The sequence below is a fragment of the Actinokineospora sp. NPDC004072 genome, assembly GCF_053604195.1.
In genome coordinates, this window is sequence record NZ_JBSGHB010000003.1 from 313,463 (window position 1) to 425,169 (window position 111,707).

Annotated in this window: 111 protein-coding genes, 1 tRNA gene and 1 pseudogene (2 of these 113 running past the window's edge); 54 read left to right on the top strand and 59 right to left on the bottom strand. The window is 73.6% G+C overall.

Annotated elements, in window-relative coordinates; genetic code table 11:
- From wzt to ACWEPX_RS06325, 3 genes are all read left to right on the top strand, one after another.
- A protein-coding gene (gene wzt / locus ACWEPX_RS06315) for a galactan export ABC transporter ATP-binding subunit Wzt/RfbE (RefSeq protein ID WP_451896024.1) crosses the window boundary here: on the top strand, positions 1-611 show its 3' portion. Its footprint begins 181 nt before the window's first position; only the last 611 of its 792 coding nucleotides appear in the window; its start codon lies beyond the left edge, outside the window; its stop codon occupies positions 609-611.
- Positions 608-1,513 (top strand): galactofuranosyltransferase GlfT1, encoded by a 906-nt coding sequence (gene glfT1, locus ACWEPX_RS06320; protein ID WP_451896025.1) that lies wholly within the window; start codon positions 608-610, stop codon positions 1,511-1,513. The genes wzt and glfT1 overlap by 4 nt, the downstream gene beginning before the upstream one ends.
- Positions 1,514-1,586: 73 nt before the next feature.
- Positions 1,587-1,847, top strand: coding sequence for a hypothetical protein (locus tag ACWEPX_RS06325; RefSeq protein ID WP_451896026.1), 261 nt, complete (start codon positions 1,587-1,589; stop codon positions 1,845-1,847).
- 7 nt (positions 1,848-1,854) lie between these two features.
- Here the strand turns inward: ACWEPX_RS06325 and ACWEPX_RS06330 are convergent, their stop codons facing one another.
- On the bottom strand, positions 1,855-2,262 hold the full coding sequence (locus ACWEPX_RS06330) for a GtrA family protein (RefSeq protein WP_451896027.1): 408 nt from the start codon (positions 2,260-2,262) through the stop codon (positions 1,855-1,857).
- A gap of 58 nt (positions 2,263-2,320) precedes the next feature.
- On the opposite strand from ACWEPX_RS06330, the gene ACWEPX_RS06335 reads away from it, so the two are divergent.
- The 4 genes from ACWEPX_RS06335 to ACWEPX_RS06350 all read left to right on the top strand — a co-directional run bounded on the left by ACWEPX_RS06335 (position 2,321) and on the right by ACWEPX_RS06350 (position 8,133).
- Complete coding sequence (locus ACWEPX_RS06335) at positions 2,321-3,679, top strand: FAD-binding protein (RefSeq protein ID WP_451896028.1); 1,359 nt, start codon at positions 2,321-2,323, stop codon at positions 3,677-3,679.
- Positions 3,676-4,431, top strand: coding sequence for a decaprenylphospho-beta-D-erythro-pentofuranosid-2-ulose 2-reductase (locus ACWEPX_RS06340; protein ID WP_451896029.1), 756 nt, complete (start codon positions 3,676-3,678; stop codon positions 4,429-4,431). The genes ACWEPX_RS06335 and ACWEPX_RS06340 overlap by 4 nt, the downstream gene beginning before the upstream one ends.
- Before the next feature lie 80 nt (positions 4,432-4,511).
- Positions 4,512-7,523: an AfsR/SARP family transcriptional regulator gene (locus tag ACWEPX_RS06345; RefSeq protein ID WP_451896030.1), complete on the top strand. Its 3,012-nt coding sequence runs from the start codon at positions 4,512-4,514 to the stop codon at positions 7,521-7,523.
- Positions 7,524-7,614: 91 nt separating this feature from the next.
- Positions 7,615-8,133 (top strand): hypothetical protein, encoded by a 519-nt coding sequence (locus ACWEPX_RS06350; RefSeq protein WP_451896031.1) that lies wholly within the window; start codon positions 7,615-7,617, stop codon positions 8,131-8,133.
- Here the strand turns inward: ACWEPX_RS06350 and ACWEPX_RS06355 are convergent.
- The 4 genes from ACWEPX_RS06355 to ACWEPX_RS06370 form a co-directional block, all read right to left on the bottom strand.
- A complete protein-coding gene (locus tag ACWEPX_RS06355) occupies positions 8,116-9,018 on the bottom strand; it encodes a decaprenyl-phosphate phosphoribosyltransferase (RefSeq protein ID WP_451896032.1) in 903 nt (300 codons plus the stop codon). The genes ACWEPX_RS06350 and ACWEPX_RS06355 overlap by 18 nt on opposite strands.
- Positions 9,015-9,551, bottom strand: coding sequence for a phosphatase PAP2 family protein (locus ACWEPX_RS06360; RefSeq protein ID WP_451896033.1), 537 nt, complete (start codon positions 9,549-9,551; stop codon positions 9,015-9,017). The genes ACWEPX_RS06355 and ACWEPX_RS06360 overlap by 4 nt, the downstream gene beginning before the upstream one ends.
- A 7-nt stretch (positions 9,552-9,558) precedes the next feature.
- The gene (gene glf, locus ACWEPX_RS06365) at positions 9,559-10,764 is read right to left on the bottom strand and encodes a UDP-galactopyranose mutase (RefSeq protein WP_451896034.1); all 1,206 of its coding nucleotides are present in this window, start codon (positions 10,762-10,764) and stop codon (positions 9,559-9,561) included.
- 178 nt (positions 10,765-10,942) lie between these two features.
- The gene (locus ACWEPX_RS06370; protein WP_451896035.1) at positions 10,943-11,842 is read right to left on the bottom strand and encodes an LLM class flavin-dependent oxidoreductase; all 900 of its coding nucleotides are present in this window, start codon (positions 11,840-11,842) and stop codon (positions 10,943-10,945) included.
- A 43-nt stretch (positions 11,843-11,885) separates the two neighbouring features.
- On the opposite strand from ACWEPX_RS06370, the gene ACWEPX_RS06375 reads away from it, so the two are divergent.
- Positions 11,886-12,695: an HAD family hydrolase gene (locus tag ACWEPX_RS06375; RefSeq protein ID WP_451896036.1), complete on the top strand. Its 810-nt coding sequence runs from the start codon at positions 11,886-11,888 to the stop codon at positions 12,693-12,695.
- Between the two features lie 208 nt (positions 12,696-12,903).
- Positions 12,904-13,107: a cold-shock protein gene (locus tag ACWEPX_RS06380; RefSeq protein WP_189208889.1), complete on the top strand. Its 204-nt coding sequence runs from the start codon at positions 12,904-12,906 to the stop codon at positions 13,105-13,107.
- A gap of 73 nt (positions 13,108-13,180) precedes the next feature.
- On the opposite strand, the gene ACWEPX_RS06385 is transcribed toward ACWEPX_RS06380, so the two are convergent.
- A complete protein-coding gene (locus tag ACWEPX_RS06385) occupies positions 13,181-15,049 on the bottom strand; it encodes a glycosyltransferase (RefSeq protein ID WP_451896037.1) in 1,869 nt (622 codons plus the stop codon).
- Between the two features lie 23 nt (positions 15,050-15,072).
- Positions 15,073-16,938 (bottom strand): glycosyltransferase, encoded by a 1,866-nt coding sequence (locus tag ACWEPX_RS06390; RefSeq protein WP_451896038.1) that lies wholly within the window; start codon positions 16,936-16,938, stop codon positions 15,073-15,075.
- A 292-nt stretch (positions 16,939-17,230) separates the two neighbouring features.
- Between ACWEPX_RS06390 and ACWEPX_RS06395 the strand changes: the two genes are divergently transcribed.
- Together ACWEPX_RS06395 and ACWEPX_RS06400 are read left to right on the top strand one after the other, a co-directional pair.
- Positions 17,231-17,926, top strand: coding sequence for a glycosyltransferase family 2 protein (locus ACWEPX_RS06395; RefSeq protein ID WP_451896039.1), 696 nt, complete (start codon positions 17,231-17,233; stop codon positions 17,924-17,926).
- Position 17,927: 1 nt separating this feature from the next.
- On the top strand, positions 17,928-18,278 hold the full coding sequence (locus ACWEPX_RS06400; RefSeq protein ID WP_451896040.1) for a DUF2304 family protein: 351 nt from the start codon (positions 17,928-17,930) through the stop codon (positions 18,276-18,278).
- Here the strand turns inward: ACWEPX_RS06400 and ACWEPX_RS06405 are convergent.
- Positions 18,265-19,200: an NAD-dependent epimerase/dehydratase family protein gene (locus tag ACWEPX_RS06405; protein ID WP_451896041.1), complete on the bottom strand. Its 936-nt coding sequence runs from the start codon at positions 19,198-19,200 to the stop codon at positions 18,265-18,267. The genes ACWEPX_RS06400 and ACWEPX_RS06405 overlap by 14 nt on opposite strands.
- A 32-nt stretch (positions 19,201-19,232) precedes the next feature.
- Positions 19,233-20,396 carry a hypothetical protein gene (locus ACWEPX_RS06410; protein WP_451896042.1) on the bottom strand — a complete coding sequence of 388 codons (1,164 nt, stop codon included), beginning with the start codon at positions 20,394-20,396 and terminating at the stop codon, positions 19,233-19,235.
- Positions 20,397-20,540: 144 nt separating this feature from the next.
- Between ACWEPX_RS06410 and lhgO the strand changes: the two genes are divergently transcribed.
- Positions 20,541-21,713 (top strand): L-2-hydroxyglutarate oxidase, encoded by a 1,173-nt coding sequence (lhgO, locus tag ACWEPX_RS06415; protein ID WP_451896043.1) that lies wholly within the window; start codon positions 20,541-20,543, stop codon positions 21,711-21,713.
- 3 nt (positions 21,714-21,716) lie between these two features.
- Here the strand turns inward: lhgO and serS are convergent, their stop codons facing one another.
- Genes serS through ACWEPX_RS06435 form a run of 4 tightly spaced genes read right to left on the bottom strand, consistent with a single transcriptional unit; the run spans position 21,717 to position 25,258 of the window.
- Positions 21,717-22,973, bottom strand: a complete 1,257-nt coding sequence (serS, locus tag ACWEPX_RS06420; RefSeq protein WP_451896044.1) for a serine--tRNA ligase — start codon at positions 22,971-22,973, stop codon at positions 21,717-21,719.
- Positions 22,974-23,023: 50 nt separating this feature from the next.
- Positions 23,024-23,464: a DUF350 domain-containing protein gene (locus tag ACWEPX_RS06425; RefSeq protein WP_451896178.1), complete on the bottom strand. Its 441-nt coding sequence runs from the start codon at positions 23,462-23,464 to the stop codon at positions 23,024-23,026.
- A 44-nt stretch (positions 23,465-23,508) separates the two neighbouring features.
- On the bottom strand, positions 23,509-24,672 hold the full coding sequence (locus tag ACWEPX_RS06430) for a glutathionylspermidine synthase family protein (RefSeq protein ID WP_451896045.1): 1,164 nt from the start codon (positions 24,670-24,672) through the stop codon (positions 23,509-23,511).
- 1 nt (position 24,673) lies between these two features.
- Positions 24,674-25,258 (bottom strand): hypothetical protein, encoded by a 585-nt coding sequence (locus ACWEPX_RS06435; RefSeq protein WP_451896046.1) that lies wholly within the window; start codon positions 25,256-25,258, stop codon positions 24,674-24,676.
- 135 nt (positions 25,259-25,393) lie between these two features.
- On the opposite strand from ACWEPX_RS06435, the gene ACWEPX_RS06440 reads away from it, so the two are divergent.
- Positions 25,394-26,341, top strand: coding sequence for a septum formation family protein (locus tag ACWEPX_RS06440; RefSeq protein ID WP_451896047.1), 948 nt, complete (start codon positions 25,394-25,396; stop codon positions 26,339-26,341).
- Position 26,342: 1 nt separating this feature from the next.
- The gene (locus ACWEPX_RS06445) at positions 26,343-26,693 is read left to right on the top strand and encodes a metallopeptidase family protein (protein ID WP_451896048.1); all 351 of its coding nucleotides are present in this window, start codon (positions 26,343-26,345) and stop codon (positions 26,691-26,693) included.
- A 6-nt stretch (positions 26,694-26,699) separates the two neighbouring features.
- On the opposite strand, the gene ACWEPX_RS06450 is transcribed toward ACWEPX_RS06445, so the two are convergent.
- Positions 26,700-27,878, bottom strand: a complete 1,179-nt coding sequence (locus ACWEPX_RS06450) for an RtcB family protein (protein WP_451896049.1) — start codon at positions 27,876-27,878, stop codon at positions 26,700-26,702.
- Positions 27,879-27,920: 42 nt separating this feature from the next.
- A complete protein-coding gene (locus ACWEPX_RS06455; protein ID WP_451896050.1) occupies positions 27,921-28,817 on the bottom strand; it encodes an AurF N-oxygenase family protein in 897 nt (298 codons plus the stop codon).
- Between the two features lie 108 nt (positions 28,818-28,925).
- Here ACWEPX_RS06455 and ACWEPX_RS06460 point away from each other — a divergent pair, with 108 nt between their 5' ends.
- The 4 genes from ACWEPX_RS06460 (at position 28,926) to shbA (ending at position 32,533) form a co-directional block, all read left to right on the top strand.
- Positions 28,926-29,888, top strand: a complete 963-nt coding sequence (locus tag ACWEPX_RS06460) for an SDR family NAD(P)-dependent oxidoreductase (protein ID WP_451896051.1) — start codon at positions 28,926-28,928, stop codon at positions 29,886-29,888.
- A 71-nt stretch (positions 29,889-29,959) separates the two neighbouring features.
- Positions 29,960-31,129 (top strand): endonuclease/exonuclease/phosphatase family protein, encoded by a 1,170-nt coding sequence (locus tag ACWEPX_RS06465; RefSeq protein WP_451896052.1) that lies wholly within the window; start codon positions 29,960-29,962, stop codon positions 31,127-31,129.
- Between the two features lie 73 nt (positions 31,130-31,202).
- On the top strand, positions 31,203-31,793 hold the full coding sequence (locus tag ACWEPX_RS06470) for a glucosaminidase domain-containing protein (protein WP_451896053.1): 591 nt from the start codon (positions 31,203-31,205) through the stop codon (positions 31,791-31,793).
- Positions 31,794-31,927: 134 nt separating this feature from the next.
- Positions 31,928-32,533: an RNA polymerase sigma factor ShbA gene (gene shbA, locus ACWEPX_RS06475; protein ID WP_451896054.1), complete on the top strand. Its 606-nt coding sequence runs from the start codon at positions 31,928-31,930 to the stop codon at positions 32,531-32,533.
- A gap of 3 nt (positions 32,534-32,536) precedes the next feature.
- Here shbA and ACWEPX_RS06480 read toward each other — a convergent pair whose 3' ends face one another.
- The 3 genes from ACWEPX_RS06480 to ACWEPX_RS06490 are packed head-to-tail and all read right to left on the bottom strand — an operon-like array spanning position 32,537 to position 33,417.
- Positions 32,537-32,866, bottom strand: coding sequence for a nucleotide pyrophosphohydrolase (locus ACWEPX_RS06480; RefSeq protein ID WP_451896055.1), 330 nt, complete (start codon positions 32,864-32,866; stop codon positions 32,537-32,539).
- Positions 32,863-33,213 carry a PASTA domain-containing protein gene (locus ACWEPX_RS06485; RefSeq protein WP_451896056.1) on the bottom strand — a complete coding sequence of 117 codons (351 nt, stop codon included), beginning with the start codon at positions 33,211-33,213 and terminating at the stop codon, positions 32,863-32,865. Before ACWEPX_RS06485 ends, ACWEPX_RS06480 begins: the two co-directional genes overlap by 4 nt.
- Positions 33,214-33,231: 18 nt before the next feature.
- The gene (locus ACWEPX_RS06490) at positions 33,232-33,417 is read right to left on the bottom strand and encodes a hypothetical protein (RefSeq protein ID WP_451896057.1); all 186 of its coding nucleotides are present in this window, start codon (positions 33,415-33,417) and stop codon (positions 33,232-33,234) included.
- 158 nt (positions 33,418-33,575) lie between these two features.
- Between ACWEPX_RS06490 and ACWEPX_RS06495 the strand changes: the two genes are divergently transcribed.
- Both ACWEPX_RS06495 and ACWEPX_RS06500 read left to right on the top strand, forming a co-directional pair.
- Positions 33,576-35,228, top strand: a complete 1,653-nt coding sequence (locus tag ACWEPX_RS06495; protein WP_451896058.1) for a sensor histidine kinase — start codon at positions 33,576-33,578, stop codon at positions 35,226-35,228.
- Positions 35,225-35,878, top strand: a complete 654-nt coding sequence (locus ACWEPX_RS06500) for a response regulator (RefSeq protein WP_451896059.1) — start codon at positions 35,225-35,227, stop codon at positions 35,876-35,878. The genes ACWEPX_RS06495 and ACWEPX_RS06500 overlap by 4 nt, the downstream gene beginning before the upstream one ends.
- Here ACWEPX_RS06500 and ACWEPX_RS06505 read toward each other — a convergent pair.
- Positions 35,856-36,458: a DUF4232 domain-containing protein gene (locus tag ACWEPX_RS06505; protein ID WP_451896060.1), complete on the bottom strand. Its 603-nt coding sequence runs from the start codon at positions 36,456-36,458 to the stop codon at positions 35,856-35,858. The genes ACWEPX_RS06500 and ACWEPX_RS06505 overlap by 23 nt on opposite strands.
- A 229-nt stretch (positions 36,459-36,687) precedes the next feature.
- Between ACWEPX_RS06505 and ACWEPX_RS06510 the strand changes: the two genes are divergently transcribed.
- Positions 36,688-37,911 (top strand): MFS transporter, encoded by a 1,224-nt coding sequence (locus tag ACWEPX_RS06510; RefSeq protein WP_451896061.1) that lies wholly within the window; start codon positions 36,688-36,690, stop codon positions 37,909-37,911.
- A 7-nt stretch (positions 37,912-37,918) separates the two neighbouring features.
- On the opposite strand, the gene ACWEPX_RS06515 is transcribed toward ACWEPX_RS06510, so the two are convergent.
- The 4 genes from ACWEPX_RS06515 to pheA all read right to left on the bottom strand — a co-directional run bounded on the left by ACWEPX_RS06515 (position 37,919) and on the right by pheA (position 41,458).
- Positions 37,919-38,725 (bottom strand): ABC transporter permease, encoded by an 807-nt coding sequence (locus tag ACWEPX_RS06515; RefSeq protein ID WP_451896062.1) that lies wholly within the window; start codon positions 38,723-38,725, stop codon positions 37,919-37,921.
- Entirely contained in the window at positions 38,725-39,720 is a 996-nt protein-coding gene (locus ACWEPX_RS06520) for an ATP-binding cassette domain-containing protein (RefSeq protein WP_451896063.1), read from the bottom strand. Before ACWEPX_RS06520 ends, ACWEPX_RS06515 begins: the two co-directional genes overlap by 1 nt.
- A 227-nt stretch (positions 39,721-39,947) precedes the next feature.
- Positions 39,948-40,553 (bottom strand): histidine phosphatase family protein, encoded by a 606-nt coding sequence (locus ACWEPX_RS06525; RefSeq protein ID WP_451896064.1) that lies wholly within the window; start codon positions 40,551-40,553, stop codon positions 39,948-39,950.
- Positions 40,550-41,458 (bottom strand): prephenate dehydratase, encoded by a 909-nt coding sequence (gene pheA / locus ACWEPX_RS06530; protein WP_451896065.1) that lies wholly within the window; start codon positions 41,456-41,458, stop codon positions 40,550-40,552. Before pheA ends, ACWEPX_RS06525 begins: the two co-directional genes overlap by 4 nt.
- 101 nt (positions 41,459-41,559) lie before the next feature.
- Here pheA and ACWEPX_RS06535 point away from each other — a divergent pair, with 101 nt between their 5' ends.
- The 3 genes from ACWEPX_RS06535 (at position 41,560) to ACWEPX_RS06545 (ending at position 43,827) form a co-directional block, all read left to right on the top strand.
- Positions 41,560-42,144, top strand: coding sequence for a macro domain-containing protein (locus ACWEPX_RS06535; protein WP_451896066.1), 585 nt, complete (start codon positions 41,560-41,562; stop codon positions 42,142-42,144).
- A 130-nt stretch (positions 42,145-42,274) separates the two neighbouring features.
- The gene (coaA, locus tag ACWEPX_RS06540) at positions 42,275-43,201 is read left to right on the top strand and encodes a type I pantothenate kinase (protein ID WP_451896067.1); all 927 of its coding nucleotides are present in this window, start codon (positions 42,275-42,277) and stop codon (positions 43,199-43,201) included.
- A gap of 5 nt (positions 43,202-43,206) precedes the next feature.
- Complete coding sequence (locus ACWEPX_RS06545; protein ID WP_451896179.1) at positions 43,207-43,827, top strand: response regulator; 621 nt, start codon at positions 43,207-43,209, stop codon at positions 43,825-43,827.
- 12 nt (positions 43,828-43,839) lie between these two features.
- Here the strand turns inward: ACWEPX_RS06545 and ACWEPX_RS06550 are convergent, their stop codons facing one another.
- From ACWEPX_RS06550 to ACWEPX_RS06565, 4 genes are all read right to left on the bottom strand, one after another.
- The gene (locus tag ACWEPX_RS06550) at positions 43,840-44,961 is read right to left on the bottom strand and encodes a GAF domain-containing sensor histidine kinase (RefSeq protein ID WP_451896068.1); all 1,122 of its coding nucleotides are present in this window, start codon (positions 44,959-44,961) and stop codon (positions 43,840-43,842) included.
- 79 nt (positions 44,962-45,040) lie between these two features.
- Entirely contained in the window at positions 45,041-48,232 is a 3,192-nt protein-coding gene (gene cydD / locus ACWEPX_RS06555; protein ID WP_451896069.1) for a thiol reductant ABC exporter subunit CydD, read from the bottom strand.
- The gene (cydB, locus tag ACWEPX_RS06560) at positions 48,229-49,236 is read right to left on the bottom strand and encodes a cytochrome d ubiquinol oxidase subunit II (protein ID WP_451896070.1); all 1,008 of its coding nucleotides are present in this window, start codon (positions 49,234-49,236) and stop codon (positions 48,229-48,231) included. The genes cydD and cydB overlap by 4 nt, the downstream gene beginning before the upstream one ends.
- Positions 49,237-49,246: 10 nt before the next feature.
- On the bottom strand, positions 49,247-50,722 hold the full coding sequence (locus ACWEPX_RS06565; RefSeq protein WP_451896071.1) for a cytochrome ubiquinol oxidase subunit I: 1,476 nt from the start codon (positions 50,720-50,722) through the stop codon (positions 49,247-49,249).
- A 327-nt stretch (positions 50,723-51,049) separates the two neighbouring features.
- Here ACWEPX_RS06565 and ACWEPX_RS06570 point away from each other — a divergent pair, with 327 nt between their 5' ends.
- Positions 51,050-51,640, top strand: coding sequence for a TMEM165/GDT1 family protein (locus tag ACWEPX_RS06570; protein ID WP_451896180.1), 591 nt, complete (start codon positions 51,050-51,052; stop codon positions 51,638-51,640).
- On the opposite strand, the gene ACWEPX_RS06575 is transcribed toward ACWEPX_RS06570, so the two are convergent.
- The 3 genes from ACWEPX_RS06575 to ACWEPX_RS06585 are packed head-to-tail and all read right to left on the bottom strand — an operon-like array spanning position 51,624 to position 54,329.
- Positions 51,624-52,295 (bottom strand): helix-turn-helix domain-containing protein, encoded by a 672-nt coding sequence (locus tag ACWEPX_RS06575; RefSeq protein WP_451896072.1) that lies wholly within the window; start codon positions 52,293-52,295, stop codon positions 51,624-51,626. The two genes, ACWEPX_RS06570 and ACWEPX_RS06575, sit on opposite strands and share 17 nt — an antisense overlap.
- A gap of 1 nt (position 52,296) precedes the next feature.
- Positions 52,297-53,466 carry a fumarylacetoacetate hydrolase family protein gene (locus ACWEPX_RS06580; protein ID WP_451896073.1) on the bottom strand — a complete coding sequence of 390 codons (1,170 nt, stop codon included), beginning with the start codon at positions 53,464-53,466 and terminating at the stop codon, positions 52,297-52,299.
- Positions 53,463-54,329: a hypothetical protein gene (locus tag ACWEPX_RS06585; protein ID WP_451896074.1), complete on the bottom strand. Its 867-nt coding sequence runs from the start codon at positions 54,327-54,329 to the stop codon at positions 53,463-53,465. The genes ACWEPX_RS06580 and ACWEPX_RS06585 overlap by 4 nt, the downstream gene beginning before the upstream one ends.
- Before the next feature lie 68 nt (positions 54,330-54,397).
- Here ACWEPX_RS06585 and ACWEPX_RS06590 point away from each other — a divergent pair, with 68 nt between their 5' ends.
- Both ACWEPX_RS06590 and ACWEPX_RS06595 read left to right on the top strand, forming a co-directional pair.
- On the top strand, positions 54,398-55,573 hold the full coding sequence (locus ACWEPX_RS06590; protein ID WP_451896075.1) for a homogentisate 1,2-dioxygenase: 1,176 nt from the start codon (positions 54,398-54,400) through the stop codon (positions 55,571-55,573).
- A gap of 57 nt (positions 55,574-55,630) precedes the next feature.
- Positions 55,631-56,173, top strand: a complete 543-nt coding sequence (locus tag ACWEPX_RS06595; RefSeq protein WP_451896076.1) for a hypothetical protein — start codon at positions 55,631-55,633, stop codon at positions 56,171-56,173.
- Here the strand turns inward: ACWEPX_RS06595 and ACWEPX_RS06600 are convergent.
- On the bottom strand, positions 56,170-56,937 hold the full coding sequence (locus ACWEPX_RS06600) for a DUF2470 domain-containing protein (RefSeq protein WP_451896077.1): 768 nt from the start codon (positions 56,935-56,937) through the stop codon (positions 56,170-56,172). The two genes, ACWEPX_RS06595 and ACWEPX_RS06600, sit on opposite strands and share 4 nt — an antisense overlap.
- A gap of 107 nt (positions 56,938-57,044) precedes the next feature.
- Between ACWEPX_RS06600 and ACWEPX_RS06605 the strand changes: the two genes are divergently transcribed.
- Both ACWEPX_RS06605 and ACWEPX_RS06610 read left to right on the top strand, forming a co-directional pair.
- The gene (locus ACWEPX_RS06605; RefSeq protein WP_451896078.1) at positions 57,045-58,097 is read left to right on the top strand and encodes a hypothetical protein; all 1,053 of its coding nucleotides are present in this window, start codon (positions 57,045-57,047) and stop codon (positions 58,095-58,097) included.
- Positions 58,094-58,882, top strand: coding sequence for a CPBP family intramembrane glutamic endopeptidase (locus tag ACWEPX_RS06610; protein WP_451896079.1), 789 nt, complete (start codon positions 58,094-58,096; stop codon positions 58,880-58,882). The genes ACWEPX_RS06605 and ACWEPX_RS06610 overlap by 4 nt, the downstream gene beginning before the upstream one ends.
- Here ACWEPX_RS06610 and ACWEPX_RS06615 read toward each other — a convergent pair.
- Positions 58,866-59,453, bottom strand: coding sequence for a suppressor of fused domain protein (locus ACWEPX_RS06615; protein WP_451896080.1), 588 nt, complete (start codon positions 59,451-59,453; stop codon positions 58,866-58,868). The genes ACWEPX_RS06610 and ACWEPX_RS06615 overlap by 17 nt on opposite strands.
- A 61-nt stretch (positions 59,454-59,514) precedes the next feature.
- Here ACWEPX_RS06615 and ligD (ACWEPX_RS06620) point away from each other — a divergent pair, with 61 nt between their 5' ends.
- The 4 genes from ligD (ACWEPX_RS06620) to ACWEPX_RS06635 all read left to right on the top strand — a co-directional run bounded on the left by ligD (ACWEPX_RS06620) (position 59,515) and on the right by ACWEPX_RS06635 (position 64,112).
- Positions 59,515-60,966 (top strand): non-homologous end-joining DNA ligase, encoded by a 1,452-nt coding sequence (ligD, locus tag ACWEPX_RS06620; RefSeq protein ID WP_451896081.1) that lies wholly within the window; start codon positions 59,515-59,517, stop codon positions 60,964-60,966.
- Positions 60,956-61,858: a non-homologous end-joining DNA ligase gene (gene ligD / locus ACWEPX_RS06625; RefSeq protein WP_451896082.1), complete on the top strand. Its 903-nt coding sequence runs from the start codon at positions 60,956-60,958 to the stop codon at positions 61,856-61,858. Before ligD (ACWEPX_RS06620) ends, ligD (ACWEPX_RS06625) begins: the two co-directional genes overlap by 11 nt.
- 194 nt (positions 61,859-62,052) lie before the next feature.
- Positions 62,053-63,234 carry an arginine deiminase gene (locus ACWEPX_RS06630; protein WP_451896181.1) on the top strand — a complete coding sequence of 394 codons (1,182 nt, stop codon included), beginning with the start codon at positions 62,053-62,055 and terminating at the stop codon, positions 63,232-63,234.
- A 347-nt stretch (positions 63,235-63,581) separates the two neighbouring features.
- Complete coding sequence (locus ACWEPX_RS06635) at positions 63,582-64,112, top strand: ferritin (protein WP_451896083.1); 531 nt, start codon at positions 63,582-63,584, stop codon at positions 64,110-64,112.
- A gap of 47 nt (positions 64,113-64,159) precedes the next feature.
- On the opposite strand, the gene ACWEPX_RS06640 is transcribed toward ACWEPX_RS06635, so the two are convergent.
- From ACWEPX_RS06640 to ACWEPX_RS06650, 3 genes are read right to left on the bottom strand one after another with little or no spacing between them, the layout of a single operon-like run.
- Positions 64,160-64,501 (bottom strand): DUF952 domain-containing protein, encoded by a 342-nt coding sequence (locus ACWEPX_RS06640; RefSeq protein ID WP_451896084.1) that lies wholly within the window; start codon positions 64,499-64,501, stop codon positions 64,160-64,162.
- A complete protein-coding gene (locus tag ACWEPX_RS06645) occupies positions 64,498-65,466 on the bottom strand; it encodes a DUF5926 family protein (protein WP_451896085.1) in 969 nt (322 codons plus the stop codon). Before ACWEPX_RS06645 ends, ACWEPX_RS06640 begins: the two co-directional genes overlap by 4 nt.
- A 52-nt stretch (positions 65,467-65,518) precedes the next feature.
- Positions 65,519-66,253 carry a glycerophosphodiester phosphodiesterase gene (locus ACWEPX_RS06650; protein ID WP_451896086.1) on the bottom strand — a complete coding sequence of 245 codons (735 nt, stop codon included), beginning with the start codon at positions 66,251-66,253 and terminating at the stop codon, positions 65,519-65,521.
- Between the two features lie 25 nt (positions 66,254-66,278).
- On the opposite strand from ACWEPX_RS06650, the gene ACWEPX_RS06655 reads away from it, so the two are divergent.
- On the top strand, positions 66,279-67,457 hold the full coding sequence (locus ACWEPX_RS06655) for a cytochrome P450 (RefSeq protein ID WP_451896182.1): 1,179 nt from the start codon (positions 66,279-66,281) through the stop codon (positions 67,455-67,457).
- Positions 67,458-67,487: 30 nt separating this feature from the next.
- On the opposite strand, the gene ACWEPX_RS06660 is transcribed toward ACWEPX_RS06655, so the two are convergent.
- From ACWEPX_RS06660 to ACWEPX_RS06715, 12 genes are all read right to left on the bottom strand, one after another.
- Positions 67,488-68,387, bottom strand: a complete 900-nt coding sequence (locus ACWEPX_RS06660) for a DUF4328 domain-containing protein (RefSeq protein ID WP_451896087.1) — start codon at positions 68,385-68,387, stop codon at positions 67,488-67,490.
- Complete coding sequence (locus tag ACWEPX_RS06665; RefSeq protein WP_451896183.1) at positions 68,388-68,708, bottom strand: rhodanese-like domain-containing protein; 321 nt, start codon at positions 68,706-68,708, stop codon at positions 68,388-68,390.
- Between the two features lie 77 nt (positions 68,709-68,785).
- Complete coding sequence (locus ACWEPX_RS06670) at positions 68,786-70,402, bottom strand: solute symporter family protein (protein ID WP_451896088.1); 1,617 nt, start codon at positions 70,400-70,402, stop codon at positions 68,786-68,788.
- Positions 70,399-70,722 carry a DUF485 domain-containing protein gene (locus ACWEPX_RS06675; RefSeq protein ID WP_451896089.1) on the bottom strand — a complete coding sequence of 108 codons (324 nt, stop codon included), beginning with the start codon at positions 70,720-70,722 and terminating at the stop codon, positions 70,399-70,401. Before ACWEPX_RS06675 ends, ACWEPX_RS06670 begins: the two co-directional genes overlap by 4 nt.
- 248 nt (positions 70,723-70,970) lie before the next feature.
- Positions 70,971-72,752: a sodium/solute symporter gene (locus ACWEPX_RS06680; protein WP_451896184.1), complete on the bottom strand. Its 1,782-nt coding sequence runs from the start codon at positions 72,750-72,752 to the stop codon at positions 70,971-70,973.
- 20 nt (positions 72,753-72,772) lie between these two features.
- Positions 72,773-73,183, bottom strand: coding sequence for a hypothetical protein (locus tag ACWEPX_RS06685; RefSeq protein ID WP_451896090.1), 411 nt, complete (start codon positions 73,181-73,183; stop codon positions 72,773-72,775).
- Between the two features lie 22 nt (positions 73,184-73,205).
- Positions 73,206-74,027 carry a LytR/AlgR family response regulator transcription factor gene (locus ACWEPX_RS06690; RefSeq protein WP_451896091.1) on the bottom strand — a complete coding sequence of 274 codons (822 nt, stop codon included), beginning with the start codon at positions 74,025-74,027 and terminating at the stop codon, positions 73,206-73,208.
- Positions 74,028-74,132: 105 nt separating this feature from the next.
- A complete protein-coding gene (locus tag ACWEPX_RS06695) occupies positions 74,133-74,999 on the bottom strand; it encodes a S49 family peptidase (protein WP_451896092.1) in 867 nt (288 codons plus the stop codon).
- Between the two features lie 41 nt (positions 75,000-75,040).
- Entirely contained in the window at positions 75,041-76,288 is a 1,248-nt protein-coding gene (locus ACWEPX_RS06700; protein ID WP_451896093.1) for a sensor histidine kinase, read from the bottom strand.
- A gap of 43 nt (positions 76,289-76,331) precedes the next feature.
- On the bottom strand, positions 76,332-77,195 hold the full coding sequence (locus tag ACWEPX_RS06705) for an Fpg/Nei family DNA glycosylase (RefSeq protein ID WP_451896094.1): 864 nt from the start codon (positions 77,193-77,195) through the stop codon (positions 76,332-76,334).
- Positions 77,196-77,244: 49 nt separating this feature from the next.
- Complete coding sequence (locus tag ACWEPX_RS06710; RefSeq protein ID WP_451896095.1) at positions 77,245-77,682, bottom strand: DUF983 domain-containing protein; 438 nt, start codon at positions 77,680-77,682, stop codon at positions 77,245-77,247.
- 111 nt (positions 77,683-77,793) lie between these two features.
- The gene (locus ACWEPX_RS06715) at positions 77,794-79,197 is read right to left on the bottom strand and encodes a sigma-70 family RNA polymerase sigma factor (RefSeq protein WP_451896096.1); all 1,404 of its coding nucleotides are present in this window, start codon (positions 79,195-79,197) and stop codon (positions 77,794-77,796) included.
- Positions 79,198-79,428: 231 nt separating this feature from the next.
- Here ACWEPX_RS06715 and ACWEPX_RS06720 point away from each other — a divergent pair.
- A tRNA-Gly gene (locus tag ACWEPX_RS06720) sits at positions 79,429-79,504 on the top strand.
- 88 nt (positions 79,505-79,592) lie between these two features.
- Here ACWEPX_RS06720 and ACWEPX_RS06725 read toward each other — a convergent pair.
- Genes ACWEPX_RS06725 through msrA form a run of 3 tightly spaced genes read right to left on the bottom strand, consistent with a single transcriptional unit; the run spans position 79,593 to position 83,191 of the window.
- Positions 79,593-81,113 carry an Eco57I restriction-modification methylase domain-containing protein gene (locus ACWEPX_RS06725; protein WP_451896097.1) on the bottom strand — a complete coding sequence of 507 codons (1,521 nt, stop codon included), beginning with the start codon at positions 81,111-81,113 and terminating at the stop codon, positions 79,593-79,595.
- 12 nt (positions 81,114-81,125) lie between these two features.
- A complete protein-coding gene (locus ACWEPX_RS06730; protein ID WP_451896098.1) occupies positions 81,126-82,484 on the bottom strand; it encodes a DUF2252 domain-containing protein in 1,359 nt (452 codons plus the stop codon).
- A 47-nt stretch (positions 82,485-82,531) separates the two neighbouring features.
- A complete protein-coding gene (gene msrA / locus ACWEPX_RS06735) occupies positions 82,532-83,191 on the bottom strand; it encodes a peptide-methionine (S)-S-oxide reductase MsrA (protein WP_451896099.1) in 660 nt (219 codons plus the stop codon).
- A gap of 72 nt (positions 83,192-83,263) precedes the next feature.
- On the opposite strand from msrA, the gene ACWEPX_RS06740 reads away from it, so the two are divergent.
- From ACWEPX_RS06740 to ACWEPX_RS06775, 8 genes are all read left to right on the top strand, one after another.
- The gene (locus ACWEPX_RS06740) at positions 83,264-84,568 is read left to right on the top strand and encodes an alginate O-acetyltransferase AlgX-related protein (RefSeq protein ID WP_451896185.1); all 1,305 of its coding nucleotides are present in this window, start codon (positions 83,264-83,266) and stop codon (positions 84,566-84,568) included.
- Positions 84,569-84,597: 29 nt separating this feature from the next.
- On the top strand, positions 84,598-85,455 hold the full coding sequence (locus ACWEPX_RS06745; protein ID WP_451896100.1) for an SHOCT domain-containing protein: 858 nt from the start codon (positions 84,598-84,600) through the stop codon (positions 85,453-85,455).
- A 122-nt stretch (positions 85,456-85,577) separates the two neighbouring features.
- The gene (locus tag ACWEPX_RS06750; protein WP_451896101.1) at positions 85,578-86,696 is read left to right on the top strand and encodes a hypothetical protein; all 1,119 of its coding nucleotides are present in this window, start codon (positions 85,578-85,580) and stop codon (positions 86,694-86,696) included.
- A complete protein-coding gene (locus ACWEPX_RS06755; protein ID WP_451896102.1) occupies positions 86,689-90,324 on the top strand; it encodes an FkbM family methyltransferase in 3,636 nt (1,211 codons plus the stop codon). The genes ACWEPX_RS06750 and ACWEPX_RS06755 overlap by 8 nt, the downstream gene beginning before the upstream one ends.
- Positions 90,325-90,348: 24 nt before the next feature.
- Positions 90,349-90,996 carry a hypothetical protein gene (locus ACWEPX_RS06760; protein ID WP_451896103.1) on the top strand — a complete coding sequence of 216 codons (648 nt, stop codon included), beginning with the start codon at positions 90,349-90,351 and terminating at the stop codon, positions 90,994-90,996.
- Positions 90,989-91,912 (top strand): hypothetical protein, encoded by a 924-nt coding sequence (locus ACWEPX_RS06765; RefSeq protein ID WP_451896104.1) that lies wholly within the window; start codon positions 90,989-90,991, stop codon positions 91,910-91,912. The genes ACWEPX_RS06760 and ACWEPX_RS06765 overlap by 8 nt, the downstream gene beginning before the upstream one ends.
- On the top strand, positions 91,909-93,081 hold the full coding sequence (locus ACWEPX_RS06770) for an acyltransferase family protein (RefSeq protein ID WP_451896105.1): 1,173 nt from the start codon (positions 91,909-91,911) through the stop codon (positions 93,079-93,081). The genes ACWEPX_RS06765 and ACWEPX_RS06770 overlap by 4 nt, the downstream gene beginning before the upstream one ends.
- Entirely contained in the window at positions 93,078-93,617 is a 540-nt protein-coding gene (locus ACWEPX_RS06775) for a DUF1697 domain-containing protein (RefSeq protein ID WP_451896106.1), read from the top strand. The genes ACWEPX_RS06770 and ACWEPX_RS06775 overlap by 4 nt, the downstream gene beginning before the upstream one ends.
- On the opposite strand, the gene ACWEPX_RS06780 is transcribed toward ACWEPX_RS06775, so the two are convergent.
- Positions 93,599-95,353 (bottom strand): gamma-glutamyltransferase family protein, encoded by a 1,755-nt coding sequence (locus tag ACWEPX_RS06780; RefSeq protein WP_451896107.1) that lies wholly within the window; start codon positions 95,351-95,353, stop codon positions 93,599-93,601. The genes ACWEPX_RS06775 and ACWEPX_RS06780 overlap by 19 nt on opposite strands.
- Before the next feature lie 90 nt (positions 95,354-95,443).
- Positions 95,444-96,406, bottom strand: coding sequence for an aldo/keto reductase (locus ACWEPX_RS06785; RefSeq protein ID WP_451896108.1), 963 nt, complete (start codon positions 96,404-96,406; stop codon positions 95,444-95,446).
- A 77-nt stretch (positions 96,407-96,483) separates the two neighbouring features.
- On the opposite strand from ACWEPX_RS06785, the gene ACWEPX_RS06790 reads away from it, so the two are divergent.
- Both ACWEPX_RS06790 and ACWEPX_RS06795 read left to right on the top strand, forming a co-directional pair.
- Complete coding sequence (locus ACWEPX_RS06790; protein WP_451896109.1) at positions 96,484-97,413, top strand: oxidoreductase; 930 nt, start codon at positions 96,484-96,486, stop codon at positions 97,411-97,413.
- 77 nt (positions 97,414-97,490) lie between these two features.
- The gene (locus ACWEPX_RS06795; protein ID WP_451896110.1) at positions 97,491-98,249 is read left to right on the top strand and encodes an SDR family NAD(P)-dependent oxidoreductase; all 759 of its coding nucleotides are present in this window, start codon (positions 97,491-97,493) and stop codon (positions 98,247-98,249) included.
- On the opposite strand, the gene ACWEPX_RS06800 is transcribed toward ACWEPX_RS06795, so the two are convergent.
- The 3 genes from ACWEPX_RS06800 to ACWEPX_RS06810 all read right to left on the bottom strand — a co-directional run bounded on the left by ACWEPX_RS06800 (position 98,246) and on the right by ACWEPX_RS06810 (position 101,665).
- A complete protein-coding gene (locus ACWEPX_RS06800; protein WP_451896111.1) occupies positions 98,246-98,857 on the bottom strand; it encodes an MBL fold metallo-hydrolase in 612 nt (203 codons plus the stop codon). The two genes, ACWEPX_RS06795 and ACWEPX_RS06800, sit on opposite strands and share 4 nt — an antisense overlap.
- Complete coding sequence (locus ACWEPX_RS06805; protein ID WP_451896112.1) at positions 98,857-99,942, bottom strand: S-(hydroxymethyl)mycothiol dehydrogenase; 1,086 nt, start codon at positions 99,940-99,942, stop codon at positions 98,857-98,859. The genes ACWEPX_RS06800 and ACWEPX_RS06805 overlap by 1 nt, the downstream gene beginning before the upstream one ends.
- Positions 99,943-100,030: 88 nt before the next feature.
- The gene (locus ACWEPX_RS06810) at positions 100,031-101,665 is read right to left on the bottom strand and encodes a TM0106 family RecB-like putative nuclease (protein ID WP_451896113.1); all 1,635 of its coding nucleotides are present in this window, start codon (positions 101,663-101,665) and stop codon (positions 100,031-100,033) included.
- A gap of 78 nt (positions 101,666-101,743) precedes the next feature.
- Between ACWEPX_RS06810 and ACWEPX_RS06815 the strand changes: the two genes are divergently transcribed.
- The 5 genes from ACWEPX_RS06815 to ACWEPX_RS06835 all read left to right on the top strand — a co-directional run bounded on the left by ACWEPX_RS06815 (position 101,744) and on the right by ACWEPX_RS06835 (position 105,611).
- Complete coding sequence (locus ACWEPX_RS06815) at positions 101,744-102,187, top strand: DUF6474 family protein (RefSeq protein ID WP_451896114.1); 444 nt, start codon at positions 101,744-101,746, stop codon at positions 102,185-102,187.
- A gap of 10 nt (positions 102,188-102,197) precedes the next feature.
- Positions 102,198-102,692 carry a hypothetical protein gene (locus ACWEPX_RS06820; RefSeq protein WP_451896115.1) on the top strand — a complete coding sequence of 165 codons (495 nt, stop codon included), beginning with the start codon at positions 102,198-102,200 and terminating at the stop codon, positions 102,690-102,692.
- Between the two features lie 38 nt (positions 102,693-102,730).
- Positions 102,731-103,447, top strand: a complete 717-nt coding sequence (locus ACWEPX_RS06825) for a YcnI family copper-binding membrane protein (protein WP_451896116.1) — start codon at positions 102,731-102,733, stop codon at positions 103,445-103,447.
- A 2-nt stretch (positions 103,448-103,449) separates the two neighbouring features.
- On the top strand, positions 103,450-103,974 hold the full coding sequence (locus tag ACWEPX_RS06830; protein ID WP_451896117.1) for a copper resistance CopC family protein: 525 nt from the start codon (positions 103,450-103,452) through the stop codon (positions 103,972-103,974).
- 716 nt (positions 103,975-104,690) lie between these two features.
- Entirely contained in the window at positions 104,691-105,611 is a 921-nt protein-coding gene (locus tag ACWEPX_RS06835; protein WP_451896186.1) for a copper resistance D family protein, read from the top strand.
- A 120-nt stretch (positions 105,612-105,731) separates the two neighbouring features.
- Here the strand turns inward: ACWEPX_RS06835 and ACWEPX_RS06840 are convergent, their stop codons facing one another.
- From ACWEPX_RS06840 to ACWEPX_RS06850, 3 genes are all read right to left on the bottom strand, one after another.
- Complete coding sequence (locus ACWEPX_RS06840; RefSeq protein ID WP_451896118.1) at positions 105,732-106,019, bottom strand: hypothetical protein; 288 nt, start codon at positions 106,017-106,019, stop codon at positions 105,732-105,734.
- Positions 106,020-106,120: 101 nt separating this feature from the next.
- On the bottom strand, positions 106,121-107,014 hold the full coding sequence (locus ACWEPX_RS06845) for a phosphotransferase family protein (protein ID WP_451896119.1): 894 nt from the start codon (positions 107,012-107,014) through the stop codon (positions 106,121-106,123).
- 19 nt (positions 107,015-107,033) lie between these two features.
- Positions 107,034-108,407, bottom strand: a complete 1,374-nt coding sequence (locus tag ACWEPX_RS06850) for a helix-turn-helix domain-containing protein (RefSeq protein WP_451896120.1) — start codon at positions 108,405-108,407, stop codon at positions 107,034-107,036.
- A gap of 266 nt (positions 108,408-108,673) precedes the next feature.
- Here ACWEPX_RS06850 and ACWEPX_RS06855 point away from each other — a divergent pair.
- From ACWEPX_RS06855 to ACWEPX_RS06865, 3 genes and pseudogenes are all read left to right on the top strand, one after another.
- A pseudogene (locus ACWEPX_RS06855) lies at positions 108,674-108,862 on the top strand (hypothetical protein); the annotation flags it as partial.
- A 12-nt stretch (positions 108,863-108,874) separates the two neighbouring features.
- Entirely contained in the window at positions 108,875-109,201 is a 327-nt protein-coding gene (locus ACWEPX_RS06860; RefSeq protein ID WP_451896121.1) for a hypothetical protein, read from the top strand.
- 216 nt (positions 109,202-109,417) lie between these two features.
- Positions 109,418-110,041: a TetR family transcriptional regulator gene (locus ACWEPX_RS06865; RefSeq protein ID WP_451896122.1), complete on the top strand. Its 624-nt coding sequence runs from the start codon at positions 109,418-109,420 to the stop codon at positions 110,039-110,041.
- On the opposite strand, the gene ACWEPX_RS06870 is transcribed toward ACWEPX_RS06865, so the two are convergent.
- Positions 110,038-111,240 (bottom strand): alanine racemase, encoded by a 1,203-nt coding sequence (locus ACWEPX_RS06870; protein ID WP_451896123.1) that lies wholly within the window; start codon positions 111,238-111,240, stop codon positions 110,038-110,040. The genes ACWEPX_RS06865 and ACWEPX_RS06870 overlap by 4 nt on opposite strands.
- 58 nt (positions 111,241-111,298) lie before the next feature.
- Between ACWEPX_RS06870 and ACWEPX_RS06875 the strand changes: the two genes are divergently transcribed.
- On the top strand, positions 111,299-111,707 hold the 5' end (the start) of the coding sequence (locus ACWEPX_RS06875; protein ID WP_451896124.1) for a D-arabinono-1,4-lactone oxidase. It continues 905 nt past the right edge of the window; only the first 409 of its 1,314 coding nucleotides appear in the window; the start codon lies at positions 111,299-111,301; its stop codon lies beyond the right edge, outside the window.

Consider the following 111,707-nt stretch of genomic DNA (forward strand, 5'->3'; position numbering starts at 1 on the left):
CCCTGGTCGGGCACAACGGCGCGGGCAAGTCCACGCTGCTGCGGCTGCTGTCGGGCATCTACGAGCCCACCCGGGGCACCGCGCGGATCAACGGCAAGATCGCCCCGGTGTTCGACCTCGCGGTCGGCATGGACCCGGAGATCTCCGGCCTGGAGAACATCATGATCCGGGGCCTGTTCCTGGGCATGACCCGCAAGGAGATGGAGGCCCGGGTCGAGGACATCTCCCAGTTCACCGAGCTGGGCGACTACCTGCACCTGCCGCTGCGCACCTACTCCACCGGCATGCGCGTGCGCCTGGCGCTGGGCGTGGTCACCTCGATCGACCCGGAGATCCTGCTGCTGGACGAGGGCATCGGCGCGGTGGACGCGGCGTTCATGGCCAAGGCCAGGGACCGCCTGGTCGACCTGGTCCGCCGGTCGGGCATGCTGGTGTTCGCCTCGCACTCCGACGACCTGCTGTTCGAGCTGTGCGACACCGCGATCTGGATGGACGAGGGCCGGATCAAGATGCACGGCTCGCTGCGCGAGGTGCTCACGGCCTACAAGGGCCGCGACCCGTTCGAGCACATGAGCACGGAGACCCTGGAAAGGCTCGGCCAGACCGGATGAACACCGACGCGCAGCTCCCCGCAGGTTCGGTCGTGGCCGTGGTGGTCACCAGGCACCGCCGGGCGCTGCTCGCCGACTCGCTGAAGATGGTGGCCGCCCAGACCCGCCTGCCGGACCACCTGATCGTGGTGGACAACGGCCCGGACGACCCGGCGCGCGACATCGTGGAGAGCTGCGGGCTGCCCGCCACCTACCTGCCATCGCACCGCAACCTGGGCGGCGCTGGCGGGTTCGCGCTGGGCATGCTGCACGCGCTGGCGATGGGCGCCGAGTGGGTCTGGCTGGCCGACGACGACGGGCGCCCGGCCGACGAGAACGTGCTGGCGGTGCTGCTGGAGGTCGCCGAGGCGCGCGGCCTGGCCGCGGTGTCGCCGGTGGTGACCAACATCGAGACCCCCGAGCGGCTGGCCTTCCCGCTGCGCCGCGGGCTGACCTGGAAGCGCACCGCCCGCGAGCTGGGCGCGGACTTCCTGCCGGGCATCGCGTCGCTGTTCAACGGGGCGCTGTTCCGGGCGTCGACGCTGGACGTGGTGGGCGTGCCGGACTACCGGCTGTTCTTCCGCGGCGACGAGGTGGAGGTGCACCGGCGGCTGGTGCGCTCGGGCCTGCCGTTCGGCACCTCGCTGCGGGTGGCCTACCTGCACCCGGACGGGTCCGACGAGTTCAAGCCGATGCTGTTCGGCAAGCTGCACGCCCAGGACCCGGAGAACGAGGTCAAGCGGTACTACACCTACCGCAACCGCGGGTACCTGATGGCCCAGCCGGGCATGCGGCGCATCGGGCTGCTGGAGGTCGTGCGGTTCGGGCTGTACTTCATCGGCACCAAGCGCGACCCGAAGGCGTTCCTGGACTGGCTGAAGCTGGTCCGCAAGGGGCGGCGGGAGCAGTTCTTCCGGATCTGATTCCGCCCTGGGCGGATCCGCCAGGGGCGAACCCGGCTTGCCCCGGGCCCGGCGGCGTGGTCGAGTTCGGATCATGAGCAACCACGCGCTGATCCTGCACCTGGCCGGCCGCGCCGAGCCGCTGGTGTTCGCCCTGTCCGACAAGTCCGCCAAGAGCCTGATGTCGCGTTTGCCGGTGCTGATGGGCTCCGGCGGGGTGGACAGCCCCGAGCTGGCCGACGGCCGGACGGTGGCGATCAACTTCGGTCTGGTGGCCACGGCCCACATCGATGAGCTGCCGCTCAACCAGCAGGCCTACGGCAGCCCGCGCCGCGGGACGGGCTTCGGCGGCTGAGCGCGGGCTAGGCCCGGAAGACGACCGTCCGCAGCAGGACGAAGTTGATCGCGGTGGCCAGGCCCTGGGCGACCGCCCAGGCCACCGCGTAGGCCAGGGCGAAGTCCGGCAGCAGGGCCAGCACCAGCGCGTTCGCCCCGACGTTGACGAAGAACGTCGTGGTGTAGAGCAGGGCGAACCCGCCGACCTGGGCCGCCCCGCCGGTGCGCGCCCCGGTGAAGGTGAAGCGGCGGTTGAGGAAGTACGCCGTCGTGGTGCCCGCGATGAAGCTGAGCGCCTTGGCCGCGTGCACCCACAGCCCGGCCTGCAGCAGCAGCCAGTACACCCCGAAGTCGACCAGCGCGCAGAAGCCGCCGACCAGGACGAAGCGCACGAGCTGCTGGACGAGCCCGTGCCGGGCGCTGACCTCGGCCACAGTTCCCTCCTCAGACGCCGCACCAGTCTAGGCGGGCCGCTTGGCTACCCTTGGCGCGGTGGACAGCTTCGAGACCCGCACGCTGACCGGCTGGGGGCGCACGGCGCCCTCGGCGGCGCTGGTCGCCGCACCGCGCACCCCCGACGAGGTCGTCGCCGCGGTGGCGCGGGCAGGCGGGCGCGGGGTCATCGCCCGCGGGCTGGGCCGCTCCTACGGCGACCCGGCGCAGAACGCGGGCGGCCTGGTCCTGGACATGACCGGCCTGCGCCGCATCCACTCCATCGACGCGGCCAGCGGCGTCGCCGTGCTGGACGCGGGCGTCGACCTGGACCGGCTGATGCGCGCCGCGCTGCCGTTCGGGCTGTGGGTGCCGGTGCTGCCGGGCACCCGGCAGGTCACCGTCGGCGGGGCGATCGGCTGCGACATCCACGGCAAGAACCACCACTCGACGGGCAGCTTCGGCAACCACGTGCGGTCGATGGACCTGCTCACCGCCGACGGGTCGGTCCGCACGATCACCCCGGCCAGCGACCCGGAGCTGTTCTGGGCGACCGTGGGCGGGATGGGGCTGACCGGCGTCATCCTGCGCGTGGAGCTGCAGCTCAAGCACGTCGAGAGCGCCTACTTCGTCGTCGACACCGACCGCACGTCCGATTTGGACGAGACGCTGGCGCTGTTCTCCAACGGCTCCGACGACGGCTACGACTACTCGATGGCCTGGTTCGACTCCATCTCCACCGACGGGCGGCTCGGCCGCGCGGTGTTCTCCCGCGGCTCACTGGCCACAGTGGACCAGCTGCCGGTGAAGAAGCGGCGCGACCCGCTGCGCTTCGACGCCCCGCAGCTGCTCACCCTGCCCGACGTGTTCCCCAACGGCCTGGCCAACAAGCTGACCTTCCGCGCGCTCGGCGAGCTGTGGTACCGCAAGGCGCCCAAGCGCGGCCGCGGGCAGATCCAGAACCTGACGGCGTTCTACCACCCGCTGGACCTGTTCGGGGAGTGGAACCGGGCCTACGGGACCAACGGGTTCCTGCAGTACCAGTTCATCCTCCCGTTCGACCAGGACGCCGCGCTGCGCCACATCGTCCGCCGGGTCGCCGAGTCCGGGCACGTGTCATTCCTCAACGTGCTCAAGCGGATGGGCGAGGCCAACCCGGCCCCGCTGTCGTTCCCGCGTCCGGGGTGGACGATCACCGTCGACTTCCCGATCAAGGCGGGGCTGCGGGAGTTCTGCGACGAGCTCGACGAGCTGGTGCTGGCCGCGGGCGGGCGGCTGTACCTGGCGAAGGAGTCGCGCACCGCGCCGGAGACCTTCCACCGCATGTACCCGCGGCTGGACGAGTGGCGCAAGACCCGCGCCGCCGTCGACCCCGACGGGCTGTTCACCTCCGACCAATCACGAAGGCTGGGACTTTGATCAACGCAGTGGGCACCCCGCAGTCGATGCTGCTGCTCGGCGGCACCTCCGAGATCGGCCTGGCCATCGCCGAGCACTACCTGGCCGCGGGCCCGATGGCGGTCGTGCTGGCCGCGCGGCCCTCGGCCCGGCTGGACGAGGCCGCCGAGAAGCTGCGCGGGCTGGGCGCGACCGTCCGCACCGTCGCCTTCGACGCGCTGGACACCGGCTCGCACCCGAAGGTGGTCGACGAGGCGTTCGCCGACGGCGACATCGACCTGGCCGTGGTGGCCTTCGGCCTGCTCGGCGACCCGGAGAAGGCGTGGCAGGACCACGCGACCGGGGTCGAGCTGGCCCAGGTCAACTACACCGCGCCGGTGTCGGTGGGCATCGCCCTGGCCGAGCGGATGCGCAAGCAGGGCCACGGCGCGATCGTGGCGCTGTCCTCGGTGGCCGGGGAGCGGGTCCGCCGCTCCAACTTCGTCTACGGCTCCACCAAGGCCGGCTTCGACGGCTTCTACCTCGGCCTCGGCGAGGCCCTGCGCCCGCACGGCGTGCACGTCACGGTCGTGCGGCCGGGCTTCGTCCACTCGAAGATGACCGCCGGTCTCAAGCCCGCGCCGATGGCCACCACCCCGGCCAAGGTCGCCGAGATCACCGCCGCGGCCGTCCGCGGCCGCAAGGAGCTGGTGTGGGCCCCGGCCCCGTGGCGGTTCGTCATGTCGGCGCTGCGGCACGTGCCCCGGCCGGTCTTCCGCAAGCTGCCCATCTGACCCCGCCAGAGGTGGGATGACCTGCGCCGATCGCCGTCGGTGAGCCCTTCGGCGACCCGGTGGTGTGACAGAATCGACAGGTGCGGATCCTGGTCCTGGGACCGCCTGCCGTCGTGGCGGGCGGGGTCGAGGTCAACCTCGGCGGTCCCAAGCCCAAGGCGCTGCTGGCCGCGCTGGTGCAGCACGCCGGGCGGGTCGTGGCCGTGGAGCGGCTGGTGGACCTGCTCTGGGACGACGCGCCGCCGCAGTCGGCGACCGCGCTGGTGCACACCTACATCTCCCTGCTGCGCCGCGGGCTGGCCGCGGCCGGGCGCAAGGACGCGCTGGTCACCCGCTCCCCCGGCTACCAGCTCGTGGTCGACCCCGACGAGGTCGACGCCGCGGCGTTCGACCGGCTGCTCGGCGCGGCCCGCGCGGCCGAGCGCGCCGGGGACGCCGCCGCCGCGGGGCGCGGCTACGCGCAGGCGCTGGAGCTGTGGCGCGGACCGGCCTGCGGCGGGGTGGACGCCCGCTTCGCCGAGCGCTGGCGGGCCGCGCTCGGCGAGGACCGGCTCAGCGCCGAGGACGGCCTGGCGCGGTCCCTGCTGGAGCTGGGCCGGGCCGAGGAGGCCGCGGCGCGGCTGCAGCGGGTGGTCGCCTGCCAGCCGCTGCGCGAGGACAGCCGCGCGCTGCTGATGCGCGCCCTGCACGAGGCGGGCAGGCAGGCCGACGCGCTGGAGGTCTACCGGACCGGGCGGCGGCTGCTGCTCGACGAGCTGGGCATCGAGCCGGGCGAGCGGCTGCGCGCCCTGCACGCCGCGATCCTGGACGGCTCGGTGGCCCCGCAGGCGCCCGCCCAGCCCGACCCGGCGCCGCGCACGCTGCCGCCGGACATCGGCGACTTCACCGGCCGGGAGGACGCGCTGGCGACCCTGCTGGCCATCGGCGAGCAGCGCGGCGGCGCGGGCACGGCGACGCCCACGGTCGTGGTGTCCGGCTTCGGCGGGGCGGGCAAGTCCGCGCTGGCGGTGCACGCCGCCCACCTGCTGCGCCACCGCTACCCCGACGGGCAGCTCTTCGCCGACCTGCGCGGCGCCGAGCGCGACCTGGACGCCTTCGAGGTGCTCGGCCGGTTCCTGACCGCGCTCGGCGTCGAGGAGCTGCCCGCCTCCCTGGACGAGCGGGTCGAGGCGTACCGGCAGCGGGTGGCCGGGCGGGCGCTGGTCGTGCTGCTGGACAACGCCCGCAGCGAGCACCAGGTGCGCGCGCTGCTGCCCGGCGCGCCGCGGTGCCTGGTGCTGATCACCAGCCGCTCGCGGCTGGCCGGTCTGGCGGGCACCGAGTCGATCGAGCTGGGCTTCCTCGACCAGCGCAGCGCGGTGGAGATGCTGGGCAAGGTGGTCGGCCCCGACCGGGTGGCCGCCCAGCCCGCCGCCGCGGCGCGCATCGCCGAGCTGTGCGGCGGGGTGCCGCTGGCCATCCGGGCGGCCGGGGCCAAGCTGCGCGCCCGCCCGCACTGGCCGCTGAAGTCGCTGGCCGACCGGCTCTCCGACGAGCGCCGCAGGCTCGACGAGCTGGCCGTCGGCGACCTGGCCATCCGGTCGAGCCTGGCGCTGAACTACGCCGACCTCGACGCCGCCCAGCGCCGCGCCTTCCACCTGCTGTGCCTGCTCGACCTGCCCGACTTCGGCTGGTGGGTCGCCGCGCCGCTGCTGGACGTCGACCCGGCCACCGCCGAGGACGTGGTGGAGCGGCTGGTCGACCTGCGGCTGCTGGACGTCGCGTGCGTCGACAGCATCGGCCGGGTCCGCTACCGCTTCCACGACCTGGTGCAGCTCTACGGCGCCGAGCAGGCGGCCCAGGAGCCGCCCGAGGTGGTGGCCGCGGCGCTGACCAGGACGCTGGGCGCCTGGATGGCGCTGGTCGAGGCCGCGTCGCGGCGGCTGCCCCGGGTCACGCTGGGCCTTCCCCCGCTCTACACCAGCGACTGCTCGGTGGACCCGCGGCTGGTCGCCGAGGCCGAGGAGAACCCGGTCGAGTGGTTCAAGTCGGAGACCGCGGCCGTGGTGCGCGCCGTGGAGCGCGGCCACGAACTGGGCATCGACGGCATGACCACGCTGCTGATCACCTCGCTGCTGACCTCGCCGTTCGCCGCGCGCAACGAGTTCGACGGCTGGCAGCGCACCCACGAGGTCGCCCTGGCCGCCGCGCGGGCGGGCGGCGACCGGCGGGCCGAGGCGGTGGTGCTGGCCGGGCTGGGGCAGATGCACTACGAGAAGGACGACTTCGCCGCCGCCGACGCGCACTTCCGGCTGGCGCACGCGCAGGCGGTGGCCGTCGCCGACCGGCCGGTGCAGGCCATCGCCCTGGTCGGCCTGGGCACGGTGGCCCGCGACGTCGGCGAGTTCGCGAAGGCGCGCGCCGACCTGGCCGCCGCGGCGGCGATCGGGGGCGACTGCGTGGTCGCCGCGGCCCGCTACGGCCTGGGCGCGATCGAGCGCGACCACGGCGACATCGCCGCGTCGGTCGCGCACTTCACCGCCGCCATCGGGCTCTACCAGCGCATCGGGGACCGGCGCGGGGAGGCGCTGGCGCTGCGCGGGCTGGGTCTGTGCCACCGGGCGCGCGGGGAGTACGAGCCCGCCGCGCGGCTCAGCGCCGACGCCGCGGCCATCCTGCTGGCCACCGGCGACGACCTCGGCGCCACCTACGCCCACCAGTCCTGGGCCAAGGCGAGCCTGCGGCTGGGCGTGGCCGACGGGGTGGCCGAGGCGCTGGCGGGCTGCCTGGAGGTGTGCGCCCGCAGGCGCGACCGCTTCGGCGTCGCGCTGGTGACCCGCACGCTCGGGGAGTACCACCTGGCCACCGGCGACCCGGGGCACGCCCGGGAGCTGCTGGCCGACGCGCTGGCCCGGTGGGGCGAGCTGGACCTGGCCATCTGGCAGGCCCGGACGCTGCGCGACCTGGCCGCGGCCGACCCGGAGAACGCCGACAAGCACTGGCGGCGGGCCATCGAGCTGTTCACCGCCGTGCCCACCCGCGAGCTCGACGAGCTCGCCCGGCTCACCCCGCAGCGGTGGCTGGACACCGTGCGCGCCCCGTACCACCTATAGGTCCCCTTTAGACCGGCGCGGCGGCCTTGGAGCGCGCCTGTAGGCCCGGGCGGCAGAGTGGTCCTCGTACCCACCGCGAAGGGAAGGCAGGATGTCCGCCCAGCGCTTCGACCTCGGCCCGGCGATCAGCCGCGGGGAGATCGTCGAGCGGGCGGAGAGCTGGCTGCGCCCTCCGGTGCCGTACGGGGAGCACCGGTTCCACCAGAACGAGTACGGGATCTACCGCACCGACTGCTCGGGCTACGTCTCGATGGCCTGGGGGTTGCCGGGGGTGCCACCCTCCCGGCACGGCGGGCTCGACAACGCGGGGCTGGCCAGGGTCAGCGTCGTGGTCGCCAAGGGGGAGCTGCGCGCGGGGGACGCGCTGCTCGCGACCACCGGCGTCGGCTCGGTCATCTTCCACGAGTGGGCCGACGTCGAGCACGAGCACTACTGGGGGTTCGAGCAGTCGCCGGAGGGGACCGCGCACCGGCGGATGGCGTTCCGCCCGTGCGCGGCCGGGTTGCGGCCCAGCCGCTACCTGCGGGTGATCACGCCGGGGTGGGACCGGGTGGGCGGGGGAGCCCGACGGGGAGCGGGCTCCCCCGCCCGACTACAGGAAGACCGATAGCGCCAGGCAGCCGATCCAGGACACGCCGAGGACCTGCAGGACCCGGTCCTTGAGCGCGATCTCCTCCGGCTCGCCCGCGTTGCCCTGGTCGACGTCGACGGCGTAGCGCAGCACCGCGATGACGAACGGGACGATCGAGACCACCGCCCAGATCGAGTCGGACTGGCTGGCGCGCAGCTCGAAGGCCCACAGCGAGTACGTGGTGATCATGATGGCGGCCGAGGTCGCCCAGACGAAGCGCAGGTAGCTGGCGCTGTACTTGCGCAGCGACGCGCGGATCTGGGCGCCGGTCTTCTCGAACAGCACGACCTCGGCGTAGCGCTTGCCCGCGACCATGAACAGCGAGCCGAACGCGGCGACCAGCAGGAACCACTGCGACAGCGGGATCTCGGCCGCGACGCCGCCCGCCGTCGCCCGCAGCAGGAAGCCGGAGGCGACGATGCACAGGTCGACCACCGTCTGGTGCTTGAGCCCGAGGCAGTAGCCCAGCTGCACCGCGGCGTAGACGCCCAGCACGATCAGCAGCCGCCAGCCCGCGAGCAGGCCGACGGCCATCGACGCGGCGAACAGCACCGCCGCGCCCGCGTAGGCCACCGGGACCGGCACCACGCCCGCGGCGATCGGCCGGTTGCGCTTGGTCGGGTGGGCCCGGTCGGCCTCCACGTCGATGGCGTCGTTGACCAGGTACACCGCCGAGGACACCAGGCAGAACGCGGCGAAGGCGATCGCCGCGTCCACCAGCACCGCGCTCTCGAAGATCCGGCCCGCGGCGAACGGCGCCGCCAGGACCAGGACGTTCTTCACCCACTGGCGCGGGCGGGCGGTGCGCACGAGCCCGCCGACCAGCCCGCCGCGCGGCTGCGCCACGGCCTGCGCCCTGCTCATGCCCGGCCCCGCAGCCGCCTGCGCAGCAGCCCGCCGACGACCGCGCCCAGCACCGACCCGGCGACCACGTCGCTGGGGTAGTGCACGCCGAGCACCAGCCGCGACACCAGCATCGGCGGCACCAGGACCGGGACCAGCGGCTTGCCGGTCAGCCCGGAGTACAGCACCGCGGCCGCCGTGGTCGAGGTGGCGTGCGACGACGGGAAGCTGAGCCTGCTGGGCGTGCCCACCAGGACCTGCACCGACGGGTCGCTCGGCCGCTGCCTGCGCACCACCCGCTTGACCGCGATGGACGCCGCATGCGCGGCGACCACCCCGGCGGAGGCGATCAGCCAGTCGCGGCGGCGGTCGCGGTCCAGCGCCGCGCCGACCAGACCCAGCGCGAACCAGCCCGCGCTGTGCTCGCCGAAGTGCGACAGCCCGCGCGCCGCCTTGACCACGCCCGGGCGCGCGATGGCGCCCTGCACGCGGCTCAGCGCCGCGGTCTCGCGGGAGACCCGCGGCGCGCCGTCCAGCAGTTCCATCGCGGCCATGTCGTCCTCAGTCCAGGGAGCCGTCGAGGGGGGCGCCCGAGGTCAGGTGCGGGGCGACCTTGTTGTCGAACACCGACAGCGCCGACCCGATGGCCATGTGCATGTCGAGGTACTGGTAGGTGCCCAGGCGCCCGCCGAAGAGCACGTTGCGCTCGGCGGCCTCGCGCTTGGCCCGCTCGCGGTAGCGGGCCAGCTTGTCGCGGTCCTCGGGGGTGTTGATCGGGTAGTACGGCTCGTCGCCGGACTCGGCGAAGCGCGAGTACTCCCGCACGATGACCGTCTTGTCGGTCGGGTAGTTCGTCCGCTCCGGGTGGAAGTGCCGGAATTCGTGGATGCGGGTGTAGGGCACGTCGCGGTCGTTGTAGTTCATGACCGAGGTCCCCTGGAAGTCGCCGGTGGGCACGACCTCCATCTCGAAGTCCAGCGTCCGCCAGCCGAGCTCGCCCTCGGCGTAGTCGAAGTAGCGGTCGACCGGTCCGGTGTAGACCGTCGGGGTGCCAGCGGGGATCTGGTCGCGCACGTCGAAGTAGTCGACGTTGAGCCGCACCTCGATGTTCGGGTGGTCGGCCATCTTCTCCAGCCAGGCGGTGTACCCGTCGACCGGCAGGCCCTCGTAGGTGTCGGTGAAGTACCGGTTGTCGAAGGTGTAGCGCACCGGCAGCCGGGTGATGATCGCCGCGCTGAGCGCCTTCGGGTCGGTCTGCCACTGCTTGGCGGTGTAGCCCTGGATGAACGCCTCGTAGAGGGGGCGCCCGACCAGCGAGATCGCCTTCTCCTCCAGGTTCTGGGCGTCCTCGGTCTTGATCTCCGAGGCCTGCTCGGCGATGAGCGCGCGGGCCTCGTCGGGGGTGTGCGACTTGCCGAAGAACTGGTTGATCAGCGCCAGGTTCATCGGGAAGGCGTAGACCTGCCCCTGGTACTTGGCGAACACCCGGTGCTGGTAGTTGGTGAACTCGGTGAACTGGTTCACGTAGTCCCACACCCGCTTGTTCGAGGTGTGGAAGAGGTGCGCGCCGTACTTGTGGACCTCGATGCCGGTCTCCGGCTCGGGCTCGGAGTAGGCGTTGCCCCCGATGTGCGCGCGCCGCTCCAGGACAAGCACCCGCTTGCCCAGTTGGGTCGCGGTGCGCTCGGCGATCGTCAGGCCGAAGAATCCGGAGCCGACGATGACCAGGTCGTAGCCGTCGTAGTTAGTGCCGTTCGTGTCTGCCACCGCGTTCACGGTTCGCAAGGCTACCTTCGTCACATCCCGCGCCGGTTCCTGCCCTGAGCAAAGAAGCGGGCCCGGAACCGCTCCCCAACGGTCCGGGCCCGTGTCCCCCTCGGGATGACACCCCTCCGGCATTGCTGCCGTCACCTACATGGACGCACAACCCCTGCGGGGGTTGCGCCTATTCCCGGGTCTTCCCGCCCAATTTCGGCAGCACGTCGGCGGCCACCTGCTCCAGCACCGCCTCCCGGCCCGCGTAGTGGCCCTCCGACCGGGGCCAGTGCGACACCACGTCGGTGAAGCCCAGCTCAGCGGCCCGGCCGACCTGCTCGGTGAAGAACTCCGCGCTGTCCAGGGAGTACCGGGGCGCGCTGTCGAGGTTCAGGTACCGGTCGACGCCCGCGCGGTCGCGGCCCTGCTCGGCCAGCGCGCCGTCGAAGCGCTCGGCCAACTCGGCCACCCCGCGCCACCAGGCGTCGAGGTCGTCGGCGCGCGGCCCGACGGTCACCCAGCCCTGGCCGAAGCGGGCGGCGACGCGCATCGTGCGCGGCCCGTTCGCGGCGACCAGGAACGGCACCCGCGGGCGCTGCACGCAGCCGGGGTGGGCGCGGGCGGCCACGGCGGTGTAGTACTCCCCGGCGAAGTCGGTCTGCGGGCGGACCAGCAGCGAGTCGGTCAGCTCGACGAACTCGGCGAAGCGGTCGGCGGCCTGGCGCGGGGTGAGCCCGGGGGCGCCGAAGACGGCGAAGTCGTAGGCGCCCGGGGTCACCGTGCCCGCGCCCACGCCCAGGCAGAAGCGGCCGTCGGAGATGTCGTCGATGGCCAGCACGCTGCGCGAGAACCGGACCGGCTCGCGCACGTACGGCGAGGCGACGAAGGTGCCCAGCCGCAGGGTGCTGGTCACGCAGGCGGCCGCGGTCAGGACCGGCACCGCGTCGAACCACGGGCCGTCCACCAGCTCGCGCCAGCCCAGGTGGTCGTAGGTCCAGGCGTGGTCGAAGCCGTACTCCTCGGCGGCCCGCCACTTCGGCTCGGCCGCCCACCAGCGGTATTCGGGCAGGATCACAATGCCAACGCGCACTCACCCGACCCTACCGAGCCGTCGGCTCGGGGAGGATGGGCGTGTGGACAACCCCCAGCTGATCGCCTCCGACGTCGACGGGACCCTCCTGGACCCCTACGAGCGGGTGACCGAGCGCACCGCCGCGGTCATCAACCGCGTGCTGGCCCGGGATGTGCCGTTCGTGCTGGTCAGCGGCAGGCCGCCGCGGTGGATCCCGCCGGTCGCCCGGCAGGCGGGGCTGCGCGGGTACGCCGTCTGCGCCAACGGCGCGATCGTCTACGACATCGCCGCCGAGCGGGTGCTGACCGTGCACGGCCTGGACCCGATGGCTCTGTGGGATGTGACACACGCGCTGGAGAAGGCGCTGCCCGGCATCCGGGTGGCCACCGAGCGCGCCGAACCCGGCCCCGACCTCGGCCAGGCCGGGTTCGCCACCGAGCCGGGCTACTCCAACCCGTGGGGCGACACCGAGAACAACGTGCGCCCGCGTGCGGAGGTGCTCGGCCACCCCGCGTCCAAGCTGCTGGTCCGCCACCAGGGCATGACCAGCGAGGAGATGGCGATGGCCGCCCGGGAGCTGCTCGACGGCGTGGTGGATGTGACCTTCTCCACCAGCCGCGGCCTCATCGAGATCTCCGCGCCGGGGGTGACCAAGGCCGTCGGCCTGGCCGACGTGGCCGAGCGGACCGGGGCCGAGCAGAGCGCGGTCGTGGCCTTCGGCGACATGCCCAACGACATCGAGATGCTGCGCTGGGCCGGGCACGGGGTGGCCATGGCCAACGCCCACGAAGACGTGCTCGCGGCCGCCGACGAGGTCACCGCGCCCAACTCCGACGACGGCGTCGCGGCCGTGCTCGACCGCTGGTTCTGACCACCGGATACCGCGGCCGCGGCCCGCGAGGTCTCCTCAGGCCCGCCTAGGTGTGGTTGACTAGGTACCGGTCGCAGTTTCTTGAGTACGTGTTTGATCACGCTCGCAAGAGAGTGTTGCGGGCGCGCGGTTATCCCCCGCCGTCTGGAACCGGCCAGGGCACGCGCGCCGCGCGAGCCCTAGTAGTACGTGTCGAGGAGACGACGACGTGGCACAGGGCACAGTGAAGTGGTTCAACTCCGAGAAGGGCTACGGGTTCATCACCCCGGACGGCAGCTCTTCGGACCTCTTCGTGCACTACTCGGAGATCCAGTCCAACGGCTTCCGGACGCTGGAGGAGAACCAGCGCGTGGAGTTCGAGGTCGGCCAGGGCCAGAAGGGCCCGCAGGCCACCGCGGTCCGCGTGATCTGAGCAGCGCGCTGACGCACCACTAGACCGAAGGGCCCCCGCCCCGGACTTCCGGAGCGGGGGCCCTTCGGCGTGGTCAGGCGTTGAAGACCTTGCGCCAGGACTCCACCGAGGTCAGGTCGCCGAACGCGGCCCGGTAGTCGGCCTTGAGCCTGGGCCACTCGGTGATGAGCCTGCGGTAGGTGGCCGCGGCCCGCTTGGACAGCGCCCGGAACTGCTCGGGGTCGCGGCGGCGGAAGGCGACGCCGCTGCCGTCGGGGTTGGACACCGTGGCGCTGTCGAGGTTGCCGAGCAGGAACCACAGCGCCTTGCCCGCGGGCACGTTGACCTGGGGGCGGTCGGCCGCGCCCGGCTGCGGGGCGCGCAGGTTGTGCAGCACCGCCTTGGAGGCCCGCGCGGCGATCTTCACCGGGTGCACCGGCGGGTGCAGCAGGTGCTCGGCGTGCAGGGCGTCCATCGTCGGCGGCGGGAACGCGCTGGCCGAGGGCTCGGTGCGGGCGTCGGCGTACTCCTTGCGCAGGGCGTTGACCTGCGGCAGCGTCGTGCCCAGCGTCTCGAACATACGGTCGGGCCCGGCCAGGAAGTCCTCGATGGCCTTGAGCTCGACGGCGATCGCGGAGTACTCCATCGACAGCAGCCGCCGGATGGTGGCCCGCAGGCCCTGCTTGAGCAGGGTCTTGCGCAGGTCGTGGTCGGTGTAGAGCGCGGCGACGACCAGCCGGTTGCGCAGGTGGTAGTAAACGGTCCAGTCGGACAGGTCGTTCTTGTCCGTCCACGGCATGTGCCAGACCGCCGAGCCGGGCAGGGTCACCGTCGGCACGCCGCGGTCCAGGGCGCGCATCGAGTACTCGGCGTCGTCCCACTTGATGAACAGCGGCAGCGGCAGCCCGTTGGCCTCGACGACCTCACGCGGGAACAGGCACATCCACCAGCCGTTGTAGGAGGCGTCGATGCGCCGGTGCAGCTCGGGGGTGTCGCGCAGCGACCGGGAGCCGAAGTCGTGGTCGGTGACCGCGCCGGGGGCGGCCCGCCAGACCACCGCGCCGCGGTCGATGACCTCGCCCATGCTGTGCAGCCGGGCCTTGGCCTGCAGGTTGAGCATCTGGCTGCCGACGATGAGCGGGTTGGCCGCCGCGGCGGCGAACGCGCTGGCCCGCAGGATCGAGTCCGGCTCCAGGGCGATGTCGTCGTCCATCAGCATGATCTGGTCGACGTCGGTGTGCTCCAGCGACTCGAACAGGCCCCGGCTGAACCCGCCGGACCCGCCCAGGTTGCCCTGCTCGATGAGCTGGAGGCGCCCGCCGAGGCGGTCGCTGGCCTCGGCGAAGCCCGGGTGGTCCTTGACCCGCTTGCTGCCCTGGTCGGCGACGAACACGTGCGCGACCAGGTCGAGCACCTTGGGGTCCTCGCTGAGCGCGAGCAGGGTGCTGACCAGGTCGTCGTTGCGGTTGAACGTGGTGGTGCCGATCGACAGCTTGCGCGGGGGCAGCACCAGCGAGGTCGTCCACGCCGCGTCGGCGATCTCCAGCGCCTGGTCGTCGGTGAAGGCGTCGAACCAGATCCAGCCGCCGTCCTCGAACGGGGCCAGGTCGACCGGCAGGGCCAGCTCGGTCCACTCCTCGCCGCTGCGCACGGCCTCGCCGAGCACGTGCACCTGGTCGCCGTTGGGCTTGGAGCGGTACAGGTCGACCCGCCCGCCGCCGCGCACCCGCATGCGCAGGGTGACCTCGGTGACCCGCGTCCAGCGCTTCCAGTAGCTGGCCGGGAAGGCGTTGAAGTAGCTGGCGAAGGACACCCGCGCCGAGGTCGGCACCGTGACCGCGACCCGCGAGGACACGTGGCTGTGCACGTTGTCCGGCTCGTCGAGGTACAGCGGGCGCACGTCCAGCGGGTCGGAGTCCCTGGGCATGATCACCCGCTGCAGCACGCTGTGCTGGTCGCTCACGTCGCTCCTTGGGGTCGTGGGGGTCACAGGTCGTAGAGCCTGCGCCAGTTCTCCCGGCTGGTCACCTCGGGCACGGCGGCGCGGTACTCCGCGCGCAGCCGGGGGGTCTCGCTGAGCAGCGCCCTGGCCACCCGGGCGACGCGCTTGGCCAGCTTGATGTCCTGCGCGCGGTCGCGCTTGCGCACGCGCACGCCCTCCTGGGAGGCGTCGGTGACCACGACCGAGTCGAACCGGGCGGTGTGCCACCACGCCGCGTCCTCGGCCGCGACGATGCCCTTCGCGTAGGACGCGCGGCCCATCGCCACGTAGATCAGGCGCTTGAGCAGCACCAGCCGGGTCATGCTCGGCTCACCGGCTGGCTTGACCATCGGCAGCACGCCGTCGAGGTCGGTGGGCTTGTGCAGCACCGTGTCGGGGTAGGCGGCGCGCTCCTTGCGGATCGCCGCCGCGGCCGCGGCCCCGCCGTCGGCGAAGATCTGCGGGCCGAGCAGGAAGTCCTCGGCGCCGCGGATGATCGTGGCCGCCAGGCCGTACTGCATGCCCAGCAGGTAGCGGACGACCCGGGACACCAGCGTGCGGGCGACGAGCTTGGGGTCGGTCTCGGAGTGCAGCGCGGAGACGACCATCGCGTTGCGGACGGCGAAGTACTCGTTCCACTTGTCCGCGTCCTTCCAGTCGAAGTCCGCGTGCCACACGCCCGCGCCGGGCAGGGTGACCGTGGGGATGCCGTTGGCCCGGGCCCGGTAGCCGTACTCGACGTCGTCCCACTGGAAGAACAGCGGCAGCGGCAGGCCGAGGCGGTCGACCACCTCCGACGGGATCATGCACGACCACCAGGCGTTGTAGTCGGCGTCGACCCGCACGTCGCCGCGGTTGGGCTTGCCCAGCGGCAGGCCGTCCTCGTCCTCGGCCTCGGCGAGCAGGTCCACGTCGTCCAGGCCGCCCTTGACCACCTTGCCGGGCACGAGCTGGGCGAAGTCGGCGTACTCGGCGCTGGCCAGCAGCTTGGTCGGGTGCAGCAGCCGCAGCATCTGGCCGCCGACGATGGTCGGCTTGGCCGCGCTGTTGGCGAAGGCGGTGAGCCGCACGACGATCTCCGGCTCGCACAGGATGTCGTCGTCCATGAGGAAGACGTTCGCGGGCTTGCCCGCCTCGGTGATCTCGTACATGCCGCGGCCGAAGCCGCCAGCGCCGCCGAGGTTGGGCTGGCGCAGGTACCGCAGCCGCCCGTCGAGGGCCTTCTCCACGTCCGGGAACTGGGTGCGCGACTCGACGGTGTCGGTGCCCTGGTCGACGACGTAGACGTGCTCGATGAGGTCGAGCGCGCCCGGGTCGGCCGAGAGCGCGCCGAGGGTGTTGACGCAGTCGTCGGCGCGGTTGAACGTGCAGATGACGATGGAGGTCATGCGCTGCTGGGCGGGCGCGGGCACGGTCCAGCTCAGCGCGTCCACGGCCAGCGCGCCGTCCTCGGTGGCCAGGTCGACCCACAGGAAGCCGCCGTCGAGGAACATGGTCAGCTTGGCCGCCAGCCGCACGGTCGCCCCGCGCGCGTCCTCGACCACCTCAGCGGCCACGGTCCGGGTCTCGCCGTTGGTGTCGGAGGCGACCAGCGAGACCTTGCCCGACCCGGTGACGGTCAGCTCGGCCACCACGTCGCCCGCGGTGGTCCAGCGCTGCCAGTAGCTGGCCGGGAACCGGCCGAAGTAGGTGTCGGTGCTGACCAGCGAGTGCGGGTTGACCGTCAGCCGCGACCGGCTCCTGGCCGCCGACCCCAGCAGGACCTGGGCGTAGAGCTCGTCGGGGACCACGGCGGCCGGTCCGGTGAACAAGCCGCGCTGCGCGGTCAGCCTGCCCGCCCTGGTCGTGGTGTCCGCAGTGCTACCGGGCATGGGTCTTCCAGTCCTCCGCAGGCAGGCGATCGCTCGATGTCGAGATGGTCGTTCTCGCGGGTTCCGCCCGCTGGCGCCAGGCGGTCACCCACCGCGTCGGCGCCGATCAGGAGCGGCCAGCACAGGCTACCCGTACCGGCGCGACGCCGCCGCCAGCCCGGGTCGGGGCCGCTTCCGCGCAGGTCAGCGCGGCACGGGCAGCGCGGCGGCGGCCGGGCGGAGAAGGCGGGATACCCTCAGCACGTCGTAGGGCCGGGTCGCGGCGACGCGGCCACCACCACGCGGAGGAATCGTGACCGACTGGTCCGACGTCTGGCTGGTCATCCCCGTCTACAACGAGGGACTGGTCATCGCCGACGTCGTGCGGCACGCCATGGCGACCTTCCCCAACGTCGTGTGCGTCGACGACGGCAGCGCGGACGACTCCGCCGCCAAGATCCGCACCACCGGCGCGCACCTGGTGCGCCACCCGGTCAACCTGGGCCAGGGCGCGGCGATCCAGACCGGCGTCGAGTACGCCAGGGCCCAGCCCGGCGCGGCCCTGTTCGTCACCTTCGACGCCGACGGCCAGCACCAGGTCGACGACGTGGTCCGGATGCTGGAGCGGCTGCGCGCCGAGGACGTCGACATCATCGTCGGCACCCGGTTCGGCGGCGGGGCCGACACCAGCCACATCCCGTGGATCAAGCGGCTGGTGCTGCGCACGGTCGTGCTGCTCAGCCCGCGCACCCGCCGCCTGGGCCTGACCGACGCGCACAACGGGCTGCGGGTGTTCAACCAGACCGTGGCCCAGCAGCTGAACATCCGGCTCAACGGCATGGGGCACGCTTCGGAGATCGTGGAGATGATCGACCGGCACAAGTGGCGGGTGGCCGAGGAGCCGGTGACGATCCTCTACACCGAGTACTCCATGTCCAAGGGCCAGTCGCTGATCAACGGCGTGAACATCCTGTTCGACTCCGCCCTCCGCACCGGTTCGAGGCGCTGACATGCTGATCCAGATCCTGCTCATCCTGGCCGTCGTCGGGCTGCTGGTGTCGTTCCTGCGCCACCACGGCAAGAGCCGCACCGCGGCCGGGGTCAAGATCGGCTTCGCGCTGTTCATGGTGTTCGGCGTGCTCGCGGTGCTGGTGCCGTCGATGACCAGCAAGCTGGCCGCGCTGGTCGGCGTCGGCCGCGGCACCGACCTGCTGCTCTACGGCCTGGTCGTGGCCTTCGGCTTCGCCACCATCAACACCTACCTGCGGTTCAAGGAGCTGGAGCACCGCTACGCCAAGCTGGTCCGCGCGATGGCGATCCAGGGCGCGGAGAAGCCCGCCGACCCGCCTACCGACGCCTGAAGTAGTCGACCGTGCGGCGCACGCCGTCGGCGATGTCGACCTCAGGCTTCCAGCCCAGCTCGCGGTGGGCGCGGCCGGAGTCCAGCGCCGAGGCCCGCAGGTCGCCGAGCCGGGCCGGGGCGAACTCCGGCTCGTCGGGCGCGCCCGCCGCGCGGGCGACCAGCGTGTGCAGCTCCCGGTCGGAGACCTGCAGCCCGGTGCCGATGTTGTAGCGGGTGGCGCTGCCCTTGTCCCCGGACGCGGCGATGAACGCGGCCACCACGTCGTCGACGTAGACGTAGTCGCGGGTGTTGCCGCCGTCGCCGTAGACCCGGGTGGGCCTGCCCGCCAGCAGGGCGTTGGCGAAGATGGCCACCACGCCCGCCTCGCCGCCGGGGTCCTGGCGGGGGCCGTAGACGTTGGCCAGCGCCAGGTGGGTGCAGTCCAGGCCGTGGAGCTGCTGGTAGCCGTTGAGGTACAGCTCGCAGCTGGCCTTGCTCGCCGCGTACGGCGACTTCGGGTTGATCGGGGTGTCCTCGTCCACGGGCAGGGTCTGCGGGGTCCCGTAGATGGAACCGCCCGAGGAGGCGAAGACGATCTTGCGGACGCCCGCCGCCCGGGCCGCCTCGGCGAGGTTGACCGTGCCGATGACGTTCTGGCGCACGTCCAGCAGCGGGTCGGCGACGCTGACCCGCACATCGATCTGCGCGGCGAGGTGGAACACCACCTCGGGCGCGGCCTCGGCGACGACCGCGGCCAGCTCGGGGGCGGTCACGTCCACCTCGTGCACCGAGCACCGGCCCGACGCCAGCGCCTCGGCGAGGTTGGCCCGGGTGCCGCGGCCGAAGGTGTCCACCACCGCGACCTCGTGCCCGTCCCGGACGAGGCGGTCGACCAGCGTGGAACCGATGAAGCCGGCACCGCCGGTCACGAGAGCGCGCATGGCGACCATGATGCCAGGGGGCCGCCGCGGGCCTAGGTGTGGAAGTAGCCCAGCAGGTCGACGGCCACGTGCGCGCGGCCTGCGCTGTTGTAGACGGTCACCAGGTCGCCCGCGGCGGCGCCGAGGACGACCCCGCCGGAGACCGTGCGGTCCGCCGGGACGCTGAGGGCGGTGACGTCCGGGCGCGGGGCCCGCGCGTCGGCCCAGAGGGTGAGGTGGGTGCGCTCGGTGGGCTCGATGCCGGTGACCCCGAGCAGGATGCCCGCGGTGTCGTCGGGGACCGAGCCCGCCAGGGAGAAGCTGGCCCGGGAGTTGGCCGGGATGGGCAGGCCGGGCATGCCGTTGCCGTAGTCGGCGCGGCTGTCGTACTCGCGCACCGGCGTGCGGGCGCGGAACGCGGCGCCCCCGGAGTCGGTGTAGTAGCCGACGAGGTCGACCTGGACGTGGGCGTTGCCCGCGTGGTTGTAGATGCCCACCGAGCGGCCCTCGCCGAGGGCGACGGTGACCAGGTTCGTCCGGGCGTCGCCGACCGGCAGCTGCAGGGAGGCCGTCGCCGTCCTGATCCGGCCCGCGGGCCACGCCGTCAGGTGCGAGGCGCTGGTGCTCGCCCCGGTCAGCAGGAAGGTCACCGCGACGGCGTTGCCGGGCAGGCGCGCGGAGAAGTCGACGGTGCGGCTGGCCCCGGCGGGGATGGGCCTGCTGGTCCGGGTGTCGACCACCCGGACCGGGGTGGCGCCGCGGAACCCGGCTCCGCCGGATTCGCGGTAGTAGCCCACGAGGTCGGCGACGAGGTGGGTCTCCCCCGCGCTGTTGTGGACGTCCACAGCGGACAGCCCGGCGATGCCGACGGTCACCTGGGCCGAGCGGATCTCGTTGGGGCGCAGGTGCACCGTCGCCCCCGACCGGGCCGCACCCGCGGTGTGCGCGGTGAGCTGGGTCGCCGCGGTCGCGCCGGAGGCGGTCAGGTTGAGCACGACCGCCGTGGCGTCCGCGGGCAGCCGGTCGTCCAGGGCGATGCGCAGCGTCCGGTTCTGGCCGATCGGGCCGCCGGCGCGGGTGTCGTGCACCCGGACCGGGTGCGCGGCGACGAACCGGCCGCTGCGGTGCTGCGGCTCGCCGCTCGCCGCGGCGGCGCCGGGCAGCGCGAGCGCGGCGAAGAGGGCGGCTACGGCTATTCCGCAGGTCAGTGCGCGCATGTGCCATGCTCCTGGGACTAGAGCGGGCGAGGCCCTGGCCAAGGGGACCCCGCAGGATAACCCGGGCAGGCCGGTTCGGGAACGCATCTGGCAACGCGGGCTGTTGCCAACTGCCGCGTAACCGCCGTGCCCTAGGGTTCCCCCGTGCGACATGTGCTGGTGATCGGCGGCGGCATCCTGGGGCTGGCGACGGCCCACGAGCTGGCCGCGCGGGGCGAGCGGGTCACCGTGCTGGAGAAGGAGGGCGGGTGGGCCCGCCACCAGACCGGGCACAACTCCAACGTCGTGCACGCCGGGCTGTACTACGCGCCGGGGTCGGCTAAGGCGCGGATGTCGGTGGCGGGCAACCGGTCCATTGTGGAGTTCGCCAGGGCCAACGGGGTGCCGGTCGAGGTCTGCGGGAAGCTGGTCGTGGCGACCTCGGAGGCGGAGCTGCCCGCGCTGGCGGTGCTGGCCGAGCGGGCAGCGGCGAACGGGGTGCCCGCGCGCATGGTGGGTCCGGCGGAGGCCCGCGAGTGGGAGCCAGAGGTCGCGTGCGTGGCGGCGCTGCGGGTGGAGAGCACCGCGGTCATCGACTTCCCCGCGGTGTGCGCGGCGCTGGTGCGGCGGCTCGGCGAGCTGGGCGCCGACCTGCGGCTGAACACCGCCGCGCTGGGCATCCGCGCCCGCGGGCGGATCGAGGTGGCCACCGGGGACGAGGTGCTGCGGGCCGACGCGCTGGTCAACTGCGCCGGTCTGCACAGCGACCGCATCGCCCGGATGGCCGGGCTGAACCCGCAGGCGCGCATCGTGCCGTTCCGCGGCGAGTACCACGAGCTGCGGCGCTCGGCCGCGCACCTGGTCCGGGGCCTGATCTACCCGGTGCCCGACGCCTCGCTGCCGTTCCTCGGGGTGCACCTGACGCGCATGCTCGACGGCACCGTGCACGCCGGGCCGAACGCCGTGCTCGCGCTGCGCCGCGAGGGGTACCGGTGGGCCGACATCTCCCCCGCCGACCTGCTGGAGACGCTGCGCTACCCGGGCACCTGGCGGCTGGCCCGCCGCTACGCCTACCCGGTCGGCCTCGACGAGGTGCGCCGCTCGCTGAGCCGCAGGCGCTTCGCCGCGAGCCTGGCCAAGCTGGTGCCCGCGGTGACCGAGGCCGACATCGTGCCCTCGGGCTCGGGGGTGCGCGCCCAGGCGCTGCTGCCCGACGGCACCCTCGCGCAGGACTTCATCATCGAGTCCGCGCCCAACCAGGTGCACGTGCTCAACGCGCCCTCGCCCGCGGCGACGTGCGCCCTGGAGATCGGGCGGCACATCGCCGGGCTGGTCTGACGGTCAGACCGGGCGCAGCACGTCCAGGCCGAGGAACGGGCGCAGGGCGGCGGGGACCACGACGGACCCGTCGGCCTGCTGGTGGTTCTCCAGGATCGCCACGATCCAGCGCGTGGTGGCCAGCGTGCCGTTGAGCGTGGCGGCGACCTGCGGCTTGTTGCCCTCGTCGCGGTAGCGCACCGACAGCCTGCGGGCCTGGAAGGTGGTGCAGTTCGACGTCGAGGTCAGCTCGCGGTAGGCCTGCTGGGTCGGGATCCACGCCTCGCAGTCGAACTTGCGGGCCGCGCTGGAGCCGAGGTCGCCGGTCGCGGTGTCGATGACCCGGTAGGGCACCTCGATCTTGGCCAGCATCTCCTTCTCCCAGGCCAGCAGCCGCTGGTGCTCGGCGGCGGCCTCCTCGGGCCTGCAGTAGGAGAACATCTCGACCTTGTCGAACTGGTGCACCCGGATGATGCCGCGGGTGTCCTTGCCGTAGGACCCGGCCTCCCGGCGGAAGCAGGACGACCAGCCCGCGTACCGCTTGGGCTCGGCCAGGTCGATGATCTCGTCGGCGTGGTAGCCGGCCAGCGCGACCTCGGAGGTGCCGACCAGGTACAGGTCGTCCTCGGCCAGCCGGTAGATCTCGCTGGCGTGCGCGCCCAGGAAGCCGGTGCCCGCCATGATCTCCGGGCGGACCAGCACCGGCGGCACGACCAGGGTGAACCCGGCGGCGGTCGCCTGCGCCGCGGCCATGTTCAGCAGGGCCAGCTGCAGCTGCGCGCCGACCCCGGTGAGGAAGTAGAACCGCGAGCCGGACACCTTCGCGCCGCGCTCCATGTCCAGCGCGCCCAGCCGCACCCCCAGGTCGAGGTGGTCCAGCGGGGTGAAGTCGAACTCCCGCGGCGTGCCGACGGTCTCCAGCACGGCGTAGTCGTCCTCGCCGCCGACCGGCGCGGCCGGGTCGACGATGTTGGACAGCGCGCGGTGGCACACCTCGAACGCCGCCTCGGCGTCGGCCTGCTCGGCCTCGGCCGCCTTGACCTCGGCGGCCAGCTCCTTGCCCTTGGCGATCAGCGCGTCGCGCTCGGCGCCGCGGGCCTTGCCGACCTGCTTGCCGAACTGCTTCTGCTCGGCCCGCAGGGTGTCCGCGCGGGAGATCGCGGAGCGGCGCCGCTCGTCGGCGGCCAGCAGGGCGTCGACGGCCGCCGGGTCGTCGCCGCGGGCGCGCTGGGACGCGCGCACGGTCTCCGGGTCTTCGCGCAGAACCTTGAGGTCAATCACAGTGGCTGAGGGTAGCCGCCCGCGCTGACACCTGTCCGACGAGATGCCTGCTACGAGATGGCGACGGCCACGATGAGGCCCAGCGCGATGTGCACCGCGGCGACCACGACGCTGGCCGGGGCGAACTGCTCGTCCTCGATGGTGCTGCCCACGTCGAGCTTGGTCACCCACTCCAGCGTCCGCACGGCCAGCACCTGGGCGATGATGCCGAGCAGGCCGTAGACCACCGAGGTGATCAGGCCCGCGGTCAGGTCGCTGGCCGAGAAGAAGATCGCCACGACGATGATCAGCGCCATGCTGACCATGCCGGACGAGGTCACGATGACCGCGTTCGGCCGCCCGGCCCGCACCAGCTCGGACAGCTTGCCGGGGGTGGTGAAGTCGATCGCGTAGAAGCCCAGCAGCATGAGGACCAAGCCGACGATGGCGTACAGCACGATGGCGCCCATGCCGCGGGCCAGGTCGGCGCCGAAGTTCTCCGGCAGCGCCATCACGGTCGTGGCGGCGAGGTTGGCAGTCAAGTGGTCCTCCATGCTCAAACGGGGATTCGGTGCGGGACGAAGGCGGCGCCGTCGTCGGTCACCAGGCCCGCGGTCTCCCGGATGCCCAGGCCCGCGGCGTGGTCGCCGACGATCCAGGCGCCGAGGGCGGGCCGGTAGCCGTCGAACTCCGGCAGCGGGTCGAACGCCTGGTACACGAAGCCCTCCGCGCCGTAGACACCGCCGGTGGCCGTCTCGTAGCCGGGCGCGACGATCTGCACGTTGGCGCCCTCGCGGCCGAGCTTGGGCTTGCGGACGTACTCGGTGAGGATGCCGGGCTGGTCGAGGAAGGCGGGCAGCAGGTTGGGGTGGCCGGGGTACATCTCCCACAGCACCGCCAGGATCGCCTTGTTCGACAGCAGCATCTTCCACAGCGGCTCGACCCACAGCGTGGTGGGCAGCGACTCGACGACCTTGCGGCCGAACTCGTCGGTGACCGCCCACTCCCAGGGGTAGAGCTTCATGACGGTGGCCATCGGCGCCTCGGCCAGGTCGACGAAGCGCTCCAGCTCGGCGTCCCAGCCGATCTCCTCGATGGCCAGGCCGATGGTGTCCAGCCCGGCCTCGGCCGCGGTCTCCTGCAGGTACGCGGTGGTGATGTGGTCCTCGCCGGTCGGGTCGGCCCCCGACCAGGTGAAGTGCACCTCGCGGGAGGGCAGCTGCGCGCCCACCTCCGTCCAGCGCTCGACCAGCTTCTCGTGCAGGGAGTTCCACTGGTCGTCGTCGGGGAAGACCTCGGTCTTCCAGAACCACTGCACGACCGCCGCCTCCAGCAGCGAGGTCGGCGTGTCGGCGTTGTACTCCAGCAGCTTGGCCGGGCCGGTGGCGTCGTAGCGCAGGTCGAAGCGGCCGTAGACGTGCGGGTCGTGGCGCTTCCACGACTCGGCGATGTGCGGCCAGGCCCACTCCGGGATGCCGAAGTCGCGGTAGCGCTCCAGCAGGACGACGTTCTCGACGGCCTCCAGGCACATCGAGTGCAGCAGCTCCACATCGGCCTCGATGGACAGGATCTCGTCCATGTCGAACACGTAGTGGACGGACTCGTCCCAGTACGGCCGGGCGCCGCCGTCGCCGTAGCGCGCGGGCAGGCCGAAGACCAGGCCCTGCGACTCGACCTTGGCGCGCCAGTCCGGACGGGGCCGCGAGCGTTCGCGGCGCACCTCAGCTCCCCCCGCTCTTCCCGCTGCCGCCCACGCCGAGACCGCCGCGCTGGATCGTCTTGCCCTGGCCGGTCTTGACCGTGGCGTTGGACGGGGCGACGTAGCTGCCCCCGGTCACCCGCTGGCCGACCGCCCCCGTGCCGCCGTAGTTGTAGCGGTAGGACGTGCCGCCGATGTAGATGAACCCGCCGCTGACGTAGCCGCCGTGGCTGCGGGCGTAGCCGTCGTCGCAGTAGTCGTCGTCGACGATGACGCCCTCGGCGTTGACGCAGTGGGCGGTGACCTCGTCCGGCTGGGACGCGGCGTAGATGACCGCCACCAGCCCGACGACGCCGACGGTGACGCCCGCGCCGATCAGGATGCGCTTGCGCTTCCGGCGCCGCTCCTCGGCCTCGGCGGCCGCGGCGTACTCGGCGTCGCGGGCGCGGCGGCGGGCCTCCTGGCGGGCCCGCTGCTCGGCGAGGCTCGGCTTGCGGGGAGCCGTGGCGCCGGGCTCCTGGTAGCTGATGGACCCGGTTCTGCGCTCGCTCGTCTCGTCGTCCGGCTCGGGGGCCTCGTAGGGCGGGGGCTTGCCGTTGTCAGTCATGAACCACTCCCAAGCGCGCACACTAGTCAAAGACCAGCACCGACGTCGCAGGGTTGGCCCGATCGCAACCTTCGCGCGCGATCGATTCACTCCCGCGGGCCGCTCCACCCCGGTGGACACGGCATCATGGAGTAGATGTCTGGACCCGGTGACTGGTTTCGCTCAGCCGACAGGCTGATGATGATCGCCGCCTGCGTGGGGGCGATCCTCGTGCTGGGCACGAGCATGGCCTTCTCCTGGCCGGTGACCGTGCGCGCGGACGTGCCCACCGCCGAGGACGAGCGCGCCCTGGCCTTCGACTCCCCCGCGGGCACCTGCCTGACCTGGACGGCCCCCGACGGCGCGGACATGCGCCGCATCGACTGCGCGGAGCCCCACCTGTTCGAGGTGACGGGGAACATAGACATCTCAGCGCAGTTCTCCGAGGACGCCCCGCCACCGGACCTGGAGCGCTGGCAGCAACTGGCCGTGGAGAAGTGCACACCCAGCGTCACCGAGTACCTGGGCGGGACGCTGGACCCGCACGGGCGGTACAAGGTCAACGCGCTCAAGCCGAGCGCCGCGCAGTGGGAGGACGGCGACCGCAAGCTGCGCTGCGGCGCGCAGACCGCGACGCGCTCCGGGGCCGTGCTGCCCGCCACCGGCTCGGCCGCGGGCGCCGACCAGTCCGGCATCCACGAGCCCGGCACCTGCCTGGCCCTCGACGGCCAGGTCATCGGCGACCCGGTGCCGTGCTCGGAGGCGCACGCGGTGGAGATCGTCGGCAACGTCGACCTGTCGGCGGCCTTCCCCGACGGCTACCCGTCGGAGGAGAAGCAGATCGAGAAGGCCATCGAGCTGTGCGAGGCGGTGACGAAGGAGTACACCAACGGCATCGACCTGGCGAAGAAGGGCCTGATCCCCTACCCGGACGCGCTCAAGGAGGAGAGCTGGGTCGCGGGCTCGCGCAAGGTCGACTGCAAGGTGGCGGCCAAGCTCAAGGACGGCACCGGCCTGGCCCCGGTCACCGGCAGCGTCCGCGGCGTGCAGCCGACCACGACCACCGCGACCACCGCGGTTCCGACGACCACGCCGAGCGGCTGACATGCCGGTGGAGATGACCAGGGCCCGCTTCGAGGAACTGGTCGCCGACGCGCTGGACCTCATCCCGGAGTCGTTCGCCGCGGCCATGAGCAACGTGGTGGTCCTGGTCGAGGACCGCAACCCGGAGGAGCCCACCCTCCTGGGCCTCTACCACGGCATCGCCCTGACCGAGCGCACGACGATGTACGGCGGCGAGCTGCCCGACCGCATCTTCATCTACCGCGAGGCGATCCTGGACATCTGCGAGTCCGAAGAGGATGTGGTCGAAGAGGTGGCGATCACCGTGGTCCACGAGATCGCCCACCACTTCGGCGTCGACGACGCCCGCCTGCACGAGCTGGGCTGGGGCTGACCGGCCTCAGCCCTTGACGCACACCACCTGCTTGAGCTTGGCCACGACCTCCACGAGGTCGGACTGGTCGCGGATGACCTCGTCGATGTCCTTGTAGGCCGCCGGGATCTCGTCGACCACGCCGGAGTCCTTGCGGCACTCCACGCCCGCGGTCTGGGCGGCGAGGTCGTCGGCGGTGAAGCGCTTGCGCGCCTTGTTGCGCGACATGCGGCGGCCCGCGCCGTGGGAGGCGGACTCGAAGGAGTCCGGGTTGCCCAGGCCGCGGACGATGTAGGAGCCGGTGCCCATCGAGCCGGGGATGATGCCCAGGTCGCCGCGGCCCGCCCGGATCGCGCCCTTGCGGGTGACCAGGACCTCCTCGCCGAAGTGCACCTCCTCGGCGACGTAGTTGTGGTGCACCGAGATCGGCTCGTCGAAGCGCACGGCCGGGAAGTGCGCGCGCAGGACGTCGCTCACCAGGCGCAGCATGACCGCGCGGTTGCGGCGGGCGTAGTCCTGGGCCCAGTACAGGTCGTGGCGGTAGGCCGCCATCTCCGCGGTGCCCGCGAGGAAGACCGCCAGGTCCGGGTCGGGCAGCTCGGCGTTGTGCGCCAGCTTCCTGGCCACCTCGATGTGGTGCTGCGCCAGCAGGTTCCCGACGCCGCGGGAGCCGGAGTGCAGCATCACCCAGACCTGCCCCTCGGTGTCCAGGCAGACCTCGGTGAAGTGGTTGCCGCCGCCCAGCGTCCCCATCTGGTTGACCGCGCGCTCGCGGTTGAGCCCGGTCTGCTGGGTCAGATCGTCGAAGCCTGCCCAGAACCGGTCCCAGTCGGCGAAGTCGCGCCCGTCGAAGGCGGCCTCGCGGTGCAGGCCGAAGCCGACCGGGACCGCGGCCTCGATCGCCGAGCGCAGCGGGGCCAGGCTGGCGGGCAGGTCCTCGGCGGTCAGCGAGGTGCGCACCGCCGTCATGCCGCAGCCGATGTCCACGCCGACGGCGGCCGGGGACACGGCGTCGCGCATGGCGATGACCGAGCCCACCGTCGCGCCCTTGCCGTAGTGCACGTCCGGCATGACCGCGACGTGCTTGAAGGTCCACGGCAGCGCGGCGATGTTGTGCAGCTGCGCCATCGCCTGGTCTTCGACCGACTCGGGTCGGGTCCACAGGCGGATGTCGACGTGCTTGCCGGGGATCGTGGTCGCTGCCATACCGGAAAGGCTAGGTGTCGCAACGCATGCCGGTCGACCGGATTACAGCAGGTGAGCAGCGCGCAGCAGGCGCTTGGACGGGCCGCCGACCAGTCCCGCGTCGGTGAGGAAGGCCATGACCTTCTCGGTCATCCAGCGGCGGGTCTCGCGGTGGTGGGGGTTGGCCAGCGCGGCGGCTCGGCCCCGGGCGGGCGAGATGCCGACGCAGCGGTAGACGCGCGGGTTGATCAAGGCGTCCATCACGCCGTAGGCGGTGGCGGCCAGCAGCCAGCGGTGGGCCTCCAGCTGGGCGCGGTTGAGCTTGGGGACGTCGCGCAGGACCGCCTCGCGGGCGAAGCGGACGTGGCGGGCCTCCTCCACGACGTGGATGCGGTTGACCATGCGGATGAGCGGCTGCATGTCCGGGTCGTCCATCGTCGCGCGCTGGAGCCGGTCGGTGGCCTCCTCGGCGACCAGGACCGCGCCGAACATCGACGGCCCGCCCGCGAGCGCGCCGTAGGCCTTGCCCGCGGTGTGGATGAGCTTCACCGGGCCGTAGGCGGGGGCGCCGAAGCGGGTGATGGCCTTGGCGAACATGATCGAGTGGCGGGTCTCGTCGCCGATCTCGGTCAGCGCGTACTGGGCGTGCGGGGAGCGCGGGTCGAGGTCGTAGACGTAGCGGACCAGCAGCTGCATGAGGACGATCTCGAACCACAGCCCGACGCTGGCGATACTGGCGATCTCGTGCTTGGACAGCTCGATGCGCTGCTCGTCGGAGAGCCCGCGCCACAGGTCGGTGCCGTAGAGGGAGACCCGCTCCAGCGGCATGTACGCCTTGCCGTCGACCAGCGGGGCGCCCCAGTCGATATCGATGTGCGGGTCGTAGCTGCCGCGGGCGGATGCGTCGAGAAGTCGGGACGCGACGGTGTCGGCGTCCTTCGGCTGCAGGGCTCGCGCCATCGCGACCCACCTCCTGTTACTAGCGGTAACACGAACTAGCCTCGTGCGGCGCCCGCCGCTTGTCAAGAGCATCCGGCGGGGTGCGGCCGGGGCCGCTAGCGTGCTCCCATGAGCCTGGGCACGAGGGTTCTCGACACCGCGCTCGACCGGGCCGTGGTGCCCGGGTACACCCGCATCGGCTACTCGGTGCGCAGCCGGTTCTGGCCCGCCGACCCGCCACCGGGCGCCTTGGAGGGCTGCACCGCGGTGGTGACCGGCGCGAACTCCGGGCTGGGCAGGGCCACGACCGCGGGGCTCGCCGGGCTCGGGGCGACGGTGCACATGGTGGTGCGCGACCGGGACAAGGGCGCGGCCGCGCGGGCGGAGGTCCTGGCCGCCGCGCCGGAGGCGCACCTGGAGGTCGAGACCTGCGACGTCGCCGACCTGACCTCGGTGCGGGCCTTCGCCGCGGACTTCCTGTCCCGCCACGGCAGCCTCGACGTGCTCGTGCACAACGCGGGCACGCTGCCGCCGGAGCGCAGGGAGACCGCCGACGGCAACGAGATCACCGTCGCCACGCACGTCTTCGGGCCGTTCCTGCTCACCGCCCTGCTGCGGCCCGCGCTCGCCGCCGCCCGCGGCCGGGTGATCTTCGTCACCTCCGGCGGGATGTACACCGCGGGCCTGCGCGTCGACGACCCGCAGTACGCCGAGGGCGGCTTCTCCGGGGCCCGGGCGTACGCGCGGACCAAGCGCATGCAGGTCGTGCTGGCCGAGCAGTGGGCAGCCCGCCTCGACGGCGACGGCGTGGTCGTGCACAGCATGCACCCGGGCTGGGCCGCCACCCCGGGCGTCGCGGCCTCGCTGCCGGGCTTCGGCCGGATCATGGGCCCGCTGCTGCGCTCGCCCGACCAGGGCGCGGACACCGTCGTGTGGCTGTCCGCCGCCGACGAGCCCGGCAGGACGACCGGCCGGTTCTGGCACGACCGGCGCGACCGCCCGACCCACGTGGCGCCGTGGACCAGGGAGAAGCCCGAGCAGCGCGCGGCGCTGTGGGACCTGTGCGTGGCCCGCACCGGCGTGGACCCCTGAGGCTTCACGTCCCGATCACCCGCCCGTCGCCGGGGGCTGCCAAGGTGGCGGCTCCACCGTGGAGGTCGCCCGTGAAGCCGCTCCTGCTGGCCCCGCTGCTCGCGCTCGTCGCGGGCGCGGTCGCCGCCCCCGCCGCCCAGGCCCGGCCCGAGCCGGTCCGCTTCGCCACCTACAACGCCTCGCTGAACCGCTCGGCCGCCGGTGCGCTGGTCGCCGACCTGTCGACCCCGGACGACCCGCAGGCCCGCCTGGTCGCCGAGGTCGTCCAGCGCACCCGCCCGGACGTGCTGCTGATCAACGAGTTCGACCACGCCCCCGCGGCCGTGGACCTGTTCCGGGCGAACTACCTGGAGCGCGGCCAGAACGGGGCGGCCCCGATCCACTACCCCTACGCCTTCATCGCCCCGTCGAACACCGGCGTGCCCAGCGGGTTCGACCTCAACCGGGACGGGCGCACCGGCACCCCCGACGACGCCTTCGGGTTCGGCGCCTTCCCCGGCCAGTACGGGATGCTCGTGCTCTCCCGGCACCCGATCGGCCCGGCCCGCACCTTCCAGCGGTTCCGCTGGGCGGACATGCCGGGCGCGCTGCTGCCCGACGACCCGGCCACCGCCGCGCCGGGCGACTGGTACTCCCCCGAGGTCCTGGCCCGGTTCCGGCTGTCCTCCAAGTCGCACTGGGACCTGCCGGTCCGCATCGGCCGCGACACCGTGCACCTGCTCGTCTCGCACCCGACGCCGCCGGTGTTCGACGGCCCCGAGGACCGCAACGGCCTGCGCAACCACGACGAGATCCGGTTCTGGGCCGACTACGTGCACCCCGCCCGGTCCCGCTACATCTACGACGACCGCGGCACCCGCGGCGGCCTCCCGCCGGGGGCGCGGTTCGTCGTCGCGGGCGACCAGAACTCCGACGAGGTCGACGGCGACAGCGTGCCGGGGGCCATCCAGCAGCTTCTGGAGGCCCCGCGCGTGCAGGACGTGCGGCCGTCGTCGGAGGGCGGCGTCGAGGCCGCGGCCCGGCAGGGCGGGGCCAACCTCGCCCACCGCGGCGACCCGCGCCACGACACCGGCGACTTCAACGACACCTCGCCCGGGAACCTGCGCGCCGACTACGTGCTGCCCTCGCGCGGCCTGCGCCCGCGCGGGTCGGGGGTGTTCTGGCCGCTGCCGGGCACCCCGCTGGACCGGCTCAACGCCGCGACCGACCACAAGCTGGTCTGGGTCGACCTGGCCGTGTAACTCGTCCGGGTGACCCCGGTTGCGGGACACCGGCGGCGCGCCGAGGCTCGATTGGACGAGTGGAGGTGCCGCCATGCGCTGGTGTGCTGCCGCCGGGGTCACCGGCGCGCTCCTGGTCGCCCTGGTCCAGCCCGCCGCCGCCGAGCAGGCGGTGCCCGCCCAGGAGGAGGTCAGGGCCGCCGCGGCGGCGATGGCCCCGGACGCGGACTACCTCGCCCAGGCCGCCCCCGCGGCCCGGGCGGTGGCCGCCGAGTACGGCATCCCGGCCTCGGTGACCGCGGCCCAGTCGATCCTGGAGTCGGGCTGGGGGGCCAGCAAGCTGGCCGTGCACCACCTCAACTACTTCGGCTTCAAGTGCACCTCGGCGGGCCCCGGGCCGATCGCGGTGGGCTGCGCCCAGCACCCCACCACCGAGTGCGAGCCCGAGTGCGCGCCGACCGTCGCCACGTTCCGCGTGTACGGATCGATGACCGACTCGTTCCGCGACTACGGGCGGCTGATCACCACCAGCGAGCACTACGCGGCCGCCCTGCCGCACGCCGCCGACCCGGACCGGTTCATCACCGAGGTCGCCAAGAAGTACGCGACCGACCCGGAGTACGCCGCGAAGGTGATCGCCCTGATGGTCCAGCACGACCTCTACCGATTGGACTCCGCCGCGTGAGCACTCGGTGGCCCGGCGCTTCCGGAACGAGAAAGTCGGGCCCCGTCGGGCACAAATCGCGGACAGTCGGTATTTCGTGCGGCCCTGCGCGCTCTGTTAGGGGTGAAGTCACCCTTCTGGCGTAGGAGGAACCCATGACGTGCACGGCTCTGGAACCCGCGCGGATCCCGTTCCCCCGGGTCTCCCGGGACAGCCTGGACGAGCACGTCGCCGCCGCCTGCACCGGGGACGCCCGCGCCATCGAGGCGCTGCTGCTGTTCCTGCGCCCGCTGGTCCTGCGCTACTGCCGGGCCAAGCTCGGCCGCCTGCCCCGCTCGTTCAGCACCGCCGACGACGTGGCGCAGGAGGTGTGCGTCGCGGTCTACCGGGCGCTGCCGACCTACCAGCACATGGGCAGGCCGTTCCTGTCGTTCGTCTACGGCATCGCCGCCCACAAGATCGCCGACGTGCACCGGGCCAACGCCCGGGACAAGTCCGACCCGATCGCCGACACCCCGGACGTGGTCAGCGAGGACGACGGCCCCGAGCAGCTGACCCTGCGCCGGGAGCTGGCCGACCAGACCGCGACGATGCTGGCCGTGCTGACCCCGCGCCAGCGCGACATCCTGCAGATGCGCATCGTCATGGGCCTCTCGGCGCACGAGACCGCCCAGGTGCTCGACACCACCGCCGAGGCCATCCGGGTGGCCCAGCACCGCGCGCTCAACCGCCTCCGCAAGACGGCGACGCTGCCCGCCTGAGCCTCACTCGGCCAGCGGGGCGGGCGCCGGGAAGCGGTGCTCGTTGCGGTCGATCTTGGCGTTGGCCGCGGCGAGCAGGTCGGCGCCCAGCACGTCGGCCAGCCGGACGAGGTAGAGCAGCACGTCGGCCAGCTCGTCGTCGATGCGGGCGCGCAGCACCGGGTCGGCGTAGGCGGCCGCGGCCTGCTCGGGGGTGAGCCACTGGAAGATCTCGGTGAGCTCGCCGACCTCGCCGGACAGGGCCATCACCAGGTTCTTCGGCAGGTGCCACTCGCCCCACCCGCGGGCGTCGGCGAAGGCGCGCTGGCGGGCGGTGAGGTCTTCGATCGTCACGGGTCCGTCTTCTTCTTCGAGCGGAGCAGGATCTTGTCCGACTGCGGGACCACCGCGCCCGCGGGCGGGTCCTGCGCGACGACGACCCAGTTGCGGTCGGACACCAGCAGTCTCCCCTGACCGGTGGCGTCCTCCTCGGTCAGGTAGTGGAAGCCCGCGGCCTGCAGGGCGTCCTGGGCGGCCTGGTGCTCCATGCCCACCACGTCCGGCACCGGAAGGGCCTGCACCGACCCGCTCGGCGGGACCAGGGTGGGGACCTCCGGCACCGACACCGGGGCGCCGGGCGGACCGGTCGAGGCGCACCCGGCCAGGGCGAGCGCGGCCAGCGCCGCGAGGGCTCGTCGCATGATCACCAGTCTGGCCCGCTACCCCCGGGTCCGCACCCCGGCGTCCCGCCGCTGCCTGCGCTCGTAGAGCTTGCTGTCGATCTGCACGATCGCCGGGCCGAGCGCCATCGTCAGCAGCACGGCCAGGCCGAGCACCACGCCGATCCACACCAGCACCGCAGTCACCATCACCAACACCTCCGGGTCGTCGTTTTCGCTGCTCACAGCGTCTCCCGGTGGGCGCCCGCCGCGGATCGGCCGGGCGGGTGGGGCTATTCGGCCGTCCGGGCACCCGCAGGCGGGCCACCCCTGGCCGATCGGCCGATGCGCGGCCGCCGGTCGGCTGAGGCGGGAACCGGCGCGCCGTTCTAGCGTTCTGCGGCATGGACACCGTGCCGACCGCGCGCCGCTGGATGGCGGGGATGCTGGCCGCCGCCTACCTGGTCGACGTCGGGGTCGTCGGCCTGGTCTGGCCGGGGCCCGCCCTGCTGGTGCCGCTGCCGCTGGTCGCCGCGGTGTTCCTCGCCCTGCGCCTGCCGGTTCTCGGGGGACTGGCAGGCGCGGGGGCGGTGCTGGTGACCTCCGCGCTGCTGCGGGTGACCGGCGAGGGCTACGGCGGGTCCACGTGGCTGCTGGGGTACTCGGCGACCGAGGCGCTGGCCGGGATGATGCTGGTGGCCATCGTCATCTGGCGCACGCCGCGGGCGGTCGCCGTGCTGGGCACGCTCGGCCTGCTCTGCGCGGCGGCGGCCGGGGCCTACCTGCGCGCGGCCCTGTTCTACGACTTCGACTTCGTCCCCGCGGGGCTGGTGCTGTCCGTGGGCGCGGGCGTCGCGCTGCGGCTGGGCACCGGCGGCTCGCAGATGCGCACCTTCCTGCGCGGGCAGTGGCCGCTGGCCACCGCCCTCGCGCTGGCCCTGCTGGTCGACACCAGCGCCACGCTCGACATCGACCGGCTCGGCCCCTACGCGGCGATCCCGCTGCTGGCCGCGGTCGCCATCGCGGTGTGCGCGGTGCTCGGGCCGCGCGACGCGCTGCGCTGGACGGTCAACGCGGCCGCGATCACCGTGCTGGCGGCGACCCTGATCGGCGCGATCGCGCTGGCGCTGGAGCACCAGATGATCGGGCTGCGCCCGCCTGCGAGCGTCGTCGCCGCGCAGATGGCGCTGATCGCCTACGTCGTGCGCTACTGCGACCGGGCGCGGGCGACCGCCGGGGTGCTCGCGCTGGTGGGCGCCGACGTGCTGGCCATCATCGCCATGTCGGCGGCGACGCGCCGGCTGCCTGGCAGCGACTACCTGCTCATCGCCGCGTTCCTGCTGCTGCTCTCGATCGCCACCGGCCAGTACTTCGGCTCCCGCGACCGGACCCGCAACCAGTCGATCCGGGTCGCGGTGGCCGGCGCGCAGCAGGCCGAGCGCATGGCCCTGGCCAGGGAACTGCACGACGTGGTCGCCCACCACGTCACCGGGATCGTGGTGCAGGCCCAGGCCGCCCAGCTCGTCGCCGACCCGGCCAGGACCGCCGAGGCGCTGGCCAGGATCGAGCGCAGCGGCGCCGAGGCGCTGGCGGCCATGCGGATGCTGGTCGGCAGCATGCGCGGGACGCAGGCGGGCGAGGCCGGGGCGGCCGACGCCGCGACCGACGACCTCGCCGCCGACCTGCGGGCCGTCGCGGCGGACTTCGCGGGCCCCGAGGTGCGGATGGAGCTGTCCCTGCCGGACGGGCTGCCCCCGGAGGCCGGGCGGACCGTGCTGCGGATCGTCCAGGAGTCGCTGACCAACGTCAGCAAGCACGCCCAGGACGCCACGCGGGTGGTCGTCACCGTCGAGCCGGTCGACGACGAGCTGCGGGTGCGGGTCAGCGACGACGCGGCCGAGCCCCGGGTGCGACCGCCGGGCGGGTCCGGCGGCTACGGTCTGGTGGGGATGCGGGAGCGCGTCGAACTGCTCGGCGGCACGTTCACCGCAGGCCCGGGCGAGGCGGCGGGGTGGACCGTCGACGCGCGCTTCCCGCTGCGAAAGGACCAGCCGTGATCCGGGTGCTGATCGCCGACGACCAGGAGATGGTCCGCGCCGGGTTCCGGATGATCCTGGAGACCCAGGACGACATCGAGGTCGTCGCCGACGTGCCGGACGGGGTCAGCGCCGTGGCCAGGGCGCGCGAGCTGCGCCCGGACGTGTGCCTGCTGGACATCCGCATGCCCGGGATGGACGGCCTGGCGGTGACCAGGGCGCTGGCCGGGCCGGAGGTGGCCGACCCGATCAAGGTCGTCGTGGTGACCACCTTCGACCTCGACGAGTACGTCCACACCGCGCTGGCCAACGGCGCGTCCGGCTTCCTGCTCAAGGACGCGGGCCCGGCCCTGCTGATGGAGGCGGTGCGCGCGGCCGACCGCGGCGACGCGCTGGTCTCCCCGCAGATCACCGTGCGCCTGCTGCGCCACTTCGCCGCGCCGCAGGCCCGCGACCCGCAGGTCGCCGCCCTCACCGAGCGGGAGACCGACGTGGTGGTCGCCGCCGCGCGCGGGCTGACCAACACCGAGATCGGCGCGGAGCTGTTCCTGTCGCTGTCCACGGTCAAGACCCACCTGGCCGCGGTTCAGGCCAAGATCGGGGCGCGCAACCGGGTCGAGGTGGCCGCGTGGGCGTGGCGCAACGGGCTCATGGCCGGACGATCGTCTTGACGACGAGCTGGTTGCCCGGCGGGGTGCCCGCGCAGCCGAGCCCGTCCATCGCCACGAACAGCGCCTCGGTCTCCTGCGGCGGGTACACCCGCAGCCCGCGCACCTCGGTCGGCTTGCACACGGCCTCGTCGTAGTTGCGGACGTTGACCAGCCCGATGGGGGCGACGGCCGCGCTGCCCGGCTTGAGCGAGACCGGGCCGCCCTTGGTGCCCTCGCGGTAGGCGGCGGGGCCGACCTGGTGGCCGTCCTCCCCCGCCACATAGGACACCCCGGGGAAGCCCTGCATGGTGCAGGTGCGCGAGCCGGTGTTGGTGAAGACGAGTTCGCGGTAGACGGTGCCCGCGCCCGCCGAGTCGTCCTCGATGGACAGCGACAGCTCGGTGGACTGGCAGTCGGTGGGCGCCCGGTCCTGCGACGCGGTGGCCGCGGGGCTGGTCGGCACGGCGCTGGGCTCGCTCGTCGCGGAGGCGGGCGGTTCGGCGAGGGAGGGGATCGATCCGGCCTCCTCGACCCGCGGCGCGCTCCCGCAGGCCCCGACGACGGCCAGCAGCCCGACCAGCCCGATCATCCGCCCGCGCATGATCACCCTCCGGCGACTGTTGTTGCCCTCCCACTTTTCCATTCCACGATGCGCGAATGATCAACCGCGCGCCACTTGAAATCCGGACCCGATTCACACCGGTCGTGAGCGGGTGTGAAGAATTGCCGCCCGTTCGGGGGTGGTGACCCCTATGTGCAGACAGTAACGTCGCGGACATGGCGGGTGCTGGGGAAGCACGATTACCGATCGTGCTCATGAGGGCGGTGTGGTGACGAAGGATCGACGGCTGGCTTGGCTGCTTGGCTCAAGCGCCTTGTCCAACCTGGGGGATGGGATCGGGAAGGTCGCCTTCCCCCTGCTCGCGGTCAGCGTGACCCGCGACCCCGTGCTCATCGCCGGGCTCTCCGCGACCTCGTTCCTGCCCTGGCTGCTGTTCTCCCTGCTCACCGGCGTGCTGATCGACCGGGTCGACCGGCGCAAGGCCATGCTGATCGCCAACGCCGCCCGCGCGCTGATCGTCGGCGGGCTCGCCGTGGTCGTGCTGACCGACCAGGCCACGATCTGGCTGCTGTACGCCTTCGCGCTCGCGCTGGGCACCGTGGAGACGGTTGCGGACAGTGCTGCCCAGGCGCTCATCCCGGCCGTGGTGGACCGGGCCGGACTGGAATCTGCAAACGGCAAGTTGCAGAGCGTAGAGATCGTCGGCCAGACCTTCCTCGGCGGACCGCTGGGCAGCCTCACCTTCGCGGTGTTCGCCGCGCTGCCGTTCCTGCTGAACTCGGCGGGCTTCGCCATCGCCGCCGTCCTGCTGGTGCTGCTGCACGGCAAGTACCGGCCCAAGGCGGCCCCGGTCGAGCAGGTCGCGCTGCGCCAGCAGCTGGCCGAGGGGCTGCGCTGGCTGCGCGGCAACGCGCTGATGGTGCAGCTGGTCACCTTCGGCGCGGCCCTGGCGCTCACCTCGGAGCTGGCCCAGGCCCTGCTGGTGCTCTACGCGGTGGACGACCTGGGCCTGAGCACCGCCGCCTTCGGCGTGTTCGCCCTGGTCGGCGGCGCGGGCGGGCTGCTGGGGGCGTGGGTGGTGCCGCGGCTGACCAAGCGGCTGTCCCGCCGCACCGTGCTCACCGCGGCCACCGGGTTCTGCGGGCTCGGGTTCGGGCTGATGTCGGTCGTCGGCGACCCGATCTCGGCGAGCCTGCTGTTCGGGCTGTTCGCCGCCGCCGTCGTGGTCATCAACGTCATCCTGGGCGCGCTGCGCGGGGCGCTGGTGCCCGAGCACCTGTTCGGCCGGGTGCTGGGGGTCTGGCGGACCGCGGTGTGGGGCGGCATCCCGCTCGGCGCGCTGCTCGGCGGCCTGCTGGCCGACTGGCTGGGCACCCGCGCGGTGTTCGGGGTGTCCGGGGCGCTGCAGATCCTGCTCGGCGGGTTCGTCTGGATCGCGCTGGACCGGCACGCCGAAGAGGTGGACTCCCTCAACGGCGCGCCGGTCAGCTGACCAGCCCCTACTTGCTGGCCACCTTGCGGTACTTGCCGACCGCCAGCGGCATGAAGATCGCCAGGATGAGCAGCGAGCACAGCAGCGACCACAGGATCGAGTGCTGGGCGGGCCACGAGTCGGAGGTGCCCAGGATGCCCGGCCGCGGGTTGTCGAAGAGCCTGCGCGCGGCGTCGGCCGCGGCGGTCACCGGGTTCCACTCGGCGATCGTGCGCAGGAAGCCCGGCATGCTCGACGCGGAGACGAACGCCGAGGAGATGAAGGCGAACGGGAACATCCAGATGAAGCCCGCGCTCTGCGCGACCTGGACGTTCCCCGAGACCATCCCCACCCACGCGCCGATCCACGACATGGCGAAGGAGAACAGCAGCAGCAGCGCGAACGCCGCCACGGCGTCGAGGAAGCTGCCCCGGATGCGCCAGCCCACGATGAGCCCGCAGACGGCCATCACGACCAGGCCGAGCGCCGAGACCGCGAGGTCGGCGCTGGTGCGGCCGAGCAGCACCGCCGCCCGCGACATGGGCAGCGAGCGGAACCGGTCGATGACGCCCTTGTCCAGGTCGGCGGCCATGCCCAGGGTGGTGTACGCGGAGTTGAACGCGACCGTCTGGGCGAAGATGCCGCCCATGAGGAACTCGCGGTAGGCGTCGGGGTCACCGCCGATGCTGCCGCCGAAGACGTAGGCGAACAGCAGCACGAACATGATCGGCTGCAGGGTGGCGCCGAGCAGCAGGTCGGGCTGGCGGCGCACGTTCATCACGTTGCGCCAGGCCACGACCCCGCTGTCGCGGGCGCCAGCGGTGAGCACGGCCATCAGGAATCCCCCTTCTTGCGGCGCTTCTTCGCCCCGGTCTCGGGGGCGGCCTCCTCGGCCGCGTGGCCGGTCAGCGCCAGGAACACGTCGTCGAGCGTGGGCCGGTGCAGGCCGACGTCGAGCACGCTGACGCTGTCGCGGTCGAGCAGGCGCAGCGCCTCCACCAGCGCCTTCGGCCCGGTGTCGACCTTGATCGACAGCTTGCGCTGGTGCTGGTCGACGTCCGGCTCGCCGACCCCGACGGCGGCCAGCGCGGCCGCCGCGGCGGCCAGCTCCCCCGCGTCGGCGACCACGATGTCCAGCCGCTCCCCGCCGACGCCTGCCTTGAGCTGGTCGGCCGTGCCCGCGGCGATGACCTTGCCCCGGTCGATGACCAGGATGCGGTCGGCCAGCTGGTCGGCCTCCTCCAGGTACTGGGTGGTCAGCAGCACGGTCGTGCCGTCGGCGACCAGCTCGCCGATCACCTCCCAGGTGTCCATCCGCCCGCGCGGGTCCAGCCCCGTGGTCGGCTCGTCCAGCACGACGACCTGCGGCGCGGCGACCAGCGCCCCCGCCAGGTCCAGCCTGCGGCGCATGCCGCCGGAGTACGTGCGCGCGGGCCGGTCGGCCGCGTCGACCAGCCGGAACCGCGCGACCAGCTCGGCCGCCCTGGCCCGGGCGTCGGCCCGGCTCATGCCGTAGAGCCGCCCGACCATGTAGAGGTTCTCCGTGCCGGTCAGGTTCTCGTCGACGGCCGCGTACTGGCCGGACAACCCGATGGACCGCCGCACCGCCTGCGGATCGGCGGCGACGTCGTGCCCCGCGACGAATGCCCTCCCGGCATCCGCTCGCAGCAATGTGGTGAGGATCCGCACCGTGGTCGTCTTGCCCGCGCCATTCGGACCCAACAACCCCAGCACGGTCCCCGTAGGAATTTCCAGGTCGACGCCGTCGAGCGCGCGGGTGGACCCGAAGGTCTTCACCAGCCCCTCGGCGCGGACCGCAACCGATGACATGCCGCGCAGGGTAACCCCAGCCCCCGACAATCCGCGCCCCATTTCCTGGCGCGCTCCCGCGAATCGGACCCCCACCCGGTTCCCCTGCCATCAGACCGCTGAAGGCAATGGATTCATCCGCTGATCGTGCGAATGGTCGGGCGCTGATGGTCCGCAGCGAATGCCAACGGATTAAATGCAGCGCCCGAACTTTAAGGGCGGGCCGGGATGACTGTCCGCTGTGGACGTCAGAGGCGGACCCCGGTCCACTCCAGACAGTGCCAGCCGGTGCCGCGGGACTCCAGGAGGACGTGGCCGGTGTTGGGGATCAGGCCCGCGTTGGCGAGCTGGGGGCCCACGTTGTCGGCCAGCGCCTCGGCGCCCAGGCGCAGGATCCCGCCGTGCGTCACCAGGGCGATGGTCTCGTCGGGATGGGTGGTGCGGAGGGTGGCGATGTCGGCCATGAAGCGGTCGAGCACGTCGTGCCCGGTGTCGCCGCCGGGCATGGCCAAGTGGAGCGCGCCTTCGGTCCAGCCGCGGTAGACCTCCACGAAGGCCGCCAGGGCTTCGTGGTCGGCGCGGCCCTCCAGGTCCCCGACCTGGACCTCGTGGACGCCTGCCAGCACGTCGACGGCCAGGCCGCGGCGGGCGGCCATCGGGGTGGCGGTCTGCTGGGCGCGGATGGCGGTGCTGGCGTAGACGGCGGTCAGCGGCTCGGCCCCGGTGCACTCGGCGAACGCCTCGGCCTGGCGGCGGCCCAGGTCGGTCAGGGGCGGGCCGGGCGGGGCGGAGTCGAGGACGTGGTGGACGTTGGAGATGGTCTCGCCGTGGCGGACCAGCAGCAGGCGGGTCATCCGGTGCCGCCGGTGCGCAGGGTGGCCAGCCAGGCGGCCGATGCGGTGTGGTCGACGTCGCGGTGGCCTGCGGGGGCCAGCGAGGGCACGCCGTCGGCCTTGGGGTAGGAGCCGAGGAAGCGGACCTGCTGGCTGCGCCGGTGCAGGGCGGCCAGCGCCTCGCCGACCCGGTGCTCGGCGATGTGGCCGTCGAAGTCCAGGTAGAAGCGGTACTCCCCGAAGCGGCCGCGCAGCGGGCGGGACTCGATGCGGGAGAGGTTGATGCCGCGCATGGCCAGCTCGGTGAGCAGGCTCTGCAGCTCCCCGGGCTGGTGGGCGACCACGGCGAGCACCGAGGTGCGGTCGGCCCCCGTCGGCCCGGGGGCGGTGGTCGGCCTGCTGAGCAGCAGGAACCGGGTGACCGCGTCGCGCTCGTCGGCGACGTCGGCGGCCAGCTCGGCCAGCGGGTAGTGGGTGATGGCGACCGGCGCGGTGACGGCGGCGTCGTACTGGCCCTCGACCACGCCCACGGCCGCGCCCGCGGTGGAGGTCGCGGCGAGCTGGGTCGCCCCGGGCAGGTTCGCCGCGAGCCAGCCCTGCACCTGGGCCAGGGCGTGCGGGTGGCTGGCCACGGTGCGCACCTCGGTCGTGCCGGGGCGCACCAGGATGGAGAAGCGGATCGGCAGCACGTGCTCGGCGACGGCCACGACCGGCTCGTCGACGGCGAGGGCGTCCATCGTGGCCGAGACCGCGCCTTCCACGGAGTTCTCGACCGGCACGCACGCCAGGTCGGCCGCGCCCGCGCGGACCGCGGCGACGGCCTGCGGGATCGTCGGCAGGGGCACCAGCTCGGCCTGCCCGTCGAACGCGCGGGCGGCTTGTTCGGTGAACGTGCCCTGGGGTCCGAAGTAGGCGATGCGCGGCACGCCGCCCACCCTACTGGGCGCGCAGCCGGACACCTGGGGTTGTGCTGCGGGTTACCGAATGGCGGTTACCGCGCCGCAGAGGGGGGTGACATGCTGGTCCGGTGACCGCGGATTCGGAGACCGGGACGGCGCGCGTGCGGGCCGACCCGCTCGAACTGGTGCTGTGCGCGGTGGACGGGCCCCTGGCCGATGCGTGGCGGTCGGCGGCACGGCCCCGCGTCCGGGTGCACCGCGGCTCGGTGCTCGACGTCGACGCCCAGGCCGTGGTCTCCCCCGCCAACTCCTACGGCTGGATGCGCGGGGGCATCGACGCGGTGTACGCCCGGGCCTTCCCGCGGGTGGAGGAGTCGGTGCGCAGCGCGGTGCTGGCCTACCACGGCGGCGAGCTGCCGGTCGGCGAGGCGCTGATCGTGCCGACGGGCGCCCGCTCGCCCCGGTGGCTGATCAGCGCGCCGACGATGCGCGAGCCGTCGACGGTGCTCCCGCCCGACACCGTGCACCCCTACCTGGCCGCGCGGGCGGTGTTCCGGCTGTGGCGGGACGGGGTGTTCGACGACGGCGCGCCCATCCGCGGGGCCGTGCGGACGGTGGCGATGCCCGGGCTGGGCACCGGCGTCGGCGGGGTGTCCCCGCAGACCTGCGCCCGCCAGGTGGCGGCCGCGTGGGACGAGGTCTTCGGCGCTTAGTGGTCATCTGCACGTGATGTCCACGTTGCCTGCAACACACCCGATCGGTGCAGTCCGTCACACCACAAACGCGCTCCGAGCGCTTACGTTGACGCGGTAGGCCCACAAACCCCGCCGCGAGGAGTCGGACATGGCACGGGTCCGCGAGCTGAGCCCGTACGTCGAACTCCGCCGCGAGCAATGGCGCGAGCTGCGCAAGAACACCCCGCTGCCGCTGACCCTCGACGAGCTGGTCCGGCTGCGCGGCCTGGGCGACCCGGTGGACCTGGCCGAGGTGGTGGACGTCTACCTGCCGCTGTCGCGGCTGATCTCGCTGCAGGTGGCCGCCCGCCAGCACCTGTACGAGACCACCACGGCCTTCCTCGGCGAGGACGGCGCGAAGGTGCCGTTCATCATCGGCATCGCGGGCAGCGTCGCGGTCGGCAAGTCGACCACGGCGCGGCTGCTGCGCACCCTGCTGGCCCGCTGGCCCGACCACCCGCACGTCGACCTGGTGACCACCGACGGCTTCCTGTACCCGCGCGCCGAGCTGATCCGGCGCGGGCTGATGAGCCGCAAGGGCTTCCCGGAGAGCTACGACCGCCGGGCGCTGCTGCGGTTCGTCTCGGAGGTCAAGTCCGGGGCCGACGACGTGCGCGCCCCGGTGTACTCCCACCTGGCCTACGACATCGTGCCCGGCGAGGAGCAGGTCGTCCGCAAGCCGGACATCCTCATCGTGGAGGGGCTGAACGTCCTGCAGCCGGGGCCGCGGCTGGCGGTGTCGGACCTGTTCGACTTCTCGGTGTACGTCGACGCGCACCCCGAGGACATCGAGCGCTGGTACATCGAGCGGTTCCTGGCGCTGCGCTCCACGGCGTTCGCCGACCCGTCGTCGCACTTCCACCACTACGCGGCGCTGTCCGACGACGAGGCGCGGGCCGAGGCGTCGGTGCTGTGGAAGCGGATCAACGAGCCGAACCTGCTGTCGAACATCCTGCCCACCCGGCCGCGGGCGACGCTGGTGCTGCGCAAGGGCCCGGACCACCGCATCACCCGGGTCCGGCTCCGTAAGCTGTGAGCGTGATCCGGGTGCTGCTCGTCGACGACCACGAGGTCGTGCGCCGCGGGCTGCGCGACCTGCTCGACGGGGAGCCGGACATCGAGGTCGTCGCCCAGGCGGGGTCGGTCGCCGAGGCGCTGGTGCGGGCGGGCGCGGACCCGCCGGACGTGGCCGTGGTCGACGTGCGGCTGCCGGACGGGGACGGGGTGTCGCTGTGCCGGTCGCTGCGGTCGCTGTCGCCCGCGCCGCAGTGCCTGGTGCTCACCGCGTTCGACGACGAGAACGCCCTGGTCGAGGCGATCATGGCCGGGGCGGCGGGCTACCTGCTCAAGCAGGTCCGCGGGCAGGACCTGATCACCGCGGTGCGCGAGGTGGCCGCCGGGCGGTCGCTGCTGGACCCGGTGACCACCGCCCGGGTGCTGGAGCGCATGCGCCGCTCGGCCTCCGACGAGCTGTCGGCGATGACCGAGCGCGAGCGCGAGGTGCTGGAGCTGGTGGGCGAGGGGCTGTCGAACCGGCAGATCGCCGAGCGGCTGTTCCTGGCCGAGAAGACGGTGAAGAACTACGTGACCTCGGTGCTGGCGAAGCTGGGCATGCAGCGGCGCACCCAGGCGGTCGCGTGGTTCGCCCGGCGGGAGAAGTAGGGCGGGAAGCCGTCAGCCCAGCGGGACTTCCCAGGTCACCGCGGTGCCGCTGCGCGGGGACGAGCGGACCGAGCAGGAGCCGCCCAGCTTCTCCGCCCGGTCGTTGATGTTGCGCAGGCCGCGCCGGGTGACCCCTTCGGGGATGCCGCAGCCGTCGTCGGCGACGGTCAGCCGCAGCGTGCCCGCGTCGCGGCGCAGGTGGACGGTGACGCGCAGCGCGCCCGCGTGGCGGACGACGTTGGACAGGGCCTCGCGCAGGGCGGCGCGGGTGTTGTCGGCGACCGCGGTCGGCAGGTCGCGGACGTCGCCGACGACCTCGAGCGAGGGGGCGAAGCCGAGCAGCTCGCGGGCGGTGGCGACCTCGGCGGCGGCGGACTCGGCCAGGTCGGCCGCGGGCTGCTCGGGGTCGGGGTTGCGCAGCGTGCGCACGACCGCGCGGACGTCGGCGATGGCGCTGTCGAGCTGGTCGATCACCTCGGCGACCCGGGCGGCGTCGGCCTTGGCCAGCTTGCGCGCCGGGCGGCGGGTCAGCAGGTCCAGCTGCATGCCCGCGGCGTAGAGCCGCTGGACGATGACGTCGTGCAGGTCGCGGGCGATGCGCTCGCGCTCCTCGTACACCCCGACCCGGCGGCGGGCGATGGCCCCCTCGGCCAGGACCAGCACCAGCCCGGCCTGGGCGGCGAAGGCGGTGAGGACCTCGATGCCCGCGGGCGTGAACGGGTGGGCGCCGCGCTTGCGGTAGACCGTCAGCGCGCCGAGCCGCCGCTCGCGGGTGCCGAAGGGCACCGCGGCGAACGGGCCGTAGACCTGGAGCTCGCGCGGGACGTAGGGGGCGGTCCGCGGGTCGGTGGTCACGTCGTCGGCGGTGATGGTGACCCCGCCGCGGGCGACCCGGGCCGCCGACGAGCGCGCCGAGAGGACCAGGCCGACCGGGTTCAGCGCGCCGTGCGCGGCCTCGACGGTGACGCTGCCGTCGTCGGCCAGGGCCATGACCAGGCCGAGGTCGGCCTCGGCCAGCGCGGCGGCGCTGCGCACGACCAGGCCGAGGACGGCGTCGGGGTCGTCGCCCGCCAGCGCCGCGGTGGCGATCTCGGTGGACGCGGTGAGGGTGCGGGCTGCCAGCGTGGGGTCCATGGTGAGGACCAAGGCTAGGCCTCCCCCGCCTGCCCGGCGCGCTCCGACGGCTGCGGCCGAGATCCCCGCCACAGCGCCATCAGACCCGGCTCAGCATCCGCGCGCGCCCGTCGGCCACCTCGATCACCGCGTCCGCTGCGGCGGCCTCGGCGGGCCGGTGCGTCACGTGGACGACGATGCGGTCGGCCAGCGCCGCGCGCAGCCGGGCCAGGACGGCGTCGGCGGTGGCCTCGTCGAGGTGGGCGGTGGGCTCGTCGAGCAGCACGACCTCGGCGTCGGCCAGCAGGGCGCGGGCGATGGCCAGCCGCTGGGCCTCGCCGCCGGACACCGCGGTGGCAGGCGCGTCGAGGTCGAAGCCGGGCAGGCCCGCTTGGGCCAGGGCGTCGGCGATGCGGGCGTCGTCGGCGTGCGGGTCGGCCAGGCGCAGGTTCTCCCGGACGGTGGTCGACACCAGCATCGGGTCCTGCGGCGCCCAGGCGACCGCGGCCGGGCGGGCCAGCACGGGCGCGGGCAGGAAGCCGAGGATCGCGGCGAGCAGGGTCGACTTGCCGGAGCCGGACGGGCCCACGACCGCGACGTGCGTGCCGGGCGCGATCCGCAGGTCCACCTCGCGCAGCGCGGGCGCGGCCGCGTCCGGCCACCGCAGCTGTGGGGCGACCAACCGCACACCCGTGCACACCTGGGGTTCCGGGAGTTGCTCGCCCGCGTCCGCCCGCAGCCCGGTCACCCGCCCGTAGGCGGCGCGCAGGGGCCGCAGGTGGGTCATCGCGGTGGTCAGCGGGAGCACGGCTTCGGCGACGGCCAGCGGGACCAGGGCGACGATCGGCGCCAGGACCGGATCGATGCGGCCCGCGGCCAAGGCGGTCGACAGCACCGCGGCCAGCCCGAGCGCCAGGGTGATCACGGCCTCGCCGAGCCCGGCGCCGAACGCCTGGCGGCGGGCGCGGGCGGTCAGCTCGGCGTCCAGCCGGGCCAGCTCGGCCCGGCGGCCGGTGTCGCGGCCGAAGGCGACCAGGTCGGCGGCGCCCGCCAGCAGGGCGAGCACCCGGTCGGCCAGGGTGCGCGCGCCCTCGGCCAGCGCCGCGCTCGCGCGGCGTTCGGCGGCGAGGGTGAGCAGCGGCGCGGCGAGGCAGGCCACCAGCAGGGCGCAGGCCAGCACCAGCCCCGCGGGCGGGAGCAGCGCGGTCTGCACGGCCACCGCGGCCAGCGCGACGCCCAGGGCGACGACCGGCGGGGCCAGCACGCGGGGCGTCAGGTCGCGCACGGTCTCCACGTCGTCGGCGAGCCGCCGCAGGCCCTCCCCGGCGCGCAGCGCCCGGGCGGGGCCGCGGCGGACCAGGGCCGCCCACAGCCGCTCGCGCAGCCGGGTGGCCTCGCGGAAGGCGGCGTCGTGGCTGACCAGGCGCTCCAGGTAGCGCAGCCCGGCGCGGGCCAGGCCGAAGGTGCGCACGCCGACGATCGCCACCGACAGCACCAGCAGCGCGGGCTGCTGCGACGCCCGGGCGATCAGCCAGGCCGACAGCGCCGTCAGCGCGACCCCGCAGGCCAGCGCCACCGCGCCGAGCAGCGCCCCGCCCAGCGTCCGGCCGCCCAGCAGCTCCCGCAGCCTGCCGGGCGCGGCGGGCGCCTCGGCCACCTCGGCCACGGCAGGTGCGGCGGGCACCGCGCCGTCGCCGACCACCGAGGCGTGCGACGCGATGCACACGGCCACCCCGCGCGCGGCCAGCCGGGACACCGCGCGCAGCACCAGCGCCGCGGTCGCGGGGTCGAGGTGGGCGGTCGGCTCGTCGAGCAGCAGCAGCCGCACGTCGCGGCGGACCAGCGCCCGCAGCACCGCCACCCGCTGCCGCTCGCCCGCCGAGAGGCCCTCCACCCGCCGGTCGAGCAGGTGCTCGGCGGCCACCGACCGGGCCGCGGCGAGCAGCTCGCCGCGCGGCAGCGGGCCGACCTCCTCGGCGACGGTGGCCGCGGCGAACACCGGCCGCTGCGGCACCCAGGCCACCAGCCGCCGCCAGGTCGACATGTCGACCTCGGCCAGCGGCACCCCGTCGACCAGCACGCGGCCGCGGTCGGGCGCGAGGAAGCCCAGCAGGACGGCGAACAGCGTGGACTTGCCGCTGCCGCTGGGCGAGTCGAGCCGGACCACCGAGCCGGGCCGCAGCTCGAGGGAGATCCCGTCGGGGGCGTGCCCGCCGCGCCGCCGCACGCCCACGTCCTCGACCCGCACGACGTCGAACCCGGTCACCGCCACCGTGCCCGGCGCGGGCGGCGGCGGGAGGGCAGCCACCCGGCGCACGGCCTCCAGGCCGTCCTCGGAGGCGTGGTAGGCGGCCCCGGCGGCGCGCAGCGGCAGGTAGCACTCCGGCGCGACGATCAGCACGAACAGGCCCACCAGCAGGGTCAGCTCCCCCGACACCAGCCGCAGGCCGATGACCACCGCGACCAGCGCCACCGACAGCGTCGCCACCAGCTCCAGCGCCAGCGCCGAGGAGAACGCCACCCGCAGCACGCCGACGGTGGTGCGGCGGTGGGCGTCGGAGACCTCCCGGACCGTGCGCTGCTGGGCCCGGTCCCGGCCGAACGCCGCCAGCACCGGCAGCGCCCGCACCAGCTCAAGCAGCCGCCCCGACAGCCGCTCGGACACCTCCGCCGACGCCCCGACCTTGTCCGCGGTGTGCTTGCCGATGAGGATGGCGAACAGCGGGATCAGCGGCACGGTCAGCGCGACCACGACCGCGGAGGGCCAGTCGACGAAGAGGATCACCGCGCCGACGCCCAGCGGGGTCGCCACGGCGGTCACCAGGGCGGGCAGGAAGGTGCCGAAGTAGGCGTCCAGCGCGTCCAGCCCGCGGGTCGCCAGCGCCGTCAGCTCGGCCGCGCCCCGCCGCCCGATCCACTCCGGACCGCCGCCCAGCGCCCGGTCCAGCAGGACCGCCCGCAATTCCGCCTTCGCCCCCGCCGCCGCCCGCGCCGCGACGACCCGGGTGGCCCACCCGAGCAGCGCCCGGACCACCACCGCGACGGCGACCACGACCAGCCAGCCGACGGGCGCCCCCGCGCCCGCCACGACATCGGCGAGCACCGTCGCCAGCGCCCACGCCTGCACCACCAGGGCGCCCGCGGTCAGCACCGCGAGGACGCCGCCGAGGATCAGCGCCCGGCGCGCCGACGGAGACAGCTCCGGCAGCGCGCCGAGCGGACCCCTGCCCCGGGGTCGATCGGCGGGATGGACAGTTGCCCGGGGCGAGTTCGCGGGGTTGGTCGCGGTCACGGGACGTGGACCGGCGGGATGTGGGCGGCGGTGACGCGGCGGCGGAAGACCCAGTAGGTCCAGCCCTGGTAGGCCAGGACGGCGGGGGTGCCGAAGAGGGCGACCCAGCTCATGACCTCCAGGGTGTACGGGCTCGACGACGCGCCCTCGATGGTCAGCGACCACGCCGGGTTCAAAGTGGACGGCAGCACGTCCGGGTGCAGCGCGCCGAAGAGGGCGATGACCGACAGCGCGATCACCGCGCCCAAGGCGGCGAACGCTTGGCCCTCGCGGCCGACGCGCAGCCGGGCGAAGGCCACCGCCGCGGCCGCGAACGCCAGGGCGACCGCGACCCACGTCCACAGCTCGCCCGACTCCCACTGCACGATGACCAGCAGCCCGGCCAGCGGCAGCAGGGCGAGCGGGCCCATGCGCAGGGCCAGGGCGCGGGCGCGGTGGCGGATCGGCCCGTCGGTCTTCAGGGCGGTGAAGACCGCGCCGTGCACGAGGGCGAAGCCCGCGATGGCGAACGCGCCCAGCACCGACGCCGGGGTGAACGCCGCGAACGGCGAGCCGACCCGCTGGCCGCCCTCGTCCAGCGGCAGCCCGAGGAACGTCGTGGTCAGCACCAGGCCCACGCCCAGGGCGGGCACCCACGAGCCCAGCACGATCACCCGGTCCCAGGTGCGCCGCCAGCGCTCGGAGTCGACCTTGCCGCGGTACTCGAAGGCGACGCCGCGGCCGATCAGGCCCAGCAGCACCAGCAGCAGCGGCAGGTAGGCCGTGCTGAGCAGGGAGGCGTACCAGTCGGGGAAGGCGGCGAAGGTCGCCCCGACCGCGACGATGATCCACACCTCGTTGCCGTCCCACACCGGGCCGATGGTGTTGATCATGACGCGGCGGTCGGTGTCGTCGCGGCCGAGCACCGGCAGCAGCATGCCGACGCCGAAGTCGAAGCCCTCCAGGAACAGGTAGCCCAGCCACAGCAGGGCGATGACGACGAACCAGATCAGCGCGAGGTCCACGGCCTCCCCCTCAGTACGCGAAGGCGAGCGCGTCGCCGGACGGATCGGGTTTGCGCGGCGGCATCACCCCGGCCACCCCGCCGCGCACGTAGCGGACGATGAGGAACACCTCGACCGCGGCCAGCACGGCGTAGATGAGGGTGAGGCCGATCAGCGACGTCCACACCTCGCCGGTGGTCAGCCCGGAGACGGCCCGCGCGGTGAACATCCACACCCCGTCCACACCGGACGGATTGGGCACCACCACGAACGGCTGCCTGCCCATCTCGGTGAAGATCCAGCCGAAGCTGTTGCCCAGGAACGGCGTGGCGATGCCCGCCAGCGCCAGCCGCGGGAACCACCGGCCCCGCGGGATGCGCCCGCCCCGGGTCAGCCACAGCACCAGGACCGCGATGCCGGTGCCGAGCGCGCCGAAGCCGATCATCAGGCGGAAGCCCCAGTAGGTCACCGGCAGGTTGGGCACGTAGTCGATCGGCTGCCCGGACAGCTCGCCCAGCCGCTCGTCGACCGGGTAGAACTCCCCGTAGCGCTCGCGGTACTCCACCACCAGGTCCTCGATGCCGCGCACCTCGGTGGTGAAGTCGTTGTGCGCCAAGAAGGACAGCAGCGCGGGCACGGTGATGGACTTGACGTTCTCGCAGTCGGGCCGGGTCACGTCGCCGATGGCGAAGACGGAGAACGCCGCGGGCGACTCGGTGTGGCACAGCGCCTCGGCGGCGGCCATCTTCATCGGCTGCTGCTCGAACATCAGCTTGCCCTGCAGGTCGCCGGTGATCGCCAGCGCGGCGAAGGCCACCGCCGACACCCAGCCGCCGACCTTCACCGAGGACCGCCACACCGGGCGGTCGGCGTCCTCGGCGCCCCGCTTGCGCCACAGGTGCCAGGCGGCGATGCCCACCAGGAACGAGCCCGCCACGGCGAAGGTGCCCGCGATGGTGTGCGGGATGGCCGCGAGCGCGGTGTTGTTGGTCAGCACGGCCCAGATCGAGGTCAGCACCGGCTTGCCGTCGACCAGCGCGACGCCGACCGGGTGCTGCATCCACGAGTTCGCCGCCAGGATGAAGTAGGCCGAGGCGACCGTGGCCAGGCTGAACGCCCACGCGCAGGCCAGGTGCACCCGCCGGGGCAGGCGGTCCCAGCCGAAGATCCACAGGCCGAGGAAGGTCGACTCGACGAAGAAGGCGACCAGGCCCTCCATCGCCAGCGGCGCGCCGAAGACGTCGCCGACGAACCGGGAGTACTCGCTCCAGTTCATGCCGAACTGGAACTCCTGGACGATGCCGGTCACCACGCCCATGGCGAAGTTGACCAGCAGCAGCTTCCCCCAGAACTTGGTCATCCGCAGGTACTTCTCGTCACCCGTGCGCACCCACGCCGTCTGCATCCCGGCGACCAGGATGGACAGTCCGATGGTGAGCGGCACCATCAGGAAGTGGTAGACGGTGGTGATGCCGAACTGCCACCGCGCGAGGTCGAGAACGTCCACGCGCCCAGCGTGCCCAGCGGCGTGATCAGCCGGCAGGTCCCGCGGTCCCGCCGCCGCGGGACGTAGGTCCCGTGAGCCGGTTCACGTCGCCGCGCCCCGCCGGGGCACTACACTGGACGCGCCTGAGGGGAGTAGTTCCCGCGGACCGCAGCCAGCGGTTTCCGGCGGGGCCGTCGACACACTGGCTCGCATCGAGTCCGGCGCCCCACCCGCGTCCAGCGCGGGCGAACGAGACCTCCGGCCGGGTAGGAATGCCCGGTCGGAGCTGCCATCCCTCCGTCCGGGTTCGCATGTCGGACGAGAGGTGCACACACGGTGGGAACCGCCCTGATCGCGCTGCTGAGCGCGTTCGCCCTGGTGTTCGTGGTCGAGCTGCCGGACAAGACGATGGTCGCCACGCTCATCCTCACCACCCGCTACCGGGCCTGGCCGGTGTTCGTCGGCGTGACCGCCGCGTTCGCCGTGCAGGTGGTGATCGCCGCCGCGTTCGGCGGCGTGCTCACCCTGCTGCCCGACCGGGTGGTCGCCGGGATCGTCGCGCTGCTGTTCGGCATCGGCGCGTTCCTGCTGCTGAAGGAGGGCTTCAGCAAGGACGACGACAAGGAGACCGCCGCGGCGGCGAACGGCCCGGCGACCTTCACCCGCATCGCGCTGACGTCCTTCGGCGTGCTGTTCGCCGCCGAGTGGGGCGACGCCTCGCAGATCGCCACCGCGGGCCTGAGCGCCAAGTACGCCGAGCCGGTCTTCGTCGCCATCGGGTCGTTCCTGGCGCTGGTGACCGTCGCGGGGGTGGCGGTGCTGGTCGGCCGCAAGATCGCCGACCGGCTGCGGCCCAAGCTCATCCAGCGGGTCGCTGGCGTGGTGTTCGCCGGGTTCGCGCTGTTCGCGCTCTACCAGGTGATCACCGCAGGGCCGTAGCGATCGCCGTCGCCGCGGCCACCACCCGCGGCCCGACGAGGTCGGGGTCGAGCTGCTCGAAGGTCACGACCCCGACGCTGGCCCGCAGCCCCGGCACGCCGCGCACGGGCGCGGCGACGCCGTGGGCGCCGGGTTGCAGCTCGCCGACCGTGGTCACCCACGGCTGGCCCTCGTTGCGCAGGCCGATCGCCTTGCCCGCCGCGCCCTTGTGCAGGGCGTGGCGGGTGCCCACGCGGTAGGCGACGTGGTAGGCCGTCCACGACGGCTCCACCACCGCGACGGCCTGCGCCTCGTCGCCGTCGGCCACCGTCAGGTGCGCGGTCGCCCCGACGGCCTCGGCCAGCTCGCGCAGCGCGGGCAGCGCGGCGACGCGCAGCTGGGGGGCCACCTTGGCCGCCAGCTGGAGCAGGCCGAGGCCGAGGCGGACCTTGGAGCCCTCCCGGCGGACCAGGCCGCGGGTCTGCAGCGGCACCAGCAGCCGGTACACCGCCGCCCGGCTGGCCCCGATCGCCGCGGCCAGGTCGCTGATCGTCGGCGCCTCGGTGTCGGCGTCGGCGACCGCCTGGAGCAGGGCCAGGCCGCGGTCGAGGGTCAGCGAGCTCTCCTTGCCCGCCGGGTTGGACGGGCGCGGGGCCGACGAGCGGATGCCGGGCACGCTACCCCGCCGCCACGATCGTGCCGGTGACCTCGGACAGGCCCACGACCGAGCCGTCCGGGCCGGGGGCGGTGGCGGTGATGGTCACCGTGTCCCCGTCCTCCAGGAACGTGCGCTCGCCGCCGCCGACGGCCACCGGTTCCTGGCCGTTCCAGCTCAGCTCCAGGAACGAGCCCCGCTGGTCCTTCTCCGGCCCGGAGACGGTGCCCGAGGCGAACAGGTCGCCCGGGCGCACGGTCGCGCCGTTGACGGTCATGTGGGCCAGCTGCTGGGCGAAGGAGTAGGCCATCGTGCGGAACGGCGGGGTGGCGACCAGCGTGCCGTTCCACCGGACCTCGATGCTGATGTCCAGCCCCCACGGCTCGTCCTCGACCAGGTAGTCGAGCAGGTCGCCGGAGGAGTTGACCGGCACCCGGGCCGCGGCGAACGCCTCCAGCGGGGTGATCCACGCGCCGATCGAGGTGGCGAACGACTTGCCCAGGAACGGGCCGAGCGGCACGTACTCCCACGCCTGGATGTCGCGCGCCGACCAGTCGTTGACCGTCACCACGCCGAAGACGTGCTCGGGCGCGTCGGCCGTGGACACCCGGCCGGTGACCGGGCCGCCGCAGACGAAGCCGATCTCGGCCTCGATGTCCAGCCGCACGCTGGGGCCGAACACCGGGCCGTCCGCGCCCGCGCGCTGCCCGTGCGGGCGCCGGATCTCGGTGCCGGAGACGTAGACCGTGCCCGCGCGGCCGTGGTAGCCGACCGGCAGGTGGGTCCAGTTCGGCAGCAGCGGCTCGGCGTTCGGGCGGAAGATCCGGCCGACGTTCTCGGCGTGGTGGCGCGAGGAGTAGAAGTCCACGTAGTCGGCCACGGTGAAGGGCAGCCGCGCGGTGTCGACCGGCACGAGGCGGGCGCCTTCGGGCGCGGTCGGGGCCGTCACCAGCTCGCGGACGCGGGCGTGCACCCGCCGCCAGGCGGGCGCGCCCGCGGCCAGCAGGGCGTCCAGCGTGGGCGCGGCCACCAGGGGCCGCAGGTCCTCGGCGAAGGACGCGGCCAGCGGGGCCAGCGGGAGGGCGTGGTCGCCCACCCGCACCGCCACGCCGTCGGCGACGACGCCGTAGGGCAGCGTCTGCGGGCCGAAGGGCCGGTCGGCGGCGAACGCGGGGTCGTCGATCCAGGTCACAGCAGGCCCAGCCCTTCCAGGTCAGCGATCGGCTCGGCCAGCGAGCACGAGCCGTAGGAGCCGAAGACCGCGCGCACCGCGTGCGCGGCCTGGTCGCTCAGCGCGCCCGCCTCCGCGGCCAGCTTCGCCCCGTCGGTCTCGGCCAGCGCCGCGCGCACGTCGCCGCCGGAGAGCAGCCGGGCGGTGGCGACCAGCAGGTTGAGGAAGCCGTGGTGGGTGAACCCGGTGGCGTCCTCGGTGTGCCGCACGGCGTTGTGCAGCCCGGCCGTCGCCTTGAACGACGCCTCGCCCGCGCTGATCACCGACAGGAAGTCGGCGACCTCGTCGACGCTGGGGAACGCCTCGCGGCTCAGCCCGCCGCAGCGGATCTTGGGCCAGCTCCCGTGCTCGACCACCCGGCGGATGCCGTCGAGCCACTCCGGGCCGCCGCGGCGCGGCTCGACCACCCGGATGACGTCCTCGGGCACGAACTCGTTGACCCGCTCCAGCCACACGTCGTCGACGTCGGCGGGGGCGGGCATCTCGACCATGCGCAGCGCCAGCAGCTCGGCGCGCGACTCCACGATCGACAGGGCCTTGGGCACGCCGCCGAGACCGGTGTCGATCACCAGCGAGAGCGCCACCGGCTTGGTGGGCTTCGCCTTGATCAGCTCGGTGATCAGCTCGGGCAGGCGCGAGGCCGGGCAGAGGAACACGCCCATGAGTCCAGCGTGCTCGCCCTCCCGTCCCCGCAGGTGCAGGCGCACCGCGTCGGGCATCGCCGCGCTGCCCGGCGGGAACAGGGCGGCGTCGTCGACCAGCCGCGCGAACAGGGGCGGGATGCCACGAGGACCGGGCGCAGGGAGAGGAACGGCACTTGACACGCCTGACACGCTAATAGCGTACCGGCAACTGAACAAAGATGTCCGTAGAACGGACACCCGGAGGAACCATGCCCTACTACCGCCAGGTCGGTGAGATTCCGCCGAAAAGGCACACCCAGTTCCGCTCTCCGGAGGGCGGGCTCTACGCCGAGGAGCTCATGGGGGTGGAGGGCTTCTCGTCGGACTCCGCGCTGCTCTACCACCGCCACCTGCCGACGGCGATCGTGGATGCGCAGGTCGTCGAGGATTTCCGCGGCCCGCTGGTGCCCAACCACCCGCTCAAGCCCCGCCACTTCCGCACGCAGGACCTGAAGTTCCCCGGCGACGCCGACGCGGTGTCCGGCAGGCGGACGCTGTTCGGCAACGCCGACGTGGTGATCGGCTTCGTGGTGGCGACCCGGCCGAGCGGGCTGTACCGCAACGCCGTGGGCGACGAGCTGCTCTACGTCCAGGGCGGCTCCGGAACGATCGAGACCATCTACGGCGCCCTCCAGGTGGCCGACGGCGACTACGTCGTCCTGCCGACCTCCACGACCTACCGCGTGGTGCCCGACGGCGAGCTGCGGCTCTACATCATCGAGGCGTCCGGGCACGTCGGCCCGCCGCGGCGGTACCTGTCGACCAAGGGCCAGTTCCTGGAGCACGCGCCCTACTGCGAGCGCGACCTGCGCGGGCCCGCCGAGCCGCTGCTGGTCGACGGCGAGGACGTCGACGTGCTGGTCCGCCACCGCGCGGGCCTGACCCGCTACACCTACGCCAACCACCCCTTCGACGTGGTCGGCTGGGACGGCTGCCTGTACCCGTGGGTGTTCAACATCCGCGACTTCGAGCCGATCACCGGGCGGGTGCACCAGCCGCCGCCGGTGCACCAGACCTTCGAGGGCCCCAACTTCGTGGTCTGCTCCTTCGTCCCGCGCAAGGTCGACTACCACCCGCTGGCCGTGCCCGTGCCGTACAACCACGCCAACGTCGACTCCGACGAGCTGATGTTCTACGTCGGCGGCGACTACGAGGCGCGCAAGGGCTCGGGCATCGGCATCGGCTCGCTGTCGCTGCACCCGGGCGGCTTCACCCACGGCCCGCAGCCCGGCGCGGCCGAGGCGTCGCTGGGCGCGGAGCGCTTCGACGAGACCGCGGTCATGGTCGACACTTTCCGCCCGCTGGACCTCGGCGAGGCCGCGGTGGACAGCGAGGACCCGCGGTACGCCTGGACGTGGAGCAGGCGCGGTCCCGATTGGTCATGAGCCCTCGTGCCCCGGCCGCCGCGGACGCATACTGTCGCGGACACCGGGGAGGCCGAGATGACCAGCCACGCACGCGCGCTGGGTGACCCGTGGGGCCTGCTGCTGGCCGGGTGCGCGGCCGCGGTCGGGGTGGCGATCCACCTGCCCGCCGTGGCGACCGTGCTCGTCGGCCTGGCGGTGTGGGTCGGCCGCGCCCTGGTCCCGTACCTGCTGGGCCGCCTGGCCGAGCCGCCCGCCCCGCCGGACGTCGAGCCGGGCTCGGCCGAGGCGCTCTGGCTCGACCGCGCGATCGACGCCGAGGCCGACTTCGACGCGCTGGTGCCCGCCGGGCCGCTGCTGGCCGCGCGGGGCGCGGTGGACGAGGCCGTCACGGCCCTCTACGGGGTCGCCGAGGCGGCCACCGCGGTCCGGCGCGCGGGCGCCGAGCCCGACGACGAGCTGGCCGTGCTGGAGTGGGCGACGCTGGAGCTGCAGGAGGTCGTCTCCCACATCGCGGGACTCCCCGCCCCCGACGACCCGCCGGGTGACGAGGTCGCCGCGGTGGTGGGGCGGTTGGAAGAAATCCGCCTGGCCCTGGTCGAGCCGAACCAGGTCGTCTAGCGCTGGGCGGCCAGGAACGGGCAGCCCACCAGCTTGCGCAGCTCCGCGCCCAGCTCCTCGTTCGTCCGCACCGGCCGGGTGAAGGCGAGGCGGACGTCGTGGTCGGCGTGCGGGGACTCCACGCGCAGGCGGATGCCGTAGCGGTCGAGGCCGAGCGGGCGGACGTGCCCGCCGCGCAGCTCGTCGGGCAGGTGCCGGGTCAGCGCGCCGACCACGTCGGTGTGCGAGAGCTCCAGGTGGCGCAGCCAGTCGGCCTCGTGCGCGGCGAACGGGTCGGGGGCGGCCGCGGTGAAGTCCGGCACCCGGATCGGGTGGGCGCCCTCGGCGTCGGCCAGGACCAGCGCGGCGGGGACCAGCCGCAGCAGGGCCGCGCCGTGGCCGACGTCGAGCAGGCGCGGGTCCGGCCGGTGCTCGGCGACGGCGACGGCCAGCTCGCGGGCCTGCTCCGCGGTGAGCGCCCGCAGCCAGCCGCTGATCCACAGCAGGCCGCGCACGGGCTCGCGCAGCTCGACCGGGGCCGCGTCGGTCAGCTCGACCACCGCGGCGACCTCCCCGCGCGGGGCCTGCCAGGCGGTGGCGACGACGGGGTGGTCGGCGGGCAGCAGCACGGTGACGCCGCCGTCGGGGTGGACGTGGTGCAAGGCGGGCGTGATCCGCTCGTCGCCCGCCGCGGGGGCCAGCGCGGCGCGGCCGCCCAGGGCGGCGATGGTGCGCGCCCGCTCCGCCGGGGACGGGGCGGGTGGGCGCGGCGCGGGGTCGGTCACCGGTCCACCTCCTACTTAGGACACCCTAACTTGCTGGCGGGTCGGGCGGAAGCCCGCTCGCCCGATGTGGCTACGCTGCCGATCTACCGAGACGATGGGGAGGGCGGATGAGTGAGGTCCCGGCCGCCGAGCCGCCGACCGACGGGCCCGCGCTGGCCGACCCGGCGACCGCCCGCGCCCTGCGCGCGCTGCGGCTGCCGCTGGTCACGCTACCGCTGGCCGCCCTGGTCTGCGCGGTCCCGGCCGTCCTGCTCGACAGCCTGGCCAGCGCGCTGCTGACGATCGCGGCGCTGGCCTTCGTGCTCGGCGCCATGATCGCCGTCGCCACCACCGGGTTCTGGATCCGCCCGGCGGCCAAGCTGCTGCGCACCGAGCCCTGGCGACCGGCCAAGGTGCGCGTCTACCGCCAGCTCAAGGGCCTCCCGCGGACCCCGCTGCGGCTGCGCGAGCCCGACGGCGCCACCGTCGACCTGCTCGCCCCCGCGCTGTCCTGGTCGGCCCAGCAGGTGCTGGCCCGCACCGGCGCGGTCTGGCTGGTCGGGCCGGACGCGCGCGGCTGGGCCGCCATCCGCGCCCGCGGCCTGGTGCTGCCGCTGGGCCAGGCCAGGACCACCGACACCGACATCGGCGCGGGCTACCAGCTCAGCCCGGTGCAGACCAACCCGGCAGGCGCGGCCACCGCCGCCGACGACGCCGTGCTCGCCCGCGCCATCGCCGGGCCGCGCAGGCGCTCGCGCACCGACCTGCTCGCCCCGCTGCTGCTGCTCGCCTTCGCCGTGTTCGTGCTGGTCGACCTGCTGCGCCGGGGCGTGTCCGGGCGGGTCGAGCTGCTGGTCGGCCTGATCGCGGCCACCGCGCTCATCCTCGGCCTGCTGGCCTGGCGCGTGCACCGGCTGCGGCACTGGACGCGGGTCCACCAGCTGCTGTCCGCGGGCCCGTGGACCAGCGCGCCGGTCGAGCTCGCCGACGACCGGGCCAGCGGCCGGGTGACGCTGCCCGACGGCGCGACGGCCACCATCCGGTTCACCCGGGCCAGCCCCGCGCTGCTGGCCAACATCGCCGCCACCGGGCAGCTGTGGACCGCGGGCCCGCCCGCCTGCGGGCCGGTCGCCGTCGGCCTGCCCGGCTACCCGTTCCTCACCGTGGCGCGCATCGGATGAGCTGGCTGCGCCCCCGCTCCCCCGTCCCCGCCCTCGACCCGGCCGAGCGCGGGCCGATCCGGGTCGAGCTGGTCATCGTCTTCGCCGTGACGCTGGGCATGGCCGGGCTGACCAGCCTGCTGACCCTGCTGGACTCGCTGCTGGCCCCCGTCCCGATCCGCGACCAGACCGTCGCCATCAACGTGCCGCTGGCCCGCGCCGGGCTCATCGACCTGGCCAAGCAGCTCCTCGCCGCGCTCCGGCTGCTGGCCTGGGGCGCGCTCGGGGCCTACCTGCTCTACCGCGCGGGCGTGAAGCTGGCCGCGGTCGGCCTCGACGGGACGCGCAAGGGCCGCGACAGCGCCGCGGGCGTCGGGCTCGCCGCGCTGATCGGCCTGCCCGGCCTGGCGTTCTACCTCGCCGCGCACGCCGCGGGGGCGAACCTGGCGGTCGCGCCCTCGACGCTCGACGACACCTGGTGGCGGCCCATCGCGCTGGTCCTGCTGGCCATCGGCAACGCCTGGGCCGAGGAGGTGCTGGTCGTCGGCTACCTGCTCACCCGGCTGCGCCATCTGGGCCTGTCGGAGAACGCCTCGCTGCTGGTCTCGGCCCTGGTGCGCGGCTCGTACCACCTCTACCAGGGGTTCGGCGGGTTCATCGGCAACGTCGTGATGGGCCTGGTCTTCGGCCGGGTGTGGCAGCGCACCAACCGGCTGTGGCCGCTGGTCATCGCCCACACGCTGCTCGACGTGGTGGCCTTCGTCGGCTACGCGCTGCTGCGCGACCGGATCAGCTGGCTGCCCTAGCCGGGTCGGTCAGCAGCATCGGGTCGGCGAGGTCGGCCAGCGACCACGTGCCCTCGTGCAGCGCGGCCAGCTCGGCGGCGGTGATGCCGACGGCGGTCAGGAAGTCGACCCGGCCGTTGACGGTCTCCATCGAGCCCAGCTCGGGGTCGGCGGCGAAGGCGACCGCGGTCAGCGCGGTGCCGTCGGTCAGCGGCTGGCGCAGGTCGACCACGTGGCCGCCTGCGAGCAGGACCCGCTGCTCGCGGACGAACCGGGCCAGGTGCTCCAGCAGGGAGAACGGCCAGCCCGGGGCCAGGTCCTGGCCGGGGTGGCGGCGCACGCGCATGGTCAGCTCGAAGCCCCAGCCGCTCCACTGCGGGTCCGAGCCCGCGTCCTTGCCCCACAGCTCGGTCAGGCCGTAGCTGACGTAGTGCCAGAACTCGTCGGTCGGGTAGGCGCTGCACCCCTGCAGCCCGGAGCCGAGGTGGACACCGGGCGGGTAGCCGACGTGCCGCGGGGCCACACCCGGGTACAGGTCGGCCAGCGCCGCATCGATCGCGTCCCAGCCGGGCGCCTCATCGAGGTCGGTCATCCCCGCATTCTGCCTTGCTCGGTCTGTGGCGTTTCGCCGCAGGTCGCGGTACCAATGGGGCATGGGAGGACTCGGCGAGTACCGCCGGAAGCGCAACGCCGGGCGCACCCCGGAGCCGATCCCCGCCGACGACGCGCTGCCCGCGGGCCGCGACGACACCTTCGTCATCCAGGAGCACCACGCCCGCGCCCTGCACTGGGACGTGCGGCTGGAGCGCGGCGGCGTGCTGGTCAGCTGGGCGGTGCCCAAGGGCCTGCCGCTGGACCCCGGCGACATCCGGCTCGCGGTGCACACCGAGGACCACCCGATGGAGTACGCGACCTTCGAGGGCGAGATCCCGCGCGGGGAGTACGGCGGCGGGACCATGACCATCTGGGACCGCGGCCGGTACGAGACGGTCAAGTGGAGCGACCGGGAGGTGGCCGTGGTCTTCCACGGCGCCCGCGCCCAGGGCCGCTACACCTTCTTCCGCGGCGGCGGGTCGGGCAAGAACTGGATGGTCAAGCGCTCCGAGCCCGCCCCGCCGGGCTGGACGCCGCTGCCCGCGGCGATCGAGCCGATGCTGGCCACCGCGGGCAGGCTGCCGCCCGCCGACGAGGACGACCTCTGGGCCTACGAGTTCAAGTGGGACGGCGTGCGCGGCCTGGCCCGGTGCGAGGGCGGCCGGCTGACCCTGCTGTCGCGGCTGGGCAACGACATCACCTCGCACTACCCGGAGCTGCGGCCGCTGGCCGAGGAGCTGGGGTCGACCCAGGTCTGGCTCGACGGTGAGATCGTCGTGCTGGAGGACGGCCGCCCGTCGTTCCACGCCCTGCAGAAGCGCATGCACACCGCCGACGAGCGCGCGGCCCGGCGCTGGGCCGCCGAGCTGCCCGCGACCTACATCGTCTTCGACGTGCTGCACCTGGACGGCCACTCCACGCTGACGCTGCCCTTCCACGAGCGGCGCGCCCTGCTGGAGGCCCTGGAGCTGCGCGGGCCGAGCTGGCTGACCTCGCCGAGCTACCCGGGCGAGGGCGCGGCAGTCGCGGCCGCCGCGGGCGAGCGCGGGCTGGAGGGGGTGGTCGCCAAGCGGCTCACCTCGCGGTACCTGCCCGGGCGGCGGTCGCCGGACTGGATCAAGGTCGCCAACGTGCGGGCCGTCGAGGTGGTCGTCGGCGGGTGGCTGCCGGGCGAGGGCAAGCGGTCGGACGCCTTCGGCTCGCTGATGCTCGGCGTGCCCACCGACGAGGGCCTGCGCTACGTCGGGCAGGTCGGCACCGGGTTCAGCGACGAGGTGCTCCAGCTGATCATGGGGAAGCTGCGGGAGTCGGCGAGGCGGCGCTCGCCGTTCTGCAACGAGGTGCCCAGGGACAAGGCCAAGGGCGCGCGCTGGGTGGAGCCGACGATGGTCGGCGAGGTGGTGTTCCGCAACTGGACCGGCGACGGCAAGCTGCGCGCCGCCGCCTGGCGCGGCCTGCGCGCCGACAAACGCCCCGAGGACGTCGAGAGGTGGACCCCGGATGCCCGGTGAGGTGCTGGTCGAGGTGCAGGGGCAGCGGATGCGGCTGTCCAACCTGGAGAAGGTGCTCTACCCCGGCGGCTTCACCAAGGGCGAGGTGATCAACTACTACAGCCGGGTCGCGCCCGCGCTGCTGCCGCACCTGGCCGAGCGCCCGGTCACCTTCCGCCGCTTCCCCGACGGGGTGGCCAAGCCCGGCTTCTACGACAAGAACGCCTCCCGGCACGCCCCGGGCTGGATCCGCACGGTGACCATCCCGACCCCGGGCAGCAGCACCGGGGCCGAGACGCTGGACTTCGCCGTGCTCGGCGACCTGCCCTCGGTGGTCTGGGCGGCCAACCTGGCAGGCCTGGAGCTGCACGTTCCGCAGTGGACCATCACGGCCGACGGCGGGAAGGGCCTGCCCAACCGCCTGGTGTTCGACCTCGACCCCGGCGAGCCCGCCACGATCGTCGAGTGCTGCGCGGTGGCCCTGCGCCTGCGCGACGTGCTCGCCGACGCGGGCCTGACCCCGGTGGCGAAGACCAGCGGCAACAAGGGCATGCAGGTCTACGCCGCCGTGCGGGCCGAGGCCGAGCTGCGGCCCTCGGAGTTCGCCAAGGCGCTGGCCGAGGAGTTCGAGCGGGAGACGCCCGCGCTGGTGGTCTCCCGGATGGCGCGCAACCTCCGGCCGGGCAAGGTGTTCATCGACTGGAGCCAGAACAACCCGCAGAAGACCACCGTCGCGCCGTACTCGCTGCGCGCCCGCCGCGACCCCACCGTCTCGACCCCGCTGACCTGGGACGAGGTCGCCGCCTGCCGCGACCCGGAGGACCTGGTGTTCACCGCGGACGACGTCCTGGACCGCATCGAGGAGCACGGCGACCTCTTCGCCCCGCTGCTGGAGCCGGGCCCGTCGCTGTAGCTCGTTCATCGACACAACGATCTGCGTGTCGATCGGCGGATCTGTTTAATGAACCCACTGCGATCGTGGCTGTTTCCGGCTTCTTCCTCCAGTTGACCCGCTCGGCAGCGGCATTTCCCGTACCGAGTGGTTACGCTGCCGACGTGACCGACCTCCCCGTGCCCGACGCCGAGCAGGCCGCTCCCGCCCCCCGCGTGGACAGCGAGGTGGGCCCGCTGCGCACCGTGCTGCTGCACCGGCCCGGCAACGAGCTCAAGCGGCTCACGCCGCGCAACAACGACCAGCTGCTGTTCGACAGCATCCCGTGGGTCGACCGGGCCCAGGACGAGCACGACGCCTTCGCCGACGTGCTGACCGGGCGCGGCGTCGAGGTCATGCTGCTGGCCGACGCGCTGGTCGCGGCGCTGGCCGACGAGCGCGCCCACGCGGCGGCCTCGGCCACGGCGGTGGACCGGCGGCGCATCGGCAACGAGCTGGCCGACGCGCTGGCCGGGTACCTGGCCACCGTCGACGCCAAGGGGCTGGCCGACGTGCTGATGGGCGGCATGACCTTCGAGGAGCTGCCCGCCGCCGAGGGCGCGTCGCTGGTGCGCAAGATGCACCACCCGCACGACTTCGTGGTCGACCCGCTGCCGAACCTGCTGTTCACCCGCGACTCGTCGGTGTGGATCGGCGACCGGGTGGCCATCGCGTCGCTGGCGATGCCCGCGCGGGCGCGCGAGACCGCGCTGCTGGACCTGATCTACGCCTACCACCCGCGATTCCGGGCCGCGGGCCGCGCCTACGGGGCCAGCTCGGCCCCGGTCGAGGGCGGGGACGTGCTGCTGCTGGCCCCCGGGGTGATCGCCATCGGCGTCGGCGAGCGCACCACGCCCGCGGGCGCGGAGTCGCTGGCCCGCTCGGCCTTCGCCGACGGCCTGGCGCACACCGTGCTCGCGGTGCCGATCGCCCAGGACCGCGCCACGATGCACCTGGACACCGTGTGCACGATGGTCGACCGCGACGCCGTGGTCATGTACCCGGCGGTGCGCGACACCCTGACCGCGTTCACCATGCGCATGGTCGACGGCGCCGTGGCCGTCGACGGGCCCGCGCCGTTCCTGGACGCGGCGGCCGCGGCGATGGGGATCGACCGGCTGCGCGTCATCGACACCGGCCTCGACCCGGTGACCGCCGAGCGCGAGCAGTGGGACGACGGCAACAACACCCTGGCCGTCGCGCCGGGCGTGGTCGTGGCCTACGAGCGCAACGTGGAGACCAACTCCCGGCTGGAGGACGCGGGCATCGAGGTGCTGCGGATCAGCGGGTCGGAGCTGGGCACCGGCCGCGGCGGCCCGCGCTGCATGTCCTGCCCCATCCGCCGCGACGTCCTCTAGCCCGCGCCTCTAGCCGCGCCCTCCAGCCGGCTAGGCCAGCAGGTAGCGGACGGCGAGGAACGCGATGGTCCCGAACACGGCGAGCAGGGCGACCAGCACACCGGTCGCCCATCCGTCACGCGGCGCCATCGGGCACCGGGCGGGTGAGGGGCACGCGAACCTCCCGGGGAGTCGGCCTGATCTTGTCACCGCGGCTTCGGCGCACCTGCGCCCGGGTCGGTTCCCCCGAAATTAGGAATGCCTTCCTTAATTCTCCTTCACCAAGGCTTGCCTAATGTGACGGAGAATCACCGCAAAACCGCACCATCGGATCGGAGAACCACCCGGAAGAACGTATTCTGGATGACATGACCACCAAGTTCCACCAGTTGCTGCAGGCCCAGATCCGCAACGAGTTCACCGCCTCCCAGCAGTACGTGGCGCTGGCCGTCTGGTTCGACGGCCAGGACCTGCCGCGGCTGGCCGGGCACTTCTACCGGCAGTCGCTGGAAGAGCGCAACCACGCGATGATGATCGTGCAGTACCTGCTCGACAACGGCATTCCGGTGACGATTCCCGGCGTCGACGAGGTGCGCAACGAATTCACCGAGCCCGCCGACCTCGTCGCGCTGGCGCTGCAGCAGGAGCGCGGCGTCACCGACGACATCATCGCCCTGGCCAAGGTCGCCCGGGACGAGGACGACTACGCGGGCGAGCAGTTCATGCAGTGGTTCCTCAAGGAGCAGGTCGAGGAGGTCGCGCAGATGAGCACGCTGCTCAACGTCATCAAGCGCGCCGACGGCAACCTCTTCCACGTGGAGGACTACCTGGCCCGCGAGCAGGTCGGCGACGCGGGCAACGACCCGCTGGCCCCGCGCGCGGCAGGCGGCGCGATCTAGGAAGCGGATGCGATGGGGCGGGCGGCCGGATCGGCCGCCCGCCCCGCTCATCGATGCGCGATCGCGGCGGGCAGGGTGAACCCGCCGTCGGGGTCGGGCGGGAAGTCGTGCACCGCGACGACCGCCGCCGCGGGGATCGGGCCGTAGACGTGCGGGAACCACGGCCCGCCCGGCACCGGCGGCGACCCCGGCTCCCAGCGCACGGGCGCGCCCACCGCGGCCGGATCGATCTCCAGCAGCAGCAGGTCCGTGCGCCCGGCGAAGAGCCTGCCCGCGGGCAGGTGCACGGTGCCGGGGTCGGAGCAGTGCACGAAGCCCTCGGTGTCCAGGCTGGCCGGGCGCACCTCCGGCGCGGGCCACTCGGCGCGCGGCAGGATGTGCAGGATCACCGGATGGTGACCTGCCTGCCGAGCAGGCCGTCGCGGGCGCGCCGCTCGGCGCCGGTCAGCGGCTCGTCGGCCAGCGAGGCCAGCGCGGCGTCCACCCGCTCGCCCAGCTCCCCGGCCGCGGCGGTCCACTCGCGGGCGTGCCGCTCGGGGTCGAGGTCCCAGACCGGCACCAGCAGCCCGTGCGCCCGGAACGACCCGGCGTAGCGGGAGCCCTCGCCCAGGGTCAGCTCGCCGCGGGCGTGCAGCCGGGCCAGCGCGGCCAGCAGCTGCTCCTCGGGCTCGGGCCGCACCCAGCGCAGGTGCGCCTTGTCGCCCGCGTCGACCCAGTAGGCCGCCGGGCCGATCCGCTCGGTGGGCATGATCGCCTGGTTGGCCCGCTCCAGCGACAGCGCGACGTCGCCGGTCGGCTCGCTGCCCTCGGGCAGCCACCAGGCGAAGTCCGGGTGCACCTCGGCGACCAGCTCGGCGTCGGGGTCGACCAGGTCCTGCAGCCGCTCGGGGTCGGGGCCCGGGTCGGACTCCGGCCCGACCACCGGCAGCACGTCGCCCGCCTTGGCGGTCAGCAGCCACCGCAGCGCGCGGGCGAGGTCGCGGCTGATGTCGTTGGACCGGGTCTGCACCTGCAGGCCCAGGAACGCCGCGTCGTCGGCGCGGACCAGGCCGGCCGCGGCCATCGGCAGCACGGTCGCCACGGTGATCTCGCGCGGCTCGCCCGCCAGGTCGGCCCGCAGCCGCAGCTTCGCCGTGCCGGACGGGACGAACTCGCGCAGCGCGATCAGCTCGCGCTCGAACGCCAGCCCCTCGAACGGCCGCGCGACCGGCACGTCCACCACGCCGCCTGCGGACCCGTGGCACGCCTTGTAGCGCTTGCCCGACCCGCACGGGCAGGGCTGCCTCGGATTGATGCCCGAGGAGTCCGCTTCCTTGGCCTTGCGCGCGTTCTTCACCGCGGATCGCTTGGACACGTGGGGCACTCCTCGTCGAGACCGGGACAGCTGCGCGGCCGACGCTACCGAATCATCCCCCGCCCAGGGCGGCGCGGGTCGCGGCCGGGGCGTTGGTGGCCAGCCAGCGCACGCCGATGGCCGCGCACAGCGCCACGTCCTCGGGCCGGTCGACGGTCCAGCAGTAGGTGGCGTGGCCGTGGTCGGCGGCGCGGGCCACGTAGTCCGGGTCGCGGCGCAGCACGCCGATGCCCGGGCCGGTGTGGTCGGCCCACGGCGGCAGCGTGCCGTCGCGCAGGGTCGGCCAGAGCTGGCTCAGCAGCAGCACGGTCGGCAGCCGCGGGGCCGCGGCCCGGACCCGCCGCACGGCCAGCGTCGAGAAGGACATCACCACCACGGGCGAGTCGTCCTTGGCCGCGGGGGCGGCCAGGCCGTGCCGGGCCAGCAGGGCGATCAGCTTCGCCTCGACCAGCCCGCCGTAGCGCACCGGGTGCTTGGTCTCGATGAACAGCCTGCTGCCGTGGTCCTTGGTCAGGCCCAGCAGCGCGTCCAGCGTCAGCACGCCGATCTCGCCGCCGTAGTCCAGCATCGCCAGGTCCGCCAGCGACAGGGCGCTGACGACGCCGCGGGCGTTGGTGGTGCGGTCGATCCTGCGGTCGTGCACGCAGACCAGGTGCCCGTCGCGGGTCAGCCGCACGTCGCACTCCAGCGCGTCGGCGCCCTGGGCCAGGGCCAGGTCGTAGGCGGCGAGGGTGTGCTCGGCGGCGTGCGCGGACGCCCCGCGGTGGGCGACGACGGCGGGCTGCACGGGCGGAGATTAGCGTGGGCCCATGATGTTCGACCCGACCGACGCCGCCTTCATCGCCGACCCCTACCCCGTGTTCGCCCGGATGCGCTCGGTCGCCGACGTGCACGACAACCCGGCCCTCGGCCTGCCCGTCGCGGTGTCCCACGCCGCGTGCTCGGCGATCCTGCGCCACCGCGGCCTGGGTCGGGTGTGGACGGACGCGCGACCGGTGGAGGCGTTCGCCGCCTTCAACCTGCTGCACCGCAACTCCTTGCTGGAGAACGAGCCGCCGACCCACACCCGGTTGCGGCGGCTGGTCTCGAAGGCGTTCGGGCGCGGGCACACCGAGCGGCTGCGGCCGTGGGTGGAGTCGGTCGCCGAGGAGATGGTGGCCGGGCTGGCCGCCGAGATCGACGGCGCAGGCTCGGCGGACCTGCTGGCCCACCTGGCCGGTCCGCTGCCGGTCGCGGTGATCGCCCAGCTGCTGGGCGTGCCGGAGGCCGACCGCGGCCTGCTCCAGCCGTGGTCGAACGCGATCGTGAAGATGTACGAGTACGGCCTGCCCGCGCCGCAGGCCGCCGCGGCCGAGCAGGCCTCCGGCGAGTTCGTCGCCTACCTGCGCGACCTGGCCGCCCACCGCCGCGACCACCCCGGCGACGACCTGATCAGCGACCTGGTGGCCGTGCGCGACGGCTCCGACAAGCTCAGCGACGACGAGCTGGTCGCCACCGGCGTGCTGCTGCTGATGGCCGGGCACGAGGCGACGGTCAACGTGATCGGCAACGGCGTGCACGCCCTGCTGACCCACCGCTCCGAGTGGGAGCGCCTGACCCCGGAGCTGCTCCCGACCGCGGTCGAGGAGCTGATCCGCTACGACTCGCCGCTGCAGCTGTTCGAGCGCACCGCGACCGAGCCGGTGGAGATCGCGGGCCACCGCGTCGAGCCCGGGACCAAGATCGCCGCCCTGCTCGGCGCCGCCGCCCGCGACCCGCTGGTCTTCGACGAGCCCGACCGCCTCGACATCGGCCGCTCCCCCAACCCGCACCTGGGCTTCGGCGCGGGCATCCACTACTGCGTGGGCGCACCCTTGGCCCGGGTGGAGGTCGCCGCGGCCCTGCGGGCGCTGGCCACCCGCCTCCCGGACCTGCGCCTGGCGGGCGAGCCGTCCCGCCGTCCGGACTTCGTCATCCGCGGCTGGGCCGAGCTGCCGGTGACGGTCGGGTAGGACCTGCGCCGAACGGCTGCCGGCCCGCGGTCAGCGGCGGGAGTTCGCCGGACGCGGCCTGCGGCCGGGGTCGGGGGCGGCCCCGGTCACGCGGACCAGGCGCAGGCGGGGCACGGCGGCGGGGTCGATCGGGGCGAGCAGGCCGGTCAGCCGGGTGACCAGCACCGCGGTCAGGGCGGCGGTCGCGGCGGCGGCCAGGTCGCAGGCCGCGGTCAGCAGCACGCCGTCGGCCTGGGCCTGCACGCCGGTGCGGAAGCGCCACAGCACGGTGGCGGCGAACAGCCCGCCGCAGACCGCCGCGGTGATCCACCACATCCGCACCAGCGGGCCGGGGCGGGGCCGCTCGCCCGCCGGGCGGGACAGGGCGGCGTGCTCCAGCTCGGCGGCCACCGAGCCCGCGACCGCGAGGTTGACGCCCGGGATCAGCAGGCTGGGCAGGATCTGCCAGTCCGGCCGGGCCGGGCGGTAGCCCGCCTGGTCGGCGGCGGCGCGGCGGGCGGCGAAGAGCCACCACGCGGTGGCCGCCGCGGCGACCACCCCGCAGACCAGGGCCAGGGAGGCGGCGGTGACCACCAGCGTGTCCGACAGGACCACGGTGCCGCGGTCCAGCGCGCTGGTCCGGGCGGCCACCAGCAGCGCGTAGCGGAACACCTCGGCGCACGCGGCCAGCAGGGCCAGCGCCGCCAGCGTCCACAGCGCCCAGCGGGCCAGGGCGGCCCGGGTGCGCACCCGCACCGGCGGCGGGGGCGCGTCGCCCAGGCCCGGGATCAGCGTGGGCCGCCGCCAGGCCAGCGCGGGGAAGCCCCAGCGGGGCGTCGCGTGGTAGGCGGGCGGGCCCTGGTAGCGCGGCCTGCGCGGGGGCGGGGGCGGCGGGAGCGCGCCGGGCGGCGGGGTGGCCTCCCAGCGCAGCGGCGGCAGCGGGCGCCGCACCTAGATGACCTCGGGCGGGGCCCCGGTCTCGGCCGCCATCGGCTTGCCCGCCGCGGCCCACGACTGCATGCCGCCCTCGACGTTGACCGCGTCCCAGCCGTTGGCGTTGAGGTAGGCGGTCACCCGCGCCGATCGGCCGCCGGAGCGGCAGATGACGTGCAGCGGGGCGTCGGGCAGCTCGTCGAGCCTGCCCGCCAGCTCGCCCATCGGGATGTGCACGGCGCCGGGGGCGTGCCCGGCGGCCCACTCGTCCGGCTCGCGGACGTCCAGCAGGGTGGCCTCGGCCGGGATCTGGGCGACGCTGGCGGTTGGCACGTTCATCACGGCATCGATGCTGCCACGCCCGGCCGTAGCGCGCGGGTGAAGGGGGACGCGCGCCGCGTCCCCCTCCCACCGCGTCAGACCGCCGCCGCGGCCTTCTCGGCGCCGACGCCGGTCAGCGCCCGCACCTCCATCTCGGCGTACTTGCGCCGGTCGGCCGCGCGGCCGAGCACGGTGCCCAGCCAGCCGAGCAGGAACGACACCGGGATGGACACCAGGCCGGGGTTGGCCAGCGGGAAGACGGCGAAGTCGGCGTCGGGGAACATCGCCTTCGGCCCGCCGGAGACCGCCGGGGACAGCACGATCAGCAGCACGCACACCCCGAGCCCGCCGTAGATGCTCCACAGCGCCCCTGCGGTGTTGAACCGCCGCCAGAACAGCGAGTACAGGATCGTGGGCAGGTTGGCCGACGCCGCGACGGCGAAGGCCAGGGCGACCAGGAACGCCACGTTCTGCCCGTTGGCCGCGATGCCGCCGACGATGGCCAGCGCGCCGATGACCACCGCGGTGATCCGCGCGACGCGCACCTCCGAGCCCCGGTCGTCGGAGCGGCCGCGCTTGATGACGTTGGTGTAGATGTCGTGGGCGAAGGACGCCGACGCGGTGATCGTCAGCCCGGCGACCACGGCCAGGATCGTGGCGAAGGCGACCGCGGCGATGAAGCCCAGCAGCACCGGCCCGCCCAGCGCCTCGGCCAGCAGCGGGGCCGCCGAGTTGGGCCCGCCCGGCGCCGACCGGATCGCCTCCGGGCCGACCAGCGCCGCCGCCCCGTAGCCGAGCACCAGCGTGAACAGGTAGAACAGGCCGATCAGCGCGATCGCCCACACCACCGACCGCCGCGCCTCCTTGGCGCTGGGGACGGTGTAGAAGCGCATGAGGATGTGCGGCAGCCCGGCCGTGCCCAGGACCAGCGCGACCGCCAGCGACAGGAAGTCGAGCTTGCTCAGCTCCGACGCGCCGTACTGCAGGCCCGGCTCCAGCACCCGCTCGCCCTGCGGGCTGGCCTCGACCGCGCCGCCGAGCAGGGCGGAGAGGTCCATGCCGTACCGGGACAGCACCCACACCGTCATCACGGCCGCGCCGGTGATCAGCAGGGCGGCCTTGATGATCTGCACCCAGGTCGTGCCCCGCATGCCGCCGATGAGCACGTAGAGGATCATCAGCGCGCCGACGACGGCGATCACCACCGCCTGGCCGCCCCGGTCCTCGATGCCCAGCAGCAGCGCGACCAGCCCGCCCGCGCCCGCCATCTGCGCGAGCAGGTAGAAGAACGACACGGCCAGGGTGGAGGTGGCCGCGGCGGCGCGCACCGGGCGCTGGCGCATGCGGAAGGCCAGCACGTCGCCCATCGTGTACTTGCCGGTGTTGCGCATCAGCTCGGCGACCAGCAGCAGGGCCACCAGCCAGGCGACCAGGAAGCCGATGGAGTACAGGAAGCCGTCGTAGCCGTTGAGCGCGATCGCCCCGGCGATGCCGAGGAACGAGGCCGCCGAGAGGTAGTCCCCGGATATGGCCACCCCGTTCTGCGCCCCGGTGAAGGCGTGGCCCGCGGCGTAGTAGTCCGCGGCGGTGCGGGTGTTCCGGCTGGCCCGGAACACCACGACCATCGTCACGGCGACGAACGCGGCGAAGATCGCGATGTTGAGCGCGGTGCTGGGGCCCAGCTCGGACTGCGCTGCCTGGGCGGGGGTCATCGGGACTCCAGGTCGGTGCGGATCTTCTCGGCCAGCGGGTCGAGCCTGCGGTCGGCGTGGCGGACGTAGAGGAAGGTGATGAGGAAGGTGGAGGCGAACTGGCCCAGCCCCATGAGCAGGCCGACGGTGATGTTGCCGAACACCCGCCCGGACATGAATTCCGGCGCGTAATCGGCGAGCAGGACGAACAGCAGGTACCAGAGCAGGAACGCGGCGGTCATCGGGAAGGCGAAACCGCGCAATCTGCGCCGCAGCTCGGCGAACTCCGGCCGGTCCTGGACCTGCTCCCAGGTGGTGGTCTCCTCCGCGGTGGCAGTCACTTTCGCACCTTTCGTGCTGGGGTGTGGTCGATCGGCAACCTTAGGCGCGACCAGCGGGAACTGTATGCCTCCGATCAGGGAGAAATCGTTCAAGCCGCCGGGCGATGCGCCGAGCGGCATTATGGTGAAAACGGTCGCAAATGACCATCGCACAGGCATTCGTCGCGCATTCGAGTGAATTCTTTCTCACTCGATCCGGGAATGGGCGTGACGCAATGTCCAGGCGTTAGCAGACGACCACGAACGGGTCAGCGGCGGTGCTTGCCCAGCGCGTGCTTGGCCGACCCCGCGCCCAGGCCGCTCGCCCGGTCGCGGATGAGGCCGAGCCGGTCGGGGGCGTGCATCCGCATCCGGATGTGCTTGGTCTCCGGCGGGATGTGCCGCTGGGTCGCCTTGCTCATCACGATCACCGCGAGGAACGCCAGCGGCACGGTCACCAGCCCCGGCTGCTGCACGTACCACGGCGCCCAACCGCCGGTGTAGCCGCTGATGGTGGTCAGCGCCAGCGCGGTCAGCACCAAGGTCCCGCCGGTCAGCATGCCCGCCGCCGCGCCGACCCACGTGATCTTGCGCCACCAGATACCCAGCACCAGCACCGGGCAGAACGTCGACGCCGCCAGCGCGAACGACATGCCCACGCTCAGCGACAGGTCCGCCGGGCGCAGCAGCAGCGCCGCGACCAGCGGAAGCACGCCCGCGAGCGCGGTCGCCAGCCGGAAGTCGCGCACCCGGGACTTGAACACGTCCGTCGACAGCACGCCCGCCACGCTCACCAGCAGACCCGACGACGTTGAAAGGAACGCGGCGAACGCCCCGGCCGCGATCACCGCGCCGAGGATCTCGCCGACGACGTTGTCCACCACCGCCATCGGCAGCTGCAGCATCGCCCGGTCGGTCTGGCCGGTGACGAGCAGCTCGGGCAGGTAGATCCGCGACAGCGCGCCCATCACCGTCGGGAACAGGTAGAACAGGCCCAGCAGCAGCATCACGTGCAGGGTCGTGCGGCGCGCGGCCTGGCCGTCGGGGTTGGTGTAGAAGCGCACGAGCACGTGCGGCAGCCCCATCGTGCCCAGGAACAGCGCGAAGATCAGCGAGTAGGTCGTCAGCAGGTCGTCGGTGTCCGACGCCGGGCTGACCCAGTCGGCGTTGTCGCCGACCGCGCCGCGCACGACCGGCACCGGGTCGCCCTCGCTGAAGACCAGCCGGGTGCCCGCCGCCACCTGGTGCTCGCCGGGGCTCCAGTACGTCTCCCCGGCCGCCGGGTGCCCGTCGACGACGCCCTCGGCGACCAGCCGGACCGGGGCCTCGACGGAGAGCACCACCGGGGTCTCGACGGTGATCGAGGCGTCCTGGGTGAACCGCGGCGGCAGCGGCTCCGACAGCCCGGCCGCGCCGATGCCGCGGGCGCCCCCGTCGCCGATGAACACCGCGCACAGCACGAACGCGGGCAGGGCGATGGCGAACAGCTTGACCCAGTACTGGAACGCCTGCACCAGGGTGATCGCGCGCATGCCGCCGCTGACCACGTTGACCGTCACCAGCACCGCGACCAGCGCGGCGCCGAGCTGGGGCGGCACGCCGGGCACGATGTGCTGCAGGGTCAGCCCGGCGCCCTGCAGCTGCGGGACCATGTAGAGCATCCCGATGAAGATCACGAACACCGCGGCCAGCCTGCGCAGCCCGGCCGAGCGCAGCCGGAACTCGCAGAAGTCGGGCAGGGTGTAGGCCCCGGACCGGCGCAGCGGCGCGGCGACGAACAGCATCAGCGCCAGGTAGCCCGCGGTGAACCCGATCGGGTACCACAGCGCGTCGGTGCCGTCCTTGAGGATCAGCCCGGCGACGCCGAGGAACGACGCCGCCGACAGGTACTCCCCCGACACCGCCGCCGCGTTGCGCCGGGAGCGCACCGTGCGCCGCGCGACCAGGAAGTCCTGGGTCGTGTTGGCCTGCCGCGAGCTGCGGAACCCCAGGTAGAACGTGGCGAGGCTGACCACGGCGATGGCGCCGGTGGCCCAGTAGTTGAAGTCCATCTCCGCCACGCCGCGAAGCGCTACTTCTCGACCATGCCGACGAACGCCTTCTCGTGCTCCTCGGCCAGCACGTTGTACCAGCAGCCGATCCCGAAGAGCAGGGGGAACGGCAGGATGCCCAGCAATAACCAGGGCAGCGCCATCCCGGCGACGCTCACCTGCGCCAGGTCGGGGACCAGGAAGAACAGCGCGGGCAGCACGCCGAGCACGCCGACGGCCAGGCCCGCGAGCAGGCAGGCCGAGCGGATCTTGGTCCGGATGAACTCGCTGACGACCTCCTCGGCCCAGCTCGTCTGCTCCTCCAGCTCGTCGACGGTGCGCAGCAGCGTCACCGGGGCGCTGGAGTCGGCGAGGATGACCCGCTTGCGGCGCGGCCGGGCCGACGGGCTCGGCGGCGAGCCCTGGCCGTCCCCCGCCGCGTGCTTGCTCACATCCCCTCCTCGCGCGCGGCGCTCATCGGCCCTGGCCCCGCACCAGCCGGTCCTTCAGCTCCCGGGTGTGCCTGCGGCTGACCGGCAGCACCTTCTCCTCGTGCCCGATCACCACCGAGTAGCCCGACCCGCCCATGCGCAGCTCGGTGATCAGGCTCAGCGGCACCAGGTAGCTGCGGTGGATGCGCACGAAGCCCGCCTTCTCCCAGCGCTCCTCCAGCTGCGCCAGCGGGATGCGCACCAGGTGCGAGCCGTCGGAGGTGTGCAGGCGGGCGTAGTCGCCCTGGGCCTCCACCCAGCGCACCGACGCGCGCGAGACCAGCTTGGTCGTGCCCGCCAGCTCGACCGGGATCACCTCGTCGTCGCGCTGCTCGGGGACGACGGCCTGCTTGCCTGCGCCGTCCTGGTCGATCTTGGCGATGACCCGCTCGACGGCCTTGTTGATCCGCTCCTGCTCGGCGGGCTTGAGCAGGTAGTCGACCGCGCCGAGGTCGAAGGCGTTGACCGCCTCGTGGGCGTGCGCGGTCACGAACACCAGCACGGGCGCGGGCGAGAACCCGGCCAGCACCTTGGCCAGCTCCATCCCCGTGAGGCCCGGCATGTCCAGGTCGGCGAAGACGGCGTCGACGACGGGCAGCCCCGCCTGCTTGCGGGCGGCCAGCTCGCTGTCGTCGCCCGCCAGGGTCAGCAGCGCCTCGGTCGCGTCGAAGGCCCGGATCACCCGGCGCACGTTCCGGTTGCCGTTGAGACGTTCCTCCAGCAGGTCCATGCCCGCAGGCTCGTCGTCGACGGCCAGAACGACGAGACCGGAGGTGGGGTTCGCGGTACTCACGGTGATCCGCATCTTGCCCAGTGCGGACGGCGCCTGTCTACGGGCAAACCCCCGGTCCGCCCAGCGAGTGAATGAAGTCGACCAATCGTGACGCTGCGTTTACGGATTCGTGGCGCGCTACAGGCCGAAGCGGGACCAGTTCGCCCTGGCCTCCACCGCATCGATCGCGGCGAGCACCCGGTCCGCTGTGGACAGCCCGGCCCCGCCGACGCCCAGCCGGGCCAGCAGCGGCCGCTTCGGCGCGGACACGGCGATCTCGGCGTCGGGGAAGCGCTGCCCGACCACCCCGCGCAGCGTGCCGATGCCGTCGACCAGGCCCAGCTCCGCGGCGCGCCGCCCGGTCCAGACCTCGCCGGAGAACAGCTCGTCGTCGCTGCCCGCCAGCCGGTCGCCGCGGCGCTGGCGCACCCACGCCGCGAACTGCTCGTGCAGCTGGGCCTGCAGGTCCTTGAGCCAGGCGATGTCCTCGGGGTGCTCGGGCTGGAACGGGTCGAGCCGGACCTTGCGCGCGCCCGCGGTGTGCACCCGCCGCTCGACGCCGAAGCGCTCCAGCAGCCCGGCCAGGCCGAACCCGGCCGAGACGACGCCGATCGAGCCGACCATCGACGAGCCGTGGGCGTAGATCTCGTCGGCGGCGCAGGCCAGCCAGTACCCGCCGGAGGCGGCCACGTCCTCGCAGAAGGCCAGCACCGGCACCGCGCGCTTGTCGGCCAGCTCCCGGATGCGCTCGGCGACCAGCGCCGACTGGGTGGGCGCGCCCCCGGGGGAGTTGACCGCCAGCGCGACGGCGACCAGGCGGTCGTGATCGAAGGCCCGCGACAGCGCGCTCTCGGTGGTGGCCGCGTTGATCACCCCGCGCGCGGCCAGCGGCGTCGGCGTCGGGCTGATGACCCCGTGCAGCCGGACGACGGCGACGACGGGGCCGCGGTCGGGCCGCTCGACGATGCGGGGCAGCCGGGCGGCCAGCTTCTCGGTGACGCTCATACCGCCCCAGCTTACGTCGGGCGGCGCGGCCGCGGCGGGGGTCAGCGCACCGCCCGCTGCGGCCCGGTGTGCTCGGGGTCCTGGATGGCGAAGGGCGTCTCGCCGATGCTCACCCCGGGGAAGAACTTCGGCACCCGCAGGGTGATCTTGGTGCCCTGGCCGGGCGCGGTGTCGACCATGAGCGCGTGGGTGTCGCCGAAGATCTGGCGCATCCGCTGGTTGATGTTGCCCACGCCGACGTGCGAGCCGGTCTTGTGGGCGTCGCGCAGGTCGCGCTGCAGCCGCTCGGCGTCCATGCCGACGCCGTCGTCCTCGATGGTGATCAGCGCCTCGGAGCCGTTGTCGTGGGCGAAGACGCTGACCGTGCCGCCGCCGGGCTTCTTGGCGATGCCGTGGCGCACCGCGTTCTCCACCAGCGGCTGCAGCACCAGGAACGGCACGACCACCGACTGCACCTCCGGCGCGATGCGGAACCGCACGTTGAGCCGGTCGCCGTAGCGGGCGCACTCGATGGTCAGGTAGCGCTCGACGTTGGCCAGCTCGTCGGCCAGCGTCGCGTACATGCCGGAGGTGCGGAAGGAGTAGCGGGTGAAGTCGGCGAAGTCCTGCAGCAGCTCGCGGGCCTGCTCGGGGTCGGTGCGGATAAGGGCGGAGATGGTGTTGAGGGCGTTGTAGATGAAGTGCGGGGAGATCTGCGCGCGCAGGGCCCGGATCTCGGCCTGCACGAGCTGCTGCTTCTGCTCGTCGAGCTTGGCCAGCTCCAGCTGCACCTGCAGGAACGTGGCGACCTCGTCCGCGGCGCGGATCAGCCGCCTGCTGTCGACGCCGCCGACCAGGATCAGCGCGCCCTCGATCTGCCCGTCCACGATCAGCGGCACGATCACCGCGGCCCGCATGGGGCAGCTCCCGCGCTTGCCGCACTGCAGGTTCTCGTGCTTGACGTGCGCCCGGGTGCCGTGCTGGACGACCTCCACGATCGCGGCGGAGAGGTCCTCGTAGTGCTCGTTGGCCTGCCCGTCCCAGGACATCAGCCTGCCGTCGGCGTCGCACACGCCCACGGCGACGTTCTTCAGCAGCTCCAGCAGGTGCTTGCTGGCCTGGTCGGCGGCCTGCTCGGTGAGCCCGCCGCGCAGGCCGGGCGCGGCCTTGGACAGCCGCTGGACGGCGTCGAGCACGGCGTCCTGCACCGAGCCGGACTTGCGGGGCCTGCACAGCACCACGAAGAGCCCCAGGACGAGCAGCGTGGCGGCGACGCCGATGAAGGCGCGCTCGGTCAGCAGTTCGGCCACGTGGTCATGCTCCCGTTCCGCCCCCGGTGTGACAAGGCCGAGGCTATTTGAGCAGCCGCGACATCCTGCGGTCGGCCAGCGGTTTGCCGCCGGTCTGGCACCGCGGGCAGTACTGGAACGACTTGTCGGCGAAGGACACCTCGCGCACGGTGTCGCCGCAGACCGGGCAGGGCAGGCCGGTGCGGCCGTGCACCCGCAGGCCCGAGCGCTTCTCGCCCTTCAGCCGCGCCGCGGCCTGCCCGACCGACCGCTCCACGGCGCTGGTCAGCACCGACCGCATGGCCGCGTACAGGTCGTCGATCGCGGTGTCGTCGAGCTTGCCCGCGGTGGCGTAGGGCGACAGGCGCGCGGTGTGCAGGATCTCGTCGCTGTAGGCGTTCCCGATGCCCGCCATGAGGCGCTGGCTGGTCAGCGCGGTCTTGAGCCGCTCGGAGCGGCCCGCGAGCAGCGCGGCGAACTCGTCGCGGGTCAGGCCGAGCACGTCCGGACCGAGGGTCGCGATCTGCTCGATGGAGCCGAGGTCCTCGGTGATCCACACCGCCAGGCCCTTCTTGGTGCCCGCCTCGGTCAGGTCGAAGCCGGGCCCCTCGCCGGGCGGGCCGAGGTGCACCCGCAGCGCCAGCGGCCCCTTCCCGGGCTTGGGCGGGGCCGCCGAGAGGGTGTCCGACCAGCGCAGCCAGCCCGCGCGGGCCAGGTGCACGACCAGGTGCACGCCGTCGCAGTCCACGTCGAGGTACTTGCCGCGGCGGCCCGCGCCGGTCACGACCCGCCCGTGCAGGGCCGTCCACGGCGGGGACGCGGTCTTGAGCACGCTCAGCGAGGCGACGTCGACGCGGGCGACGGTCCGGCCGACGGCGTGTTCGCGCAGGTGGTGGGCGAGGGCTTCCACCTCGGGCAACTCGGGCACGCGACCAGTCTCACCCGGCGGCGCGCCGCTGTCACCCAGGGGTGGGCCGTCACTCGACCGGCTTGAGCACGCTCTCCCAGCCGGGCATGGCGTCGCGCTGCAGGTTCTTGGCGATCTGGGCCAGCTCGCCGCGGGCGTTGAAGTAGCCGCGCACGGTGCCGACCCAGCGCTCGACGGGCTCGCCCTCGCCGTCGTCGCCGGTCTCGGCGATCAGCGTCCACGGCCTGCGCAGCGCCCAGCGGGCCGGGAAGAACAGGGCCACCAGCAGCAGGACCAGCACCAGCCAGCCGGGCACCACCACGTCGGCGGGCATCCAGCTGACCAGCACCACCGCCAGCACGACGATCAGCCCGATCATGACCAGGCCGGGCAGGTAGCCAGCGGCCACGTCGTGCTCGAAGTCGTCCTCGGTGGCCGGGGTCCGCCACTCCAGCGTGCCGTCGAGGGTCCAGAGCCTGCCGTTCGCGTCGCGTACCTGGCGCGTCATGTTCAGCCCTTCGGCGCGGTAACCGGAACACCACTATCCGTGACACCGGAAGGTCACGTTACCCCCTCGGCGGCGGTCTGCCACCGATTGTCGCACCGAGGGGTTACTTGATCAACGTGCTGCGCTGGTCGTGGGTGTGCTCAGCAGCTGGACGTCGGAGGTGGGCCGCAGGGTGGTGTAGGCCGTCGTCGTCGTGGCGACCGTGGTCTGGTCGGCGGAGTTGATCCGGGTGTGCTCGGTGGTCACCGTCAGCACCTCCCGGTCGTCGTAGATCTGCCAGGCGCGGTAGGTGGAGGTGTACTCGTAGACGACCGGCAGGCTCTCGTCGTAGGGCTCGGTGTCCGACCGCGCGCCCAGCTCCGCCCGGCTCGACGTCGCGCCCGCGCCGCCGCTGCCGGAGGCGGCCGACCGCTGGGTGGCAGGCTGGCCTGCGGGCCGGTCGGAGGTCTGCACCGCGGCGGCGGGCAGCTCCTTGACGATGGTCTCGGTGCGCTGGTGCGGGACGCCGCGGCCGGTGGTCGAGACGATCGCGGGCGCAGTGGGGGCGGCGGTGTCGTCGGTGAGCACGATGCCGTCGTCGGAGTCGAGGTCGTCGAGGGCCACCGGGCCGGAGTCGCCGTCGCCGATGGGCAGCAGGGCCAGGCCCAGCGCGCCGACCGCGGCCGCCGAGGCCAGCGCCACCTGGGCCTTCGTCCCGGCGAGGAAGCCCTTGAGCTGCTGCCAGACGCCGACGCCGAGCACCGGGGCGGCGAGGTGGGCGGCGTGGGCGCGCAGGCCGGAGCAGACGTCGCGCAGCTCGTCGTAGGTGGCGGTGCACGACGGGCAGGCCGACAGGTGGCTGTCGACGCGGTGGCGCTCGGCGCCCTTTATCGCGCCCGCGGTGTACGCGCCCAGCTTTTCGAGCACCGGGCGGCAGCCTATGGGGCGGGTCTCGGTGGTGAGGTGCGCCTGCAAGTAGGCAGCGCGCAACCCCTGCCGGGCGCGGCGGGCCAGCGCGGCGGTCGCGTTGGGGCTGAGCCCGAACTTGCCCGCGACGACGGCGGGCCGCTCGCCCTCGACCTCGACCTTCCACAGCACGCTGCGCCAGCGCTCGGGCAGGCTGGTGAACGCCCGGGTGATGAGGTTGCGCTCGGTGGACTGCCCGGTGTTGTCCGGGTCGGCCCCGACGCGCACATCCAGCTCCTCGTCGGAGACGGGCACGTCCCGCCGCCGCCCGTTCCACTCCCACGCGACGCGGCGGGCCACGATCAGCAGGTAGCCCCGCACGTTGTCAACAGGTCCCGAGCCGCGGCGGATCGCCTGCAGCACCCGGAAGAACGCCTCGGCGACCAGGTCCTCGGCCTCGGCCCGGTCGGCCACCAGCCCCAGCGCCATCCGCCGCACGGCGTCGCAGTGGCGGGAGAACAGCTCGCCGAACGCGGCGTCCTCCCCGGCCCGCAACCGCTCCAGCAGCACGCTGTCCTGCAAATCTCCGGCGGCCCCCGACCCCTCGGCGGGCCGGTCGCTCCAACTCATCCGGCCCGGTACCTCCTCGCACGCCGCCCCGTGGGGATCTCGAACAACATGCCACATTCGGGTGAGACTGAGACCATATCCGTGAATAACGGGAAGGGATCACCGACGATTGGCCTAACCCGGTTGGAGTAGTGAGCGCTCCCACGGGGGGAGGTCAGCAGCAGTCCGAAGGGACGCTCCCCACCCCCGCGCCACGCCCGATCCGACGGGGGCTATAGTTCTCCTCGCTACGCGGACGTAGCGCAGTTGGTAGCGCATCACCTTGCCAAGGTGAGGGTCGCGGGTTCGAATCCCGTCGTCCGCTCCACCGAGAGCCCCGGGTCACCCGACCCGGGGCTCTCGCGCATGTCCACCCGCTCTCCGATCCCCTGGCCATTCGATCCCCACGACGACTGCTATGTCGTGAAGGCCGTCTCCACCGCTTCATCCAACGCGGCCTGGATCCCTTGACCCCCCATCAAGGCGCGGGCCTCGGCGATCACGTGGCGAGCGGCGGGGGTGGTCGGGTCCGGGAGGGGGAGGCGGGCGACGTACTGGGTGATCCAGCGGCGGCGGCCTGCGTAGAGGCGGTTGCCGCAGACCTCGTCGTAGAAGCGGACGCCGAAGGTGGAGTTGGCGATGCCGAGGATGAGGTGGGCGATGTCGTCGCCGGTTTCGGTGGTGTTGATCCAGTAGCAGTCGCCGTTGACGACCGCGCCGGTCCGGTCGAGGGTGAAGCGGGGTTCGGGGCTGATGTCCGGGAAGACGATCTTGGGCTCGCGCCAGCGGGCGGGCCGCTGCGGGACCCAGATCTCGAACCAGGCTCGGCCCGCCTTGCGCAGGTAGGCGCGGCCTTCGAGGCGCTCGCGGTGGGTGGCGAGGTAGGCGGCGGCGCGCGGGTAGTCGGCGAGATCGACCACCTGGCGGCTCGGGCGGTCGAGGTACGGGTAGAGGACCTTGCGGCGAGGGGTCGCGGGCGGGGTCCACGCGCGCAGGTCGTCGTGGTTGAGCAGGGGGCGCAGCAGCTCGTCCTCCGGGCGGTGCTCCACGGTGTCCCAGTCGGCGATGAAGACGCTGTCGGCGGTCGTCTTGATGCCCACCCGGATGTTCGCCACATCGCCCACCGAGCGCCACGTGCGCGCCGCGATCCGCCTGCGCCTGCGGTCGCGGTCGGGAGTGGACAGACGCCAGTCGTCGAACGTGCCCACCGACACCGCGATCTGCCGCCCTTGCACGGTCACGACGCTGTCCTGGTCCGCCCGCATCGCCGCGAAGAGGTCGCCCTCGGCGGCCGGTCTGTCCGTTGTGTACGCCGTCGCGTACCGCGTCGGCCCGCTCGGCTTCCCTTTCACCGCAACAACAACAGCCGGTAGCACGGCGGCGGAGAACAGCCGCGTGTCGCCGAGGTCGTACACCTCCCGCACCGACAGATCGCGCGTCAGCACCGTGCGCACATTCTCCCCCGCGCGCGTGCTCAGGAAGCGGTTGGAGCACAGCAGCGCCAGCACACCGTCCTCATCGAGCAGTTCCGGCGCGACGGCGACGAACGGGTGCGACAGGTCGACGCGCCCCCGCAGGCCGAACCGCCGGGCCAGCTCGGCGGCCCGCGCGCCGAGCAGCTGGGTGCGCACGTACGGCGGGTTGGTGATCACCAGGTCGAACCGCTCCGGCGGCGGGCTCTCCAGGAAGTCCTTGTGCGCGATGGCCGCGTCCGGCAGCCGCCGCCGCGCCGTCTCCACCGCGGCCTCGTCCACGTCGTAGCCGGTCAGCGCCGCGCCGGGGGCGATGGCGGCGACGGCGGCCAGCAGCTCGCCGTCCCCGCACGCCGGGTCCAGCACGCGCAGCGGCCGGTCGGGGGCGGCCGCCAGCGCGCGCCCGGCGACGAACGCCGCGAGGGCGGGCGGGGTGTAGTGCAGGCCGAGGCGCTTGCGGTCCACCGCCGCATCGGATCACGACGCCGGGTGCGCGTCCAGTCGCCCGGCCCGCACGGCGGCGGCCAGCTCGGCGTGGTCGGCCTCGGTGCGGTCGGCGTACTCGACCGCGTAGCCCGCGATCGCCTCGTCCAGCGCCGGGCCGCAGTAGCCGGAGAGCAGCCGCGGGTCGACCGAGCGGGTGTGGGCGCGGGCCAGCAGCGCGCCCGCGAAGCGGCCGTAGTCGTCGAGGTGGTCGGCGTCGAGCGTGGTCGCGTCGATCTCGCCCTTGCGGTTGCGGAACTGGCGGACGATGAAGTGCCTGCCGCCGACGGTCGTCCAGCCCAGCAGGATGTCGCTCTCGGCCTGCACCAGCCGCGCGCCGTGCACGATCCGCTTGCCCTCGTGCTTGGCCTTGTGCCCGACGTGCGGCGCGAGCGCGGACGGCCGCGCCTCCTTGACCTGGAGCACCAGGGCCTCGTCGCCGTTGCCGTGCATGAGGACCAGGTAGTTGCGCAGCCCGACGCTGCCGGTGCCGACGACGCGGAAGGCCACGTCCGACACGCCGTAGCGCATGATCAGGTTGCGACGGGACTCGCGGAGGGTGTCGACGTAGTCGGGCAGCGCGTCGACCACGGCCTGCCAGGTCGGCTCCGTCACCGCCGTGAGCACGGGCGGGTCCGGGATGAACCGCCAGCGCTGGTCCTCCCCGCGCTTGGTCCAGCGCGCGGCGACCTTGGCGCTGGTGTTCTTGCGGGCCTTCTTGGCCGCCTTGGCGAAGTCGTCGGTGAGCGCGTCGGCGTCGACCTTGCTGAGCACGGACTCGTCGCCCAGCGCGGACCACGAGTCCAGGAACGGCAGCTCGGCGAGGTGGTCGATGGTCTTGCGGTAGGCGGTGACCACGTCCTCCGCCGCCGCCCGGCACGCCTTCTCCGCGACCCCGCCCTCGCGCCCGGCCAGCACGATGCTGGTGGCCAGCCGCTTGAGGTCCCACTCCCACGGCCCGGGCACGGTCTCGTCGAAGTCGTTGATGTCCATCACGATCCGCCCCTCGGGCGTGCCGTACAGCCCGAAGTTGGCCGCGTGCGCGTCCCCGCACAGCTGCGCGTCCACCCCGCTGCGCACCCCGGCGGCGAGGTCGGCGGCCATCAGCCCGGCGCTGCCCCGGAAGAACGCGAACGGCGAGGCCAGCATCCGCCCCACCCGCAGCGGCACCAGCTCCGCGATGCGCCCCTCGTTCGACGCGACCATGAAGTCGACCACCGACGGCCGGTCAGCCGCGAGCAGCACCTTCCGGTGCGCGTCGAGCCCGACGACCTCCCGCAGCGCCCGCCCGCGCGCGAAGACCTCCTCCGGCTCCACCCACCGACCCAGCTGCCTGGCGACACGCTTGTCCATGAGCGCGCATCATCCGCCGCGACCGCGCGCGGCAGAAGAGGCGCCGGTCACTCCGCGGGCGCGACCCCGATCGGGCAGGACACGCCCGTGCCGCCGATGCCGCAGTAGCCGTGCGGGACCTTGTGCAGGTACTGCTGGTGGTACTCCTCGGCGTAGTAGAAGGCGTCGAGGTCGGCGAACTCGGTGGTGATCTCGCCGTAGCCGCGCTCGGCCAGCGCCCGCTGGTAGGCCGCCCGGCTCTGCTCGGCCACCGCCCGCTGCGCGGGGTCGGTGAAGTACACCGCCGAGCGGTACTGGGTGCCCACGTCGTTGCCCTGCCGCATCCCCTGCGTCGGGTCGTGCGACTCCCAGAAGACCTTCAGCAGCTCCGCGTACGACACCACCGCGGGGTCGAACACGACCAGCACGACCTCGGCGTGCCCGGTGCGCCCGCTGCACACCTCCTCGTACGTCGGGTTCGGCGTGTAGCCGCCCGCGTACCCGGCAGCCGTCGAATAGACCCCGGGCGTCTCCCAGAACTTGCGCTCGGCGCCCCAGAAGCACCCCAGGCCGAACACCGCGGTCGCCATCCCGTCGGGGAACGGCGCCTTCACCCGGTGCCCGCTCACCGCGTGCACGTCGGGCACGCCTGCCAACGGCTCCGCCCTCCCGGGCAGCGCCCGCCCCGGCTCCACCAGCTGACCCCCACCCCGCCCGAACAGCATCATTCCTCCACGATAGGCCGATCGCCCGGATCGCTCACCCGGCGCGAACCCTTCGGATAACGTGCAACCGTGGTCATGGATTCCCCCGAGCTGCCCGCCGTCCACGAGGCGTGGCTGCCCCGTGAGCACTCCCTCCACCGCCCCCGCCACGGCGGTCGGCAGACGCTCGCCCTGCTGAGCGCGCTGGTGTTCTTCGCCACCCCGACCGTCCTGTGGATCGGCGGCATGCGGCCGGGGGAGATCGAGAACCGCAAGCTCGCCGAGTTCCCGACGCCTGCCGACGGGTGGGGCATGTTCACCGGGCTCCCCGGCTGGGCCACCGACCACCTGTCGTTCCGCTCCGGCGCCGTGCACACCGTCGACTGGGTCAGCCGGACCTTCTTCGGGGAGTCGGCGAACTTCGACCGCGGCACCACCGGTCCCCTGCCCAGCGAGCCCGGCCCGCAGGGGCAGGACGACGACGGCCCCGGCAGCACCGAGTGGCCCGACCAGCAGTACCCGGGCTACCTGCGGGTGCTGGAGGGCAACGAGGACTGGCTGTACTTCGGCTACGACGTGGTCGCCAAGTGCGAGCCCGCCCAGCCGCTGGTCGACACGATCCGCCAGCTCAACGAGATCCGCGACGCGGTCGAGCGGTCCGGCCGGACGTTCGTGCTGGTCGTGCCGCCGGACAAGTCGACGATGGTGCCGCAGTTCCTGCCCCGCGACTACCCCGGCAAGGACTGCGCCGAGGCCGAGACCGAGCGGTTCTGGCGCGAGGTGACCCTGCTCGCGGGCGCGATGGACCTGCGACCGCTGCTGCGCGCCGCCGCCGACCGCCGGGGGCGCCCGCTGTACTACCGCGAGGACTCGCACTGGACGCACGACGGCGGGCTGGAGATGGTGCGGGCCCTGGCCGAGCGGCTGGAGCCCGGGGTCACCCGGGACTGGCAGGTCACCGCGAACGCCGAGCCGCTCGTCTTCGCGGCCGACCTGCCCCCGCTGCTCGGCCGCACCGGCGAGAACGCCTCGCCGACCTACCAGGTGCGCCCGGACGGGGACGCCGACCGCACCGAGTTCCGCACCTGGGATCTGCGCAAACCCGTGCGCACCGCGGAGATGCCGAGCAACGGGATGATCACCGCGCCGACCGTCGTGCTGGGCGACTCGTTCGCCCTCGGCGCCGCGCCCTACCTGCCTGCGGCGTTCTCCGACGTCACCCAGCTCTTCTACAGCACGGCGCGGCCGGATCCCGGGCTGGTGGCGCGGACGGTCGCCGACCACGAGGTCGTGGTGCTGGAGATCGTGGAGCGCAACCTGGCGGGCGGCATCCCGTCGGTGCTCGACCAGACCTTCATCGACACCCTCGCGGCCGAGCTGGCCAAGCGTCCGATTAGATAGCCGACCGGTTCGGTCGAGAGGGGCGACTAGTGGACTGGCAGGACAGGCTGCGCGAGCTGGACGCCCAGCTGGCCAGGGGCGAGCTGAGCCAGGGGGAGTACCGCTCCCGCCGCGACGAGCTGCTGGCCGAGGCGTCCTCGGCCCCCGCGCTGCGCCGCCACCCGGGCTCCCGCCCGCCCACCGGGCCGATCCCGGTCATGCAGCCGCCCCCGCGCGACCTGTTCAGCCCCGTGCCGCAGCAGCCGCCGACCGCGCCGGTCGCGGGCGGCGAGGTGTTCAGCACGGCAGGCGAACCGGCGAAGGGGCGGCGGGCCGCGCTGATCGCGGTGGCCGTGCTCGTCGTCGCCGCGGTCGCGCTCTGGGTCGTGCTGCTCGAGCCGTTCTCCGGCGACGGGGCGGCTGAACCCGCGGCGCCCAAGTCGCTGGCCGAGCTGGTGCCCACGCCGGAGGGCAGGCCGAATCCGAAGAACGGCGTGCTCACCGTCGCGGCGGCCGCCGAGGCGAACATCCTCACCGCAGCAGGCGCCGAGGCGCTGACCGCCGGTGGTGTGCTGGAGGTGGTCTTCCGCTCCTCCTTCGACGGCGAGCTGGGCACCGCCGTCATCGCCGGCCGTGCCGCCTCGCCGGACGCGGCGGCGAAGACGGTCACGCGACTGCACGCCAACCTGCTCGCCCGCGGGTTCCGGGAGCTGGGCGACCCGCTGGTCGACGGACCCACCGCGGTGAAGGAGAACGCCGACAACCGCTACCACAGCGCCGTGTTCGCCATCGGTGACGTCGTGGTGCAGATCAGCCTGTCGCAGCCCGTAGGCGCGGATGCGGCCGATCTCGCCGCGGCCCTGCGCGACACGTCGGCGGCGGTGTCCAACGCCCTGCGGACCGGGTGAGCCAGGTCGCAGGTGTACGGCTGGTCACGGAATACCCCTACCACCCCGGCTGCCCCCGCCCGCCGTGCACAATGACCGGGTTCCGGCAGGCCCACTCGTTATCAGACCAAAGGAGGACCGCCGTGTCCTGGCAGGAGGAACTCCGGATCCTGGACGAGGAACTCGCCACGGGACGGATCTCCGCGGACGAGTACCGGGTCCGCCGCGACAAGGTGATGTCCTCGGCGATCGCCCAGCCGCCGCAGCAGGATCAGCAGTCGGAGAAGACGCAGTACGTCACCCCCGTGCAGCCGCCGCAGCCGGTCGAGGGCGGCGACCGCACGCAGGTCGTCTCCGGCGGTGACCGCACCCAGGCGGTGGCAGGCGGGTGGCAGGCCGCCCGGCCGAACTCCGACGCCGACCGCACCCAGGTCGTGCCGGGCTCCGCCATGCCGATGGGCGGGCAGATGCCGCCGCACGCGATGCCCGGCCCCCCGCCCCCGCCGTGGGGGCACCAGCCCGCGCCGGAGGAGATGGCCCCGCCGTGGGCCGGGTCGGAGTTCCCGCCGCTGGCCGCGAGCAACCCGGACTGGATCAAGCAGGGCCCGGAGGTCTTCGACAGCCCCGGCGGCGGCAAGGGCAAGGTCATCGCGCTGGTCGTGGTGCTCCTGCTCGTCGTCGGCGGACTCGGCGTCGGCGCGTACTTCATGTTCTTCAAGGAGACCGCCTCGGCGGGCCCGGCGCAGACCAGCGAGCCCGCGCCGCCCACCACGACGACCCCGCCCCCGCCGCCGGACCCGCTGCCGCTGGGCGACATGCCGGGCAAGGTCACGGTCAACCGCGCCGTCACGACCTTCGCCGACATGCCCGGCCAGCGCTACCTCACCGACGGCGAGATCACCGCGTACACCGCGGGCAAGGCGTCGGACACCAAGCTGGTGATCTGCGACCTCGGCGGGGGTGACCGGCTGGTGGTCATGCTGGTGCAGATGCCCTCGGAGGAGGCCGCGGAGAAGGCCGCGAAGGACCTGAACAAGGTGCAGATCGGCAACGGGATGAAGCAGCAGTCCGGCAGCCCGGCAGGGGTGCTGGTGGCCACCCGCGAGGCCGAGGACGGCAACGCGGGCCGGTTCCGCGCGCACTTCGCCAGCGGCGACATCGTCGTGCGGCTCGACCTGAGCACCAAGGACACCTCCAGCGGCCAGGTGACCTTCAACGACAGCCTGGCCGGGCAGCTGGACAAGACGCCCGCCAATGGCTGACGTCACCGCCTGCACGATCGTCGCGGCGAACTACCTGCCTGCCGCCCGCGTGCTGGCGGCCTCGTACCTGGAGCACCACCCCGGTCACCGCTTCGTGATCGGGGTGGTGGACGCGGACTGGACCACCGCCGACGACGACGGCTCCCCGGAGATCCTCGGCCCCGCCCGCTTCGGCATCGACCGCGCCGACTACCTGCGCATGGCCACGGCGTACTCGGTCACCGAAATGGCCACCGCCGTCAAGCCGTACCTGCTGCGCGAGCTGCGCGCGGACAGCCCCGTGGTGATCTACCTCGACCCCGACATCCGGGTGTTCGCGCCGATGCCCGAGCTGGCCGAGCTGGCCACCGCGCACGGCATCGTGCTCACCCCGCACTTCCTGGAGCCGCTGCCGCGCGACGGCCGCGAGCCGACCGAGGCGATGATCATGGGGGCCGGGATCTTCAACCTCGGCTTCGTGGCCACCGGGCCCGGGTCCGAGCCGTTCCTGGACTTCTGGGCCGAGCGGCTGCGCCACGACGCGATCGTCGCCCCGGACCGGCAGCTGTTCACCGACCAGCGCTGGGTCGACCAGGTGCCCGCGCTGTTCGGCAACCACGTGCTGCGCGACCCCGGGTTCAACGTGGCCTACTGGAACGCCCACGAGCGCCCGGTCACCGTCGAGGACGGGGTGCCGCTGGCGGGCGGCCACCGGCTGCGGTTCTTCCACTTCAGCGGCTACCGGCCGGAGAAGCCCTGGCTGCTCAGCCACCACACGCCGCTGCGGCCGCGGGTCCGGCTCTCCGACAGCGCCGCGCTGCGGGCGCTGTGCGACGAGTACGCCGCGCTGCTGCGCGAGGCCGGTTACGGCGAGACGCTGGAGGCCATCGGGTACGGCTTCGCCGCGCTCCCCGACGGCACGAAGCTCACCCCGACCATGCGCCGGATGTTCCGCGCCGCCTGGATCTCCGCGGAGAAGAAGGGCAAGGCGCTGCCGCCCGCCGCCTTCGGCGAGACGGCCGAGGCGTTCGTCAAGTGGCTGGGCGAGCCCGCCGACGACCAGCCCGCGAACTCGGTGAGCAGGCTCGCCGCAGGCGTCTGGTCCGCTCGCGCCGACCTGCGCGCGGCGTTCCCGCAGCCCTTCGGCCGCGACGCCGAGGCGTTCCGCACCTGGTGCCGCACCTCAGGGCGGGTCGAGGAGAACCTGCCGGACTGGGCGGTGCCCGCCGAGCAGGCGCCGCCCGCTCCCCCGGTCGACGCGCTGGGCGTGAACGTGCTGGGCTACCTGACCGCCGAGCTGGGCGTCGGCGAGATGGGCCGGATCGTGCACGACGCGATCCGCGCCGCCGAGGTCCCCGTCGCCGCTGTCGTCGAGGATCGGCTGGTGCTCAACCGCACCGGGCTCGACACCCCGGAGACCGCGGGCGCCCCGCGGTTCCCGGTCAGCCTGCTGTGCGTCAACGCCGACCAGACGCAGCCGGTGCTGGCCGCCCACCCCGAGGTCGGCCACCAGCGCTACCGGATCGGGCTGTGGGCCTGGGAGCTCGACCACTTCCCCGCCGAGCTGCACCAGGCGTTCGACCTCGTGGACGAGGTGTGGACGATCAGCGAGTTCTGCCGGTCGGCCATCGCCGCGCACTCCCCGGTCCCGGTGCACGTGATCCCGGTGCCGATCCGCGACCCGGGACCGCGGCCGGTCCGCGACGGCGGCGGCCCGACTACATTCCTGTTCGCCTTCGATTACTACAGCATCGCCAAGCGCAAGAACCCCTACGCGGTGGTCGAGGCGTTCCGCCGGGCCTTCCCCGACGACTCAGACGTCCGCTTGGTGATCAAGACGCTCAACGCCGAGGACCACCCGGACCCGGCCGAGCGCCTGCGCGTGCTGGCCGCGGCGGACCCGCGCATCGAGGTGGTGGACCGCTACCTCAGCGTCGAGGAACTGCACGAGATGTACGCATCGGCCGACTGCTACGTCTCGCTGCACCGCTCCGAGGGTTTCGGGCTCACCGTCGCCGAGGCGATGGTCCGCGGCCTGCCGGTCATCGCCACCGACTACTCGGGCACCGCGGAGTTCCTGACCCCGGGCACCGGGTGGCCGATCCCGTGGACCGCGGTGGCCGTCGGCAAGGAGGCGGGCCCGTACCCGCCGTCGGCCCGGTGGGCGGAGCCGGACGTCGACGCGGCCGCCGCGGCGATGCGGGCGGTGGCCGACGACCCGGCCGAGGCGGCCCGCCGGGGTGCGGCCGCCCGCGAGCACATCCTGCGCACGCGGTCGATGGACGCGGCCGCGGCATGGATGCGGACCAGGCTGACCGCAGCGCACCGGCAGTGGCGCGAGCGGCAGTCCGGCCCCCGGCCGGTGGACGGCGACCCGCTGACCCCGCTGCGCGACGCCCGCCAGGCGCTGCTGTGGCGGCCGGACGCCAACACCTCCTCGCGGCTGCCGCTGGCGCCCGCGCTGCGCAAGGCCGTGCTGCGCGCCATCGACCACTACGACGTGCACCAGCGCGCCGTTCTCGGCGAGCTGATGGGCGGCATCGAGTCGACCGTGTCGGCGCTGCACGCCCGGCTGGCCCGCACGGAGGCCGAGCTCGCCGCCGCGCAGGCGACCTCGGCCCGGGCCGACCAGGCGATCGCCGAGATCGCCGAGCTGCGGTCGGTGGTGGCCGGGCTGGTCGAGCAGAACCCGAAGACCAGGGCGGCGCTGGGCGCGCTGTCGGCCGACGTGGCCGCCATCGGCGAGGCCGTCGAGCGGCACGACCGCCGCACGCACGAGATGTTCGCCGAGCGCGACGTCCGGTACGACGGCGCCGAGGCCCGGCTCGTGGTGCGCGAGCGCGAGGTGGGGGCGCTGCTGGAGGCCGCCCGCGCGCGGTTCGCCCCGATCCCGGCGGGCACGGACGTGGTGGTCTGCGACGCAGGCGCGCTGCTGGTGCCCCACGACGCCGTGGTGCGGCCCTGGCTCGTGCACAACCGCTCGTGGGAGAGCGCCGAGGGCAAGCTCCTGGCGAGCCTGGCCGGGCGCGGGGTCTTCCTCGACATCGGCGCGCACGTCGGTTACCACACGCTGCGGGTGCTGGGCCACGGGGAGGGCGTGGCGGGCGCCATCGCGGTGGAGGCCAACCCGGGCACCGCGGAGCTGCTGCGCCGCAACATCGCCGCGAACACCGATCCCGCCCTGGTCACCGTCCTGGCCTGCGCCGCGTGGGACACCACCGGCGAGGCGGTGCTCGTGCACGCCGAGGCGGGCAACAGCGGCGACCACCGGGTGCGCGCCGACGGCGAGGGCGTGCGGGTGCCCGCGGTGCGCCTCGACGAGGTGCCCGCGGTGCGCGACGCCGAGATCGGCCTGGTCAAGGTCGACCTGCAGGGCCGCGACCACCGCGCGCTGGCCGGGTTGGCCGACGTGCTGCGCCGCGACCGGCCGGACGTGCTGTGCGAGTACTGCCCGGAGGCCATCGAGGAACTGGGCGATGACCCGATCGAGGTGCTGGCGGGTTATCGTGCTCTCGGCTTCCGCCCGGTCGTGGTGGACGAGACCGGGCTCGGGCAGGTTGCCGTGCGCGGCGACGCCGACCTGGTGGCGCTGGCGCGGGAGGCCGAGTCGGGGTTCGTGACGCTGTGGCTGCGGCCGGTGTCGACCTGATCTGACCGAACGGATGGGGGCCGGGTGACCGGGCAGCGGGGCGAGGGGGCGAGCGCGCCGACCCGGGCGGTCCTCCGGGCGGCGGGCGCGGTCTCCGTCGTCGCCGTCCTCGTCGCGGTGTGCGCGGTGGCCTGGTCGCTGATGGGCCACCGGGTGCCCGACCCCGAGGACCGCGCGGTCCCGCCGGTCGGCGTGGACGGCCGCTACGCCCGCGACAGCCTGGCGCTGGTCGTCTACGGCAACGGCCGGGAGGACTACGGCAGCGTCCGCACCTTCGACCAGGTCGTCGAGATGAAGTTCCTCAGCGACCGGGAGATCGCGGTGTTCCGCGCGCACGGCGCCAGGGCCGCCCGCGCGACGGTGGCGTCCACGCTGCCCGAGGGCAAGATCGTGGGGGTCGCAGTGCGCATGGCCGACCGCAGCGCGGCGCGCGCCGCCGCCGATGAGCTGAACGCGCTGTGGGTCGCAGGCGGGTTCGTCCCGGCGCCCGACCGGACGTGGGTGCGGCGCAGCGAGCTGACCGGCCGGGAGCGCCCGATCGCCCGCGCGGTGTACGCGCACGAGGCGCTGCTGGTGCGCGTCGAGCTGACCGGCAAGTCCGAGGCCGCCCTGTCGGCCGACTTCACCGCGCTGCTCGCCCCGCAGCTCGACCTGCTGCCCGCCGATGGCTGAGCGCACGCGGACCGCCGCCGGGTTGGACGGCGGGCGGGGCCGGGCGATGCCGCCCGGCCTGGTGCTGGCGGCCGCGCTGGCCGTGCCGGTCGTCTGCTACAGCTACCTGGGCGGGCTCTGGCTCAACCAGCACGGCTACTCGCCGGACTTCCTGGTCGTGGTGCGCGATTGGGTCAACCGGCCCCTCGGCGTCGGCGAGGACTTCGGGGTGCTCGCGCTGTGCGTCCTGCTGATGGTGGCGGGCTACGCCGGAGCCGCCCGCACCGGCGTGCGCGCGGCGCTGTCGGTGGGCATCCCAGGCGCGCTGGCGGTCGGCGCGGCGGCGCTCGGGCTGTCGGCGCTGGTCTGGCCGTTCGCCGTATTGGTCGCCTACGCGCTTCTCCTGCTGGTGACGGCGCCGCTGCGCGGGCGTCCCCTCATCACGCTCGCGGTCCAGTTGGTCGCCGTGGCCTGTGCGGTGGTGCTGGTGGGCGCGCGAGACCAGGAGGCTCTGGACAAGCTCGCGTTCACGGTGCTGCCGGTCATGGGCCAGGTGCTCTGGCTGGTGCGCGCGAAGGCCATCACCGCCGTGTCGGGCGGGATCGCCGTGGTCGCCGGGTGGGCCGTGGTCGCCGCGGCGGAGCCGCACCACCCGGCCTGGGAGGGCCGGTGGTTCCCGGTCACCGTGTGCTACGCCGTGCTCGTGGTCCTCGTCGCCCTCCCGTCAGGTGAGCTGCTGGGCCGATCCGCTCCCGTGCGCGCCGTCGCCACCAGGGCGGCATGGGTCGTGGGCCTCATCGGCCCGGTGGGGCTGACCGTGCAGGACCTGCTCCACCCGGCCGCCCCCTGGCCGCTGATCGTGCTCGCAGGCGTGGTGGCCACCGCCGCCGCCGCCGAGGCGGGGCACCGGCTCCTGGCGCTGGGCGGTGCGCGATGACCGCGCCTGCCGGGTCGATCGGCCGCCGCGACGGCTTGGACCTGCTGCGGGGCGTCGCGTGCGCCGCGGTGGTGCTCGGCCACCTCATGGCCTGGTTCGCCATCGAACGGCAGGACTGGTGGTTCACCAAGGCCGCGGACACCGCGGTGGGCGAACCGCTGCACCTCAACCCGCAGCTGGCGTTCATCGGCGTGGGCTCGTTCTTCCTGATCACCGGGGTGGTGATCACCGCATCGGCGTTCCGGGAGCGGGCCGGGCAGTTCCTGTTCCGCCGGATCAGCAGGCTCGTCCCCCTGCTCTGGGCGGTCACCGCCCTGGCCTGGATCATGATCAACCTGGGCCAGCGGATCACCCCCCGGCTCGACCGGCGGCTGGGCGTCGACGACCTGCTCATCGGCATGGTCCTGGGCAACTTCTTCCAGGTCCCGCAGGTGGCGTTCGTCGGCGTCACGTGGACGCTGCTCATCCAGGTCGTGTTCTACGTCTGGGTCGCCGTGACGATCCCGGTCCTGCGCAGGCGCCCCTGGATCCCGCCAGCGGTGGTCGCCGCGCTGTGCTTCGTGGTGATCCTGGCCTCGGTGACCCTGCGCGGGCACGAGAGCGAAACCGTGCGCGTGTGGTGGCACCACGCAGGCATCTGGGCCTCTTACATCCCGCTGCTCGTGATCGGCCAGCTCATCGCGCTGGCATACCTGGGCCGCGTCCACCGCTACACCGCGATCGCCTTGTCGGCTGTGCATTTCCTGCTGTGGGTGTGGGTCGACCGGGTCAGCGGCTTCACCTTCCAGGGCGATGCGCTGCCCCGCACGACCATGATCATGCTGCTGGTGCTGCTGGTCCTGATGCGGGTCAGCGGGCCGGTGAGCAGCTCCCGGTTCGTCCGGGCGTTCGCGGCTCGCACCTACGCGATCTACCTGGTCCACCTGGGCTGCCTCTACCCGGTGATGGACGCCTTGGTGCCGCGCATCGGCGTGGAGCCCGCGGTGCTCGCGGGCCTGGCCACCGTCGCCGTGGTCGCCGAGGTCCTCCACCGGTTCGTCGAAGTCCCGGCGGACCGGTGGCTGCGCGCCCGGCGGAAGAAGCGGCAACTCGCCCGGGTGAAGCCGGAGCCCGCCGAAGCGGGTCCCACCGCTCCCAGCGGCGCCGACGGGGGCAGAATCCGCCTGTGACCCGGTATGCGCTCCTGCTGCGCGGTGTGAACGTCGGTGGGCGGACGAAGGTGGCGATGGCCGATCTGCGGGCCGTGCTCGGCGACCTCGGGTTCGGGGATGTGCAGACCGTGCTGCAGTCGGGGAATGCGGTGTTCAGTGCGGACGGGGAGCCGGATGAGGGGGTGATCCAGGCTGCGGTGGCCGAGCGGACCGGGGTGGGGGCTCGGTGTCTCGTGCGGACGGGTGGGCAGCTCAAGGGGGTGGTCGACGGGCATCCGTTCCGGGAGGTCGCCGACGACGGGTCGCGGATGGTTGCGGTGTTCCTGGATGCGGAGCCGGATCCGGGGCTGGTGGCCGAGCACGGGCTCGACGGCCTCGACCCCGGGCGGGCGGTGCTCGAGGACCGCGTGGTCTACCAGTGGTGCCCCGACGGGATCTCCAAGTCGCCGCCGGTGGTGCCGTTCGTCGAGCGGCGGTGGCAGGTCACCGGGACGGCGCGGAACTGGAACACCGTGATGAAGCTGTACGAGCTGGTTCAGCGGCCGACGGCGTAGCCCTGCATGCCCCTCGGGTTGGCGGCGGCGCGCAGCAGGCCGTTGTGGCGGGAGACCGCGGAGAGCCTGCCGAGGGTCCACGGGCCGAGGTCGACCAGCTTGTGCCCGCGTTCGGCCAGGGCGGCGAGGGTGGCCGGGCCGAGGCGGGACTCGACGTGGGCTTCGCCGGGGGTGTGGTCGCGCGGGTAGAAGCTGCTGGGCACGGCGTTGCTGTGCCAGGCGGGGGCGTCGATCGCGGCCTGCAGGTTCAGCCCGGCCTCGACGTGGGCCAGCCAGAAGCACAGCTGCCACTGGTCCTGGCCGTCGCCGCCGGGGGTGCCGAAGGCGGTGCTGGGCACGCCGTCGCGCAGCGCGAGGCTCGGGGTGAGGGTGATGCGGGGGCGCTTGCCGGGGGCCAGGCTGTTGGGCAGGCCCTGCTCCAGCCAGAACATCTGCGCCCGGGTGCCCAGGCAGAAGCCCAGCTCCGGGATGGTCGGCGAGGACTGGAGCCAGCCGCCGGACGGGGTGGCGGAGATGATGTTGCCCCAGCGGTCCACGACGTCGACGTGCACGGTGTCGCCCTTGGTGGAGCCGTCGGGGCGGACGGTGGGCTCGCCGAGGGCGCCGCTGGGCTCGGCGGCGCGGGTGGGTCCGGCGATGAGGAACTCGGGCATGCGCGGGGCGCGGCCGTCGGGGCTGCCGGGGCGCAGCTCCAGGGACGCCTTGTCGGTGATGAGGGCGCGGCGCTCGGCGGCATAGGCGCGGGAGAGCAGGGTCTCCAGCGGCACCTCGGTGTCGCCGTACCACGCCTCGCGGTCGGCGAAGGCGAGCTTGGTCGCCTCCAGGGCGTTGTGCACGGTGTCGGCGGTGGGCAGGCCATCCACATAGGACACCGGGAGCCCTTCGAGGATCAGCAGCTGCTGCAGCAGCACCGGTCCCTGCGTCCACGGGCCGCACTTGGCCAGCGTCCAGTCGCCGAAGTCGGCCGTCACCGGGTCCTCATAGGACGCCTGCCAGGCCGCCATGTCCGCGCCCGTCAGCAGTCCGGCGTGGTCGCGGCCGGAGTCGTCGCGGAAGGGCGTGCGGCAGAACTTGTCCACGGCCTCGGCGATGAAGCCCGAGGACCACGCGCGGCGGGCGGCGTCGATGCGCGCCTCGCGCGTCGGGCCGACGGCCTCGCGCAGCAGGCGCTGCCAGGTGCCGGCGAGCACCGGGTTGGCGAAGCGCTCGCCGACGGCGGGCAGCCACAGCTGCGCCGAGGTCGGCCAGTGGTCGGTGAACAGGTCGCGCACCGTGTTGACCACGAACGGGACGCGCTCGAGCAGCGGGAAGCCGTCCTGGGCGTAGCCGATCGCGTAGGACAGGACCTCCGACAGCTCCTTGGTGCCGTGGTCGCGCAGCAGCATCAGCCAGGCGTCCCACGCGCCGGGGACGGTCGCGGGGAGCAGGCCGCTGCCAGGGATCAGCTCCAGCCCCAGCTCGGCGAAGCGCTGCGGGGTGGCCGCCGCGGGCGCGACGCCCTGCCCGCAGAGCACCCGCGGCTCCGGGTCGGCCGCCGTGGCGAAGATCGCGGGGACCTCCCCGCCCGGCCCGTTGAGGTGCGGCTCCACCACCTGCAGGACGAACCCGGCCGCCACCGCGGCGTCGAAGGCGTTGCCCCCGTCCTCCAGCACCGCCATGCCTGCCGCCGACGCCAGCCAGTGCGTCGAGGCGACCATGCCGTGCGTGCCCGTCAGCTCCGGTCTCGTGGTGAACACGCGGTCAAGCTACCCCACTAGTTACCGTTGCTAAAGACCTTCTTGTTCCCATCGAACACTTGTGCACATGTGGACAAGTCCTGTGGACAACTAGCGCCTGCCCGGTGGGCAGATCTCGTCCAGGGCGACCAGGTCGTCCGGGGTGGGGCGCCAGGCGCCCGCCGCGGCGTTGGCGATGACCTGCTCAGGCGTGGTGGCCCCGGCGATCACCGAGCCGATCGCGGGCTGCGCGGCCAGCCAGCCGATCGCCAGCGCGGCCATGGCGATGCCGCGTTCGCCCGCGAAGGCGCGCAGCTTCTCGACGCGGTCCCAGGGGGCGGCGTCGAGCATCCGCTGGCGGCCCGCGAGCCTGCTGCCCGCAGGCGGCTCGGCCCCGCGGGCGTACTTGCCGGTGAGCAGGCCGTTGGCCAGCGGGAAGTACGGCAGCAGGCTGACGCCGAAGCGGGCGCACGCGGGCAGCACCTCGCGCTCGGCCTCGCGCTCCAGCAGCGAGTAGTGCGCCTGGGCCGAGACCGGGCGCGCGACGCGGGCGTCGCGGGCCGTCCAGGCCGTGTCGGCGATCTGCCAGCCCGCGAGGTTGCACACCCCGACGTAGCGGACCACCCCGTCGCGGACCAGGTCGTCGAGGGCCGCCAGGGTCTCCTCGATCGGGGTCGACGGGTCCGGGCGGTGCAGCTGGTAGAGGTCGATCCAGTCGGTGTTGAGCCTGCGCAGCGACGCCTCGACCGCCCGGCGCACGTAGCGGCGGGAGCCGCGGGCGCCGAAGTCCGGGCCGTTGGCGCCCTGCATGTCGACGCCGAACTTGGTCGCGATGACGGCGTGGTCGCGGCGGCCGGACAGGGCCAGGCCCAGCAGCTCCTCGCTGCGTCCGCGCGGGGCGCCGTAGACGTCGGCGACGTCGAAGAGGGTGATCCCGGCCTCCAGCGCGGAGCGGACCAGGGCCCGCGCGCCCGGCAGCGACTCGGCGGCGGTGCCCGGCCTGCCCAGGTTGTTGCAGCCCAGGCCCACCGCGCTCACCACGAGCCCGGACTCGCCGAGGTGCCGGAGTTCCACACCGCGACAGTAAGCGTGCACGGCACGTGTGATCCAGACGTTGGGTGGGCGGGCCGCACTGGTGAGATTCTTAGCCCATGAGCACACCCGCGGGTGGCGCGCCGGGCTGGACCGCCGCCGACATCCCCAGCCTGGTCGGCCGGTCCTTCATCGTGACCGGGGCCAACAGCGGCCTCGGCTACCAGACGGCGCTGGCGCTGGCCCGCCGCGGCGCGCACGTCGTGCTGGGCGTGCGCGACCTGGCCAAGGGCGCCGCCGCCGTCGAGTCGATCCGGGCCGCCGACGCCGAGGCCAACGTCGAGGCCCGCCACCTCGACCTGGCCGACCTGGACTCGGTGCGCGAGTTCTCCGCCGGGATCGACCGGGTGGACGTGCTGGTCAACAACGCAGGCGTGATGTGGACGCCGCGCACGCTGAGCGCCCAGGGCTACGAGCTGCAGTTCGCGGTCAACCACCTGGCCCACTTCGCTCTGACCGGGCTGCTGATCGACCTGCTCGCCGCGGGCCGCGACCCGCGCGTGGTCACCGTGACCTCCTTCCTGCACAAGCAGGGCTTCCTGCACTTCGACGACCTCAACGGCGAGCACAAGTACAGCCGCCGCGGGTTCTACGCCCAGTCGAAGCTGGCCAACGTCGTCTTCGGCCTGGAGCTGCACCGGCGGCTGCGGGCCAACGGGGTGCCGGTGGCCAGCGTGCTGGCCCACCCCGGGTACTCGGCGACGAACCTGCAGTCGGCCGGGCCGACCGGGGTGCAGAAGCTGGGCCTCAAGCTCGGCAACCGGCTGCTGGCCCAGGACGCGGAGATGGGCGCGCTGCCCCAGCTCTACGCCGCCACCCACCCGGACGTGGAGAGCGGGCAGTTCATCGGCCCCAACGGGCGGCGCGAGCAGAAGGGCTACCCCGCGCTGGTCGAGCCGCTGGACGCCGCGCGCGACCGGGGCACGGCGCGCAGGCTGTGGGACGTCAGCGAGGAGATGACCGGGGTGTACTACTCGCTGCCCCGTTAGTCGGCGCACACCGTCCGCGAGCGCGGCCTGAACGAGCGTTAACCTTTCCGCCGACTGTCTCGGGCGAAAGGACGACCATGCAGATCGACGGTATCGCGGCCCTCGTCACCGGCGGCGCCTCCGGCCTCGGCGCGGCGACCGCGGAAGCGCTGGCCAGGGGCGGCGCGGCGGTGCACGCGCTGGACCTGCCGTCGGCCGTGGCCGCGGCGCCCGAGGTGCCCGGGGTGACCTACGTCGAGGCCGACGTCACCGACGCCGAGCAGGTCGAGGCCGCGGTGGCCCGGGCCGCGGGCGGCGACGCGCCGCTGCGGGTGGTCGTCAACTGCGCGGGCATCGGGCCCTCGGCGCGGATCCTGTCCAAGAAGGGCCCGCACGACCTCGCCCTGTTCCGCAAGGTCGTGGAGATCAACCTCGTCGGCACGTTCAACGTCGTCACCCTCGCCGCGGCCGCGATCGCCCGCACCGAGCCGCTGGAGCACGACGCCCGCGGCGTGATCATCAACACCGCCTCGATCGCGGCCTACGACGGCCAGATCGGCCAGGCCGCCTACGCCGCGTCCAAGGGCGGCGTCGTCGGCCTGACCCTGCCCGCCGCGCGCGACCTGGCCTCCTCCGGCATCCGCGTGGTGACCATCGCCCCCGGCATCATCGACACCCCGATGCTGGCCACGGTCAGCGAGGAGTTCCGGGCCGCCCTGGCCGCGGGCGTCCCGTTCCCCAAGCGACTCGGCCTGCCCGCCGAGTACGCCAAGCTGGCCCTGTCGATCATCGACCAGGACTACCTCAACGGCGAGGTCGTCCGCCTCGACGGCGCCCTGCGGATGGCCCCGCGCTAGGGGGTCCACTCCGCCCGGCGGGCCGCCTCGGCGCCGATGGTCGTCGAGTCGCCGTGCCCGGTGTGCACCACGGTGTCCGGGGGCAGGACCAGCAGCCGCTCGGTGATCGAGTCGACGATGGTGTCGAAGTCGCTGTAGGAGCGGCCGGTCGCCCCCGGACCGCCCTGGAACAGGGTGTCGCCGGTGAAGACGACGCCCAGCTCCGGGGCGTGGAAGCAGACCGCGCCGGGGGCGTGGCCCGGGGTGTGCAGCACGACCAGCTCGCCGCCGCCGACGGTGAAGGTCTGCCCGTCGTGCAGCGGGTCGAACTCGGCGTCGGGGTAGACCATGCGCCAGAGGACCTCGTCGGCCGGGTGCAGGTGCACCCGCGCGTCGGTGGCGTTGGCCAGGTCCTCCGCGGCGCTGATGTGGTCGTCGTGGGCGTGGGTGCACAGGATCGCCCGCACGGCCCGGTCGCCGATGCCGCCGAGGATCTCGTCGGCGTCGTGCGCCGGGTCGATCACGATGACCTCGCGGTCGTCGCCGACGATCCAGACGTTGTTGTCCACCTCCCACGTCCCGCCGTCGAGGTTGAACGTGCCGGAGGTCACCACGTGGTCGACGCGCATCAGATGACCACCACCGAGCGCAGGACGTCGCCGTGGTGCATGCGCTCGAACGCCTGCTCCACCCCGTCCAGCGGGATCGTCTCGGTGACGAAGGCGTCGAGGTCGAGCCTGCCCTGGCGGTAGAGGTCGACCAGGTAGGGGAAGTCGCGGCTGGGCAGGCAGTCGCCGTACCAGCTCGACTTGAGCGAGCCGCCGCGGGAGAAGACGTCGATCAGCGGCAGCTCGATCCGCATGTCCGGGGTGGGCACGCCCACCAGGACGACGGTCCCGGCCAGGTCGCGGGCGTAGAACGCCTGCTTCCACGTCTCCGGCCTGCCCACCGCGTCGATCACCACGTCCGCGCCGAACCCGCCGGTCAGCTCCCGGATCGCCTCGACCGGGTCCCCTTCGCGCGCGTTGACGGTGTGCGTCGCGCCCAGCTTGCGGGCCCACTCCAGCTTGCGCGGGTCGACGTCGACGCCGATGACGGTCGTCGCGCCCGCCAGCCGCGCGCCCGCGATCGCCGCGTCGCCGACGCCGCCGCAGCCGATCACGGCCACCGAGTCGCCCCGGGTGACCGCGCCGGTGTTGATCGCCGCGCCGATGCCCGCCATGACCCCGCAGCCGAGCAGGCCGACGGCCGCTGGCGAGGCGTCCGGGTCGACCTTGGTGCACTGCCCGCTGTGGACCAGCGTCTTCTCGGCGAACGCGCCGATGCCCAGGGCAGGCGACAGGGGCGTGCCGTCCTCCAGCGTCATGGGCTGGGCGGCGTTGTGGGTGTTGAAGCAGTACCAGGGCTTGCCCTTCAGGCACGCCCGGCAGCGCCCGCACACCGCCCGCCAGTTGAGGATCACGAAGTCCCCGGGCGCGACGTCCGCCACACCCTCGCCGACGGCCTCGACCACGCCTGCGGCCTCGTGGCCGAGCAGGAACGGGAACTCGTCGTTGATCCCACCCTCGCGGTAGTGCAGATCCGTGTGGCAGACGCCGCACGTCTTGACGGCGACGACGGCCTCCCCCGGCCCCGGGTCGGGCACGACGACGGTCTCCACCGCCACCGGCTGCCCCTTGCCCCGCGCCACGACACCCCGAACCCGCTGTGCCATCCGTGCCATCCGTTCTCTCGGCGCCGCTGAACGCCCCCACCGTAGCCAAGCGGCCCGGCTCGGACAGCCCGCCGGGCCCGGGCTGGCGCTAGAGGTCGCCGACGTAGGGGATGCGCATGACCTCGGGGGAGGACATCCAGCGGCGGAGGGCGGCGGTGGCCTGGACGTCGTCCTCGTTGTACTGGAGCAGGCGGTCGCGCTGGGCCAGGTCGGGCTCGCCGCCGTCGAGGCCGACCGCGGCGCGGTACCAGCGCATGGAGTTCTCCCCGCCCGCGTCCGGGTCGCGCCAGGTGAAGCCCGCGACGGGCGCGATGGTCTTCAAGCCCTTGCCGTGGGAGCACAGGAAGTGGTCGCGGACGCTGGCGAACAGGTCGAACCAGGCGTCGGACTCGATGAACGCCAGCACCTCGGCCTTGCGCGGGATGCCGGGGCGACCGGCGAAGCGCTTGGCCGAGGCCAGCAGCCAGCGGTTCTCGGCCAGCTCGTTGTAGCAGTAGGCGCGGAAGGTCAGGCCGCGGTCGGCCGCGGCCCGGCGCACGGCCGTCAGCCAGGACCAGAACTCGGCGAAGGAGCGCGCCTCGTCGTCGGTCGGCAGCGGGTCCCAGCTGACGAAGGCGCGGTAGCCCTGGGCCATGCCCACGTCGGCCCCGGTCAGCAGCGCGCCCCACAGGTAGGCGCCCGCGTCGCCGAAGCTCTCCATGTCCACGTCGACCTCGACGTCGGCGCGCGGCACCTCGACCCGCTCGACCCGGCGGACCAGGGTGAGGTCGGCCAGCCAGGCGCGGGCCAGGCCGACGGCGTCGGCGACCGGCATGCCGACCAGCGGGGGCACGTCCTCGTCGGCGGGGTCGACCAGGGCCAGCTCGTCGACGGTGCGCACGCCCGCGGCCCGCAGCAGGCCCGCGTCCTCGCCGCGCACGACCAGGCTGACGTCGCGGGAGGCCACCAGCTCCCCCTCGCACACCGGCCACCACGGGCAGCTGCGGCACTCCACGATCCGCGACGGCTCGGCCAGCGGGTCCGCGCCCGCGGCGGCCGCGGCGGCCACCGAGAGCCGGTCGGCGAAGCGGCTGTCGTACTCCTCCAGCGCGCTGCGCCCGCCGGGCCAGGTGGGGGCGTTGAGGTCGTGCCAGACCACGACGTCGCCGTCGAGGCCGATGACGCCTGCGAGCGCGTGCCGGGGGTCGGCCAGCCCCGCGCTCTCCAGCAGCCTGCGCACATGGGCCAGGCGGAGCTGGTCGCGCGGCTGCGGGCGCACCTTGCGGGTGGCGTCCGGGGTGCCGCCGATCATCGTCAGGTCGGTCAGGGCGCAGGTGCGGGCCCCGGTGCCCGGGTCGGTGACCTTGTGCCGGACCACGAGCACCGGCACGTACCCCAGCTCGCCGCGCACCAGCAGGTCGATCGTGCCGCGGCGGCCGCCGTCGGGGTCGCGCGGGAGCTGGGCGGCCCAGACGAACGCGGCACCGTCGGCCAGCGCGGCCATCGTGGCGACCTCGCGCTCGGTGGCCGGGCCGGGCGGGATCTCCGTCCACGCCGCGCCCAGCTGGGCGGCCAGCCGGTCGGCGATGGCCCGCCGGTGCGCGGCGGCGTCGGCCTTGCGCAGCTCGGCGGTGGGGTCGGGGTCGGCGCGGTGGGCGTCGCGCATGGCCGGGTCGTGCTCCAGGTGCACCCGACGCCTGCATCGGCTCACCACGCCGGCGTCGAGCAGCACCGTAGTAGTCACGTACCGCAGTTTAGTTGCCATGTGCGACACATCGGGCGGGTCGGTAGGTTGCTGACCACCGAATGCTGGAGGCAGCCGATGGCGCGCATCACCCCGAGCCGGGCCAAGAACGCGATCGCGGTCGCGCGGGTGGTCGTGCCCGCGGTGCTCCCCGTGGTCACCCCGTACCTGATCAAGGCGACCGGGACGGTGCGCGAGCGCTGGGACCGGCACCGGGCGCGCAGGCTGGGCATCGCCGTCGGCGACCTGGCCCAGTTCAGCGGCCACGGCGGCGCGCTGCTGGCGCGCATCGCGGGCGTGGCGGCCGCGCTGGCCGACCTGCCCGAGGCCGACCCGGCCACCGAGACCCGGCTGCGCCAGCTCGCCGCCGCCGTCCGCGCGGCCGAGCGGATGCCCGCGCCGCGCAGGCGGGCCGCCCACCGGGCCGTCGACGCCGAGCTGGACGCGGTGGAGGAGCGGCTGCTCGGCGGGTTCGGAGTCCAGCACGCTGGGAGGGCCAGAGGTCTGGACAAGGCCAACTAGGCTCTAGGGCATGACGTCCCGCCTGACCCGCGGCGCCCTGCTGGGCGCGTGCACGGGCGCATTGGCGGTGGCGGCCCACGGCCTGGCGGGCGGCGGCCTGCCCGACGTCGCGCCGACCGCGGCGATCGTCGCGCTGGTGGCGTGGGTGGGCTCGGCGCTGGCCGACCGGGGCCCGTGGGTGACCGTGGTGCTGCTCGCGGGCAGCCAGACCGCGCTGCACCTGCTGCTGACCCAGGTCGCGCACCCGGACTCGGTCGCCGACCCGGTGACGATGACGGCCGCGCACACGCTGGCCACGCTGGTGACCGGCTGGCTCTACACCCGGGCCGGGCACGCGCTGGACGTCCTGGCCGCCGCGCTGCGCGGGCTCGTGCGCGCGGTGACCGCCCCCGTCGGCGGGCTGGTGACCACGTGCGTGCTGGTCACCTCGTCGCGGACCGATCCCCTGCTCGCGGTCGTGCTGCGGGTGGTGTGCGGGCGGCGCGGGCCGCCTGCCCTCTCCTGAAATCCGCATCATCCCCTTCTCTTTCAGGAGACCCCCCAATGAAACGCATTGCTGTTGTCGTGGGCTGCGCGAGTGCCGCCCTGCTCTTCGCCGCCGGTCCCGCCAGCGCGCACGTCAGCGCGAAGGTGATCGGCGAGACGGCCACCCAGGGTGGCTACACCAAGATCACCTTCCGGGTGCCGAACGAGGACGCGACCGCGGGCACGGTGAAGCTGGAGCTGCGCCTGCCGCAGGACGCGCCGATCACCTCGCTGCGCACCAAGCCCGTCCCCGGCTGGAAGGCCGAGGTCACCAAGGGCAAGCTCGCCCAGCCGGTCACCGTCCACGGCCAGGAGGTGACCGAGGCGGTCACCTCGGTGGTCTGGACCGCCGAGCCCGGCACCCGCATCGGCCCCGGCGAGTTCGGCGAGTTCGAGGTCAGCGGCGGCCCGCTGCCCGAGGTCGACCAGCTGGTCATCCCCGCCATCCAGACCTACGACAACGACAAGGTCGTGGCCTGGGACGCCCCGCCGACCGACGGCGCCGAGCCCGACCGCCCCGCCCCGGTGGTCAAGCTCGCGCCCAAGGGCGAGGGCGACGACCACGGCGCGGCCCCGGCGAGCCACCCGACCGACGCGGTGGCGGCGGTGGAGTCCGGCGAGGACACCACCGCCCGCTGGCTGGGCGGCATCGGCCTGGCCGTGGGCGCCCTCGGCCTGGGCGTGGGCGTCGGCGCGACCATGCGCGCCCGCCGGAACGCGCGGTCGGAGGCGTAGCCATGCGGGTCCTCGCGGTCGCACTGGCCGTCTTCTTCGGACTGATTGGCACCGCGGGCCCGGCGTTCGCGCACAACCAGTTGGTCAGCAGCACCCCCGCCGACAAGGCGTCGGTGGACACCGGTCCCCAGTCGATCGAGTTGACCTTCGACCAGGCGGTGCAGGGCAGCAAGGAGCTCAACACCGTCGTCGTGGTCGGCCCGGGCGACACCCAGTGGCAGGGCGGCGCGCCCACGGTCAACGGCAACAAGGTGACCGTGCCCGTCCGCGAGCTCGGCCCCGCGGGCGAGTACCGCGTCGGCTACCAGATCCTCTCGGCCGACGGGCACCCCGTGCGCGGGGAGCTCCGCTTCACCCTGACGACCGCGGGCAACGGCACCCCGGCCGAGGTGGCGGCGCCGCCCGCGGCCGAGGAGCCCGCCACCGAGGACGGCGGCGTCCCGGTCTGGGTCTGGATCGGCGGCGCGGTCATCCTGGTCGCGGTCGGCGTCGTCGCCGCGATGCGCGTCGGGGCCGGGCCCCGCTGAACCCAGGCGCTCGACCGGTCTTCCGGGCCGGTCGAGCGCCTTCGGCTTTGTGGCCGGAAGCGCAGCCAAGCTGCCGCTTCCGGCCACTTTGCTTCCGCCCGCTGTCCGAGAGCCGACGGCCTGACCTGCTGGTCGGTCGGCGAGAGCGGCGTCCCGCCAGCTGGCTGGCCGTGGCTCGGCCGATGACCGCGCCGACCGGCACAGCTCCCGCAGCACCGGACGTCCTGCTACCTGCCTCCCCCGCTACCCGCCGCCCGCCTCCCTGCTACCCGCCTCCCCTGCTGCCCCCCTGCCCTTTGCTGCCCGCCTGCCCTTTGCTGCCCGCCTGCCCTTTGCTGCCCGCCTCTCCTGCCGCCCGTCTGCCTCTTGCTACCCGCCTGCCCTGCCGCCCGTCTGCCCTTGCTGCCCGCCCCTCCTGCTGCCCGCCTGCCCCGTGCTGCGCGTCTACCCCTGCCGCCCGCCTGCTTCCGATTTCCCGGAGTGTCGCTTCCGTTTTTGTCGGTCGGCTCCGATAGGATCAGACACAGGGGGTCAGCCCCCTGGGCGGGCGGGGTCTAGGTTGACGCGCGCGCGTGGGGTGGAAGGTGGGCTTGGGGGCTTGGCTGTCGGTTGGGTCGGCGAGGTGGGGGTTGGTCGTGAAGGGTGATGGGGTGCAGGGGCGGGCGAGTCGGTGGTTGCTGGCGGTGGTGGGGGTTGGCGCGCTGGTGGGGGTTGGGGTGGGCGTGGGGGTGACGGCGGCCGAGCCGATCGTGGGGTTGCCGGACGCGGGGGGTGTGGTCCGGTTCGGGTTGCCGGTGGCTCGGGTGGTGCTGGATCTGGCCGCGGTGGCGACGGTCGGGCTGTGCTTGCTGCCGATGCTGGTGGGGTTCGACCGGCCGCGCAGCGCCGAGGGGGTCATGGGGGTCGCCCGGCGGGCGGCGGTGGCGTCGTCGGTGGTGTGGGCGGTCGCGGCGGTGGTGGCGCTGGTGCTGCAGACCGCGGAGCTGCGGGCCAGCGGGGAGGTCTCCTTCGCGGCGGTCGTGGACTACGTGGCGACCGTCGGGGCGGGCAAGGCGCTGGTGTTCGTGGCCGGGCTCGCGGTGCTCAGCGCCGTCCTGTGCGGGGTGGCGGTGCGCAAGGGCGACTCGGTGCCCGCGGAGCTGCGGGCGGCGGTCGCCCTGTTCGCGCTGCTCCCCCTCCCCGTCACCGGGCACGCGACCGGGTGGCGGTGGCACGACGTCACCATGATCTCGATGGAGCTGCACGTCATGGCGGCCGCCGCGTGGGTGGGCGGGCTCGGCGCGGTGGTGGTGCTGCTCGCGGCCAACCGGTCGCTGCTCGCCCGGGCGCTGCCGCGGTTCTCCCGGTTGGCAAGCGTTTGCGTCGTGGTGGTCGCGGTGTCCGGCGTGGTCAACGCGGCGATCGAGCTGGCGCCCGGCTTCGACCTGTTCGCCACCGGCTACGGGGTCATCGTGGTGCTCAAGACCGGGTGCCTGATCGCGCTGGCGGCGCTGGGGGCGCACATCCGGTTCCGGCTGCTGCCCGGCATCGCGGCCCACCGGCGCACGGCGCTGGTCACCTGGGCCGGGGCGGAGCTGGCGGTGATGGGGCTGGCGTTCGGCCTGGCCGTCGTGCTGACCCGAGTGCCGGCCGCCTAGTCCACAACTCTGTCCACAGGACCTGTGGACAACTCCTCTCACCGACAACTCGTGCCGTTCAGCGGTCTGGTGGCAGACCGATGCAACCGCAAGGCCGCCGATCGGCGCAACGCCGAGTGGTCAGTCCGGTTCGGTGAGATGCACCCTGATCGGGTTCGGATCGCGCATCAGCACGAGCTTGTCGGCGGTCGCGCGGGCCCGGCGGTCGAGTTCGCGGCGGTCGATCCAGCCCTGGGCGTAGTGCCGGTACGCCTGGGCGAGCAGCACCATCTCGGCCAGGTGCTCGGCCGCCCGCGCCCGGCCCGGCTCCGGCAGGCGGGCCACCAGGGCGAGCTGGCTCTCGACCACGTCGTCCAGCACGCGGGCGGATGCCAAGGCCCGCCGGGCGCGCCGCGCCTTTCCGAACACTCCCAGAACCGCCCCTCGTGGCCGACCCCGCCGCCAGTGTTGGCGTTCACCCAACGCAGCTCATCAGCCGCCCACAACCGCCGAATGGGTTAACCCTGGACTCAGGTGTAGCGCGACCAGGTCGATGAAGTGTTACCCAGGCGGAAGTCCCGCAGGCGCCGCATCAGCTCGGGCCGCACTTCCGGACTACTGGCCATGATCGGCAGCACGCTGGTGATGAGCTTCAGCTCGCGCACCTCCCGCAGCACCGGGAAGCCCGACCAGGCCATCACGTCGAACCCGTACTCCCTGGCCAGCTCGGTGTAGCGGGTCACCGGCTCGCCGAAGCGCCGCACGCCCACCGCCAGCGGGGTGAGGTCCCACTCCGGCGGGCCGACGCAACTGGAGTCGAAGTCGCAGAGCACCGGCCCGGCCGGGCTCGGGATGAGGTTGCCCAGGTGGGCGTCGCCATGCACGAACCCGGTCGGCAGGCCGAACTCGACCTCGGTCAGCCGCCGGGCCACCGCGTCGCAGCGCTCGCGCAGGAAGACCAGCTCCCCGTCGTCGACCCCGTCGGCCTCGCCGATGCGCCTGCGGATGTCGTCCAGCGGGTCCCAGGCGGGCAGGCCTGCAGGCGGCGGCAGGGCGTGCACGGTCCGCAGCAGCCTGGCCAGGTCGGCGGGCACGGGCTGGCGGTCGTGCGGCTTGACCTCGTGCCACAGCGTCGCGGTGTACTGCCCCACGACCACCGGCTGGGCGATCTCGCCGACGAGCCGGACGGCCGGAACGTCGTGCTCGGCGAACCAGCGGGCCACCTCGACCACCTTGCGCACCCGGTGCCGCAGCGCGACCGAGCCCACGATCCGCACCACCACCGGCGCGCAGGCCAGCAGGAAGACGGCGTTGTTGGTGAACCTCAGCAGCCGCGCGCCGAGCGGGTCGAGGCCGACGTGCGCGCACACCGCGGCCAGGGCGGACCGCAGGTTCTCCCTGGTGAACAGGCCCTCGCTGACCACTGGGACGACGCGACCGGGCTCATGCCACGTGCGTGATGTGGTTGATCTGCTCGACCAGATCCCGGGCCTCGGCGTTGTTGGCGCGCTTGAGCGCCTCCTCGCGCAGCGGCTCCAGCCGGTCGACGACCCGCTTGGACTTGAGGCTCTCGGCCAGCTCCACGGCCTGGCGGCCGATCTTGGCCCCGTGGTCGACATCGCCTTCGAGCAGGTGGTTGACCGCGAGCGCGCCCAGGTTGAACGCCTTGCTGCGGGTCATCTCCTCGCCGTAGCCGTCGATGGCCCGCGACAGCGCGGGGATGGCGAACTTGGTGTGGCTGGGGTCGACGGTGCTGGCCAGCACCGTGTGCACGGTGCCGATCATGGCGTGGACGTCGGTCTCGTTGAAGAACTTGACCCAGTCGTCGGCCTCGGCGAGGTTCGCCCGGCTGAACTCGTCGCGGGTGCGGTTGATGAGCTTCATCGTCTGGTCCTTGCGGCCCAGCATCGCGTACGCCCACGCCTGGTTGGCGCAGATCACCGCCACCGCCAACTCGGACCCGGACTCCTGGGCGGCGATCTGGCCGAGCTGGAACATCTTCAGCGCGTCGTCCGGGGCCTTCTTGTGCAGGTAGACCCGGCCCATCCGGTAGAGGATGTTGGCCACCAGCGGCTCGCTGCCGCCCTCCTTGGCCAGCACCAGGGCCTTGCCGAAGTGGGAGCGGGCCGAGTCGGTCAGGCCGATGTCGAAGGACGTCCAGCCCGCCAGGTTGTGCAGGTCGGCCAGCGCGACGTGCAGCCGCCGCTTGACGTGCTCGGTGCTCGACGCGGTGAGCATCTGCTGCCCCCACGACAGCTGCGCGACCACGGCGTCGCGGCAGAAGCCGCCGCCGTACTGGTAGTCCAGGGAGCGCAGCGCCCTCGTCGCCGCCTCCACCTGCCGCACGTCGGTGATGCCGATGCGACCCGGACCTGGGGTGTGCTCGGGACTGGCCACCCAAGAGCCGGAGTTGGTGCCCAGCACGTTCGCCCCCACCGTGACGGCGGCGGCGTGTGCCAGGAACTCCCGACGCTTCACCTCTTCGCTCTCCTCAGAGTCCGCGGCCTCGCGGCTCACCGCGACTCGCACCGCGGTGACCTCGTCGTACGCCAGGCCCATGTATCCCCTCGGGACACCCAGGCCGTCGGCGATCCTGGCCAGCACGTCATAGGCCATGACCTGCCGACCCTTGAGGATCTCCGACACCTCGGACTGCGACTGACCGGTCATCGCGGCGATCTGGCGCTGTGAGACACCGGTCCGCCTGAGCAGCCGGTAGACGGAGCTGATCTCCCGCGCGGCCAGCGCGGCGCGCATCTCCGGGTCTTCCCACGTGTCACTCGAAATGGGAGAACCCTGAGCGCCGATCGAGTTCATTCCGCCCCCTCACAGTCCATCGGGCGTCAAGCGCAGAGTATGCGCACTTCACGAACCGCGAGAAGGCCGCTTCGGCGAACCTGATCGGTCCGACCGAAGACCGGTGACCGCTTACCGTTGGCCGACCGCCGATCAGCGCTGCGTCTGCTGACAATCCCGTCTTCCCCGCTCAATGTAGTTCCTGGTAAGCGCAAGAGCACGGAGGGAAACCAAAAGTCGTGGAACTGCTCCGGTCGGCACCGAACGCGGTCCGCGATGTGCCCGCTGGCGGTCGCCGGGTCTGGCGCATCTCCTGCGGCGACGTGGTCAACCGGGACCGCTGCCTCACCGTGCTCGTCGAGAAAGACACGGTCGTCCTCGTCGGACCGCCCGGCGAGACGGCGGTTCTGACCACCGGCCAGCTCGGCCAGTTGCGGACCGCCCTCAAGGAAGCCGCCGAACAGGCGGAAAGGTGACGGTGACGTTAGGTGGACGAAATACTCGGCCAGGTCCTGCGCAGCGCCGTGTGGGAGCGCCTGGACATGCTCACCGAACTGGCGAAGCGGGCCGACGCGCCCTCCCTGCTGTCCGTGGCCCGCTCCGAGCTGCCCCGGCTCACCGAGGGCTGGCGGGCCATGCTGAGCGCCCACGAGCCCGATGAGAAGGGCAACTGCCCGGTCTGCTCCGGCCGCTGGCGCCAGCAGAAGGCGCCGTGCCCGGTCTGGCGCGCGGCCTACGAGCACCTGGTCGCGGGCGGCCTCGCGCCGCAGCAGCCGCGCCACGCCCGCCGCCGCGCCACGGCGGCGGCCCGCTAGACCTGGCGGTCCGCCGCGGCGCCACCCCGGACACGAGCGGCGCGGCGGACCGCCGACCAGGCAGGCGGGCCGGTGCACCCGTGCCCCCGAACGCGGTGGACCGGCCTGCCGCCTGACCTGGCCGCCTGACCTGGCCACACCGACGCGGCCCGTTCCGCCCCACACCGACCCCCGGAGCGGGCAAGATGGAAGGCCACCGATCCGGGAGGAGACGCGGTGGCCAGCCCGACGCCGCTACGCAGGCAGCCCGTCCAGCAGCGCAGCGCCCAGCGCGTGCAGCGCATGCTCGACGCATGCGCAGAGCTGATCGATGAACTGGGGTACGACGGGGTCACCACCACGCTGATCGCCGAGCGCGCGGGCGTGGCCGTCGGCTCGCTGTACCAGTTCTTCCCCGACAAGCGGGCCGTGGTGCAGGCGCTGACCCAGCGCAACCTCGCGCACTTCATGGCCGAGGTCGCCCGCCGCTTCGACCAGACCCCCGTCGCCCACTGGTCGCTGGGCGCGGACATCATCTTCGACCTCTACGTCCAGATGTACCGGGAGATCCCGGGATTCCGGCGCATCCGCTTCGGCGACGTGGTCGACCTGCGGCTCATCGACGCCGAGCGGGACAACAACACCGTCATCGCCGACGACATCGCCGAGTTCCTCGCCGAGCGGTTCGACGTGCCGATCGCCGACATCCGGCTGCCGGTCGCGGTGGCGCACGAGATCGCCGACAGCATCCTGAACCTGGCCTTCCGCCGCAGCCTCTTCCCCGAGGAGACGGTGATCTCCGAGGCGAAGATGGTGGTGCGCGCCTACCTGTCGGGGCAGCTGGAGTCCTGGCGGGACTAGCCGAACGCCTTGCCCTCGCCGCGGTAGGTGGGCACGGCGGTGAGGTCGTCGCCGTCGAGCAGGTGGTACTCGGCGAAGCGCTCGGCTGGCTCGCCCGCCTTGGCGTGGCGCAGCCACACCCGGTCGCCGACGGCCAGCGCGTCCGCGGCCGGGCCGACCAGCGGGGTCTGCACCTCGCCCGCGCCCTCCACCGCGGTCAGCCGCAGCCCGGCGGGCAGGGCGGGGCGAGGCAGGCGGGCCTGGTCGGCGGGGCCGGAGGCCAGGAACCCGCCGGAGAACACCGTGGCGACGCCGCGGCCGGGGCGGCGCACGACCGGGACGGCGTAGAGCAGCGCCGGGTGCGGCGCGAACGACCGGTATTCGTCGAAAAGCGCCGGTCCGATGAGGCCAGACCCCGCGGCGATCTCGGTGACCGAGGGGTCGTCCCTGGTCAGCTCGACGCTGCCGGTGCCGCCGCCGTTGACGAACTCCAGCCGCGCCACCGATTCCACCGCGCGCACGGCCGCGGCCCGGCGCTGGACCAGTTCGGCCCCGGAGCGCCGCTGCACCCAGCGCAGGAGCGCGCCGCGCGCCCGGCTCGCCGGGTTGTCGCCCAGACCGGCGATCTGCCCTTCGTAGGCCATCATCCCGACGAGCGAGAAGCCCGGCCGCCGGGTGATCTCCGCGGCCAGCGCCCGCGCGGCGGCGGGGGTGAACACCGGGGAGCGCCGGGCGCCGAGGTGCACCCAGGGCCTGCCGAACAGCGGGCGCCAGGAGACGTCGAACTCCAGGCACACGCGGAGGGGCGGATGGCCCGGCCCGAGGACCGCGGAGAGGAAGTCCAGGTGCGCCGCGGAATCCACCACCACGCTGATCCGCTCGCGCGCCCGCGCGTCGGCGGCGAGCGCCCGCAGCTCGGCCCGGTCGGTGGTGGGGTAGGCGACGAGGATGTCGGTGTCGGCGAACTCGGTGCCCGCCCAGACCGCGGTCAGCCAGCGGGCTTCGGCCAGGGAGTAGGCCATGACGCCCGCGAACCCGGGCCGCCGCAGGACCCGCTCCAGCAGCGGGCGGCAGCGCACCGACTTGCTCGCCACCCGGATCGGCCGCCCCGCCGCCCGCCGGACGAGGTCGCCCGCGTTGCGGTCGAACGCCGCGAGGTCGACCACGGCGAACGGGGGATCGAGGTGCGCGGTGGCCGCGTCGAGCCTGCACTGGTCCACAGGGCCACCGTAGACAGGAATCCTTGTAATGTGAAGTCGATTCACATACTCTCCGCCCATGACCAGGGCCTGGCGGAACTGGGCGGGCACCGAGCGCGCGGTGGCCGCGGAGGTGCGCGCACCGCGCTCGGTGGCGGAGATCTCGGCGGCGGTCGCCGCGGCGCGCCGCGCCGGGCTCACCGTGCGGGCCCGCGGCAGCGGCCACTCGTTCACCGCCGTCGGCGCGGCCCACGGCATCGCGCTCGACCTCGCGGGCTGGACCGGGATCGCCGCGGCCGACCTCGGCACCGGCCTGGTCACCGTCCGCGCGGGCACCACGCTGGCCAGCCTCAACGCCGAGCTGGACCGGCTCGGCCTGGCCATGACCAACCTCGGCGACATCGACGCCCAGACCATCGCGGGCGCGATCTCGACCGGCACGCACGGCACCGGGGCCCGCTTCGGCGGCCTGGCCACCCAGATCGCGG

Bases quoted from the DNA above. Each gene is read 5' to 3' on its own strand.
- ACWEPX_RS06740 (WP_451896185.1), top strand. From the start codon at position 83,264: ATGGATTCCCCCGAGCTGCCCGCCGTCCACGAGGCGTGGCTGCCCCGT.
- ACWEPX_RS06765 (WP_451896104.1), top strand. From the start codon at position 90,989: ATGGCTGAGCGCACGCGGACCGCCGCCGGGTTGGACGGCGGGCGGGGC.
- ACWEPX_RS06680 (WP_451896184.1), bottom strand. From the start codon at position 72,752: ATGGACTTCAACTACTGGGCCACCGGCGCCATCGCCGTGGTCAGCCTC.
- ACWEPX_RS06445 (WP_451896048.1), top strand. From the start codon at position 26,343: ATGCCGGTGGAGATGACCAGGGCCCGCTTCGAGGAACTGGTCGCCGAC.
- ACWEPX_RS06595 (WP_451896076.1), top strand. From the start codon at position 55,631: ATGACCAGCCACGCACGCGCGCTGGGTGACCCGTGGGGCCTGCTGCTG.
- ACWEPX_RS06410 (WP_451896042.1), bottom strand. From the start codon at position 20,396: ATGCGCGCACTGACCTGCGGAATAGCCGTAGCCGCCCTCTTCGCCGCG.
- ACWEPX_RS06525 (WP_451896064.1), bottom strand. From the start codon at position 40,553: ATGACCCGCCTGCTGCTGGTCCGCCACGGCGAGACCATCTCCAACGTC.
- ACWEPX_RS06815 (WP_451896114.1), top strand. From the start codon at position 101,744: ATGGCGCGCATCACCCCGAGCCGGGCCAAGAACGCGATCGCGGTCGCG.
- msrA (WP_451896099.1), bottom strand. From the start codon at position 83,191: ATGATGCTGTTCGGGCGGGGTGGGGGTCAGCTGGTGGAGCCGGGGCGG.
- ACWEPX_RS06590 (WP_451896075.1), top strand. From the start codon at position 54,398: ATGCCCTACTACCGCCAGGTCGGTGAGATTCCGCCGAAAAGGCACACC.
- ACWEPX_RS06730 (WP_451896098.1), bottom strand. From the start codon at position 82,484: ATGGACAAGCGTGTCGCCAGGCAGCTGGGTCGGTGGGTGGAGCCGGAG.
- ACWEPX_RS06605 (WP_451896078.1), top strand. From the start codon at position 57,045: ATGAGTGAGGTCCCGGCCGCCGAGCCGCCGACCGACGGGCCCGCGCTG.
- ACWEPX_RS06665 (WP_451896183.1), bottom strand. From the start codon at position 68,708: ATGAACGTGCCAACCGCCAGCGTCGCCCAGATCCCGGCCGAGGCCACC.
- ACWEPX_RS06350 (WP_451896031.1), top strand. From the start codon at position 7,615: ATGTCCGCCCAGCGCTTCGACCTCGGCCCGGCGATCAGCCGCGGGGAG.
- ACWEPX_RS06470 (WP_451896053.1), top strand. From the start codon at position 31,203: ATGCGCTGGTGTGCTGCCGCCGGGGTCACCGGCGCGCTCCTGGTCGCC.
- ACWEPX_RS06690 (WP_451896091.1), bottom strand. From the start codon at position 74,027: ATGCGGATCACCGTGAGTACCGCGAACCCCACCTCCGGTCTCGTCGTT.
- ACWEPX_RS06405 (WP_451896041.1), bottom strand. From the start codon at position 19,200: ATGCGCGCTCTCGTGACCGGCGGTGCCGGCTTCATCGGTTCCACGCTG.
- ACWEPX_RS06455 (WP_451896050.1), bottom strand. From the start codon at position 28,817: ATGGCGCGAGCCCTGCAGCCGAAGGACGCCGACACCGTCGCGTCCCGA.
- ACWEPX_RS06425 (WP_451896178.1), bottom strand. From the start codon at position 23,464: ATGGCGCTGCCGGAGAACTTCGGCGCCGACCTGGCCCGCGGCATGGGC.
- ACWEPX_RS06710 (WP_451896095.1), bottom strand. From the start codon at position 77,682: ATGACGCGCCAGGTACGCGACGCGAACGGCAGGCTCTGGACCCTCGAC.
- ACWEPX_RS06830 (WP_451896117.1), top strand. From the start codon at position 103,450: ATGCGGGTCCTCGCGGTCGCACTGGCCGTCTTCTTCGGACTGATTGGC.
- ACWEPX_RS06360 (WP_451896033.1), bottom strand. From the start codon at position 9,551: ATGGCCGCGATGGAACTGCTGGACGGCGCGCCGCGGGTCTCCCGCGAG.
- ACWEPX_RS06635 (WP_451896083.1), top strand. From the start codon at position 63,582: ATGACCACCAAGTTCCACCAGTTGCTGCAGGCCCAGATCCGCAACGAG.
- ACWEPX_RS06505 (WP_451896060.1), bottom strand. From the start codon at position 36,458: ATGCGCGGGCGGATGATCGGGCTGGTCGGGCTGCTGGCCGTCGTCGGG.
- ACWEPX_RS06670 (WP_451896088.1), bottom strand. From the start codon at position 70,402: ATGACCCCCGCCCAGGCAGCGCAGTCCGAGCTGGGCCCCAGCACCGCG.
- ACWEPX_RS06495 (WP_451896058.1), top strand. From the start codon at position 33,576: ATGGACACCGTGCCGACCGCGCGCCGCTGGATGGCGGGGATGCTGGCC.
- ACWEPX_RS06325 (WP_451896026.1), top strand. From the start codon at position 1,587: ATGAGCAACCACGCGCTGATCCTGCACCTGGCCGGCCGCGCCGAGCCG.
- ACWEPX_RS06850 (WP_451896120.1), bottom strand. From the start codon at position 108,407: ATGAACTCGATCGGCGCTCAGGGTTCTCCCATTTCGAGTGACACGTGG.
- ACWEPX_RS06435 (WP_451896046.1), bottom strand. From the start codon at position 25,258: ATGACTGACAACGGCAAGCCCCCGCCCTACGAGGCCCCCGAGCCGGAC.
- ACWEPX_RS06355 (WP_451896032.1), bottom strand. From the start codon at position 9,018: ATGAGCAGGGCGCAGGCCGTGGCGCAGCCGCGCGGCGGGCTGGTCGGC.
- ACWEPX_RS06795 (WP_451896110.1), top strand. From the start codon at position 97,491: ATGCAGATCGACGGTATCGCGGCCCTCGTCACCGGCGGCGCCTCCGGC.
- ACWEPX_RS06515 (WP_451896062.1), bottom strand. From the start codon at position 38,725: ATGGCCGTGCTCACCGCTGGCGCCCGCGACAGCGGGGTCGTGGCCTGG.
- ACWEPX_RS06400 (WP_451896040.1), top strand. From the start codon at position 17,928: ATGCTGATCCAGATCCTGCTCATCCTGGCCGTCGTCGGGCTGCTGGTG.
- ACWEPX_RS06520 (WP_451896063.1), bottom strand. From the start codon at position 39,720: ATGTCATCGGTTGCGGTCCGCGCCGAGGGGCTGGTGAAGACCTTCGGG.
- ACWEPX_RS06615 (WP_451896080.1), bottom strand. From the start codon at position 59,453: ATGACCGACCTCGATGAGGCGCCCGGCTGGGACGCGATCGATGCGGCG.
- ACWEPX_RS06610 (WP_451896079.1), top strand. From the start codon at position 58,094: ATGAGCTGGCTGCGCCCCCGCTCCCCCGTCCCCGCCCTCGACCCGGCC.
- shbA (WP_451896054.1), top strand. From the start codon at position 31,928: ATGACGTGCACGGCTCTGGAACCCGCGCGGATCCCGTTCCCCCGGGTC.
- ACWEPX_RS06770 (WP_451896105.1), top strand. From the start codon at position 91,909: ATGACCGCGCCTGCCGGGTCGATCGGCCGCCGCGACGGCTTGGACCTG.
- ACWEPX_RS06450 (WP_451896049.1), bottom strand. From the start codon at position 27,878: ATGGCAGCGACCACGATCCCCGGCAAGCACGTCGACATCCGCCTGTGG.
- ACWEPX_RS06715 (WP_451896096.1), bottom strand. From the start codon at position 79,197: ATGAGTTGGAGCGACCGGCCCGCCGAGGGGTCGGGGGCCGCCGGAGAT.
- ACWEPX_RS06825 (WP_451896116.1), top strand. From the start codon at position 102,731: ATGAAACGCATTGCTGTTGTCGTGGGCTGCGCGAGTGCCGCCCTGCTC.
- ACWEPX_RS06550 (WP_451896068.1), bottom strand. From the start codon at position 44,961: ATGGACCCCACGCTGGCAGCCCGCACCCTCACCGCGTCCACCGAGATC.
- ACWEPX_RS06485 (WP_451896056.1), bottom strand. From the start codon at position 33,213: ATGCGACGAGCCCTCGCGGCGCTGGCCGCGCTCGCCCTGGCCGGGTGC.
- ACWEPX_RS06390 (WP_451896038.1), bottom strand. From the start codon at position 16,938: ATGCCCGGTAGCACTGCGGACACCACGACCAGGGCGGGCAGGCTGACC.
- ligD (WP_451896081.1), top strand. From the start codon at position 59,515: ATGGGAGGACTCGGCGAGTACCGCCGGAAGCGCAACGCCGGGCGCACC.
- ACWEPX_RS06800 (WP_451896111.1), bottom strand. From the start codon at position 98,857: ATGCGCGTCGACCACGTGGTGACCTCCGGCACGTTCAACCTCGACGGC.
- ACWEPX_RS06755 (WP_451896102.1), top strand. From the start codon at position 86,689: ATGGCTGACGTCACCGCCTGCACGATCGTCGCGGCGAACTACCTGCCT.
- ACWEPX_RS06440 (WP_451896047.1), top strand. From the start codon at position 25,394: ATGTCTGGACCCGGTGACTGGTTTCGCTCAGCCGACAGGCTGATGATG.
- ACWEPX_RS06790 (WP_451896109.1), top strand. From the start codon at position 96,484: ATGAGCACACCCGCGGGTGGCGCGCCGGGCTGGACCGCCGCCGACATC.
- ACWEPX_RS06655 (WP_451896182.1), top strand. From the start codon at position 66,279: ATGTTCGACCCGACCGACGCCGCCTTCATCGCCGACCCCTACCCCGTG.
- glfT1 (WP_451896025.1), top strand. From the start codon at position 608: ATGAACACCGACGCGCAGCTCCCCGCAGGTTCGGTCGTGGCCGTGGTG.
- coaA (WP_451896067.1), top strand. From the start codon at position 42,275: ATGGCACGGGTCCGCGAGCTGAGCCCGTACGTCGAACTCCGCCGCGAG.
- ACWEPX_RS06820 (WP_451896115.1), top strand. From the start codon at position 102,198: ATGACGTCCCGCCTGACCCGCGGCGCCCTGCTGGGCGCGTGCACGGGC.
- ACWEPX_RS06460 (WP_451896051.1), top strand. From the start codon at position 28,926: ATGAGCCTGGGCACGAGGGTTCTCGACACCGCGCTCGACCGGGCCGTG.
- ACWEPX_RS06805 (WP_451896112.1), bottom strand. From the start codon at position 99,942: ATGGCACAGCGGGTTCGGGGTGTCGTGGCGCGGGGCAAGGGGCAGCCG.
- ACWEPX_RS06695 (WP_451896092.1), bottom strand. From the start codon at position 74,999: ATGAGCGTCACCGAGAAGCTGGCCGCCCGGCTGCCCCGCATCGTCGAG.
- ligD (WP_451896082.1), top strand. From the start codon at position 60,956: ATGCCCGGTGAGGTGCTGGTCGAGGTGCAGGGGCAGCGGATGCGGCTG.